Annotated in this window: 110 protein-coding genes, 7 tRNA genes and 1 pseudogene (1 of these 118 running past the window's edge); 91 read left to right on the top strand and 27 right to left on the bottom strand. The window is 72.1% G+C overall.

What is annotated here, in order from left to right; translation table 11 throughout:
- Window positions 1–22 precede the first annotated feature (22 nt).
- From ACIQWR_RS18180 to ACIQWR_RS18200, 5 genes are all read right to left on the bottom strand, one after another.
- Window positions 23–94 (bottom strand) — tRNA-Val (locus ACIQWR_RS18180).
- Between the two features lie 42 nt (window positions 95–136).
- Window positions 137–208 (bottom strand) — tRNA-Val (locus ACIQWR_RS18185).
- Window positions 209–229: 21 nt separating this feature from the next.
- Window positions 230–301: transfer RNA gene (locus ACIQWR_RS18190), tRNA-Val, on the bottom strand.
- Between the two features lies 1 nt (window position 302).
- A tRNA-Cys gene (locus tag ACIQWR_RS18195) sits at window positions 303–376 on the bottom strand.
- Window positions 377–418: 42 nt separating this feature from the next.
- Window positions 419–491: transfer RNA gene (locus ACIQWR_RS18200), tRNA-Gly, on the bottom strand.
- A gap of 169 nt (window positions 492–660) precedes the next feature.
- Between ACIQWR_RS18200 and ACIQWR_RS18205 the strand changes: the two genes are divergently transcribed.
- The 3 genes from ACIQWR_RS18205 (at window position 661) to ACIQWR_RS18215 (ending at window position 3578) form a co-directional block, all read left to right on the top strand.
- The gene (locus ACIQWR_RS18205; RefSeq protein ID WP_404010246.1) at window positions 661–1734 is read left to right on the top strand and encodes a chorismate-binding protein; all 1074 of its coding nucleotides are present in this window, start codon (window positions 661–663) and stop codon (window positions 1732–1734) included.
- Window positions 1735–1802: 68 nt separating this feature from the next.
- Window positions 1803–2654 (top strand): aminotransferase class IV, encoded by an 852-nt coding sequence (locus ACIQWR_RS18210; protein WP_404010248.1) that lies wholly within the window; start codon window positions 1803–1805, stop codon window positions 2652–2654.
- A 96-nt stretch (window positions 2655–2750) separates the two neighbouring features.
- Entirely contained in the window at window positions 2751–3578 is an 828-nt protein-coding gene (locus ACIQWR_RS18215) for a GNAT family N-acetyltransferase (RefSeq protein ID WP_404010250.1), read from the top strand.
- 19 nt (window positions 3579–3597) lie between these two features.
- Here ACIQWR_RS18215 and ACIQWR_RS18220 read toward each other — a convergent pair whose 3' ends face one another.
- Window positions 3598–4122 (bottom strand): DsbA family protein, encoded by a 525-nt coding sequence (locus ACIQWR_RS18220; protein WP_399262170.1) that lies wholly within the window; start codon window positions 4120–4122, stop codon window positions 3598–3600.
- 130 nt (window positions 4123–4252) lie between these two features.
- Here ACIQWR_RS18220 and ACIQWR_RS18225 point away from each other — a divergent pair, with 130 nt between their 5' ends.
- On the top strand, window positions 4253–4756 hold the full coding sequence (locus ACIQWR_RS18225; RefSeq protein WP_404010253.1) for a hypothetical protein: 504 nt from the start codon (window positions 4253–4255) through the stop codon (window positions 4754–4756).
- Between the two features lie 91 nt (window positions 4757–4847).
- On the top strand, window positions 4848–5108 hold the full coding sequence (locus ACIQWR_RS18230; protein ID WP_404010873.1) for a hypothetical protein: 261 nt from the start codon (window positions 4848–4850) through the stop codon (window positions 5106–5108).
- A 42-nt stretch (window positions 5109–5150) separates the two neighbouring features.
- Here the strand turns inward: ACIQWR_RS18230 and ACIQWR_RS18235 are convergent.
- Window positions 5151–5705 (bottom strand): annotated as a pseudogene (locus ACIQWR_RS18235) (CGNR zinc finger domain-containing protein); the annotation flags it as partial.
- Window positions 5706–5907: 202 nt separating this feature from the next.
- Complete coding sequence (locus ACIQWR_RS18240; RefSeq protein WP_030011909.1) at window positions 5908–6321, bottom strand: SsgA family sporulation/cell division regulator; 414 nt, start codon at window positions 6319–6321, stop codon at window positions 5908–5910.
- A 177-nt stretch (window positions 6322–6498) separates the two neighbouring features.
- On the opposite strand from ACIQWR_RS18240, the gene ACIQWR_RS18245 reads away from it, so the two are divergent.
- Window positions 6499–6990, top strand: coding sequence for a TIGR02611 family protein (locus tag ACIQWR_RS18245; RefSeq protein ID WP_404010255.1), 492 nt, complete (start codon window positions 6499–6501; stop codon window positions 6988–6990).
- 59 nt (window positions 6991–7049) lie between these two features.
- Window positions 7050–7121, top strand: a tRNA-Val gene (locus tag ACIQWR_RS18250).
- A gap of 82 nt (window positions 7122–7203) precedes the next feature.
- Here ACIQWR_RS18250 and ACIQWR_RS18255 read toward each other — a convergent pair.
- Window positions 7204–9645 carry an SCO7613 C-terminal domain-containing membrane protein gene (locus tag ACIQWR_RS18255; protein WP_404010258.1) on the bottom strand — a complete coding sequence of 814 codons (2442 nt, stop codon included), beginning with the start codon at window positions 9643–9645 and terminating at the stop codon, window positions 7204–7206.
- Window positions 9646–9757: 112 nt separating this feature from the next.
- Here ACIQWR_RS18255 and ACIQWR_RS18260 point away from each other — a divergent pair, with 112 nt between their 5' ends.
- Both ACIQWR_RS18260 and ACIQWR_RS18265 read left to right on the top strand, forming a co-directional pair.
- Complete coding sequence (locus tag ACIQWR_RS18260; RefSeq protein WP_404010261.1) at window positions 9758–10216, top strand: SRPBCC family protein; 459 nt, start codon at window positions 9758–9760, stop codon at window positions 10214–10216.
- A 39-nt stretch (window positions 10217–10255) separates the two neighbouring features.
- Window positions 10256–10327, top strand: a tRNA-Val gene (locus ACIQWR_RS18265).
- Window positions 10328–10396: 69 nt separating this feature from the next.
- On the opposite strand, the gene ACIQWR_RS18270 is transcribed toward ACIQWR_RS18265, so the two are convergent.
- Window positions 10397–11122, bottom strand: coding sequence for a 3'-5' exonuclease (locus tag ACIQWR_RS18270; protein ID WP_404010264.1), 726 nt, complete (start codon window positions 11120–11122; stop codon window positions 10397–10399).
- Window positions 11123–11366: 244 nt separating this feature from the next.
- Here ACIQWR_RS18270 and ACIQWR_RS18275 point away from each other — a divergent pair, with 244 nt between their 5' ends.
- Together ACIQWR_RS18275 and ACIQWR_RS18280 are read left to right on the top strand one after the other, a co-directional pair.
- Window positions 11367–11951 (top strand): DUF4365 domain-containing protein, encoded by a 585-nt coding sequence (locus tag ACIQWR_RS18275; RefSeq protein WP_404010266.1) that lies wholly within the window; start codon window positions 11367–11369, stop codon window positions 11949–11951.
- Window positions 11951–13177: a hypothetical protein gene (locus ACIQWR_RS18280; RefSeq protein ID WP_404010269.1), complete on the top strand. Its 1227-nt coding sequence runs from the start codon at window positions 11951–11953 to the stop codon at window positions 13175–13177. The genes ACIQWR_RS18275 and ACIQWR_RS18280 overlap by 1 nt, the downstream gene beginning before the upstream one ends.
- Before the next feature lie 9 nt (window positions 13178–13186).
- Here ACIQWR_RS18280 and ACIQWR_RS18285 read toward each other — a convergent pair whose 3' ends face one another.
- Window positions 13187–13681: a GNAT family N-acetyltransferase gene (locus ACIQWR_RS18285; protein WP_404010272.1), complete on the bottom strand. Its 495-nt coding sequence runs from the start codon at window positions 13679–13681 to the stop codon at window positions 13187–13189.
- A gap of 128 nt (window positions 13682–13809) precedes the next feature.
- Between ACIQWR_RS18285 and thrS the strand changes: the two genes are divergently transcribed.
- From thrS to ACIQWR_RS18300, 3 genes are all read left to right on the top strand, one after another.
- On the top strand, window positions 13810–15789 hold the full coding sequence (gene thrS / locus ACIQWR_RS18290) for a threonine--tRNA ligase (RefSeq protein ID WP_404010275.1): 1980 nt from the start codon (window positions 13810–13812) through the stop codon (window positions 15787–15789).
- A gap of 82 nt (window positions 15790–15871) precedes the next feature.
- Entirely contained in the window at window positions 15872–16432 is a 561-nt protein-coding gene (locus tag ACIQWR_RS18295; RefSeq protein WP_404010277.1) for an HIT family protein, read from the top strand.
- Window positions 16433–16843 (top strand): cytidine deaminase, encoded by a 411-nt coding sequence (locus tag ACIQWR_RS18300; protein WP_404010280.1) that lies wholly within the window; start codon window positions 16433–16435, stop codon window positions 16841–16843. It begins immediately after the preceding gene.
- Here the strand turns inward: ACIQWR_RS18300 and helR are convergent.
- The 3 genes from helR to ACIQWR_RS18315 form a co-directional block, all read right to left on the bottom strand.
- A complete protein-coding gene (helR, locus tag ACIQWR_RS18305) occupies window positions 16840–18993 on the bottom strand; it encodes an RNA polymerase recycling motor ATPase HelR (RefSeq protein ID WP_404010846.1) in 2154 nt (717 codons plus the stop codon). The two genes, ACIQWR_RS18300 and helR, sit on opposite strands and share 4 nt — an antisense overlap.
- A 261-nt stretch (window positions 18994–19254) precedes the next feature.
- Window positions 19255–20910 carry a hypothetical protein gene (locus ACIQWR_RS18310; protein WP_399262192.1) on the bottom strand — a complete coding sequence of 552 codons (1656 nt, stop codon included), beginning with the start codon at window positions 20908–20910 and terminating at the stop codon, window positions 19255–19257.
- Between the two features lie 205 nt (window positions 20911–21115).
- Window positions 21116–23338, bottom strand: a complete 2223-nt coding sequence (locus ACIQWR_RS18315; RefSeq protein ID WP_404010283.1) for an elongation factor G-like protein EF-G2 — start codon at window positions 23336–23338, stop codon at window positions 21116–21118.
- Between the two features lie 236 nt (window positions 23339–23574).
- Between ACIQWR_RS18315 and pgsA the strand changes: the two genes are divergently transcribed.
- From pgsA to ACIQWR_RS18390, 15 genes are all read left to right on the top strand, one after another.
- Window positions 23575–24240 (top strand): phosphatidylinositol phosphate synthase, encoded by a 666-nt coding sequence (gene pgsA / locus ACIQWR_RS18320; protein WP_385784305.1) that lies wholly within the window; start codon window positions 23575–23577, stop codon window positions 24238–24240.
- Window positions 24240–25178, top strand: a complete 939-nt coding sequence (locus ACIQWR_RS18325) for a phosphatidylinositol mannoside acyltransferase (protein ID WP_404010286.1) — start codon at window positions 24240–24242, stop codon at window positions 25176–25178. Before pgsA ends, ACIQWR_RS18325 begins: the two co-directional genes overlap by 1 nt.
- Window positions 25175–26365 carry a glycosyltransferase family 4 protein gene (locus ACIQWR_RS18330; protein WP_404010289.1) on the top strand — a complete coding sequence of 397 codons (1191 nt, stop codon included), beginning with the start codon at window positions 25175–25177 and terminating at the stop codon, window positions 26363–26365. Before ACIQWR_RS18325 ends, ACIQWR_RS18330 begins: the two co-directional genes overlap by 4 nt.
- 134 nt (window positions 26366–26499) lie before the next feature.
- Window positions 26500–27039: a hypothetical protein gene (locus ACIQWR_RS18335; protein ID WP_385784314.1), complete on the top strand. Its 540-nt coding sequence runs from the start codon at window positions 26500–26502 to the stop codon at window positions 27037–27039.
- Window positions 27040–27155: 116 nt separating this feature from the next.
- On the top strand, window positions 27156–28067 hold the full coding sequence (gene pdxS / locus ACIQWR_RS18340; protein ID WP_354382566.1) for a pyridoxal 5'-phosphate synthase lyase subunit PdxS: 912 nt from the start codon (window positions 27156–27158) through the stop codon (window positions 28065–28067).
- Between the two features lie 12 nt (window positions 28068–28079).
- A complete protein-coding gene (gene pdxT / locus ACIQWR_RS18345; protein WP_404010294.1) occupies window positions 28080–28673 on the top strand; it encodes a pyridoxal 5'-phosphate synthase glutaminase subunit PdxT in 594 nt (197 codons plus the stop codon).
- Window positions 28674–28742: 69 nt separating this feature from the next.
- Entirely contained in the window at window positions 28743–29495 is a 753-nt protein-coding gene (locus ACIQWR_RS18350) for a YebC/PmpR family DNA-binding transcriptional regulator (protein WP_404010296.1), read from the top strand.
- Between the two features lie 136 nt (window positions 29496–29631).
- Window positions 29632–30264, top strand: a complete 633-nt coding sequence (gene ruvC, locus ACIQWR_RS18355; protein ID WP_404010299.1) for a crossover junction endodeoxyribonuclease RuvC — start codon at window positions 29632–29634, stop codon at window positions 30262–30264.
- Window positions 30261–30896 (top strand): Holliday junction branch migration protein RuvA, encoded by a 636-nt coding sequence (gene ruvA, locus ACIQWR_RS18360; RefSeq protein ID WP_404010302.1) that lies wholly within the window; start codon window positions 30261–30263, stop codon window positions 30894–30896. The genes ruvC and ruvA overlap by 4 nt, the downstream gene beginning before the upstream one ends.
- Before the next feature lie 52 nt (window positions 30897–30948).
- On the top strand, window positions 30949–32073 hold the full coding sequence (gene ruvB, locus ACIQWR_RS18365) for a Holliday junction branch migration DNA helicase RuvB (protein ID WP_404010305.1): 1125 nt from the start codon (window positions 30949–30951) through the stop codon (window positions 32071–32073).
- Window positions 32074–32238: 165 nt separating this feature from the next.
- Entirely contained in the window at window positions 32239–32724 is a 486-nt protein-coding gene (gene yajC / locus ACIQWR_RS18370) for a preprotein translocase subunit YajC (protein ID WP_404010308.1), read from the top strand.
- 153 nt (window positions 32725–32877) lie between these two features.
- Complete coding sequence (gene secD, locus ACIQWR_RS18375; protein ID WP_404010310.1) at window positions 32878–34686, top strand: protein translocase subunit SecD; 1809 nt, start codon at window positions 32878–32880, stop codon at window positions 34684–34686.
- A gap of 3 nt (window positions 34687–34689) precedes the next feature.
- Window positions 34690–35760: a protein translocase subunit SecF gene (secF, locus tag ACIQWR_RS18380; protein ID WP_404010313.1), complete on the top strand. Its 1071-nt coding sequence runs from the start codon at window positions 34690–34692 to the stop codon at window positions 35758–35760.
- Between the two features lie 23 nt (window positions 35761–35783).
- Window positions 35784–36326 carry an adenine phosphoribosyltransferase gene (locus tag ACIQWR_RS18385; protein ID WP_404010849.1) on the top strand — a complete coding sequence of 181 codons (543 nt, stop codon included), beginning with the start codon at window positions 35784–35786 and terminating at the stop codon, window positions 36324–36326.
- 598 nt (window positions 36327–36924) lie between these two features.
- Complete coding sequence (locus tag ACIQWR_RS18390) at window positions 36925–39378, top strand: RelA/SpoT family protein (protein WP_404010315.1); 2454 nt, start codon at window positions 36925–36927, stop codon at window positions 39376–39378.
- 114 nt (window positions 39379–39492) lie between these two features.
- Here the strand turns inward: ACIQWR_RS18390 and ACIQWR_RS18395 are convergent, their stop codons facing one another.
- Together ACIQWR_RS18395 and ACIQWR_RS18400 are read right to left on the bottom strand one after the other, a co-directional pair.
- Window positions 39493–40722, bottom strand: a complete 1230-nt coding sequence (locus ACIQWR_RS18395) for a DUF349 domain-containing protein (RefSeq protein ID WP_404010318.1) — start codon at window positions 40720–40722, stop codon at window positions 39493–39495.
- 179 nt (window positions 40723–40901) lie between these two features.
- Entirely contained in the window at window positions 40902–41690 is a 789-nt protein-coding gene (locus ACIQWR_RS18400; RefSeq protein WP_404010321.1) for a peptidylprolyl isomerase, read from the bottom strand.
- 138 nt (window positions 41691–41828) lie between these two features.
- Between ACIQWR_RS18400 and ACIQWR_RS18405 the strand changes: the two genes are divergently transcribed.
- From ACIQWR_RS18405 to ACIQWR_RS18425, 5 genes are all read left to right on the top strand, one after another.
- Window positions 41829–42536: an MBL fold metallo-hydrolase gene (locus ACIQWR_RS18405; protein ID WP_399262229.1), complete on the top strand. Its 708-nt coding sequence runs from the start codon at window positions 41829–41831 to the stop codon at window positions 42534–42536.
- 8 nt (window positions 42537–42544) lie between these two features.
- Window positions 42545–43807, top strand: a complete 1263-nt coding sequence (gene hisS / locus ACIQWR_RS18410; protein WP_404010324.1) for a histidine--tRNA ligase — start codon at window positions 42545–42547, stop codon at window positions 43805–43807.
- A gap of 170 nt (window positions 43808–43977) precedes the next feature.
- Window positions 43978–44586: a vitamin K epoxide reductase family protein gene (locus ACIQWR_RS18415; protein ID WP_399262233.1), complete on the top strand. Its 609-nt coding sequence runs from the start codon at window positions 43978–43980 to the stop codon at window positions 44584–44586.
- Window positions 44587–44630: 44 nt separating this feature from the next.
- Complete coding sequence (locus ACIQWR_RS18420; RefSeq protein ID WP_404010328.1) at window positions 44631–45980, top strand: replication-associated recombination protein A; 1350 nt, start codon at window positions 44631–44633, stop codon at window positions 45978–45980.
- Window positions 45981–46035: 55 nt separating this feature from the next.
- On the top strand, window positions 46036–46761 hold the full coding sequence (locus ACIQWR_RS18425) for an HNH endonuclease family protein (RefSeq protein WP_404010331.1): 726 nt from the start codon (window positions 46036–46038) through the stop codon (window positions 46759–46761).
- Window positions 46762–46767: 6 nt separating this feature from the next.
- Here ACIQWR_RS18425 and ACIQWR_RS18430 read toward each other — a convergent pair whose 3' ends face one another.
- Window positions 46768–47688 carry a DUF2470 domain-containing protein gene (locus tag ACIQWR_RS18430; RefSeq protein ID WP_404010334.1) on the bottom strand — a complete coding sequence of 307 codons (921 nt, stop codon included), beginning with the start codon at window positions 47686–47688 and terminating at the stop codon, window positions 46768–46770.
- A 55-nt stretch (window positions 47689–47743) separates the two neighbouring features.
- On the opposite strand from ACIQWR_RS18430, the gene rpsD reads away from it, so the two are divergent.
- A complete protein-coding gene (rpsD, locus tag ACIQWR_RS18435) occupies window positions 47744–48355 on the top strand; it encodes a 30S ribosomal protein S4 (protein ID WP_283451479.1) in 612 nt (203 codons plus the stop codon).
- Window positions 48356–48377: 22 nt separating this feature from the next.
- On the opposite strand, the gene ACIQWR_RS18440 is transcribed toward rpsD, so the two are convergent.
- A complete protein-coding gene (locus ACIQWR_RS18440; protein ID WP_404010337.1) occupies window positions 48378–50600 on the bottom strand; it encodes an ATP-binding protein in 2223 nt (740 codons plus the stop codon).
- A gap of 136 nt (window positions 50601–50736) precedes the next feature.
- Between ACIQWR_RS18440 and ACIQWR_RS18445 the strand changes: the two genes are divergently transcribed.
- The 14 genes from ACIQWR_RS18445 (at window position 50737) to nusB (ending at window position 64144) form a co-directional block, all read left to right on the top strand.
- Window positions 50737–51186, top strand: a complete 450-nt coding sequence (locus tag ACIQWR_RS18445) for a DUF948 domain-containing protein (RefSeq protein ID WP_354381474.1) — start codon at window positions 50737–50739, stop codon at window positions 51184–51186.
- Between the two features lie 7 nt (window positions 51187–51193).
- On the top strand, window positions 51194–51556 hold the full coding sequence (locus ACIQWR_RS18450; RefSeq protein ID WP_404010340.1) for a DUF6167 family protein: 363 nt from the start codon (window positions 51194–51196) through the stop codon (window positions 51554–51556).
- Window positions 51556–54225 carry an alanine--tRNA ligase gene (gene alaS, locus ACIQWR_RS18455; protein ID WP_404010343.1) on the top strand — a complete coding sequence of 890 codons (2670 nt, stop codon included), beginning with the start codon at window positions 51556–51558 and terminating at the stop codon, window positions 54223–54225. Before ACIQWR_RS18450 ends, alaS begins: the two co-directional genes overlap by 1 nt.
- A 2-nt stretch (window positions 54226–54227) precedes the next feature.
- Window positions 54228–54698: a Holliday junction resolvase RuvX gene (gene ruvX / locus ACIQWR_RS18460; protein WP_354381477.1), complete on the top strand. Its 471-nt coding sequence runs from the start codon at window positions 54228–54230 to the stop codon at window positions 54696–54698.
- Window positions 54699–54929: 231 nt separating this feature from the next.
- Window positions 54930–56636 (top strand): endolytic transglycosylase MltG, encoded by a 1707-nt coding sequence (gene mltG / locus ACIQWR_RS18465; RefSeq protein ID WP_404010346.1) that lies wholly within the window; start codon window positions 54930–54932, stop codon window positions 56634–56636.
- Window positions 56637–56643: 7 nt separating this feature from the next.
- A complete protein-coding gene (locus tag ACIQWR_RS18470; protein ID WP_404010348.1) occupies window positions 56644–57468 on the top strand; it encodes a shikimate dehydrogenase in 825 nt (274 codons plus the stop codon).
- Window positions 57469–57672: 204 nt separating this feature from the next.
- On the top strand, window positions 57673–58857 hold the full coding sequence (aroC, locus tag ACIQWR_RS18475) for a chorismate synthase (RefSeq protein WP_404010351.1): 1185 nt from the start codon (window positions 57673–57675) through the stop codon (window positions 58855–58857).
- Complete coding sequence (locus ACIQWR_RS18480; protein WP_404010354.1) at window positions 58854–59372, top strand: shikimate kinase; 519 nt, start codon at window positions 58854–58856, stop codon at window positions 59370–59372. Before aroC ends, ACIQWR_RS18480 begins: the two co-directional genes overlap by 4 nt.
- Entirely contained in the window at window positions 59369–60460 is a 1092-nt protein-coding gene (gene aroB / locus ACIQWR_RS18485; RefSeq protein WP_404010357.1) for a 3-dehydroquinate synthase, read from the top strand. The genes ACIQWR_RS18480 and aroB overlap by 4 nt, the downstream gene beginning before the upstream one ends.
- Window positions 60457–60900 carry a type II 3-dehydroquinate dehydratase gene (aroQ, locus tag ACIQWR_RS18490; protein ID WP_399262260.1) on the top strand — a complete coding sequence of 148 codons (444 nt, stop codon included), beginning with the start codon at window positions 60457–60459 and terminating at the stop codon, window positions 60898–60900. Before aroB ends, aroQ begins: the two co-directional genes overlap by 4 nt.
- Window positions 60901–60950: 50 nt before the next feature.
- Window positions 60951–61895, top strand: a complete 945-nt coding sequence (locus ACIQWR_RS18495) for an AAA family ATPase (protein ID WP_404010360.1) — start codon at window positions 60951–60953, stop codon at window positions 61893–61895.
- Between the two features lie 72 nt (window positions 61896–61967).
- The gene (locus tag ACIQWR_RS18500; protein WP_404010363.1) at window positions 61968–63080 is read left to right on the top strand and encodes an aminopeptidase P family protein; all 1113 of its coding nucleotides are present in this window, start codon (window positions 61968–61970) and stop codon (window positions 63078–63080) included.
- A gap of 51 nt (window positions 63081–63131) precedes the next feature.
- Window positions 63132–63698 carry an elongation factor P gene (efp, locus tag ACIQWR_RS18505; RefSeq protein ID WP_404010366.1) on the top strand — a complete coding sequence of 189 codons (567 nt, stop codon included), beginning with the start codon at window positions 63132–63134 and terminating at the stop codon, window positions 63696–63698.
- 2 nt (window positions 63699–63700) lie between these two features.
- Window positions 63701–64144, top strand: coding sequence for a transcription antitermination factor NusB (gene nusB, locus ACIQWR_RS18510; RefSeq protein ID WP_404010369.1), 444 nt, complete (start codon window positions 63701–63703; stop codon window positions 64142–64144).
- Window positions 64145–64318: 174 nt separating this feature from the next.
- Here nusB and bldD read toward each other — a convergent pair whose 3' ends face one another.
- Window positions 64319–64819 (bottom strand): transcriptional regulator BldD, encoded by a 501-nt coding sequence (gene bldD, locus ACIQWR_RS18515; protein WP_283451446.1) that lies wholly within the window; start codon window positions 64817–64819, stop codon window positions 64319–64321.
- 270 nt (window positions 64820–65089) lie between these two features.
- Between bldD and pyrR the strand changes: the two genes are divergently transcribed.
- From pyrR to ACIQWR_RS18595, 16 genes are all read left to right on the top strand, one after another.
- On the top strand, window positions 65090–65674 hold the full coding sequence (gene pyrR, locus ACIQWR_RS18520) for a bifunctional pyr operon transcriptional regulator/uracil phosphoribosyltransferase PyrR (RefSeq protein WP_385777475.1): 585 nt from the start codon (window positions 65090–65092) through the stop codon (window positions 65672–65674).
- A 143-nt stretch (window positions 65675–65817) separates the two neighbouring features.
- Entirely contained in the window at window positions 65818–66801 is a 984-nt protein-coding gene (locus ACIQWR_RS18525; RefSeq protein WP_404010373.1) for an aspartate carbamoyltransferase catalytic subunit, read from the top strand.
- 2 nt (window positions 66802–66803) lie between these two features.
- The gene (locus ACIQWR_RS18530) at window positions 66804–68090 is read left to right on the top strand and encodes a dihydroorotase (protein ID WP_404010376.1); all 1287 of its coding nucleotides are present in this window, start codon (window positions 66804–66806) and stop codon (window positions 68088–68090) included.
- Window positions 68087–68677: a hypothetical protein gene (locus tag ACIQWR_RS18535; protein WP_404010379.1), complete on the top strand. Its 591-nt coding sequence runs from the start codon at window positions 68087–68089 to the stop codon at window positions 68675–68677. The genes ACIQWR_RS18530 and ACIQWR_RS18535 overlap by 4 nt, the downstream gene beginning before the upstream one ends.
- Window positions 68674–69822 (top strand): glutamine-hydrolyzing carbamoyl-phosphate synthase small subunit, encoded by a 1149-nt coding sequence (carA, locus tag ACIQWR_RS18540; RefSeq protein WP_404010382.1) that lies wholly within the window; start codon window positions 68674–68676, stop codon window positions 69820–69822. Before ACIQWR_RS18535 ends, carA begins: the two co-directional genes overlap by 4 nt.
- A complete protein-coding gene (gene carB / locus ACIQWR_RS18545; protein ID WP_404010384.1) occupies window positions 69815–73123 on the top strand; it encodes a carbamoyl-phosphate synthase large subunit in 3309 nt (1102 codons plus the stop codon). The genes carA and carB overlap by 8 nt, the downstream gene beginning before the upstream one ends.
- Before the next feature lie 97 nt (window positions 73124–73220).
- Entirely contained in the window at window positions 73221–74342 is a 1122-nt protein-coding gene (locus ACIQWR_RS18550) for a quinone-dependent dihydroorotate dehydrogenase (RefSeq protein ID WP_404010387.1), read from the top strand.
- 8 nt (window positions 74343–74350) lie between these two features.
- Window positions 74351–75187, top strand: coding sequence for an orotidine-5'-phosphate decarboxylase (pyrF, locus tag ACIQWR_RS18555; RefSeq protein WP_404010851.1), 837 nt, complete (start codon window positions 74351–74353; stop codon window positions 75185–75187).
- A gap of 400 nt (window positions 75188–75587) precedes the next feature.
- Window positions 75588–76463, top strand: coding sequence for a dihydroorotate dehydrogenase electron transfer subunit (locus ACIQWR_RS18560; protein ID WP_404010390.1), 876 nt, complete (start codon window positions 75588–75590; stop codon window positions 76461–76463).
- A 17-nt stretch (window positions 76464–76480) separates the two neighbouring features.
- Complete coding sequence (locus ACIQWR_RS18565) at window positions 76481–77416, top strand: dihydroorotate dehydrogenase (protein WP_404010393.1); 936 nt, start codon at window positions 76481–76483, stop codon at window positions 77414–77416.
- A 244-nt stretch (window positions 77417–77660) separates the two neighbouring features.
- Window positions 77661–77984 (top strand): integration host factor, encoded by a 324-nt coding sequence (locus ACIQWR_RS18570; RefSeq protein WP_404010395.1) that lies wholly within the window; start codon window positions 77661–77663, stop codon window positions 77982–77984.
- Window positions 77985–78045: 61 nt separating this feature from the next.
- On the top strand, window positions 78046–78609 hold the full coding sequence (gmk, locus tag ACIQWR_RS18575; RefSeq protein ID WP_399262286.1) for a guanylate kinase: 564 nt from the start codon (window positions 78046–78048) through the stop codon (window positions 78607–78609).
- Window positions 78610–78647: 38 nt separating this feature from the next.
- On the top strand, window positions 78648–78920 hold the full coding sequence (gene rpoZ, locus ACIQWR_RS18580) for a DNA-directed RNA polymerase subunit omega (protein ID WP_283451425.1): 273 nt from the start codon (window positions 78648–78650) through the stop codon (window positions 78918–78920).
- Between the two features lie 106 nt (window positions 78921–79026).
- Complete coding sequence (coaBC, locus tag ACIQWR_RS18585; protein WP_404010399.1) at window positions 79027–80259, top strand: bifunctional phosphopantothenoylcysteine decarboxylase/phosphopantothenate--cysteine ligase CoaBC; 1233 nt, start codon at window positions 79027–79029, stop codon at window positions 80257–80259.
- Between the two features lie 196 nt (window positions 80260–80455).
- On the top strand, window positions 80456–81664 hold the full coding sequence (gene metK / locus ACIQWR_RS18590) for a methionine adenosyltransferase (protein ID WP_354381498.1): 1209 nt from the start codon (window positions 80456–80458) through the stop codon (window positions 81662–81664).
- Window positions 81665–81807: 143 nt separating this feature from the next.
- The gene (locus ACIQWR_RS18595) at window positions 81808–83937 is read left to right on the top strand and encodes a primosomal protein N' (protein ID WP_404010402.1); all 2130 of its coding nucleotides are present in this window, start codon (window positions 81808–81810) and stop codon (window positions 83935–83937) included.
- A gap of 400 nt (window positions 83938–84337) precedes the next feature.
- On the opposite strand, the gene ACIQWR_RS18600 is transcribed toward ACIQWR_RS18595, so the two are convergent.
- A complete protein-coding gene (locus tag ACIQWR_RS18600) occupies window positions 84338–84874 on the bottom strand; it encodes a hypothetical protein (RefSeq protein ID WP_404010405.1) in 537 nt (178 codons plus the stop codon).
- A gap of 271 nt (window positions 84875–85145) precedes the next feature.
- On the opposite strand from ACIQWR_RS18600, the gene fmt reads away from it, so the two are divergent.
- Complete coding sequence (gene fmt, locus ACIQWR_RS18605; protein WP_404010408.1) at window positions 85146–86090, top strand: methionyl-tRNA formyltransferase; 945 nt, start codon at window positions 85146–85148, stop codon at window positions 86088–86090.
- 99 nt (window positions 86091–86189) lie between these two features.
- Window positions 86190–87647 carry an RsmB/NOP family class I SAM-dependent RNA methyltransferase gene (locus ACIQWR_RS18610; protein WP_404010411.1) on the top strand — a complete coding sequence of 486 codons (1458 nt, stop codon included), beginning with the start codon at window positions 86190–86192 and terminating at the stop codon, window positions 87645–87647.
- Between the two features lie 38 nt (window positions 87648–87685).
- Here the strand turns inward: ACIQWR_RS18610 and ACIQWR_RS18615 are convergent, their stop codons facing one another.
- Together ACIQWR_RS18615 and ACIQWR_RS18620 are read right to left on the bottom strand one after the other, a co-directional pair.
- Window positions 87686–88027: a hypothetical protein gene (locus tag ACIQWR_RS18615; RefSeq protein ID WP_404010414.1), complete on the bottom strand. Its 342-nt coding sequence runs from the start codon at window positions 88025–88027 to the stop codon at window positions 87686–87688.
- Entirely contained in the window at window positions 88024–88620 is a 597-nt protein-coding gene (locus tag ACIQWR_RS18620) for a DUF6232 family protein (RefSeq protein ID WP_404010417.1), read from the bottom strand. Before ACIQWR_RS18620 ends, ACIQWR_RS18615 begins: the two co-directional genes overlap by 4 nt.
- Before the next feature lie 309 nt (window positions 88621–88929).
- Between ACIQWR_RS18620 and rpe the strand changes: the two genes are divergently transcribed.
- The 4 genes from rpe (at window position 88930) to ACIQWR_RS18640 (ending at window position 91735) form a co-directional block, all read left to right on the top strand.
- Window positions 88930–89616 (top strand): ribulose-phosphate 3-epimerase, encoded by a 687-nt coding sequence (rpe, locus tag ACIQWR_RS18625; protein WP_385777519.1) that lies wholly within the window; start codon window positions 88930–88932, stop codon window positions 89614–89616.
- Window positions 89617–89707: 91 nt separating this feature from the next.
- Window positions 89708–90757: a sugar-binding domain-containing protein gene (locus tag ACIQWR_RS18630; RefSeq protein WP_354381509.1), complete on the top strand. Its 1050-nt coding sequence runs from the start codon at window positions 89708–89710 to the stop codon at window positions 90755–90757.
- Window positions 90758–90848: 91 nt separating this feature from the next.
- On the top strand, window positions 90849–91331 hold the full coding sequence (locus ACIQWR_RS18635; RefSeq protein WP_404010421.1) for a ribonuclease domain-containing protein: 483 nt from the start codon (window positions 90849–90851) through the stop codon (window positions 91329–91331).
- Window positions 91328–91735 carry a barstar family protein gene (locus ACIQWR_RS18640; protein ID WP_404010424.1) on the top strand — a complete coding sequence of 136 codons (408 nt, stop codon included), beginning with the start codon at window positions 91328–91330 and terminating at the stop codon, window positions 91733–91735. Before ACIQWR_RS18635 ends, ACIQWR_RS18640 begins: the two co-directional genes overlap by 4 nt.
- A gap of 68 nt (window positions 91736–91803) precedes the next feature.
- Here ACIQWR_RS18640 and ACIQWR_RS18645 read toward each other — a convergent pair whose 3' ends face one another.
- The 5 genes from ACIQWR_RS18645 to ACIQWR_RS18665 form a co-directional block, all read right to left on the bottom strand.
- The gene (locus ACIQWR_RS18645; protein WP_404010428.1) at window positions 91804–92280 is read right to left on the bottom strand and encodes a group II truncated hemoglobin; all 477 of its coding nucleotides are present in this window, start codon (window positions 92278–92280) and stop codon (window positions 91804–91806) included.
- A 5-nt stretch (window positions 92281–92285) separates the two neighbouring features.
- Window positions 92286–92606: a putative quinol monooxygenase gene (locus tag ACIQWR_RS18650; RefSeq protein WP_385777529.1), complete on the bottom strand. Its 321-nt coding sequence runs from the start codon at window positions 92604–92606 to the stop codon at window positions 92286–92288.
- A 77-nt stretch (window positions 92607–92683) separates the two neighbouring features.
- On the bottom strand, window positions 92684–93208 hold the full coding sequence (locus ACIQWR_RS18655) for a hypothetical protein (protein ID WP_404010431.1): 525 nt from the start codon (window positions 93206–93208) through the stop codon (window positions 92684–92686).
- Between the two features lie 70 nt (window positions 93209–93278).
- Complete coding sequence (locus ACIQWR_RS18660; RefSeq protein WP_404010854.1) at window positions 93279–94913, bottom strand: FAD-dependent oxidoreductase; 1635 nt, start codon at window positions 94911–94913, stop codon at window positions 93279–93281.
- 170 nt (window positions 94914–95083) lie between these two features.
- Window positions 95084–95350: a UBP-type zinc finger domain-containing protein gene (locus ACIQWR_RS18665; RefSeq protein ID WP_404010434.1), complete on the bottom strand. Its 267-nt coding sequence runs from the start codon at window positions 95348–95350 to the stop codon at window positions 95084–95086.
- Window positions 95351–95603: 253 nt separating this feature from the next.
- On the opposite strand from ACIQWR_RS18665, the gene ACIQWR_RS18670 reads away from it, so the two are divergent.
- The 20 genes from ACIQWR_RS18670 to ACIQWR_RS18765 all read left to right on the top strand — a co-directional run.
- A complete protein-coding gene (locus tag ACIQWR_RS18670; protein ID WP_404010436.1) occupies window positions 95604–96428 on the top strand; it encodes a type 1 glutamine amidotransferase domain-containing protein in 825 nt (274 codons plus the stop codon).
- Between the two features lie 45 nt (window positions 96429–96473).
- Window positions 96474–98114 (top strand): thiamine pyrophosphate-binding protein, encoded by a 1641-nt coding sequence (locus ACIQWR_RS18675; protein WP_404010439.1) that lies wholly within the window; start codon window positions 96474–96476, stop codon window positions 98112–98114.
- Between the two features lie 76 nt (window positions 98115–98190).
- Window positions 98191–98622: a nuclear transport factor 2 family protein gene (locus ACIQWR_RS18680; RefSeq protein ID WP_404010441.1), complete on the top strand. Its 432-nt coding sequence runs from the start codon at window positions 98191–98193 to the stop codon at window positions 98620–98622.
- A 34-nt stretch (window positions 98623–98656) separates the two neighbouring features.
- Window positions 98657–99112: a nuclear transport factor 2 family protein gene (locus tag ACIQWR_RS18685; RefSeq protein ID WP_404010443.1), complete on the top strand. Its 456-nt coding sequence runs from the start codon at window positions 98657–98659 to the stop codon at window positions 99110–99112.
- A gap of 13 nt (window positions 99113–99125) precedes the next feature.
- On the top strand, window positions 99126–99503 hold the full coding sequence (locus ACIQWR_RS18690; RefSeq protein ID WP_404010446.1) for a nuclear transport factor 2 family protein: 378 nt from the start codon (window positions 99126–99128) through the stop codon (window positions 99501–99503).
- Between the two features lie 11 nt (window positions 99504–99514).
- Complete coding sequence (locus ACIQWR_RS18695; RefSeq protein ID WP_404010448.1) at window positions 99515–101158, top strand: GMC family oxidoreductase; 1644 nt, start codon at window positions 99515–99517, stop codon at window positions 101156–101158.
- Window positions 101151–101789 (top strand): DJ-1/PfpI family protein, encoded by a 639-nt coding sequence (locus tag ACIQWR_RS18700; protein ID WP_404010450.1) that lies wholly within the window; start codon window positions 101151–101153, stop codon window positions 101787–101789. The genes ACIQWR_RS18695 and ACIQWR_RS18700 overlap by 8 nt, the downstream gene beginning before the upstream one ends.
- Window positions 101789–102271: a VOC family protein gene (locus ACIQWR_RS18705; protein ID WP_404010453.1), complete on the top strand. Its 483-nt coding sequence runs from the start codon at window positions 101789–101791 to the stop codon at window positions 102269–102271. The genes ACIQWR_RS18700 and ACIQWR_RS18705 overlap by 1 nt, the downstream gene beginning before the upstream one ends.
- Before the next feature lies 1 nt (window position 102272).
- On the top strand, window positions 102273–104093 hold the full coding sequence (locus ACIQWR_RS18710; RefSeq protein WP_404010456.1) for an AGE family epimerase/isomerase: 1821 nt from the start codon (window positions 102273–102275) through the stop codon (window positions 104091–104093).
- Between the two features lie 40 nt (window positions 104094–104133).
- A complete protein-coding gene (locus ACIQWR_RS18715; RefSeq protein WP_404010459.1) occupies window positions 104134–104475 on the top strand; it encodes an STAS domain-containing protein in 342 nt (113 codons plus the stop codon).
- A complete protein-coding gene (gene glgX, locus ACIQWR_RS18720; protein ID WP_404010462.1) occupies window positions 104472–106610 on the top strand; it encodes a glycogen debranching protein GlgX in 2139 nt (712 codons plus the stop codon). The genes ACIQWR_RS18715 and glgX overlap by 4 nt, the downstream gene beginning before the upstream one ends.
- Before the next feature lie 24 nt (window positions 106611–106634).
- A complete protein-coding gene (locus ACIQWR_RS18725) occupies window positions 106635–106946 on the top strand; it encodes an STAS domain-containing protein (RefSeq protein ID WP_399262335.1) in 312 nt (103 codons plus the stop codon).
- A gap of 11 nt (window positions 106947–106957) precedes the next feature.
- Window positions 106958–107425 (top strand): ATP-binding protein, encoded by a 468-nt coding sequence (locus ACIQWR_RS18730; RefSeq protein WP_404010465.1) that lies wholly within the window; start codon window positions 106958–106960, stop codon window positions 107423–107425.
- A 28-nt stretch (window positions 107426–107453) separates the two neighbouring features.
- Entirely contained in the window at window positions 107454–108728 is a 1275-nt protein-coding gene (locus tag ACIQWR_RS18735) for a PP2C family protein-serine/threonine phosphatase (protein ID WP_404010468.1), read from the top strand.
- Complete coding sequence (locus ACIQWR_RS18740; RefSeq protein ID WP_404010471.1) at window positions 108728–109471, top strand: MinD/ParA family protein; 744 nt, start codon at window positions 108728–108730, stop codon at window positions 109469–109471. The genes ACIQWR_RS18735 and ACIQWR_RS18740 overlap by 1 nt, the downstream gene beginning before the upstream one ends.
- Before the next feature lie 71 nt (window positions 109472–109542).
- The gene (locus tag ACIQWR_RS18745) at window positions 109543–110283 is read left to right on the top strand and encodes a type 1 glutamine amidotransferase domain-containing protein (RefSeq protein WP_404010474.1); all 741 of its coding nucleotides are present in this window, start codon (window positions 109543–109545) and stop codon (window positions 110281–110283) included.
- A 34-nt stretch (window positions 110284–110317) separates the two neighbouring features.
- Window positions 110318–111802 (top strand): aldehyde dehydrogenase family protein, encoded by a 1485-nt coding sequence (locus ACIQWR_RS18750; RefSeq protein WP_404010477.1) that lies wholly within the window; start codon window positions 110318–110320, stop codon window positions 111800–111802.
- 81 nt (window positions 111803–111883) lie between these two features.
- The gene (locus ACIQWR_RS18755; protein ID WP_404010479.1) at window positions 111884–112510 is read left to right on the top strand and encodes an NADPH-dependent F420 reductase; all 627 of its coding nucleotides are present in this window, start codon (window positions 111884–111886) and stop codon (window positions 112508–112510) included.
- Between the two features lie 2 nt (window positions 112511–112512).
- Complete coding sequence (locus ACIQWR_RS18760) at window positions 112513–112977, top strand: (2Fe-2S)-binding protein (RefSeq protein WP_404010482.1); 465 nt, start codon at window positions 112513–112515, stop codon at window positions 112975–112977.
- A 5-nt stretch (window positions 112978–112982) separates the two neighbouring features.
- A protein-coding gene (locus ACIQWR_RS18765; RefSeq protein ID WP_404010485.1) for a xanthine dehydrogenase family protein molybdopterin-binding subunit crosses the window boundary here: on the top strand, window positions 112983–113952 show its 5' end (the start). Its footprint extends 1442 nt past the window's final position; the window shows 970 of its 2412 coding nt (coding positions 1–970); the start codon lies at window positions 112983–112985; the stop codon falls past the right edge of the window.

Here is a 113952-nt window from a genome sequence, read left to right on the forward strand (position 1 = left end):
CGCAGGTCGTAACTGTACAGCGTGCGCGATACTGGGATTGAACCAGTGACCTCTTCCGTGTCAGGGAAGCGCTCTCCCGCTGAGCTAATCGCGCGGGCACCACGGCAGTGAAGCCGCAGGTCGTAACTGTACAGCGTGCGCGATACTGGGATTGAACCAGTGACCTCTTCCGTGTCAGGGAAGCGCTCTCCCGCTGAGCTAATCGCGCGGGTGATCCTCGCGGATCGAGTGGACGATACTGGGATTGAACCAGTGACCTCTTCCGTGTCAGGGAAGCGCTCTCCCGCTGAGCTAATCGTCCTTGGAGGTGGAGACGGGATTTGAACCCGTGTAGACGGCTTTGCAGGCCGTTGCCTCGCCTCTCGGCCACTCCACCATGGAGCATGAGCAAGGGTTCTCGGGAAGATCCCCCACTTCGAGCGGACGACGAGACTCGAACTCGCGACATCCACCTTGGCAAGGTGGTGCTCTACCAACTGAGCTACGTCCGCAGGCCACCGTGTTCGCTTCCGGGTTTTTCCCCGGCGCTCCCTGGCGACGTGTTGAACTCTAGCGGATTCCCGAGCCAGCTCAAAAACGCGTTTCCGCAGCGTGCTGCCGCCCGATCACCACAGGTCACCCCACCGGCGCCGACCCGTCACCGGTCATAGACTCGCAGCCGTGCACGACCTGGCTCCCATGGCCCGCTTCGGCGGCCTCCTCGCATCAGACCTCCGCGACGTCACGAGCGATCCCGCGGCCCTGGACTCCACCGGCTTCTGGGCGGTGTCCGCGGACTTCGAGGGGCGCCTGACCTGCGCGCGCTTCGGGGACGTGCGCCCCGACCCCGTTCCCGCGCCCGTCCCCGGTGCCTGGAGCGGTCCCGCCGCCGGCGACTGGACGTCCTCCTTGGACCGGGCCGCCTACGTCGCGGGCGTACGGCGCATCCGCGAGCACATCGCCGCGGGCGAGGTCTACCAGGCCAACCTGTGCCGCGTGATGTCCGCGCCGCTGTCCGGCTCCGCTTCCGGTTCCGGTCCGGCCGATGTGGACGCGCTCACCGCGCTGCTGGCCCGCGGCAATCCGGCCCCCTTTGCCGGAACGATTCGCCTCCCCGCGCACGGCGTCGAGATCGCCACCGCCTCCCCCGAGCTGTACCTGCGCCGCACCGGCCGCCGGATCGAGTCCGGGCCCATCAAGGGCACCGGCCGGACCGCGGCGGACCTACTGGAGAAGGACCACGCCGAGAACGTGATGATCGTGGACCTGGTCCGCAACGACCTCGGCCGGGTCTGCGCCACCGGGTCCGTCACCGTGCCCGAACTGTGCGCCGTGGAGGAGCACCCGGGCCTGGTCCACCTCGTCTCCACCGTCAGCGGTGAGCTCGCCGACGGCGCCGGCTGGCCGGAACTGCTCGCCGCGACCTTCCCGCCCGGCTCCGTCACCGGCGCCCCCAAGTCCTCCGCGCTGCGGATCATCGAGGCCCTGGAGACCGCCCCGCGCGGCCCCTACTGCGGGGGGATCGGCTGGGTCGACGCCGACCGGGGCACCGCCGAGCTGGCCGTCGGCATCCGCACCTTCTGGATCGACCGTGCGGCCGTGGGCGGCCCCCGGCTGTGCTTCGGCACCGGCGCCGGGATCACCTGGGGCTCCGACCCGCACCGCGAGTGGGCGGAGACCGAACTCAAGGCGGCCCGATTGCTGGCGGTAGCGTCGGGCACCTACCGCCAGCACAGTGGAGGGACCGCTCAGTGACGACGCCGAACCCGACGCCGAACGCGACGCCGAACGCGACGCCGGACAGGACGCCGCATCCGACGCCGATGACGCGGCCGCCCGCGTCCGGGACCCCGGTCTGGCTCGACGGGGCGCTGTACGAAGCCGGCAGCGCGGCCGTCTCCGTCTTCGACCACGGGCTGACCGTGGGCGACGGCGTCTTCGAGGCGCTCAAGGTCGAGGGCGGCCGCCCCTTCGCCCTCACCCGGCACCTCGACCGGTTGACCCGCTCCGCCCGCGGCCTCGGGCTGTGCGACCCCGACCTCGACGAGGTCCGGCGCGCCTGCGCCGCCGTACTGGAGGCGGGCTCCGGAGCCACCCCGTCCGGACGGTTGCGGATCACCTACACCGCGGGCCCCTCGCCGCTCGGCTCGGACCGCGGCGAATCGGCGCCCACCCTGGTCGTCGCCCTGGCCCCGGCCACCCGCCGCCCCGACACCACCGCGGTGATCACGGTCCCCTGGGTGCGCAACGAGCGCAGCGCCGTCGCCGGCATGAAGTCCACCTCCTACGCGGAGAACGTCGTCGCGCTGGCCGCCGCCCACCGCGCCGGCGCCTCCGAGGCCCTCTTCGCCAACACCGTCGGCCGGCTCTGCGAGGGCACCGGGTCCAACGTCTTCGTCGTCCTCGACGGAGAGCTGCACACCCCGCCGCTGGCCTCCGGCTGCCTCGCGGGCATCACCCGCGACCTCGTCGTCGAGTGGACGGGCGCCCACGAGACCGATCTGCCGTACGAGGTCCTGGAGCGGGCCGAGGAGGTCTTCCTGACCTCTTCGCTGCGCGACGTCCAGGCCGTCCACCGGATCGACGGGCGCCTCCTGACGGCCGCGCCCGGCCCCGTCACGGCGAAGGCCGCACGGATCTTCGACGAGCGGTCCGGGGCCGACCTCGACCCGTGAGCCCGCCGCCGCACCCGCCGCCGCCCCGGCGTCCGGCGGGCGGTCCGGGCGAAAAGGAGTCTGTCGTCGGCCCGTACGGCGGGTAGAAAGACCCTGATGACCACCACCCTGCGGCCGTCCGCGCCGCTCCAGCAGACCCCGACCGGGGCGCGCTCGCGCCCGTACGAGATCCGGGTGAACAGCAGAAGGGTCGGCGCCCTGGTGCTGACCGCGGCCGAACCGCTCGGGTCCGTCGTGATCGGGCGGATAGACGGCCTGGCCGTGGACGAGGGCGACCGGCGTCGCGGTCGGGCCACCGTGGCGGGGCTCGCCGCCGAGGAGATCCTGCGCTCCTGGGGGTGCCGCCGCGTCACGGTGTCCGTCCCGACGGACTCCGGCGGCGGACTGCGCCTGGCCGAGGCCCTCGGGTACCTGCGCACCGGCCGCACCATGGTCAAGGACCTCGGGTCCGACCCGCCCCCGCTGCCCGCGGGGACCACCGGGCGGCCGATCACGGCCGAGGAGTACGGGCCCTGGCTGGCCGACGCCACCGTGCGGTACGCCGGCGACTGGGAGGCCCGGGGTCTGTCGCGGGAAGCCGCGCACGCCAAATCGGTCGCCGACCACGCGACCCAGCTGCCGCACGGCCCCGACTCCCCGGGCGTGGACATCCTCGTCCTCGAAGCGGCGGGGGAGCGTGCCGGGCACATCTGGATCGGCCGGCTCGGCGGGGCGGCGTACGTCTTCGACGTCGAGGTCGTCGCGGAGCAGCGCGGCCGGGGCCACGGCCGCTCCCTCATGCTGCTCGCCGAGGGCGCGGCCCGGGCGGCCGGGCTGACCTCCCTGGGCCTGCACGTCTTCGCGGGCAACACCCCGGCGGAGCGCCTGTACGAGTCGCTCGGCTACCGCTACACCGCGGTCAACTTCGCCAAGGAGCTGCTCTGAACCCCTCCGGGCAACACGCCTAGGCGGGGTGCGCGAGGAGGCGGTCGGCGATCTCCTCGATCCGCTCGCGCAGCCCGTCCTGGCTCTTGCCGCCGTCCAGGCGCTCCCCGCCGATGACGTACGTCGGCGTGCCGGTCACGCCGATCGCCTTGCCCTCGGCCTGGTCGGCGTCGACGATCAGGATGTGTCGGCCGTCGATCAGTGCGACCTCGAACTCCTCGACGTCCAGACCCAGTTCACGGGCGACATCGAGCAGCAGCGGCTCGCCCCGGGTGGTCAGCTCCGCGGTGCGGGCCAGTACGGCCTCCGCGTACGGCCAGCCCTGCCCCTGGACCACGGCCTCCTCGGCGGCCTGGGCGGCGGCGAAGGAGTGCTTGTGCTTCTCCAGCGGGAAGTGGCGCAGCACGATGTCCAGCCGGTCGCCGTACCGGGCCCGCAGGGCGCGCACGTCGTCGAGGGCGCCGTGGCAGTCGGGACACTGGAGTTCGCACCAGACCTCGAGGGTCACGGGGGAGGGGGAGCCTGCGGGCTGGGAATCGGTCATGCGGACAGTCTCCCAGCCCCCGCTCCCGGCCCCGACCGCGACCTGGGGAGGAGGGGCGACCCGGAGATCTCCCGGAGATCGCCCGCCTTCGGCTCCGGCGCATGGCCCCCGCGGCCGTCCCCGGTGCACGATGGAGGGGACGGATCGCCCAGAGCTGGAGGAACCCATGCTTGCCGAGACCATATGCTCCGCGGCGTCCGCGGCGGGCCTGGGCATCGCCGCGCTCACCGCCTACCGCAAGCGCTTCCTGGCGGCGGCGCGGATCACCGCGTACGCGCTGGTCCCGGTCGCCCTGGTGCTGACCGGCCTGGTGAAGTGGGTGTCCGGGATCGCCTTCAACCCGACGGTCTGGGTGGGCTTCGGCCTGCTGGGCCTCGCCTGGCTGCTCTTCACGACCACCCGCGCGATCGAGCGCCGGCGGCTCGGCCCCGAGGGGGAGAAGCCGGCGAAGGTGGCGAAGGCGGGCCGGCCGGACCGCTCGACCCGGTCCGAGCGGCAGGCCGCGGTCGCACCGAACGCCTCGGCGCCCTCGCTCGGCGCCGGCGCGCCCCCGCAGGCCGCACCGCAGCGCGCGGCCGCGCCCGGGGAGGACTTCTCCGACATCGAAGCGATCCTGAAGAAGCACGGGATCTGAGGACCAGAAGCACAAGATCTGACGAACTACCGCATCGTCATTGGCGTGTTGACGGACGAACAGGGGTGCGCTGCGTCATCATCGCCCCGACATGCCCGACACCTCGACGGGCGAGCCGCCGGTTCCCGTTCCGCTTCCGGCCCTCGTCCCCGCTGCCGCGCCCGCGTCCCCTCCGGTCCCCGCACCTCGGTCCGCCGCGCCCGTACCGCCCGCTCCGCCCGTGCCGTCCGTACCGCCCGAAGAGGCGCGCGGCTGCCTCTTCGCGCTCTCCCAACCGCCGCTGATGATCTTCCTAACGGTGATCGGCACCCTGCTGCTGCTCGCCGCCGTGCACGACCTCTTCCTGCTCTGATCCCTGCGCTGATCCCTGTCCTGCCGCCGGCTCCACGTGCTCCGTGCCCGCCTCCTTGCGGCGGGCCCGGTACGCCGCCACGTGCAGGCGGTTCCCGCAGGTGCGGCTGTCGCAGTAGCGCCGGGACCGGTTGCGCGAAAGGTCGACGAAGGCGCGCCGGCAGTCCGGGGCCTCGCAGCGGCGCAGCCGTTCCTGTTCGCCGGAGACCACGATGAAGGCGAGCGCCATCCCGCCGTCCGCGGCCAGGTGGTCGCCGACCGAGGCGCCCGGGGCGAAGTAGTGCACGTGCCAGTCGTAGCCGTCGTGGTCGGTCAGCTGGGGCGTGGTGCCCGCCGTCGCGACCAGCTCGTTGATCAGCACGGAGGCCGCACGGGAGTTCGGCGCCGCGAAGACCTGCGCGAACTTCGCGCGGACGGCGCGCACGCCGGAGAGGTCCCGGGCGCCCAGCTCGCCGACGTCGCTGATGGCGAACTCGTGTACGAAGGCGCGCAGTGCGCCGATGTCCGCCAGCCCGTCGGGCTGGCCCGCCTCGGCCGCGGTGTTCACCACGGCGACGACGACGTCGAGTGCGCGTCGGGTGTCGTGGGGGATCTGCACGGGTGCTCCCTGGGGGCCTGGCTTGCGGCGGCGCGGAACGAGGCCGCCGCTGGTCGCCGACTTTAGCCGAGTGGTCCCCACGCGCACCGGCGCCGTCCCCGCGGGTGGATCCCGCGGGAACAGCGCCGGCACGTGCGTATGTGGTTGTCCGCCCCGCACCGTCGCCCCGAGTCGGACGGTGTCGAGCGGCGGTAGGCCTGGCTCAGCTTTCGGCCAGGATGTGGGAGAGCTCCTTGTCGAGGTCGAAGTGCCGGTGTTCGGTCCCGGGTGGGACCGCGGCGTCCGTCCGCTTGAGGAACGACTCGAGTGCTCGGGCTGGTGCTTCGAGCAGTGCTTCTCCCTCCGGTGAGCTCAGGGCGATGCATACGACGCCCTGACCGTGGCTGCGGGACGGCCAGACGCGGACGTCGCCGGTACCGGTGGGCCGGTGCAGGCCCTCTGCGAGGAGGTCACGGGCGAATACCCATTCGACCGTCTCCTCGGCGCCGGTGTGGAAGGTGGCGTGCACGGCGTAGGGGTCGGCCGTGTCATACCGCAGGCCCGCGGGTACAGGCAGTGAGGACTCGCTCGACACAACGAGGCGCAGGTGCAGCTCGCAGCTGACCGTGGTGTTCATAAGCGCCAGGGCCTTTCGCTCAGTGTGCGCTCGGGGATTCGCACGTCGGCGAAATCGACATGCCACCTGCGGTGCCGTTGTAAACCCCTCTGACCGTTTTGCGGACCTCTGGGTCCCTCGGACGGCGGATCCAAACGACGATTCACCTGTGCATCCGGCTCCGGTAGATTCGACCCCATGAATACGGGGAGTAACCGCGAGAGCAACGAGTCCGCGACGAGCGCATCGCCGGAATCGGCAGGATCCACTCCATCAGGCGCAGCCGCGGACGCGGGCGCGGACGCAGCGGCGACGCAGGAGCCGCACGTGTCGAAGGCGCCCGCCTTCATCCAGGCCCGCCGGAGCCTGCACCTGAGCTGGCAGGTCGGCGTCTTCGTCGTCGGACTGGCGGTCATCGTCGCGGGCATCGCGATGCTGGTGCTGCCCGGGCCGGGCTGGGTCGCGATCTTCGCGGGCCTGTTCATCTGGGCGACCGAGTTCGCCTGGGCCCAGGTCGTGCTGCGCTGGACCAAGCGCAAGGTGTCCGAGGCGGCCCAGAAGGCCCTCGACCCGAAGGTCCGCCGCCGCAACATCATCCTGACCAGCGTCGGCCTCGTCATCGCGGGCGTGCTGATCGGCTTCTACCTGTGGAAGTACGGGCTCACCCTGCCCTGGCACGTCAAGAAGTAGCGGCCGTCCGACGCTGGTCGGGAGCGCCGCTGACATGCGGTAATGTTTGCGGTGCGTCCGGGCGATTAGCTCAGTGGGAGAGCACTTCGTTCACACCGAAGGGGTCACTGGTTCGAACCCAGTATCGCCCACCCGGACCGAGGGCCCCGGAGACTTCACCGTCTCCGGGGCCTTCGTCGTTCCCGCCCCGCGGGCCGGCCCCCCGCCCGGGGCTCAGCCGAGCTTGCCGAGGGCCGACCGCAGCCGCCGCGCGTCCCGCAGCCGCTTCTCGTACGTCGCCCCCACCGCCAGCAGCAGCGCCCCCGCCAGCGCCGGCGGCAGCCAGCGCGGCAGCGCGCCGACCACCTGGAGGACGTACGGCGCCAGCTCGTGCAGCGCCACCAGGCCCAGCGTGACCCCGCCCAGCACCAGCGGCGCCTGGAGCCGCCACCGCGCCCCGGCCAGCGTCACCGCGAGGGCGCCCAGCCCCAGCAGCAGCGGGCGCGTCCAGTGCGGGTCGGCCCAGACCGCGATCAGGCTGGGCACCAGGGTCGCCGCGAGGCCCGGGCCGTACGTCGCCCAGGACGGGGCGGCCGGGTCCCGGCGCCGCCGCAGCCACGCCACCACCAGCGCGGGCACCGTCACCGGCAGCGTGTACGCCTCCACCGCGTCCACCCCGGACGCCGCCAGCCGGACCCAGGTCGCCGCCAGGAACAGCGCCCCGGCCGCCCAGCCCACCGCCCGCCGGTCCGCCCGCACGGCCGCGGCGGCGCACACCACGCCCGCCAGGCCCAGGACCAGCGCGAGCGAGGGGGCGTGCCCCGCCGCCAGGGCCAGCAGCAGGGCCAGGCCCCCGGCGGCCGCCCCGGCCACCTCCACCGGGATCCGCACCGCGCCGGCCCGGGGTCCCGCGGCCGCCGCCGCGGCCGGGACCAGCAGGACCAGCAGCGGCCACTGGCGCGCCGGCAGCTCCAGCAGCGCGGCCAGGGCCAGCAGCAGCCCCGTCGCATACCCGGTCGCCACCACCACGGCGGCCGCCGCCCGGGAGGCCAGCGGGCCGCGCCCGTACACCGCCCCGGCGCCGCACAGCGCGCCCAGCGCCGCCCATACCGCGAAGGTCGTCGTGCGCCCGTCCAGAGCCGCCACGGACAGGCTCGCTGCCCCGACCGCCCCGCACGCCCCCGCGGCGATCCGGACCCCGGCGGCGGGTGCCCGTACCAGGCCCAGGGCGACGACCAGCGCGGCCGCCACCACCGCGAGCTGGGCCGCGAACACCGCCGCCACCGGCAGCGCGAAGGCCACCGGCGCCGCGAAGAGGGCCGTCCACGCCAGCGGCACGGCGACCACCCGCGCTTCCCGGCGCCCCGAGGCCCGCTCCAGCCGGAGCGCCACGGCGGCGGCGATCAGCGCCACGGCCACCGCCTGCCGCCCGCCGCCGCCGAGCTCCGCCCGCGGGCTCGCCGCGGTCCACACCTCGCCCAGCAGCGGAGCGGGCGCCGCCAGCACGGGCAGCGCCGACAGGAACGCGATCAGCCCGCCGAGCCCGGCCACCGCCACCCCGGCCCCCGTGAGCCCGTGGCGCACCGGCCGCGCCAGCGCGCTCACCCGCAGCGCCGCCAGCAGGGGCAGCGACACCAGGACGTAGAGCGTCGGCGCCCACGCCGAGCCCCGGGGGACCAGCAGCACCTGCGCGGCCAGCGTCCACACGAGGCCACCGGCCCCGGCGAGCACCGGAGCCAGCTGCTCCTGGCGGATCCGGCCCGCCACCACCACGAAGGCGCCGCCCACGGCCGCCAGCAGCACACCGGCGGACAGCCGGCCGGTCAGCGAGTCCGCGTCGGCGGCCAGGGCCAGCGCGACCCCGACGGCGGCCAGGGCGGCCAGGGCGGCGAGCACCCCGGCCAGGATCCGCACCGCGGGCCAGACCCGGGGCCGCACGGCCGCCGCGGGACCGTCCCACAGGCCGAGCGCCGCGTTCAGCGCCGCCAGCGCCAGCAGGGTCCAGCCGCCCGCCGTCCGGCCGACGTGCAGGGCCACCGCGAGGCAGGGCAGCGTCCACTGGGCCGCGGCCAGCGCCGACGGGAGCGGCAGCAGCAGCCCGCGCAGGGCCGTTCCGTACCCCGCCCACAGCGCGGCCAGCGCGGCCGAAGCGCCCGCCGCGTACCAGGTGACCGGGACCCCGCCGAGGGCCACCTCGTGCAGCGCGTACACGTCCAGCACGGTCAGCAGCAGCCCCACCGCCGCCACCGACTCCGCGGTCGAGCGCAGTCCGCGCCGCAGCAGGACGGTCGGCACCGCCAGCGCCGTCCCGGTCAGCACGGCCAGCACCGCCGCGCGCCCGCCGATCCCCAGGGAACCCCAGCTGACCAGGGTGAAGGCGAGCGCGGCCACCGCCAGCAGCACGGCGCCCAGGACCAGCAGCACGTTCTGCGCGCCCGGCGCCGAGGTCTCGCGTGCGGGAACCCCCGCCGGTCCCGTCGGACCGGGCGTCCAGTGCGGGCCGGGGCCCCAGCCCTGAGCGGGGGGCCCGACGGACAGCGGCGGGGCGACCTGCGCGTTCAGCAGCCGCAGCAGCCAGTCCCGGCGGCCGAGCAACTGCAGCCGCCTCGCGTCGAGGTGGGCCAGCTCCCGGTCGATGAGTGCCAGCTCCGAGGCGGGCGTCAGCGGATTCTCCATGCTCCGCAGTGTGGCGCCGATCACGCCCCCGGAACATGGGCGCGGGTACTCAGCCGGGTGCTCATTCCCGGACTGAGTACCCGGGCCCGCCCCGGGAGTTCACACTGGCCCCATGGACTGGAGCCACTACCGCTTCCGGAGCGTGTGGGACCTCGACGCCCCGCCCGACCGGGTCTACGCCGTGCTCGAACGCGCCGAGGAGTACCCGCTCTGGTGGCCGCAGGTCCGCGCGGTGGAGCAGGTCGACCCGCGCACCGGCATCGGGCACTTCCGCTCGTTCCTGCCCTACGAGATCGAGGTCACCGCCACCGAGCTGCTGCGCGACCCGGCCACCGGGGTGCTGGAGGCGGCCCTGCGCGGTGACCTCGAAGGCTGGGCGCGGTGGACCGTACGGCCGCGCGGTCGCGGCACGCGGGCGGTGTACGAGCAGGAGGTCGAGGTCCGCCGGATGCTGATGCGGCGCCTCGCGGTGCCCGGGCGGCCCGCCTTCCGGCTCAACCACGCGTTGATGATGCGGGCCGGGCGGCGCGGCCTGGCGGCCCATCTGGCGGCCCGGCGGGACGCGGTTTGAACGCACGGCCCCGGGGCCTGTATTGTTCGATCCGTTCCCGGGCGATTAGCTCAGCGGGAGAGCACTTCGTTCACACCGAAGGGGTCACTGGTTCGATCCCAGTATCGCCCACCGGGACAGGCCGGTCCGTCGCGAGACGGACCGGCCTTCCGCATGTCGGGGCCCGTGTGCGGGCCCGGCTCACGCGGCGGCGGGCAGCTCCGGGCGTAGCGGCCAGTTCGGATCCACCGGCTCCGGCGTGCCGTTGCGCGCGAACCAGGCCTGGAGCCCGCGCGCCTGTGCCGCGTGCCACACCGCCTGGAGGGTGTGCAGCTCGGACGGGGAGAGTCGCTCCAGCCGTCCGGAGAAGCGGCGGCCCACCGCCCGCACGACCTCCAGCGAGGCCATCGCGTCGGCCGCCGCGTCGTGCGCCGCCTCCAGCTCTATCCCGTAGTGCGCGCACAGGTCCGTCAGGGTGCGGCGGCCCTTGCGGTAGCGGTCCAGGTGCTTGTCCAGGACCCGCGGGTCCAGCACGCTCAGCGGCCGGTCGTCCAGGTAGCGGCTCAGTGGCGACGCGCGGTGGCGGCGCAACTCCCGGTCCAGCAGGGTCAGGTCGAACGGCGCGTTCATCACCACCACCGGCCGGCCCGCGGCCTGCTGTTCCGCGAGGGCCTGCGCTATCTCGTCCACGACCGGCGCCGGCCAACGCCCGTTGCGCTGGAGGTGGTCGTCGGTCAGTCCGTGCACTTCCGTGGCGCCGGGGGGAACCGGAATCCCCGGATTGACCAGCCACCGGGTGGAGCGGGCCCGGCCGCCCGCACACTCCTGCACGACGAGCGCGGCGGACACGATCCGGTCCCGCTCGACGTCCACCCCGGTGGTCTCGGTGTCAAATGCGGCCAGCGGGCCCTCGTACCAGCGCGTCATGGCGAACTCCTCGTCCCCGATCGGCAGATGGACGCCGACGCCCGTGGCGTGCGACCCCTGCCCGAAGCGGTGATACCCGTGCGGTTTGCCGTGTACGCCGTTTGCGGGGTGCCAGGTGCGGAGACAACTTCCTTGGGGGACCGCACGGGTGAGCGATCGTCACCGCCATGGCACCGCCGTCGCGCCGCGGGCCCCCGGCCACTTCCGCACGACACCCCGCAGAGCCCGAAAGGCATGGGGAGCCATGGCGCTCGCGCATCCCGAACCGGGCGGGGCGCTGCGCGGGCGGACCGGGCCGGAAACGGAGACCGGACCGCTGCGCGGCACACTCGCCACCACCGCCTGCATGGAGACCCTCCAGGTGGGCTACCTGCACGCCGTCGCGGCCGCGGCCGGCTGCTCCCTGTCCCAGCCCTTCCCGGACAACGGCATCGACTGGCACGTCAGCCACGGCTCGCCCGAGCACGTCATCGACGACGAGGTCACCGTCAAGGTCCAGTTGAAGGCCACCTACCAGACCCCGCCGAACCCGCCCGGACCGACCTTCGCCTTCACCCTCGACAACGAGCACCTGGTCAAGCTCGCCCGCACACCGGCCGCGGTGCCCAAGATCCTCGTCGTGATGCTCGTACCGCGGGAGCGCGAGCAGTGGCTCAGCGCCGGGCACGACCGGCTCGACCTGCGGCACTGCTGCTACTGGACCAACCTGGCCGGTCACCCCGTGACCGGGCGGCGCCGGACCACCGTACGGATACCGACCGCGCGGATCTTCGACGACCGGGCGCTGTGCGAGATCATGACCCGGGTCGGGTCGGGAGGGACGCCTTGATGAACTGGCCGAACCTGGAACCGGCGCCGTCGCCGGAGTTCGCGGACCCCGACGCGGTGCGGCCGCCCGACCCGGCGCAGGTGGACCCCGCCGTACTGGGCGCGCTGCTGCGGCGGCACGGCTGGCTGCGCCGCGGCGGCGCGACCGGACGCTACGGGCGCTGGACCCGGCCCGGGCCCGGCTCGACCAGCCTGCTCGTGCCCGAGGACCGGACCTTCCCCGACTGCGCCGACCTGGTCGAGGAGGCCCTCACCGCCCTCTCGCGCAGCGGGCTGCCGTCGGCGCGCGAGGTGCTGTACGGGCTGAGCGTGCCCAGCGACGAGGTCCGCTGGATCCGCGACATCCCGGAGGGCGAGGGGCTGTACGGGCCCGGGGGCGAGGCCTCCTGGTCGGCGCAGGAACAGCTGCGCACGGCCGCCCGCCAGCTGCTGCTGGCCGGGGCGCTGGCCGACCGGGCCCGGGCCGGATACCACGGGGCCCGGCACCGTCGGCAGGCCGAACGGGCCCTGGACGGGGTGCTGGTGGGGCCCGCTCCGGGCGGGCGCAGGCTGACCGCGTACGTACCGGTCGACGGGGGCCGGGGGCCGGTGACCCGGCTGCACCACGCACTGCACGCGGCCCGCGAGGCCGTGGACTACCAGCGGGCCACCGGCGGCATGGAGGCCTTCGACGCGGCCGTCGGGGCCGGGGCCAGCCGGGAGCTCGCGGACGCGCTGATCGCCCTGGTCCGGGGCTCGGGCGGGGTCCGCATCGAGCTGGCCTGGGCCCCGGCCGCGGGGGTCCCGGCGGGCTGCGCGGCCCGCCCCGAGCCGGTGGAGTTCTCCCCGGGCGACCTGCCCGTGCTGCGCGAGGCCGCGGCCCGCTACACCCGGGAGGAGCCCGCCGTGGCGGTGCGGATCGCGGGGGCCGTGGTCCGGATGCAGCGGTCGGGGCAGGGCGGCGGGGGCACGGTCCGGCTGCGCGTCCTGTCGGGCGCCGAGGTCCCGTACGTCCGGGTCGCGCTCGACGAGGCGGCGTACCGGGTGGCGGGCCACGCCCACCTCGCCGGCCTCCCGGTCCGGCTCAGCGGCCGGCTCCAGCGGCGGGGCGGCTTCCGCCGGCTCACGGACGCGGCCGAGGTGACCCCGGTCCGGCTGGACGAGGTCGAGCGCGATCGGCTGATGAAGTCCCTGTACGGGGACTTCCCGGCGGCGGGGGAGCTGCCCTTCGTCGACCCGGACGCCTGAGCGGGGGGCTCACGGCCGGGTGAAGGAGGCCATCACCAGACCGGGGACCGGCGAGAAGTCGGCGCCCCGGAGGAAGCCGAGGCGTTCGTACAGGGTCACGGCGGGCGCGTTCACGGCGCCGGTGGTGACCCCGACCGCGCGGCCGGGGACCACCTCCTCCAGCAGGTGGCGCAGCAGCAGCGAGCCGACGCCGCGGCGGAAGAAGGCCGGGTCGACGCACAGCCGGTCGATGGAGATCGCCGCCGCCGCGGCCTCCGGCGCCGCTTCCCAGGCGAGGAACCCCGCCACCTCCCCGGCCGGTGAGAGCGCGCCGAGCCAGTTCAGCGGGCGGGAGCGCAGCTCCGCCAGGCTCTCGCGCAGCGCGGGTATGCCGTCGAAGCCGATCAGCTCGGCCTCCACCGCATAGGCGGCCCGGCCGATCCGGTACACGGCGGCGGCCGTCGCGTCGTCGGCGAGGTCCAGCGGGCGGACGAGGGGGGCGGGGGGCGGGGTGGCGTGGGTCACCCGGCCCACGGTACGTCCGCCCGGTGGGCGGGCGCCTCGAAGTAACCGTTTAGCGGCCGGGCCGTCCGGCTCGGTACGATTCAGGCGCGCAGTGTTCGCTCGCGCACCCCCTGAGTCAGGAGAGACCGGTGTCAGACGTCCGTGTGGTCATCCAACGCGATTCCGAGCGGGACGAGCGCGTGGTGGCCACGGGCACTACGGCGGCCGACCTCTTCCCCGGTGAACGCACCGTCGTCGCGGCGCGCGTCGCCGGCGAGCTGAAGGACCTCTCGTACGAGGTCAAGGACGGCGAGACCGTCGAGCCGGTGGAGATCTCCTCCGAGGACGGCCTGAACATCCTGCGCCACTCGACCGCGCACGTCATGGCGCAGGCCGTGCAGGAGCTCTTCCCCGAGGCCAAGCTGGGCATCGGCCCGCCGGTCCGGGACGGCTTCTACTACGACTTCGACGTCGCGAAGCCCTTCACCCCCGACGACCTCAAGGCCGTCGAGAAGAAGATGCAGGAGATCCAGAAGCGCGGGCAGCGCTTCGCCCGCCGCGTCGTCACCGACGAGGCGGCCCGCGAGGAGCTGGCGCACGAGCCGTACAAGCTGGAGCTGATCGGGCTCAAGGGTTCGGCGGCGACCTCGGACGACGGCGCGGACGTCGAGGTGGGCGGCGGCGAGCTGAGCATCTACGACAACATCGACGCCAAGACCGGCGACCTGTGCTGGTCGGACCTGTGCCGCGGCCCGCACCTGCCGACCACCCGCAACATCCCGGCGTTCAAGCTGATGCGCAACGCGGCCGCCTACTGGCGCGGCAGCGAGAAGAACCCGATGCTCCAGCGCATCTACGGCACCGCGTGGCCGTCGAAGGACGAGCTGAAGGCCCACCTCGACTTCCTCGCGGAGGCCGAGAAGCGCGACCACCGCAAGCTCGGCGTCGAGCTGGACCTCTTCTCCGTCCAGGACGAGATCGGCTCCGGCCTCGCCGTCTTCCACCCGCGCGGCGGCACCATCCGCCGGGTGATGGAGGACTACTCGCGCAAGCGGCACGAGGAAGAGGGCTACGAGTTCGTCTACACCCCGCACGCCACCAAGGGCGCCCTCTTCGAGAAGAGCGGCCACCTGGACTGGTACGCGGACGGCATGTACCCCCCCATGCAGCTCGACGGTGGTACCGACTACTACCTCAAGCCCATGAACTGCCCGATGCACAACCTGATCTTCGATGCGCGCGGCCGGTCCTACCGCGAACTGCCGCTGCGCCTCTTCGAGTTCGGCACCGTGTACCGGTACGAGAAGTCGGGCGTCGTGCACGGCCTGACCCGCTCGCGCGGCTTCACCCAGGACGACGCGCACATCTACTGCACCAAGGAGCAGATGGCGGAGGAGCTGGACCGGACCCTCACCTTCGTCCTGAACCTGCTGCGCGACTACGGTCTGACGGACTTCTACCTGGAGTTGTCGACCAAGGACCCGGAGAAGTTCGTCGGCTCGGACGAGATCTGGGAAGAGGCCACCGAGACCCTGCGCCAGGTCGCCGAGAAGCAGGGCCTCCCGCTGGTCCCGGACCCGGGCGGCGCCGCGTTCTACGGCCCGAAGATCTCGGTCCAGTGCCGTGACGCCATCGGCCGCACCTGGCAGATGTCGACCGTGCAGCTCGACTTCAACCTGCCGGAGCGCTTCAACCTGGAGTACACCGGCCCCGACGGCACCAAGCAGCAGCCGGTCATGATCCACCGCGCGCTGTTCGGCTCCATCGAGCGGTTCTTCGCCGTGCTGCTGGAGCACTACGCGGGCGTCATGCCGCCGTGGCTGGCCCCGGTGCAGGCGGTCGGCATCCCGATCGGCGACGCGCACGTCGAGTACCTCCAGGAGTTCGCCGCCGAGGCGAAGAAGAAGGGCCTGCGGGTCGAGGTGGACGCCTCGTCCGACCGGATGCAGAAGAAGATCCGCAACCAGCAGAAGCTCAAGGTCCCGTTCATGATCATCGTCGGTGACGAGGACATGGCCGCGGGCACCGTCTCCTTCCGCTACCGCGACGGCTCCCAGGAGAACGGCGTGCCCAAGGCCGATGCCCTGGCGAAGCTGGTCCAGGTCGTCGAGGACCGCGTCCAGGTCTGATCCACGGCCGATCCGTACGAGGAAGGCCCCCGGGAAGTGATCACTTCCCGGGGGCCTTCCTCGTCCGTCGGGACAAGGTCATATGCTGCATCCCATGACGAGTGAGCCGGAGCAGCAGATCGGTGTCGGCACGCAGGACGCGTTCCAGCGGCTGTGGACGCCCCACCGGATGGCGTACATCCAAGGGGAGAACAAGCCGACCGGCCCGGAGGCCGGGGACGGCTGTCCCTTCTGCGGGATTCCGGAGCTGTCCGACGCGGACGGGCTGGTCGTGGCCCGGGGCGAGCACGTCTACGCCGTGCTGAACCTCTACCCGTACAACGGCGGACACCTCATGGTCGTCCCGTACCGGCACGTCGCCGACTACACCGAGCTGGACGGCCCCGAGACGGCCGAACTCGCCGACCTGACCAAGCGGGCCATGATCGCGCTGCGCAAGGCCTCCGGGGCGCACGGCTTCAACATCGGGATGAACCAGGGCGCCGCCGCCGGAGCCGGCATCGCCGCGCACCTGCACCAGCACATCGTGCCGCGCTGGGGCGGGGACACGAACTTCATGCCGGTGGTCGGCCACACCAAGGTGCTGCCCCAACTCCTCGCCGACACGCGGCAGATGCTCGCCGACTCCTGGCCGGTCGACTAGATGGGCGTGCCGACCCGCGAGGTCGACCACGAGCTGGTCCGGGCCGCGGCCGAGGTCGCGGCCACGCGCTGCCGGGGCGACAACCACACCATGGCCGCCGCGGCCCGCGACCGGGACGGCCGGATCGTCACGGCGGTGAACGCCTACCACTTCACCGGCGGCCCCTGCGCGGAGCTCGTCGTCATCGGCGCCGCCGCGGCCCAGGGCGCCCACGACCTGGAAACCATCGTGGCCGTCGGCGACCGGGACCGCGGGATCGTGCCGCCCTGCGGCCGCTGCCGCCAGGTCCTGCTCGACTACTTCCCGACCATCGAGGTCATCGTCACGGTGCGGGGCGAACCGCGCGCCGTCCCCATCGTCGACCTGCTGCCCGCCGGGTACGTCTGGGCGGACCACCAGCTCGAAGCCTAGGGCCGGGTCAGGACGACGAGCTGCCGGGTCGCGCGGGTCGTCGCGACGTAGCGGTCGACGGCGCCCTCGATGCCCTCGCCGAAGGCGTCCGGATCGACGAGGACGACCAGGTCGAATTCGAGTCCCTTCGACAGCTCCGGCGTCAGTGACCGCACGCGATCCGTCGCCCGGAACGCGGGGGCGCCGATGACGCAGGCGGTCCCCTCGGCGTTCGCCGCGAGCCAGCCGTCGAGGACCGCGGCCAGTTCCGTGACGGACCCGTGGACGACGGGGATGCCGCTGCTGCGGACGGAGGTCGGCACGTTGGCGTCCGGGAGCACGGCCCGGATGGCCGGTTCCGCCTCCGCCATCACCTCTCGCGGTGTCCGGTAGTTGACGCTCAGGGACGCCACGGTGATCCGGTCGAGGCCGGCCCGCTCCAGTCGTTCCCGCCACGACCCGGTGAACCCGTGCCGGGCCTGGGCGCGGTCCCCGACGATCGTGAAGCTGCGGGACGGGCAGCGCGCCAGCAGCATCTGCCACTCGGCCCCGGTCAGCTCCTGGGCCTCGTCCACCACCACGTGCGCGAACGGTCCCAGCAGCGGATCGACCTCGCCGCCGGCCGACGCGCTCCCGTCGACCAGGGCCTCCCGCAGGTCCCGCCCGTGCAGCATGCCGAGCGCGCCCTCGTCCTCCTCGATCACGGTGTTCTGCAGCAGGCTGTCGATGGCCTCGGCCCGGCGGGCGCGTTCGGCCGCGGCGGCGGCTTCGCCCCGGCGCCTGCGCCCGGCGGCCTCCGGGTCGCCGAGGCGTGCCCGCGCCGCGTCCAGGAACGGCAGGTCGGAGAGGGTCCAGGCACGGGCGTCCGCGCGCTGGAGCGTGCGCACGTCCTCGGGGGCGAGCCACGGCGCGCACCTGCGCAGGTACGCGGGCACCGACCACAGGTCGCCGACCAGCTCGCCCGCGTCGAGCATCGGCCAGGCGCGCCGCAGCGTCCCGATCAGCTCCTCGTCCTGGAGCAGCGAGCGCCGCAGCAGGTGGGGCGCCGCCCCGCTGTCGTCCTTGTCCACGAGGATCGCGAGCAGCTCCTCCAGGATCTGCTCCCGCGCCTCGTTGTGCGGGGTGCCGGGCTCGACCGCGTCGAAGGCGGCCGCCCAGTCGGCGGGGCTCAGCCAGAGGTCGGACCAGTGGGTCGAGACCGTCGTGCCCTCGGTGGGCGGCTCCTCGTACAGGCGGACGGCCGGCTCGATCGCCCCGACCAGGTCCGCGGACGCCTTCAGGCGGGCCACCGCCGGGTCCCGCTCGGCCGCGGCGGCGGCGCCCTCGGGCACGAGGTCGCGCAGGGTGCAGGTCCGTACGCCCTCCTCGCCGAGGCTGGGCAGGACGTCGGCGACGTAGGCCAGGTAGGGCTGGTGCGGGCCGACGAAGAGGACGCCGCCGCGGCGGTGTCCGAGGCGGGGGTCGGAGTAGAGGAGGTAGGCGGCGCGGTGCAGGGCGACGACGGTCTTGCCCGTACCCGGGCCGCCGTCGACGACCAGGGCGCCGCGGGAGCCGGCCCGCACGATCGCGTCCTGGTCGGCCTGGATGGTGGCGAGCACGTCGCGCATCCGGTCCGAGCGGCTGCTGCCGAGGCTCGCGATGAAGGCGGACTGGTCGTCGAGCGCGGCGCGACCTTCGAGCCCGTCGGCGCTGAACACCTCGTCCCAGTAGTCGGTGATCCGGCCGCGGGTCCAGCGGTACCGGCGGCGGCTCGTCAGCCCCATCGGGTTGCCGTGGGTGGCCGCGAAGAACGGTTCGGCCGCGGGGGAGCGCCAGTCGAGGAGCAGGCGGCGGCCGTGGCTGTCGGTGAGGCCGAGTCGTCCGACGTGGACGGGCTCCGAGCCGTCCGCGGGGACGAAGTGCCCCAGGCACAGGTCGAGGCCGAAACGGCGCAGGGTGTGCAGGCGCGCGGTCAGGCGGTGGATCTCCGCGTCCCGGTCCATCGCCCCGCGGCCGATCCCGCCGGGTGCCCGGCGCGTGGCCGCGAGTTGGTCGGACAGCTCGGCGATCGTCCGGTCGAGGCTCGCGGAGATGGCGGCGAAGTGGCGTTCGTCGTCGCCGATGAGCGCCGGGTCGGCCTTGGGGCCGAGGTGGTCGGGCAGGTCGAACGCACGGGTGGTCGGGGACGGCAGCGGTCGCACGTGGCGGATCTCCAAAGCGGGGCGGCAGGGGGGTGGATGCGCGATTCTGCCCCGCCACCGGGGCCTTGCCGCAAGCCCCCCGGTGCGCTATAAGTTAGGAGTGGCAAGGAGTGGTTTCACTTCCTTGCCCTTTTTGTTTTCCGCCACGTCTCCCCTCGTTCTCCCCTCGCTCTTCCCCCGGAACGCCGACCGCCCCGCACCGGCGGAGGCCGGTGCGGGGCGGTGCGGGACGGGCGTGGGCCGGGGGCGAGGTCAGGCGTCGTAGGCGTCGGCCTTGCGCGGCGAGGCGTCCTGGACCATGCCGCTCACGATCATCGAGCGGTTCGCGAAGCGGTCGGTGTCGACGCCGTTCTCGTCCAGTACGCGCATGGCGGCCGCGTGCACCGCCCGCAGTACCGGCGTGGCCGTGCGCATCGCGTCGTCGGCCATGAACCGGTGCCGCCACATCGAACCGGCCCACACGTGCCGGACGCCGAACGGCTCGGGCAGGACCAGCTTGCCGCCCAGGAAGTCGAGCAGCGGCGGGTACCAGGTGAAGGGCGCTCGGACCGCGAGGCGCACCACCTCGGAGGCGTCGACGAGGGCGTGGGTGCGCTCCACGGTCTCCCAGAACCGGACGGTCTTGGCGACCTCGGTGGTCTTCGGCGCCGACTTGGTGGTGAACAGGCCGTGCACCGGGCCGAGGGAGTGGGCGGTGACGTCGACGCGCAGGGTCTTGTAGAGCACGGTCACGGTCACCATCATCGTGATCACCAACTGGCCGTCCCACAAGGGCCACTGGACCCCGAGGTAGTGCCGGTTGCCCGCACCGAACTGCTGCTCGTTGCAGATCCGGGTGATCTCGTGCTGCTTGATGAGGAAGGCGTCGACGTCCGCGCCGGTGGGGCGGGCGACCTCCTTGGCGCCCTCGCCGACCGGGGTGACGATCCAGTGCGTGATGGACGGCGGCGGGAAGCCGCCCGTGTGCAGCGGACCGCGCTCCAGCATGCGCAGCTGGTCGTGGATCGCGCGGACCACGTCCCAACTGCGGAAGGGGTGGATCTCGGCGCCCTCCGTCTTGGGCGCGAGGTCCTCCGCCAACTGCCAGCTGCCCCACCGGGTGCCCATGCCCAGGATGCCCTTGGGGCCGGCGTAGAAGACGGAGTTGCTGCGGCCCTCGGCGGTGAGCTTCGCGAGCTGGTGGCGCAGGTCCTCGCGGGCGGTCTCGTCGGGGTTGCCGGGGACCGCCTCGGGGATCTTGGCCCCGACGGAGGCCCCGCCGAGCAGGCCGTCCCACCGGGCGCGCATGTCCTTGGCGGCCGCCTCGGCGATCCGGGAGGCCAACAGCCACCCCACGGCCGGGGCGATGACCATCGCCCGCAGGTACAGGCCCCAGAAACCGGTGAACGGCAGCCGGAACATCAGCACCGCCACCACGAGCGCGACGCCGACGAGCAGCGCGGTACCCATCCAGGAGGCGCGCTTGCCCGCGTTCCCGGCGAGGGACTTGCGCAGCTGGAACAGGCCCAGCCACAAGAGCAGTCCGGGCAGGAAGAGCACGCCGCAGACCAGCATGATCAGGCGGAGCTTGCGGTCGCGCTCCTTGCGCAGGCGCGAGGCGGCGAGGCAGTGCTCGACGACGGTCTGCGGGTCCGCGCCGAAGGACTGGATCAGCGGTTTGCGGCCGGCGCCGAGCATGCGGGCTTCGACGGCCCGGCAGAAGGCCTCGCCGAAGTTGGGCTCGAAGAGGGAGAGCTTCCCCTTCTTCACGGTGGATTCGTAGTGCTCGTTGTTGGCTTTGAGTATTTCGTCCGGCTTGCCGTCGCGGTACGCGGCGGAGGCCAGCGCGTTGGTCGCCGCGGTCTGGCCGCCACCGCCCTGGAGGGGGATCTGCGCCCCCGGCCTGAAGTCGAAACCGTCGTCCGCCACCGCTGCCCCCATCGCTGTGCTTTTCGTGCGTGCCCGGTGTCCCGCTGTTCGGTGTCCCGTCACCCGATGTTCTGCCCCGCCCCGCCGAGCCTGAAAGAGCCTAGCGAGGGTCGCCCCCCGATGGTCATGGGACAGGGAAATACCGCCCTCCGCAAGCGGGTTGGGGGGGGCGGTACCCCGGGTGCTATGTCAACTAGCTCCCCTTCTAAGCCTGTTCGCGCATCTTGTCCGCCAGCTGGGGCGGCATGGGCTCGTGGCGGGCGTAGCCGCGGCTGAAGCCGCCGGTGCCGTGGGAGACCGAGCGCAGTTCCACGGCGTAGCGGCCGATCTCGATCTCGGGGATCTCGGCGCGCACCACGGAGCGTCCGGGGCCCGCCGGTTCGGTGCCCACGACCCGGCCGCGGCGCCCGGCGAGGTCGCTCATGACGGGGCCCAGGTAGGCGTCGGGGACCAGGACGGTGAGCTCGGCGACGGGTTCGAGGAGGTGGATCTCGGCTTCGGCGGCCGCCTCGCGCAGGGCGAGCGCGCCCGCGGTCTGGAAGGCCGCGTCCGAGGAGTCCACGGAGTGCGCCTTGCCGTCGCGGAGGGTGATCCGTACGTCGACGAGCGGGTACCCGGCGGCCACGCCGCGGGCGGCCTGGGCCCGTACTCCCTTCTCGACGGACGGGATGAACTGGCGCGGGACGGCGCCGCCGACCACCTTGTCCACGAACTCGATGCCGCTGCCCGCCGGCAGCGGCTCGACGTCGATCTCGCATATGGCGAACTGGCCGTGGCCGCCCGACTGTTTGACGTGCCGGCCGCGCCCGGTGGCCTTGGCGCCGAAGGTCTCGCGCAGGCTCACCCGGTGGGGGACGGCGTCGACCCGGACGCCGTAGCGGCTGCGCAACCGCTCCAGGGCGACCTCCTGGTGGGCCTCGCCCAGGCACCACAGGACGAGCTGGTGGGTGTGCGGGTTCTGCTCCAGGCGCATCGTGGGGTCCTCGGCGACGAGCCGGGCGAGCCCCTGGGAGAGCTTGTCCTCGTCGGCCTTGCTGTGGGCCTCGATGGCGAGCGGGAGCAGCGGGTCGGGCATCGCCCAGGGCTCCATGAGGAGCGGGCTGGCCTTCGCGGAGAGGGTGTCGCCGGTTTCGGCGTGCGTGAGTTTCGCCACGCAGGCGAGGTCGCCCGCGATGCCGTGGGTGAGGGTGCGCTGCTGCTTGCCGAAGGGGGAGGTGAGGGTGCCGACGCGCTCGTCGGCCTCGTGCAGGTCGCGGGGGGCGGCCGCGCCGTCGGCGCCGGGGAAGTGGCCGCAGACGTGCAGGGTCTCCTCGGGGCGCAGGGTGCCGGAGAAGACGCGGACCAGGGAGACCCGGCCGACGTAGGGGTCGGAGGAGGTCTTGACCACCTCGGCGAGCAGCGGGCCGTCGGGGTCGCAGGTGACGGCGGGACGGGGAGCGCCACCGGGGTCGGTGACGGCGAGGGCCGGGCGTTCGAGGGGGGTGGGGAAGCCGCCCGTGATCAGCTCCAGGAGCTCGACGGTGCCGAGGCCCTGGCGGGCGCCCTCGGCGGCGGGCGCGGCCATCAGCACGGGGTGGAAGGTGCCGCGGGCGACGGCGCGCTCCAGGTCGTCGACGAGGGTCGTGAGGTCGATCTCCTCGCCGTCGAGGTAGCGGTCCATGAGGGTCTCGTCCTCGCTCTCGGCGATGATCCCCTCGATCAGGCGGGCCCGGGCGTCGGTGATCAGGGCCAGCTCGGCGGGGTCGGGGTCGCGCTCGACCCGTTCGCCGGAGGTGTAGTCGTACACGCGCCGCGAGAGCAGGCCGAGCAGCCCGGCGACGGGTGCGTGGCCGTCGGGCCCGACGGGGCCGTGGAGCGGCAGGTAGAGGGGGATGACGGCGTCGGGGTCGTCGGGGCCGAAGGTCTCGCCGCAGACGGCGGCCATCCGGTCGTAGTCGGCGCGGGCGGCCTCCAGGTGGGTGACGACGATGGCGCGGGGCATCCCGACGGCCGCGCACTCGTCCCACACCATCCGGGTCGCGCCGGACAGGCCGGCGCCGTCGCCGCCGTCCGCGGCGCCCTCGGCGGCCGAGACGACGAAGAGGGCCGCGTCCGCGGCGCGCAGACCGGCCCTGAGTTCTCCGACGAAGTCGGCGTATCCGGGGGTGTCCAGGATGTTGATCTTGATGCCGCCCCAGGCGACGGGGACGAGCGAGAGCTGGACCGAGCGTTGGCGCCGGTGCTCGATCTCGTCGTAGTCGGAGACGGTCGCGCCGTCCTCGACCCGGCCCGCCCGGCCGACGGCTCCGGCGGTCAGGGCGAGGGCTTCGACCAGGGTGGTCTTTCCGGCTCCACTGTGGCCGACCAGCACCACATTGCGTATCGCGGAGGGGCGGTCGGCCGTCAGTGCCCTGCCGGCGGCCCCGGAGTGCTGCGTCTTGTCACCCATGATTCTCGTGCCTCCCGGTGCAACGGTGAGGTGGGATCCTTCGAGCTTTGCACTGGCGTCACACTGCGTCCATACGTCGTACCCGGCCACCCCCGGTCGGGCGCCTCCGTGGCGCGATCCGGGTATTGCCGGAGCCCCACGGTGGGTGCGCGGCGGTGCGGGCCCCGGGCGCTGGCTACGATGGGCCAGCCGGTGGCCGTGGTGGCCGTGCGGCCCAGCGACCCCCTGGGAAGGCCATGCTGAACAAGTACGCGCGTGCATTCTTTACGCGTGTCCTCACACCGTTCGCCGCGTTTCTGCTCCGTCGGGGGGTGAGCCCGGACGCGGTCACCCTGATCGGCACGGCCGGAGTGATGGCCGGAGCGCTGGTCTTCTTCCCACGGGGAGAGTTCTTCTGGGGCACGATCACGATCACCCTCTTCGTGTTCTCCGACCTGGTCGACGGGAACATGGCGCGCCAGGCCGGGGTCTCCAGCCGGTGGGGCGCGTTCCTGGACTCGACGCTGGACCGGGTGGCGGACTCCGCGATCTTCGGTGGCCTGGCGCTCTGGTACGCCGGATCGGGCCACGACAACATGCTGTGCGCCGTGGCCATCTTCTGCCTGGCGAGCGGCCAGGTGGTCTCGTACACGAAGGCCCGGGGCGAGGCGATCGGCCTGCCGGTGGCCGTCAACGGGCTGGTCGAGCGCGCCGAGCGGCTGGTGATCACGCTGGTCGCGGCCGGCCTCTCGGGCCTGGAGACCTTCGGCGTGCCCTCCTGGATCGGCGTGCTGCTGCCCGTCGCGCTGTGGGTGGTCGCGGTCGGCTCGCTGGTGACGCTGATCCAGCGGGTGGTGACCGTGCGCCGCGAGGCGGCGGAGGCCGACGCGGCCGCTGCCGCCGCCGAGGGCGGCGCCGCCTGATGGGCGCGCTCACGGACCGGCTGACGGACGGGGCCTTCGGGCTCGGTTGGGCCGCGGTCAAGAAGCTGCCGGAACCGACGGCGGCGGCGCTCGGCCGCACGATCGCGGACCGCACCTGGAAGCGCCACGGCAAGAGCGTGCGGCGGCTGGAGGCGAACCTGGCCCGGGTGGTGCCCGGGGCCGGGCCGGAGCGGCTGCGCGAGCTGTCCCGGGCGGGCATGCGCTCGTACATGCGCTACTGGATGGAATCCTTCCGGCTGCCCGCCATGAACAAGGAACGGTTCGGCAAGGAGGTCGTCATGACCGACGAGCAGGTCCTGCTCGACGGCATGGCAGCCGGCCGCGGCGTGATCATCGCGCTGCCGCACCTGGCCAACTGGGACCTCGCCGGGGCCTGGGTCACCAGTCACCACGGCATCCCGTTCACCACGGTCGCGGAACGCCTCAAGCCGGAGAGCCTCTACGACCGGTTCGTGGCCTACCGCGAGAGCCTCGGCATGGAGGTGCTGCCGCACAGCGGCGGCGCCGCCTTCGGGACCCTCGCCCGCCGGCTGCGCTCCGGCGGACTGATCTGCCTGGTCGCCGACCGGGACCTGTCCTCCTCCGGCGTCGAGGTGGACTTCTTCGGGTCCACGGCGCGGATGCCCGCCGGTCCCGCGCTGCTCGCCCAGCAGACCGGCGCCCTGCTGGTGCCCGTGACCCTCTGGTACGAGGACGCTCCGGTGATGCGGGGCCGCTTCCACCCGCCGGTGTCCGAACCGCGGACCGGCACCCGGGACGAGAAGACGGCGGCGATGACCCAGGCGGTGGCCGACGCCTTCGCCGCCGGGATCGCCGAGCACCCCGAGGACTGGCACATGCTGCAGCGGCTGTGGCTGGAGGACCTGGAACCCCGGGAGCCGCTGCCCTCCACGGACCGCCGGGAGGGCACCGGATGAAGATCGGCATCGTGTGCCCGTACTCCTGGGACGTCCCCGGCGGCGTCCAGTTCCACATCCGTGACCTGGCGGAACACCTGATCGAGCGCGGTCACCAGGTGTCGGTGCTCGCCCCTGCGGAGGAGGACACCCCGCTGCCGCCCTACGTGGTCTCGGCGGGCCGCGCGGTGCCGGTGCCCTACAACGGCTCCGTGGCCCGGCTGAACTTCGGCTTCATCTCGGCCGCGCGGGTGCGCCGCTGGCTGCACGAGGGCACCTTCGACGTCATCCACATCCACGAGCCGACCTCCCCCTCGCTCGGCCTGCTCGCCTGCTGGGCGGCCCAGGGCCCGATCGTGGCCACCTTCCACACCTCGAACCCGCGCTCGCGCGCCATGATCGCCGCGTACCCCATCCTCCAGCCCGCGCTGGAGAAGATCAGCGCGCGGATCGCGGTGAGCGAGTACGCCCGGCGCACGCTGGTGGAACACCTCGGCGGGGACGCCGTCGTCATCCCCAACGGCGTCGACGTCGACTTCTTCGCCGCCGCCGAAGCGAAGCCCGAATGGCAGGGCGGCACGCTCGGCTTCATCGGCCGCATCGACGAACCGCGCAAGGGGATGCCGGTGCTGATGGCCGCCTTCCCGAAGATCGTGGCGGCCTGCCCGGACGTGCGGCTGCTGGTCGCGGGCCGCGGTGACGAGGAGGAGGCGGTGGCCTCGCTGCCGCCCGCCCTGCGCGAGCGCGTGGAGTTCCTCGGCATGGTCTCCGACGAGGACAAGGCGCGGCTGCTGCGCAGCGTCGACGTGTACGTCGCCCCCAACACCGGTGGCGAGAGCTTCGGGATCATCCTGGTCGAGGCGCTCTCGGCCGGCGCCCCGGTGCTGGCCTCGGACCTGGACGCCTTCGCCCAGGTCCTGGACAAGGGGGCGGCGGGGGAGCTGTTCGCCAACGAGGACGCCGACGCGCTGGCCGCGGGCGCCATCGCGCTGCTGCGCGATCCCGAGCGGCGGGCCGGGCTGAGTGCCCGGGGCTCCGCGCACGTGCGGCGCTTCGACTGGTCGACGGTCGGGGCGGACGTCCTGGCGGTGTACGAGACGGTCGCGGACGGCGCGGCCTCGGTGGCCGCGGACGAACGGGTCGGACTGCGCGCCCGGCTCGGCCTGACCCGCGGCGCCACCCCGTCCTCCTTCTCCGAACCCTCCTGAACGCCGGCGTCCCGGGCCTGCCCGGAGCGCCCCGGCGTCCTCCCGTACGCCGTCGGGTCCGCTGAAACCGTCGCGGTCGCGGCGGCGGCGGGGGCGCGCGGGGAGCGGCCCGCGGGCAGGTAAAGTCGCCGCCCGTGATCGAAACCCTCGTATGGATCGCCCTGGCGCTCGGCGCCATCGGGGTCTACCTCAGCTGGACGGCAGGGCGGCTCGACCGCCTGCACTCGCGGATGGACGCCGCCCGGGCCGCGCTCGACGCACAGCTCGTGCGCCGGGCCTCGGTGGTCCTGGAGGTGGCCACCTCCGGCGTACTGGACCCGGCGTCCTCCCTCGTGCTCTACGAGGCCGCGCACGCCGCCCGCCAGGTGGAGGAGGAGCACCGCGAGGTGGCCGAAAGTGAACTGTCCCAGGCCCTGCGCGCAGTCTTCGCGGACGCCGACCAGGTCGAGGAACTCAAGCGGGCCCCCGGCGGCGAGGTCGCCGCGGAGGAGCTGGCGGCCGCCGTGCGCAGGGTTCCGATGGCCCGGCGCTTCCACAACGACGCCGTTCGCGCCGCCCGCGCGCTGCGCCGGCACCGCAAGGTCCGCTGGTTCCGCTTGGCCGGACACGCACCCTTCCCGCTCGCCTTCGAAATGGACGACGAGCCCCCGGCCCACCTCGCCGACCGCCCCTGAGCGGCCCTGGGCCGACCGGGCGGTGCAGGCCACCACCTGTGCATTGGCCCTTGCAGTGGACTGGTCCGGAGGGTTTGCTCAGTGCAGTACCCGTCTTCCTTGAGTGAGGTCCTCCCGTGAGCACGCTTTCCACCCCTTCGCAGAACCCCGAGATCGGCACCTCTCGCGTCAAGCGCGGCATGGCCGAGCAGCTCAAGGGCGGCGTGATCATGGACGTGGTCAACGCCGAGCAGGCGAAGATCGCCGAGGACGCGGGCGCCGTGGCCGTCATGGCCCTGGAGCGGGTCCCGGCCGACATCCGCAAGGACGGCGGGGTCGCCCGGATGTCCGACCCGAACATGATCGAAGAGATCATCGAGGCCGTCTCCATCCCGGTCATGGCGAAGTCCCGCATCGGCCACTTCGTCGAGGCCCAGGTGCTCCAGTCCCTCGGCGTCGACTACATCGACGAGTCCGAGGTCCTGACCCCGGCCGACGAGGTCAACCACAGCGACAAGTTCGCCTTCACCACCCCCTTCGTCTGTGGCGCCACCAACCTGGGCGAGGCCCTGCGCCGCATCGCCGAGGGCGCGGCCATGATCCGCTCGAAGGGCGAGGCCGGCACCGGCAACGTCGTCGAGGCCGTCCGTCACCTGCGCCAGATCAAGAACGAGATCGCCAAGCTGCGCGGCTTCGACAACAACGAGCTGTACGCCGCCGCCAAGGACCTGCGCGCCCCGTACGAGCTGGTCAAGGAGGTCGCCGAGCTCGGCAAGCTCCCCGTGGTGCTGTTCTCGGCCGGTGGCGTCGCCACCCCCGCCGACGCCGCGCTGATGCGCCAGCTCGGCGCCGAGGGCGTCTTCGTCGGCTCCGGCATCTTCAAGTCGGGCGACCCGGCCAAGCGCGCCGCCGCCATCGTGAAGGCCACCACCTTCTACGACGACCCGAAGATCATCGCGGACGCCTCCCGCAACCTGGGCGAGGCCATGGTCGGCATCAACTGCGACACCCTGCCCGAGGCCGAGCGCTACGCCAACCGCGGCTGGTAAGGCACTCCACCCATGAACAATCCCCCGATCATCGGCGTCCTGGCCCTCCAGGGCGACGTCCGGGAGCACCTGATCGCCCTGGCCTCGGCGGACGCCGTGGCCAGGCCGGTCCGGCGCCCCGAGGAGCTCGCCGAGGTCGACGCCCTGGTGATCCCCGGCGGCGAGTCGACGACCATGTCGAAGCTCGCCGTGCTCTTCGGCATGCTGGAGCCGCTGCGCGAGCGCGTGCGGGCCGGGATGCCGGTCTACGGCACCTGCGCGGGCATGATCATGCTCGCCGACAAGCTGCTCGGAGGCCGTGAGGACCAGGAGACGCTGGGCGGGATCGACATGATCGTCCGGCGCAACGCCTTCGGCCGCCAGAACGAGTCCTTCGAGGCCTCCATCGACTTCGCCGGCATAGCGGGCGGCCCGGTCGAGGGCGTCTTCATCCGGGCGCCCTGGGTCGAATCGGTCGGCGCGGCCGTCGAGGTGCTCGCGACGTACGACGGCCACACCGTCGCCGTGCGGCAGGGCAACGTACTGGCCACGTCCTTCCACCCGGAGCTCACCGGAGACCACCGGGTGCACGCCTACTTCGTGGACATGGTGCGCGCGGGGTCCTGATCCGCTCCCGGGAGGAGTCCCGGTAGGATCTGTGGCGAACACCGTTGGTTACGCGAAGGAGACAGGCAGATGTCCGGCCACTCTAAATGGGCTACGACGAAGCACAAGAAGGCCGTGATCGATGCCAAGCGCGGCAAGCTCTTCGCGAAGCTGATCAAGAACATCGAGGTCGCGGCGCGCACCGGTGGCGCTGACCTCGACGGCAACCCGACGCTCTTCGACGCCGTGCAGAAGGCGAAGAAGAGCTCCGTCCCGAACAAGAACATCGACTCCGCGCTCAAGCGCGGTGCCGGTCTCGAAGCGGGCGGCGCCGACTACGAAACGATCATGTACGAAGGCTACGGCCCGAACGGTGTCGCGGTGCTCATCGAGTGCCTCACCGACAACCGCAACCGTGCCGCTTCGGACGTGCGCGTCGCCATGACCCGCAACGGCGGCTCCATGGCCGACCCGGGTTCGGTCTCCTACCTGTTCAACCGCAAGGGCGTCGTCCTGCTGCCCAAGGGCGAGCTGAGCGAGGACGACGTCCTCGACGCGGTCCTCGACGCGGGCGCCGAAGAGGTCAACGACCTCGGCGAGCAGTTCGAGATCGTCAGCGAGGCCACCGACCTGGTCGCGGTCCGCACCGCGCTCCAGGGCGCCGGCATCGACTACGACTCGGCCGACTCCAACTTCCTGCCGACCATGCAGGTCGAGCTGGACGAGGACGGCGCGCGCAAGATCTTCAAGCTGATCGACGCGCTGGAGGACAGCGACGACGTGCAGAACGTCTTCGCCAACTTCGACGTCAGCGACGAGGTCATGGAGCAGATCGACGCCTGATCGGCGCCGATCACCAGTACGCACGACGGGCCGTCGGGGACTCCCCGACGGCCCGTCGGCGTTCGCGCGCCCGGCGCGCCCCCGATGTCGGTGGCGCCCGATAGCCTGCACGAACGGACGGACGAAGGAGGGGCCAGTGCGCGTGCTCGGGGTGGACCCCGGCCTGACCCGGTGCGGCGTGGGCGTGGTCGAGGGGGTCGCGGGCCGACCGCTGACCATGCGCGGCGTGGGCGTCGTACGGACCCCGCCGGACGCGGACATCGGCCACCGGCTGGTCGCGATCGAGGTCGGACTCGAAGCCTGGCTCGACGAGCACCGGCCCGACGTGGTCGCCGTCGAGCGCGTCTTCAGCCAGCACAACGTCAGCACCGTCATGGGGACCGCGCAGGCCAGCGCGGTGGCCATGCTGTGCGCCGCCCGCCGCGGACTGCCCGTGGTCCTGCACACGCCCAGCGAGGTCAAGGCTGCCGTCACCGGCAGCGGCCGCGCCGACAAGGCGCAGGTCGGGGCCATGGTGACCCGGCTGCTACGGCTGGACGCGCCCCCTAAGCCTGCGGACGCGGCCGATGCCCTCGCCCTCGCCATCTGCCACATCTGGCGCGCCCCCGCCCAGAACCGGCTCCAGCAGGCCGTGGCCCTGCACGCCGCGACGCGCGCCTCGAACGCCACCGCCGCGACCCGTGGCGCCGGCAACGCTCCAGCTCCGTCAGCTCCGTCAGCTCTTTCCGCCCCTTCCGCTCAGAAAGCCCTGAAAGGCCGTAACCGATGATCGCCTTCGTCAGCGGAGCCGTCGCCGCGCTCGCCCCCACCACGGCCGTCATCGAGGTCGGCGGCGTGGGCATGGCGGTGCACTGCACGCCGCAGACCATCGCCGGACTGCGGCTGGGCCAGGAGGCGAAGCTCGCGACCTCCCTGGTCGTCCGGGAGGACTCGCTCACCCTGTACGGCTTCGCGGACGACGACGAACGCCAGGTCTTCGAGCTGCTCCAGACCGCGAGCGGGGTCGGCCCGCGCCTCGCCCAGGCCATGCTCGGCGTGCACAGCCCGGACGCGCTGCGCCTCGCGGTCTCCACCGGGGACGAGAAGTCCCTGACGATGGTGCCCGGCATCGGCAAGAAGGGCGCCCAGAAGCTGCTCCTGGAGCTGAAGGACAAGCTCGGCCAGCCGCTCGGCACGGGCGCCCTGGTCGGGGCGCAAAGGGCCGCCGCGGCCGCCGGCCCGGCTCCCTGGACGGAGCAGCTCCAGGCCGCCCTGATCGGTCTCGGCTACGCCTCCCGCGAGGCGGACGAGGCGGTCTCCGCGGTGACCCCGCAGGCCGAGGCCGCCCTGGCCGCCGGTGGCCCGGCCCCCGTGCCGCAGCTGCTGCGCGCCGCCCTGCAGACCCTGAACCGCGCCCGCTGAGCGCCCGTACGCGCCGTGCGAACCGCACAGACCGAGAAGGCAGACTGACACCGTGAACCCGTACGACGAGAGCGATCCCTACCAGGACGGCGCGTACGCGGCGGACGCCGGAGCGGCGGGCGCCGCCCACGACGAGGCGGACCGGCTCGTCGCGTCCGCCGCCGACGGCGAGGACAGCGCGGTCGAGGCGGCCCTGCGCCCCAAGGACCTGGAGGAGTTCGTCGGCCAGGAGAAGGTGCGCCAGCAGCTCGACCTGGTCCTCAAGGCGGCCCGCCAGCGCGGCGCCACCGCCGACCACGTCCTGCTCTCCGGCGCCCCCGGCCTCGGCAAGACCACGCTCTCGATGATCATCGCGGCCGAGATGGGCGCCCCGATCAGGATCACCTCCGGCCCCGCCATCCAGCACGCGGGCGACCTCGCCGCGATCCTCTCCTCCCTCCAGGAGGGCGAGGTCCTCTTCCTCGACGAGATCCACCGGATGTCGCGGCCCGCCGAGGAGATGCTCTACATGGCCATGGAGGACTTCCGCGTCGACGTGATCGTCGGCAAGGGGCCGGGCGCGACCGCGATCCCGCTGGAGCTGCCCCCCTTCACCCTCGTCGGAGCGACCACCCGGGCCGGCCTGCTGCCGCCGCCGCTGCGCGACCGCTTCGGCTTCACCGGGCACATGGAGTTCTACGCCCCCGAGGAGCTGGAGCGGGTCATCCACCGCTCCGCCCGGCTGCTGGACGTGGAGATCGACACCGCGGGCGCCGCCGAGATCGCGGGCCGCTCCCGGGGCACCCCGCGCATCGCGAACCGGCTGCTGCGCCGGGTCCGCGACTACGCCCAGGTCCGGGCGGACGGGGTGATCAACCGCGAGGTGTCCGCCACCGCGCTGAAGGTGTACGAGGTGGACGAGCGCGGTTTGGACCGCCTCGACCGGGGCGTGCTGGAGGCCCTGCTCAAGCTGTTCGGCGGCGGTCCGGTGGGCCTGTCGACCCTCGCCGTCGCGGTGGGGGAGGAGCGGGAGACCGTCGAGGAGGTCGCCGAGCCGTTCCTGGTGCGGGAGGGACTGCTGGCGCGGACGCCCAGGGGACGGGTCGCGACGCCCGCCGCATGGGCTCACCTGGGGCTCGTCCCGCCGGTCCGGCCCGGGACCGGATCGCCCGGGCAAGGTGGCTTGTTCGGGTCCTGACGGCGCGGAGGTTCGCCGGGTCAGGAACTGCGGTGCCATGCTGGGCGTTGTTCCATCGGTGTGGACTCGCCTAGACTCCGCCGATGCTGGCCGTAACGGCCAGCATGCCCACCCCCCGTAGAAAAAGGCCGCTTCCCGTGCGGTCGTGCGAAGGATCTTCGTCCCGTGAACAGTAGCCTCTTGACCTTCCTCCCGTTCGTCGTGCTCATCGGGGCGATGTTCCTGATGACGCGTTCCGCCAAGAAGAAGCAGCAGGCGGCGGTCTCCATGCGCGACCAGATGGGTCCCGGCACCGGCGTGCGCACCATCGGCGGCATGTACGCCACGGTGAAGGAGATCGGCGACGACACCGTCACCCTCGAGGTGGCCCCCGGCGTCCACGCGATCTACGCGAAGAACTCCATCGGCGCCGTTCTGGAGGACGAGGAGTACAACCGCATCGTCCACGGCACCGGCGATGATCTGACCATCGACACGCCGGTCGTCCCGGACGACGCCTCTTCGCTGCTCAAGGACGAGCCCGCCGACGCCGACCAGGCGGAAGCCCCCAAGCTCGACCTGGGCAAGAAGGACGCGTCCGACGGCAAGACGGACGACACGACGGATGGCAAGACCGACGGCAAGACCGACGGCGAGGCCGGCGCCAAGTAGCGCTCGGCGGGGGACCGCACGGCGCCTGATCGGAGGCCGCGGCGGTCCCCTTCAGTGACCCGATTCTGCGGGGGGCAGGGGTCCCCACACACATTTCGTGGCCGTTTGCGCGCTGACCCGGCGCGGGGCGGTTGGACAGGGAGATACGACAAGGTGGCAGCACCGAAGAAGGGCCGGCGGCCCACGGGGGCTCAGGGGAGGCCGGGGCGCGCCCTGGCCCTCATCCTGATCGCGATGGTGGCGCTCACCGCGGGGATGTTCCTGACCCATCAGACGACTCCCCGGCTTGGCATCGACCTCGCGGGCGGCACGAGCATCACGCTCAAGGCCAAGAGCGAGCCCGGCAAGCCGGACGCGATCAACGAGACCAACATGAACACGGCGGTCGGCATCATCGAGCGCCGCGTCAACGGTCTCGGCGTCTCGGAGGCCGAGGTCCAGACCCAGGGCCGCGACCACATCATCGTGAACATCCCCAAGGGTGCGAACGAGAAGCAGGCGCGCGACCAGGTCGGTACGACGGCGCAGCTGTACTTCCGCCCCGTCCTCGCCTTCGCGGACGGCAAGCCGATCGCCCCCCAGCCCACTCCGTCCACGGGCGCCTCCGGCAGCCCGTCCCCCTCGGCGAGCACCTCCGGTGCCCCGAAGGCCGATGGCGACAAGAACCAGTCGCCCAGCCCGTCGTCCAGCGCCACTTCCCAGGGCCGCGCCGTACCCGAGGCCCTGATGGCCACCGGCAGCCCCTCTCCCTCGCCCTCCGCGAGCGAGTCGAAGAAGGCAGACGACGCCAAGGCCCCCACCCCGACGCCCTCGGGCGCCGACGCGGCCGTCGCCGACCTGCAGGCGAAGTTCATCGCCCTCGACTGCACCGACGAGAAGCAGCGCGCGGCCATCGGCCAGGGCGTCAAGCCCGGTGACGCGACGCTCGCCTGCGGCCAGCGCGGCGGCACCTGGGGCAAGTGGCTGCTCGGCCCGGCCGGTGTCGACGGCAAGGACGTCAAGGACGCGAAGGGTGTCATCGACACCCAGCGCGGTCAGTGGATCGTCACCATGCAGTTCACCGACAAGGGTTCCGACAAGTTCGCCAAGATCACCGGCGAGCTGGCGACCAAGCAGTCGCCGCAGAACCAGTTCGCGATCGTCCTCGACAACAACGTCGTCTCGGACCCGTACGTCAGCCAGGCCCTGACCGGCGGCAGCGCCGAGATCTCCGGTGGCTTCACCCAGCAGACCGCGCAGGACCTGGGCAACATGCTCTCGTACGGCGCCCTGCCGCTGTCCTTCCAAGAGGACAACGTCACCACCGTCACCGCCGCGCTCGGTGGCGAGCAGCTGAAGGCCGGTCTCATCGCCGGCGCCATCGGCCTCGCCCTCGTCGTGATCTACCTGTTGGCCTACTACCGCGGCCTCGCGTTCATCGCGATCATCAGCCTCGTGGTGTCCGGCATCCTCACCTACGAGATCATGTCGCTGCTCGGGAAGGCCATCGGGTTCGCACTGAACCTGCCCGCCGTCTGCGGCGCGATCGTCGCCATCGGCATCACCGCGGACTCGTTCATCGTCTACTTCGAACGCATCCGCGACGAGATCCGCGAGGGCCGCACGCTGCGTCCGGCCGTCGAGCGGGCCTGGCCGCGCGCCCGTCGCACCATCCTGGTCTCCGACTTCGTGTCCTTCCTGGCCGCCGCGGTGCTCTTCATCGTCACCGTCGGCAAGGTGCAGGGCTTCGCCTTCACCCTGGGTCTGACCACCCTGCTCGACGTGGTCGTGGTGTTCCTCTTCACCAAGCCGGTCATGACCCTGCTGGCCCGCACGAAGTTCTTCTCCAGCGGTCACCCGTGGTCCGGGCTGGACCCGAAGCGACTCGGTGCCAAGCCCCCGCTGCGCCGCTCCCGGCGCACCGGTGCCGGTACGGACGCCGCTGCCGCTGTCTCCGCCCCCGTCGACGCAAAGGAGGCGTGAGAGATGTCGAAGCTGGGAGATCTCGGCGCCAAGCTGTACCGCGGTGAGGTCGGATACGACTTCGTCGGCAAGCGCTTTCTCTGGTACGGCGTTTCCATCCTGATCACCATCACGGCGATCGTGGCCCTGGCCGTACAGGGCCTCAACATGGGCATCGAGTTCAAGGGCGGTGCCGTCTTCACCACCCCGAAGACGACCGCCTCGATCGCCAAGGCCACCGAATCCGCCGCGAAGGTCTCCGGTCACGAGGCGATCGTGCAGAAGCTGGGCACCGGCGGCCTGCGCATCCAGATCTCGGACCTGGACCCGTCCGCCGCCGCCGAGGTGAAGAAGCAGCTCGCCACCGACCTCAAGGTCAACGCCGCCGACATCAACTCGGACCAGGTCGGCGCGAGTTGGGGCGAGCAGATCGCCAACAAGGCCTGGACCGGCCTCGGCGTCTTCATGATCCTCGTGGTGATCTACCTCGCGATCGCCTTCGAGTGGCGGATGGCCGTCGCCGCGCTCATCGCCCTGATCCACGACCTCACCATCACCGTCGGCGTGTACGCGCTCGTCGGCTTCGAGGTCACCCCGGGCACCGTGATCGGTCTGCTGACCATCCTCGGTTACTCCCTCTACGACACCGTCGTCGTCTTCGACGGTCTCAAGGAGGGGTCGAAGGACATCACCAAGCAGACCCGCTGGACCTTCAGCGAGGTCGCCAACCGCAGCATCAACGGCACCCTGGTCCGTTCGATCAACACCACCGTCGTGGCGCTGCTCCCGGTCGGGGCGCTGCTGTTCATCGGCGGCGGCTTCCTCGGCGCGGGCATGCTCAACGACATCTCGCTGTCGCTGTTCGTCGGCCTCGCCGCCGGTGCGTACTCCTCGATCTTCATCGCGACCCCGCTGGTCGTCGACCTCAAGGAGCGCGAGCCGGCGATGAAGGCGCTCAAGAAGCGGGTGCTCGCCAAGCGGGCCGCCGCCGAGGCCAAGGGGGAGTCGCCGGACGACGCCTCCGAGGAGACGGGCGACGACAGCGGTGTCGTGGCCCAGGGCCGTGGCGGTCGGGCTTCGGGACGGCGCCGGTGAGCGCGGTCGGCGTGCCCGTGGAGCTGCCCGAAGGGGTGCGCGAGCTGCTGCTCAGCCGCATCAAGGACGTACCGGACTACCCGAAGCCGGGTGTGCTGTTCAAGGACATCACCCCGCTGCTGGCGGACCCGGCGGCGTTCTCCGCGCTGACGGACGTGCTGGCGGGGCTGTGCGAAGCCCGTGGCGCGACGAAGATCGTCGGGCTGGAGGCGCGCGGGTTCATCCTGGCGGCCCCGGCCGCGGTCCGGTCGGGGATCGGCTTCGTGCCGGTCCGCAAGGCGGGCAAGCTGCCGGGGGCGACCCTGGCCCAGTCGTACGAGCTGGAGTACGGCACCGCGGAGATCGAGGTCCACGCGGAGGACCTGGCTCCGGGTGACCGGGTCATGGTCATCGACGACGTGCTGGCCACCGGTGGTACGGCCGAGGCCTCGCTGGAGCTGATCCGGCGGGCCGGGGCCGAGGTGGCCGGGGTCGCGGTGCTGATGGAACTGTCGTTCCTGCCGGGCCGGGCCCGGTTGGAGCCGGTCCTCGGCGGGGCGCCGCTGGATGCGCTGATCGTCGTCTGACGTCGCGCTGCGCGTGCCGGAGCGGCGGGTCCCCTTGCGGGGGCCCGCCGCTCCGGCGTTGTCGGTCGCGCCCCCCTGCGGGGGCTTGGCGGGCGCCGTCGCTCGGCGGTGCGGTGCGTGTGCCCGCGCGTTGCTCGGCGGTGGGGTGCGGTGCGGTGCGTGGGCCCGCGCGTTGCTCGGCGGTGGGGTGCGGTGCGGTGCGTGTGCCCGCGGGTGCCTCCGGCGGCGCCTCAATCGCCGGCGGGGCTTGATGTGGCGGGCCTTGGGGTGGGTAGTTCAGCCTCGCCGGCGTTTGAGGCGCCGCCGGAGGCGATCCGGGGCCGCACCCGGCGCCTAGGGCGGTCCCCACCCGGGCCGCCGGGCCGCACCTCGGCCGCCGGAGGCGATCCGGGGCCGCACCCGGCACCCAGGGCGGTCCCACCCGGGCCGCCGGGCCGCCGGGCCTCACCTCGGCCGCCGGTGCGGCCCGGGCCGCACCCCGCCCACGGGCGGGGACTGCGGGGTCCGGAGGGTGGGCGGGGCGGACGAGGGGGCGCAAGCCTCGCTACCATGGGTTATCCGGACCTGACCGGGCCCCGGATCCGCATGAGGAGCGCTCTTGCCAGACGAGGTCCAGCCACTCTCCGCCGCGCAGCCCGACCCGCAGGGCGAGCCCGCGCAGCCCGCGGCAGCCGTCACGCCCCCGCCGGCACCGGCCCCCGCACCGGCCCCCGCACCCGCCCCGGCGCGCCCCGCGCCCGCGAAGTCCGCCGGGTCCTCCAACCGGGTGCGCGCCCGTCTCGCCCGGCTGGGCGTGCAGCGTTCCAACCCGTACAACCCGGTCCTGGAACCCCTGCTGCGCATAGTCCGCAGCAACGACCCGAAGATCGAGACGGCGACGCTGCGCCAGATCGAGCAGGCGTACCAGGTCGCCGAGCGCTGGCACCGCGGTCAGAAGCGCAAGAGCGGCGACCCGTACATCACCCACCCGCTCGCGGTGACGACGATCCTCGCCGAGCTGGGCATGGACCCCGCCACCCTGATGGCGGGTCTCCTCCACGACACCGTGGAGGACACCGAGTACGGCCTGGAACAGCTCAGACGCGACTTCGGCGACGCCGTCGCGCTCCTCGTGGACGGCGTCACCAAGCTCGACCGGGTCAAGTTCGGCGAAGCGGCCCAGGCCGAGACCGTCCGCAAGATGGTCGTGGCCATGGCCAAGGACCCCCGCGTCCTGGTCATCAAGCTCGCCGACCGCCTGCACAACATGCGCACCATGCGGTACCTCAAGCGGGAGAAGCAGGAGAAGAAGGCCCGCGAGACGCTGGAGATCTACGCTCCGCTGGCCCACCGCCTGGGCATGAACACCATCAAGTGGGAGCTGGAGGACCTCGCCTTCGCGATCCTCTACCCCAAGATGTACGACGAGATCGTCCGCCTCGTCGCCGAGCGCGCGCCCAAGCGGGACGAGTACCTCACCATCGTCACCGACGAGGTGCAGAGCGACCTGCGCGCCGCCCGCATCAAGGCCACCGTCACCGGCCGGCCCAAGCACTACTACAGCGTCTACCAGAAGATGATCGTCCGCGGGCGCGACTTCGCGGAGATCTACGACCTGGTCGGCATCCGGGTGCTGGTCGACACCGTCCGGGACTGCTACGCCGCCCTCGGCACCGTGCACGCGCGATGGAACCCGGTCCCCGGCCGGTTCAAGGACTACATCGCGATGCCCAAGTTCAACATGTACCAGTCGCTGCACACGACGGTCATCGGCCCCAGCGGCAAGCCCGTCGAGCTGCAGATCCGCACCTTCGACATGCACCGCCGCGCCGAGTACGGCATCGCCGCGCACTGGAAGTACAAGCAGCAGACGGTCGCCGGCGCCTCCAAGGTCCGCACCGACGTCCCGCAGGCCGCCAAGGGCACCGCGGGCCAGGACACCGTCAACGACATGGCCTGGCTGCGGCAGTTGCTCGACTGGCAGAAGGAGACCGAGGACCCGGGCGAGTTCCTCGACTCGCTGCGCTTCGACCTCTCGCGCAACGAGGTCTTCGTCTTCACGCCCAAGGGCGACGTCATCGCCCTGCCCGCGGGCGCCACCTCGGTGGACTTCGCCTACGCCGTCCACACCGAGGTCGGCCACCGGACCATAGGGGCACGGGTCAACGGGCGGCTGGTCCCGCTCGAATCCACCCTCGACAACGGCGACCTGATCGAGGTCTTCACCTCCAAGGCCGAGGGCGCGGGCCCGTCCCGCGACTGGCTGGGCTTCGTCAAGTCCCCGCGCGCCCGCAACAAGATCCGCGCCTGGTTCTCCAAGGAGCGCCGCGACGAGGCCATCGAGCAGGGCAAGGACGCCATCGCGCGGGCCATGCGCAAGCAGAACCTGCCGATCCAGCGGATCCTCACCGGCGACTCGCTCGTCACCCTCGCCCACGAGATGCGCTACCCCGACATCTCCTCGCTCTACGCGGCGATCGGCGAGGGCCACGTGGCCGCGCAGGGCGTCGTGCAGAAGCTGGTCCAGGCCCTCGGCGGCGAGGACGCGGCCAACGAGGACATCGAGGAGAGCGTCCCGCCCTCGCGCACCCGCGGCAAGCGCCGCAACAACGCCGACCCCGGCGTGGTGGTCAAGGGCGTCGACGACGTCTGGGTGAAGCTCGCCCGCTGCTGCACGCCGGTGCCCGGCGACCCGATCATCGGGTTCGTCACGCGCGGCAGCGGCGTATCGGTTCACCGGGCCGACTGCGTCAACGTCGACTCGCTCTCGCAGCAGCCCGAGCGGATCCTCGCGGTCGAATGGGCCCCGACCCAGTCGTCCGTCTTCCTGGTCGCCATCCAGGTCGAGGCGCTGGACCGGTCCCGACTGCTGTCGGACGTCACCCGGGTCCTCTCGGACCAGCACGTCAACATCCTGTCGGCGGCCGTCCAGACCTCCCGCGACCGCGTCGCCACCTCGCGCTTCACCTTCGAGATGGGGGACCCGAAGCACCTGGGCCACGTCCTGAAGGCCGTGCGCGGTGTGGAGGGGGTCTACGACGTCTACCGCGTGACCTCGGCGCGCAGGCCGTAGGACGGACGGCGGGCCGCACGCGGGCCCGTACGCCCTCGGATACGACACCGGGGCCCGGTGGTGGGAAGTGCTCCCACCGCCGGGCCCCGGTGTCGTATCCGAGGGCCGGGGATTTCAGCCGCCGAACTCCTCCAGGCCCTTGAGCGCCTGGTCCAGCAGTGCCTGACGGCCTTCCAGCTCACGCGCCAGCTTGTCGGCCTTCGCGTTGTTGCCCGCGGCGCGCGCCGCGTCGACCTGGCCGCGCAGCTTGTCCACGGCCGACTGGAGCTGACCGGTCAGACCCGCGGCGCGCGCACGCGCCTCCGGGTTCGTCCGGCGCCACTCGTTCTCCTCGGTCTCCTGCAGGGCGCGCTCGACCGTGTGCATCCGGCCCTCGACCTTGGGCCGCGCGTCACGCGGTACGTGGCCGATGGCCTCCCAGCGCTCGTTCAGGGTACGGAAGGAGGCCCGCGCCGCCTTCAGGTCCGTGATCGGCAGGAGCTTCTCGGCCTCGTCGGCCAGCTCCTCCTTGAGCTTCAGGTTCTCGTCCTGCTCGGCGTCGCGCTCGGCGAAGACCTCGCCGCGCGCCGCGAAGAAGACGTCCTGCGCCCCGCGGAAACGGTTCCACAGGTCGTCCTCGGACTCGCGCTGCGCCCGCCCGACGGCCTTCCAGTCCGCCATCAGCTCGCGGTAGCGGGCGGCCGTCGTACCCCAGTCCGTCGACTTCGACAGCGCCTCGGCCTCGGCGACCAGCTTCTCCTTGGCCTTGCGCGCGTCCTCGCGCTGCGCGTCCAGGGACGCGAAGTGCGCCTTGCGACGCTTGGAGAAGGCGGAGCGGGCGTGCGAGAAGCGGTGCCACAGCTCGTCGTCCGACTTGCGGTCGAGGCGCGGCAGCGCCTTCCAGGTGTCCACGAGCGCCCGCAGCCGCTCCCCGGCACTGCGCCACTGGTCGCTCTGCGCCAGTTCCTCGGCCTCGGCGACGAGCTTGTCCTTGGCGAGGCGGGCCTCGTCGGTCTGCTTCGCCTTCTGGACCTTGCGCTCCTCGCGACGCGAGTCCACGGTCGCGACCAGCTTGTCGAGGCGCACCCGCAGTGCGGCGAGGTCGCCGACCGCGTGGTGCTCGTCGATCTGGGTGCGCAGGTGGTCGATCGCCGTCGTCGCGTCCTTGGAGGACAGATCGGTGGTCCGCACCCGCCGCTCGAGCAGGCCGATCTCGACCACCAGGCCCTCGTACTTGCGCTCGAAGTAGGCCAGGGCCTCCTCAGGGGTGCCCGCCTGCCAGGAGCCGACGACCTGTTCGCCATCGGCAGTACGCACGTACACGGTGCCCGTCTCGTCGACGCGGCCCCACGGGTCGCTGCTCACAGCGCCTCCTCCACATGATGCCTGCGGGGGTGTTGGCCCCCTGGCATCGTCCACAGTTTCCTAGGGCGGGCAGCGCCCGCCCCGCACAACGCCAACATAGGCGACCGTCGCCCCGGCTGTCCGCATCCAGCACGACGCAATCTCGCCGGTCGCGACGGTCCGTTCAGGCTAGTCCCGCACTAGTTCTTGGTGACGGCGGCCTTCTCGATGGTCACCGGCTTCTTCGGCGCGGGAGCCTTGTCGCCGTCGGCGACGCCCTCCTTGGCCACGTCCTGGACGATCTTCAGACCGGCGGCGTCCATCGTCCCGAAGGGGGTGTAGCTGGGGGGCAGCGGGCTGTCCTTGTAGACCAGGAAGAACTGGCTGCCGCCGGAGCCGGGCTGGCCGGTGTTGGCCATCGCGACCGTGCCGGTCGGGTAGACGACCTTGCCGTCCGCGCCCGGCTTGCCGAGCGCGTCGAGGTTCTCGTCCGCGATCTTGTAGCCGGGGCCGCCCATGCCGGTGCCCTCGGGGTCGCCGCACTGGAGGACGAAGATCCCCTCGGTGGTCAGCCGGTGGCACTTGGTGTTGTCGAAGAAGCCCTTGTCCGCGAGCGACTTGAACGAGTTCACGGTCTGCGGGGTCTTCGCCGCGTCCATGTCGATCTTGATCTCGCCCTCGTTGGTCTTGAGGGAGAAGGCGTACTTCGCCTTGGCGTCGATCGCCATGGCCGGCGACGGGGACGTCTTCGGGCTGGGCGTCGCGGAGGGCGAGGCCGCCGGGTCCGCCGCGGAGTCCTTCGTGTCCTTCTTCCCGTCGAACACGCCTCCCACGGTCAGACCGACCAGCACCGCGATCACCACGGCCGCGGCCGCGCCGATCACCGCGGTGCGTCTGCGGGTCTTCTGCCGGGCCGCGGCCCTGCGCTCCTGCTGACGCTCGAACTTCTCCCTGGCGAGCTGGCGCCGCCGCTGATCGCTCGTGACCACCGGGTCTGTCTCCTCGTTGCAGTGGGCCTGTGGGCTGTAGGAACCGTTGAGGCCGTACCGTATATGGGTTCGCTGTGTGATGAGCGTCGCCGGTAGGCTCTGATCTGCACCTACCCCACCTGACGAATGAGGACGACCGTGCTGATTGCCGGGTTCCCGGCCGGGGCCTGGGGGACCAACTGCTATGTGGTCGCCCCCGCCGCGGGTGAGGAGTGCGTCATCATCGACCCGGGCCACCAGGCCGCCCAGGGTGTCGAGGAGACGCTGAAGAAGCATCGGCTCAAGCCCGTCGCGGTCGTCCTCACCCACGGTCACATCGACCACGTGGCCTCGGTGGTCCCGGTGTGCGGAGCGCACGACGTCCCCGCCTGGATCCACCCGAGCGACCGCTACATGATGAGCGACCCGGAGAAGGCCCTCGGCCGCTCCATCGGGATGCCGCTCATGGGCGAGCTGACCGTCGGCGAGCCGGACGAGGTCCGCGAGTTGACCGACGGAGCCCGGCTGGCCCTGGCCGGTCTGGAGTTCACCGTCGCGCACGCGCCGGGGCATACGAAGGGGTCGGTGACCTTCCAGGTCCCCGAAGCGGCCGACATCCCGTCGGTGTTCTTCTCGGGCGACCTGCTCTTCGCCGGCTCCATCGGGCGCACGGACCTGCCCGGCGGCTCCCACGCCGAGATGCTCGCATCGCTGGCCCGCGTGTGCCTCCCGCTCGACGACTCGACCGTGGTGCTGTCCGGCCACGGTCCCCAGACCAGCATCGGCCGTGAGCGCGCGACCAACCCCTACCTGAGGGAAGTCGCCGCCGGCCACGGAGCGGGCCCCGCTCCACGACGAGGAATGTGACGAGTTTCGTGAGTACTTTTCAGGCCCCCAAGGGCACGTACGACCTGCTGCCCCCCCGCTCCGCCAGCTTCCTGGCGGTGCGCGAGGCGATCGCCGCGCCGCTGAAGAACTCGGGCTACGGGTACGTCGAGACCCCCGGCTTCGAGAACGTCGAGCTCTTCTCGCGCGGCGTCGGCGAGTCCACCGACATCGTCAGCAAGGAGATGTACACCCTCACGACGAAGGGCGGCGACGAGCTCGCCCTGCGCCCCGAGGGCACCGCCTCCGTGCTGCGCGCGGCGCTCCAGGGCAACCTGCACAAGCTCGGCGGCCTGCCCGTCAAGCTCTGGTACTCCGGCTCGTACTACCGCTACGAGCGCGCGCAGAAGGGCCGCTACCGCCACTTCTCGCAGGTCGGCGCCGAGGCGATCGGTGCCGAGGACCCGGCGCTGGACGCCGAGCTGATCATCCTCGCCGACCAGGCGTACCGCTCGCTGGGGCTGCGCGACTTCCGGATCCTGCTGAACTCGCTGGGCGACAAGGAGTGCCGTCCCGTCTACCGGGAGGCGCTCCAGTCCTTCCTGCGCGGGCTGGACCTGGACGCCGAGACCGTCCGCCGGGCCGAGATCAACCCGCTGCGCGTCCTCGACGACAAGCGGGCCGACGTACAGGCCCAGCTCGTCGGGGCGCCGGTGCTGCGCGACTACCTGTGCGACGCGTGCAAGGCGTACCACGAGGAGGTGCGGGCGCTGGTGACGGCGGCCGGAGTGGTCTTCGAGGACGACGAGAAGCTGGTGCGCGGGCTCGACTACTACACGCGGACCACCTTCGAGTTCGTCCACGACGGTCTGGGCTCCCAGTCCGCGGTGGGCGGCGGCGGCCGCTACGACGGCCTCTCCGAGATGATCGGCGGCCCCGCGCTGCCGTCCGTGGGCTGGGCCCTCGGCGTGGACCGTACGGTGCTGGCGCTGGAGGCGGAGGGCATCGAGCTGGACATCCCCGCGACCACGTCGGTCTTCGCGGTCGCGCTCGGCGAGGAGGCGCGGCGCGCCCTCTTCGCCACCGTCACCCAGCTGCGCCGGGCCGGGATCGCCGCGGACTTCTCCTTCGGGGGCAAGGGCCTCAAGGGCGCGATGAAGGACGCCAACCGCTCCGGGGCCCGGTTCACCGTGGTCGCGGGCGACCGGGACCTCGCCGAGGGCGTCGTCCAGCTCAAGGACATGGAGTCCGGGGAGCAGACCCCGGTCGCCCTGGCCGAGGTCGTCGAAGCGGTGCGCGCGAAGCTGGCCTGAACCCGGCCCGTCGGTGGCGGTCGGTGGCGGCCGGTGGTGGCTCCTCCCGGCCGCCACCGGCCCTGCCGGCAGGCGTACTTATGCGCACCGAACGGTGGACCGCGTGCCCGGTACGGCACAATGGCCCCTGCTTGTCGACCTTGCTTGCACGGATGTGGGAGAGCGGCCGTATGACGACCACCACCGGTAGTGACGTTCCGCGGACCGTCGGCGGCAGTCGGGCGCTCGCCTGGCTGCTGGTGATCACGGGAGCCGCGGGCCTGCTCGCCGCCTGGGTGATCACCATCGACAAGTTCAAGCTGCTGGAGGACCCGAACTTCACCCCGGGCTGCAGCCTGAACCCGGTCGTCTCCTGCGGCAACATCATGAAGAGCGACCAGGCGTCCGCCTTCGGCTTCCCGAACCCGATGCTCGGCCTGGTCGCCTACGGGATCGTCGTCTGCGTCGGCATGAGCCTGCTGGCCGGGGCCCGCTTCCGCCCCTGGTACTGGCTGACCCTCAATGCCGGTGCCCTCTTCGGCGTCGGCTTCTGCGCCTGGCTGATGTACCAGTCGCTGTACAACATCAACTCGCTGTGCCTGTGGTGCTCCCTGGCCTGGGTCGCGACGATCTTCCTCTTCTGGTACGTCACCGCGCACAACGTCCGGGAGGGCCTGCTGCCGGCGCCGGGCTGGCTGCGGGGCTTCTTCGGCGAGTTCGCGTGGGTGCCGCCCGTACTGCACGTCGGGATCATCGGCATGCTGGTCCTGACGCGCTGGTGGGACTTCTGGACCTCGTGAGCGCGGGGGGCCGCACTGTCGGTGGGCTCGCATAGGCTTTCGGGGTGGAACCAGACCTCTTCACCGCAGCAGCCGAGGACCGCCAGGAGAAGGACCCGTCGAGTTCTCCGCTCGCCGTCCGGATGCGCCCGCGCACCCTGGACGAGGTGGTCGGCCAGCAGCACCTGCTCAAGCCCGGCTCACCGCTGCGCCGCCTGGTGGGCGACGGGGCCGGCGGTCCGGCCGGCGCCTCCTCGGTGATCCTGTGGGGTCCGCCCGGCATCGGGAAGACCACCTTGGCGTACGTCGTCAGCCAGGCCACCCAGAAGCGGTTCGTGGAGCTCTCCGCGATCACCGCCGGGGTCAAGGAGGTCCGCGCGGTCATCGAGGGCGCCCGGCGGGCCGCCGGGGGGTACGGCAAGGAGACCGTCCTCTTCCTCGACGAGATCCACCGCTTCAGCAAGGCCCAGCAGGACTCCCTCCTCCCGGCCGTCGAGAACCGCTGGGTCACCCTGATCGCCGCGACCACCGAGAACCCGTACTTCTCGATCATCTCGCCGCTGCTCTCGCGCTCCCTGCTGCTCACCCTCGAACCGCTCACCGACGAGGACCTCAGCGCGCTGATGGCACGGGCGCTCACCGAGGAGCGCGGACTCGGCGGGGCGGTCACCCTGCCGGCCGACGCCGAGGCGCACCTGCTGCGGATCGCGGGCGGTGACGCGCGGCGCGCGCTGACCGCGCTGGAGGCGGGGGCCGGATCGGCCATCGCCAAGGGCGAGGCCGAGATCACCCTCCAGACCGTGGAGGAGGCCGTCGACCGGGCGGCCGTCAAGTACGACCGGGACGGCGACCAGCACTACGACGTGGCCAGCGCCCTGATCAAGTCGATCCGCGGCTCCGACGTGGACGCCGCCCTGCACTACCTGGCCCGGATGATCGAGGCGGGGGAGGACCCCCGCTTCATCGCCCGCCGCCTGATGATCTCGGCGAGCGAGGACATCGGCCTCGCGGACCCGACCGCCCTGCCGACCGCCGTCGCGGCGGCCCAGGCGGTGGCGATGATCGGCTTCCCGGAGGCCGCGCTGACCCTGAGCCACGCGACGATCGCGCTGGCGCTGGCGCCCAAGTCGAACACCGCCACCACCGCGATCGGGGCCGCCCTGGCCGACGTGCGGGCGGGGCTGACGGGGCCGGTCCCCGCGCACCTGCGGGACGGCCACTACAAGGGGGCGGCGAAGCTGGGGCACGCGGTGGGGTACGTGTACCCGCACGACGTGCCGGGCGCGATCGCGGCGCAGCAGTACGCGCCGGACGAGATCCACGGCAAGAGGTACTACGAGCCGACGCGCTACGGGGCCGAGGCGCGGTACGCGGACGTGGTGGAGAAGGTGCGGGAGCGGCTGCGGGGGAACTGACCCGCCGGGCGGGTTCCGCGCTGCGCGCGGCCGGGCCCGGTCCTAGGGTCGTCCCATGGGTCAGCGTTCTGCGGGAGCCGTCCTCGCCGTGGTGGCGGCGCTGCTGGTCGGCGGGTGCCACCACGAGGGGCGGGAAGCGGCGGCCCGGGCCAGTGCGGCGGCGCTGCTCGCGCGGGCGCCGCTGGCCAGCGCCGGGTTCCCGCCCGCCGCGGCCGCGGCCAGGTCCCAGCTGGCCGGCCTGACCGTCGAGTGGGGCAAGAACTGGGAGACGTACAAGCGGGAGAACTTCGGCAAGTACTGGTCCGACGAGACCGACGCCGTCGGCGGCCGCAACGGCTGCGACACCCGTGACGACGTCCTGCGCCGCGATCTGAGCGAGCTGCGCGAGGGCGACCGCAACCCGTGCGTGGTGCTGTCCGGGGTGCTGCACGACCCCTACACGGGCGCGTCCCTCCCCTATTACTACCGGCGCGCCTCGCAGATCCAGACCGACCACGTCGTGGCCCTCGGCGCCGCCTGGCGCGCGGGCGCGTACGCCTGGACCCCGCAGCGCCGGCTGGAGTACGCCAACGACCTCGACGTGCTGCTCGCCGTGGACAAGCAGACGAACTACGACAAGAGCAGCAAGACCGCGGACAAGTGGCGCCCGCCGCGGCGGGAGTACTGGTGCGAGTACGCGCGCCGCTACACCGGCATCAAGCACAAGTACCGGCTGTCCGTCACCGCCCCCGAGAAGCTCGCGCTCCAGGAGCTGTTGGACACGTGCCCGGCGGGCCGGTGACGGGCGTCAGTGACCGGCGGCGGCGAAGAGCGTGTGCATCGCCCGGCGCAGCCCGCCGATGTCGTGGACCGGTGTCGGGAAGTCGAAGCGCGCGTCGAAGGGGCCGCCCGCGGCGCCGGTGAAGCGGACCCGCAGGCCGAGCCGGTCCAGGGCGAGCGGGACCGCGTCCAGGCCGGCGCCGGCGCGCGGGCCCAGCAGGCCGCACAGCTCGCGGACCCGGTCGCCGTGGTCGGCGTACAAGTGCTGGAGCAGCTCGGTCTCGTGGGCCACCATCGGGTCCGGCTCGGCGGCGGCCAGCGCGTCCGGGTCCACGTGGCCCGAGCCCCACAGGTCCTCGACGGTGATCTCGCCGACCTCCAGCCGCAGCAGCATCCAGGCGGGGCGCCCGTAGCGGCCGGGGGCGGGATCGGGGTCGAGGGCCTCGCCCATGCCCAGCAGTTCGCCCACCGGATGGCGCTCGGCGAGCAGTGCGGCGCAGGTGGCGCGGTCGTCCCCGCGCACCGGAGTGAGCCAGCCCGCCAGCCACGCGCGGCCTCGGATACGATGGGGCACGGACACCGGCGCCACATCCGTGATCTCGATCACGGCCGTGAGGTCGTCGTCCTGGGCGTGAGCGGCTGCCCTGGCAGCCGCGGATTCCCCTGACACAAGGAGAATCACGTCCCCGTCCGGGGTGACGGTCCGAGCGACCGGCATTCCCGTCCCGAACCCGTCGGGCTCGTGCGTGTCGTGAGCACCCGGCAGAGTGAGGGATACTGAGGCGTTGGACTCTACGAGGGTTCGTACGCGCTCGGCTCCGGTGAGCTGTCGAGCGCCTTCCCTGGGACGCGGTTGACTCTGCCAATCGTCGTCGAAAGCAGATCCTGTTTCGTCTGGATCTGAACTTCGACGCGCACTGGGCAGAGGGATCCCATGTGGTCGAGACATTACGTCCTCCTCGCTAAGGTAAGCCTCACCTAACTTACATGGAGGTAGGTTCCACGTGAACCAGAAGCGACCCAAGGTCAAGAAGTCGCGTGCCCTCGGCATTGCGCTGACCCCGAAGGCCGTCAAGTACTTTGAGGCCCGCCCCTACCCGCCGGGCGAGCACGGCCGTGGCCGCAAGCAGAACTCGGACTACAAGGTGCGTCTGCTCGAGAAGCAGCGTCTGCGCGCCCAGTACGACATCTCCGAGCGCCAGATGGCCCGCGCGTACGACCGCGCGAAGAAGGCCGAAGGCAAGACGGGCGAGGCGCTTGTCGTCGAGCTCGAGCGTCGCCTCGACGCCCTGGTTCTGCGTTCGGGCATCGCCCGCACCATCTACCAGGCGCGCCAGATGGTCGTTCACGGCCACATCGAGGTCAACGGTGGCAAGGTCGACAAGCCGTCGTTCCGTGTCCGCCCGGACGACGTCATCACGGTCCGCGAGCGCAGCCGCGACAAGCACCCCTTCCAGGTTGCTCGTGAGGGTGGCTACGCCGGCGAGGGTGAGGCCCCCCGCTACCTGCAGATCAACCTGAAGGCCCTGGCCTTCCGCCTCGACCGTGACCCGAACCGCAAGGAAATCCCGGTCATCTGCGACGAGCAGCTCGTCGTCGAGTACTACGCCCGCTGATTTTTCTCAGCGAGCGCGGTCCTCACAGGCTGTTCGTCTCGACGGAAGCCCGTCCGCTCCCCTTCGGGGGAGGGGGCGGGCTTTCCGCCGTTCCGCGCGGTCGCGGTACGCCGCCCTCGTGTCCCGCGGGGCCCTGCCCCGCCAGCGGCTCCGGCCCCCGCAGGGCCCGCTCCACCACCGCGTCCAGGCTCAGGGCGCGCCCGTGCCGGGCCCCGGCCGCGTACCGCTCGGCGCCCAGCAGCTCGCCCGCCCGCTCCTGGCACATCAGGCGCGGCGCGTTGAAGTAGCCCGAGCCGAAGAGCCGCAGCCCCACCGAGCCCCACAGCGGCTCCGCCGCGCCCTGGAGCACCGCGGCCTCCGCCGGCTCGCCCTCGGTCACCGCCACCAGGGCCAGCAGTTCCAGCGCCAGCACCAGGCCCAGCAGGTCGTGGAAGGCGTGGTTGATCGTGACGCACTCGTTCAGCAGCCGCCGCGCCTCGGCCGCGCCGCCCGCGTCCAGGGCCGCGTAGGCGAGGACGTACAGCGCGTACGCCTTCGCCCAGCGCTCCCCGCGCTCCTCGCAGATCTCCCGGGCCTCCTCGCACAGGGCCAGCGCGCCCGGCAGGTCCCCCTGGAAGGCCGTGGCCATCGCCAGCTCCACCTGGCACATCAGGACGTTGCTGTTCAGCTCCCCGGCCTCCCGGTAGTGCCCGAGCGCCGCCCCCAGCAGCTCCCCGGCCCGCACCATGTCGTCCGAGAGCAGCGCCAGGCAGCCCAGTCGGTGCACCGCGTAGGCCGTGGCCACCGGGTTCCCGCCGGTCCGGGCCGCGTCGAGGCACTCGTGCAGGGCGCTCATCGAGGCCACGGCGTCCCCCTGGAGGGCCGCCACGTAACCGAGCACCCACAGGGCCTTCAGCCGGGCCGGTTCCTGCTCGGAGCCCGGGCGCTCGGTCCCCGGGCGTTCGGCCTGCTCCAGCGAGCGGTCCAGCCAGAGCCGCCCTTCGGTGAGCCGGCCGCAGCCCGCCCAGTAGAACCACAGGGTCCCCGCCAGGTACTGGCCCAGGTGCAGTTCGTCCGGCTCCTCCAGGCAGCACTCCAGCGCCAGCCGCAGGTTGGGCAGCTCGGTCTCCACCAGGGCCGCCACCTCGTGCTGGCGCGGACTGAACCAGTCCAGCTCGCACCAGGTCGCCAGGCCCATGTACCAGTCGCGGTGGCGCCGGCGCAGCCGCCCGGCGTCGCCGAGCGACTCCAGCCAGCCCGCCCCGTACATCCGTACGGTCTCCAGCATCCGGTAGCGGACGCCCGCCGGGGTCCGCTCGCGCACCAGCAGGGACTGCGCGAGCAACTCCCCGACCAGGTCCAGCACGCCCTCGACCGGCAGGTCCGGGCCCGCGCACACGTACTCGGCGGCGTCCAGGTCGAACTGGCCCGCGAAGACCGACAGCCGCGCCCACAGCAGCCGCTCCTCGGCCGTGCACAGCTCGTGGCTCCACCCGATCGCGGTCCGCAGCGCCCGGTGCCGCGGGAGCGCCCCGCGCCCCCCGCCCGTCAGCAGGGCGAACCGATCCTCCAGCCGGACCACCACCTGGGCCGGGGAGAGCGTGCGCAGCCGCCCCGCCGCCAGCTCCAGGGCGAGCGGGAGCCCGTCGAGCCGGGCGCAGAGCTCGCCGAGCGCGGCCCGGTTCTCGCCGGTGACCGCGAAGCCGGGATCGGCGGCGACCGCCCGGTCGGCCAGCAGCGCCAGTGCGTCGTCGGCGTCCAGCGGGGCCAGCGGGAAGCTCCGCTCGCCGTCCAGCGCGAGCGGCCGCCGCCCGGCCGCCAGCACGCGCAGGCCGGGGGAGCGGCGCAGCAGCTCGTGGACCAGCTCCGCGCACTCGTCGACCAGCTGCTCGAAGCCGTCCAGGACGAGCAGCAGCCGGCGCGGCGCCAGGTGCTCCGCCAGCACGGTGCGGGGCGGGCGGGTCGTGTGGTCGGTCAGCGCGAGGGCCTCGGCGAACGTCAGTTCCAGCAGCGCGGGATCGCGCAGGGCCGACAGCTCGACCAGCCAGACGCCGTCGCAGTAGCGTTCCTGCGCCCGGCGGGCGGCGGCGAGCACCAGCCGGGACTTGCCCACGCCCCCCGCGCCGGTGACCGTCACCAGGCGCGCGGACTCCAGCAGCCGCGCCAATTCGCCCAGTTCCGGGCCCCGGCCGACGAAGCCGTTCAGCTCCGAGGGAAGATTGCCGTGGGGCGCTGTGGCGCCGGGGGAGTCGTCGGGTGCTCGCATGGGACACGGAGGGTACTGGTCCGGATGCGCTCCGTACAAGGCGATCGGGTCCGACCTCCGAATTCCGGTAGGGCCGCGGATCTCCGGCGCGATAGGGTCGGGGGACGAGTCTTCAACACGCAGAGAGCGGTGCAAAGTGTCCGGTGGTGAGGTGGCCGGGATCCTCGTGGCCGTCTTCTGGGCGATCCTGGTCTCGTTCCTCGCGCTCGCGCTGGCGCGACTGGCCCAGACGCTCAGGGCGACCACCAAGCTGGTGGCCGAGGTGACCGAGCAGGCCGTCCCGCTGCTGGCGGACGCCTCCATGACCGTACGCTCCGCGCGCACCCAGCTCGACCGGGTCGACGCCATCGCCAGCGACGTCCAGGAAGTCACCTCCAACGCCTCCGCGCTCTCCAGCACCGTGGCCTCCGCCTTCGGCGGCCCGCTGGTCAAGGTCGCGGCCTTCGGCTACGGAGTGCGCAAGGCGCTCGGGCGCAAGGAGGCGGCGGCAGCGGCCCCGAACGGCGCGCCCGCGCGGACACCCAGGCGTACCGTGATCGTCGGGCGGACCGTACCGGCGGCCCGGCGCCGGAAGCAGAAGGACTGAGACCGCGATGTTCCGCCGTACCTTCTGGTTCACCGCAGGCGCAGCCGCCGGCGTGTGGGCCACCACCAAGGTCAACCGCAAGCTCAAGCAGCTGACGCCGGAGAGCCTCGCCGCGCAGGCCGCCGACAAGGCGCTCGAAGCGGGCCACCGGCTCAAGGGCTTCGCCCTCGACGTCAAAGCGGGAATGACGCAGCGCGAGGACGAGCTGAACGACGCACTGGGTCTGCACCAGGACCCGGACCGGCCCGACAACGTCACCGCCCTTCCCGGGCCGCGGCGACTGCGGGCCATCGGGGCCGAAAAGGGCCCCGGCAAGCACCCCCGGAACAACCCACCGAAGTTTTCGTACAACCGGAATGAGGACCACTGATGGAGTCGGCTGAAATCCGCCGCCGCTGGCTGAGCTTCTTCGAGGAGCGCGGTCACGCCGTTGTCCCTTCGGCGTCGCTCATCGCGGACGACCCGACTCTGCTGCTGGTCAACGCGGGAATGGTCCCGTTCAAGCCGTACTTCCTGGGTGAGGTCAAGCCGCCCGCGCAGACGCTGACCAGCGTCCAGAAGTGCGTGCGCACGCCGGACATCGAAGAGGTCGGCAAGACCACCCGCCACGGCACGTTCTTCCAGATGTGCGGCAACTTCTCCTTCGGCGACTACTTCAAGGAAGGCGCCATCCAGTACGCCTGGGAGCTGCTCACCAGCTCCGTGGCGGACGGTGGCTACGGCCTGGAGCCCGAGAAGCTCTGGATCACGGTCTACCTCGACGACGACGAGGCCGAGCAGATCTGGCGCGAGAAGATCGGCGTCCCCGCCGAGCGCATCCAGCGCCTGGGCAAGAAGGACAACTTCTGGTCCATGGGCGTCCCCGGTCCCTGCGGCCCGTGTTCCGAGATCAACTACGACCGCGGCCCCGAGTTCGGCGTCGAGGGCGGCCCGGCCGTCAACGACGAGCGGTACGTGGAGATCTGGAACCTGGTCTTCATGCAGTTCGAGCGCGGCGCCGGCGAGAACAAGGAAGACTTCCCGATCCTCGGGGACCTGCCGTCGAAGAACATCGACACCGGCCTCGGTCTCGAACGCCTCGCCATGATCCTGCAGGGCGTACAGAACATGTACGAGACCGACACCCTGCGCGTGGTCATGGACAAGGCCACCGAGCTGACCGGCGTCCGCTACGGCCAGGCCAAGGACAGCGACGTCTCGATGCGCGTGGTCGCCGACCACATCCGCACCTCCGCCATGCTCATCGGCGACGGGGTCACCCCCGGCAACGAGGGCCGCGGCTACGTGCTGCGCCGCATCATGCGCCGCGCCATCCGCAACATGCGCCTGATGGGCGCCACCGGCCCGGTCGTCCTGGACCTCATCGGCGTCGTCATCGACACCATGGGCCTCCAGTACCCGGAGCTGGCCACCGAGCGCAAGCGGATCGAGGCCGTCGCCCTCGCCGAAGAGGCCGCCTTCCTGAAGGCCCTCAAGGGCGGCACGAACATCCTCGACACCGCCATCACCGAGACCAAGGCCGCCGGCGGCTCGGTCCTGGCCGGCGACAAGGCGTTCCTGCTCCACGACACCTGGGGCTTCCCGATCGACCTCACCCTGGAGATGGCCTCCGAGCAGGGCCTCGCCGTGGACGAGCCGGGCTTCCGCCGCCTGATGCAGGAGCAGCGGGACAAGGCCAAGGCCGACGCCCGCGCCAAGAAGACCGGTCACGCCGACCTGTCCGCCTACCGCGAGGTCGCCGACAACTCCGGCGAGACCGAGTTCACCGGCTACGGCTCCACCGAGGGCGAGTCCACCATCGTCGGCCTGCTCGTCGACGGCGTCTCCTCGCCGGCCGCCTCCGAGGGCGACGAGGTCGAGATCGTCCTGGACCGCAGCCCGTTCTACGCCGAGGGCGGTGGCCAGCTCGCCGACCAGGGCCGGATCAAGCTGCACTCCGGCGCCGTCGTCGAGATCCGCGACGTGCAGAAGCCCGTACCGGGCGTGCACGTGCACAAGGGTGTCGTCCAGGTCGGCGAGGTGACGGTCGGCGCCTCCGCCTACGCCGTCATCGACATCAAGCGCCGTCGGGCCATCGCCCGCGCCCACTCGGCCACCCACCTGACCCACCAGGCGCTGCGCGACGCCCTCGGCCCGACGGCCGCCCAGGCCGGCTCCGAGAACTCGCCCGGTCGTTTCCGCTTCGACTTCGGTTCGCCCAACGCCGTCCCCGGCAGCGTGCTCACCGACGTCGAGCAGAAGATCAACGACGTGCTGTCGCGCGAGCTCGACGTCACGGCCGAGGTCATGAGCATCGACGAGGCCAAGAAGCAGGGCGCCATCGCCGAGTTCGGCGAGAAGTACGGCGAGCGCGTGCGCGTCGTCACCATCGGCGACTTCTCCAAGGAGCTGTGCGGCGGCACCCACGTCGCCAACACCGCTCAGCTCGGCCTGGTCAAGCTGCTCGGCGAGTCCTCCATCGGCTCCGGCGTGCGCCGCGTCGAGGCCCTGGTCGGCGCCGACGCCTACAACTTCCTGGCCAAGGAGCACACGGTCGTCGCCCAGCTCCAGGAGCTGGTCAAGGGCCGCCCCGAGGAGCTGCCGGAGAAGATCGCCTCCATGCTCGGCAAGCTGAAGGACGCCGAGAAGGAGATCGAGAAGTTCCGCGCCGAGAAGGTGCTCCAGGCCGCCGCCGGTCTGGCCGCCGGCGCCCAGGACGTCCGCGGCGTCGCCGTGGTCACCGGCCAGGTGCCGGACGGCACCGGCGCCGACGACCTGCGCAAGCTGGTCCTCGACGTGCGCGGCCGGATCCAAGGCGACCGCCCGGTCGTCGTGGCCCTCTTCACCGTCGCGGGCGGCCGCCCGCTCACCGTCATCGCCACCAACGAGGCCGCCCGCGAGCGCGGTCTCAAGGCCGGTGACCTGGTGCGCACGGCCGCCAAGACCCTCGGTGGCGGTGGCGGCGGCAAGCCGGACGTCGCCCAGGGCGGCGGCCAGAACCCGGACGCCATCGGCGAGGCCATCGGCGCCATCGAGCGCCTCGTCGGAGAGACGGCCTGACGATGACGCTGCGCCGCGGCCGACGCCTCGCGATCGATGTCGGTGACGCCCGGATCGGGGTCGCCTCCTGCGACCCCGACGGGGTGCTGGCCACACCGGTCGAAACCGTGCCGGGACGTGACATCCCGGCCGCCCACAAGCGGCTGCGGCAGCTGGTCGCGGAGTACGAACCCCTTGAAGTCGTGGTCGGCCTCCCCCGCTCGCTGAGCGGGCGGGAGGGGCCGGCCGCGGCCAAGTGCCGTGCCTTCGCCACCGAGCTGGCCAAGGGCATCAAGCCCGTGACCGTGCGGCTGGTGGACGAGCGGATGACCACGGTCACCGCGGCGCAGGGCCTGCGGGCCTCGGGGCGCAACGCCAAGAAGGGGCGCTCGGTGATCGACCAGGCAGCCGCTGTGGTCATCCTCCAGAACGCCCTGGAGACCGAACGGGTATCAGGTAATCCGCCCGGTGAGTGCGTCGAAGTGGTTGTCTGATCGCGATACGGTAACGTTCCGCGCGATGTGACGGCATTCGAACAGCCGTCGCCCACCACTTCTGAGGCGGAACCGGGTGCCGCGGCCCACAAGCAGCCGCTGCCTCCGTCTCGCGGCTCTAGGGGACCGATGACCGAGTATGGACGGGGCTCTGGCCCCGAACCGTGGCACCCAGAGGACCCCCTCTACGGGGACCCGGCGTGGGCCGGACACCAGGCCCAACAGGGTCAGGTGCCCTACGCCGTCGGCCAGCAGCAGTATCCGCAGGAGCCGCAGTACCAGGGGCAGCCGCAGCAGTACCAGCAGCAGCCCCAGCCGCAGTACGCCCAGCACCCGCAGCAGTACCCCGCGGAGTACCAGGGGCAGCCGCAGCAGTACCAGCCCGAACACCCGCAGCACCTCCAGCAGCCGCAGCAGCCCCAGCAGCTGCACCCGCAACACCAGCAGCAGCAGTACCCCATGCAGCAGCAGCCCCAGCAGTCGCAGCAGCAACTGCACCCGCAGCAGCAGCCCGGGTACGACGGCCAGCCGGACCAGGTCTGGGACACCGGCCAGGGCCAGCAGGCCGTCCCCTACGGCGTGGACCCCTACGCCCAACAGGCCGTGGCCTACCCGGGGGAGACCCCGGACGGCTACGCCACGGACACGGCCTACCCGCCGCCGCAGCCCCCCGGCCGCCGCCACCTCGTCCCGGAGCCCTCCACCGAGTGGCAGGACGAGGTCGCCGAACCGGAAGAGGAGTCCCTCCTTCCGGCCGGTGGCGGCGGCGACGCGGACGAACCCCCGTCCGGCGGACGCCGCGGCGGCCGCGGCAAGGGCAAGGGCGGCAAGAGCAAGGGCACCAAGCGCACCGGCTCGGCCTGCCTGATCGCCGCCCTGGTCATCGTGGGCGCGGTCGGCGGCGTCGGCTACTACGGGTTCTCGTACGTCAAGGCGAAACTCGGCATGGCCGACGACTACACCGGCGAGGGCACCACCTCGGTCGACGTCGAGATCCCCAAGGGCGCGACCCTGGGCCAGATGGGCGCCATCCTGGAGAAGGCGGGCGTCGTCGCCAGCGCCGAAGCCTTCGTGAACGCGGCCCAGGAGCACCCCAAGGGCAGCGGGATCCAGCCGGGTCTCTACCCGCTGCGCAAGCAGATGTCGGCGAAGTCCGTCGTCGAGGTCATGTCCGACCCCTCGAAGCTGAACGTGATCATCGTCGCCGAGGGCCTGCGCAACGTGCAGGTCTACGGTGCGATCGACAAGAAGCTCAAGCTCCAGGAGGGCACCACCGCGGAGCTCGCCAAGCGCGAGGTCAAGACGCTCGGCCTGCCCGCCTGGGCCGAGGACGGCCAGAACATCAAGGATCCGCTGGAAGGGTTCCTCTACCCGGCGCGCTACGACCTCACGACGGGCATCACCCCGCAGGACCTGCTCAAGAAGATGGTCAAGAACGCCACGGAGAAGTACGGGGCGCTCGGCATCGAGGGCAAGGCGAAGGACCTGGGCCTCAAGTCCCCGCTGGAAGTGGTCACGGTCGCGAGCCTGGTGCAGGCCGAGGGCAACAAGCACGAGGACTACCGCAAGATGGCGGCCGTCATCTACAACCGCCTCAAGCCGACGAACAACGTCACCATGCAGCGCCTCGAGTTCGACTCGACGATCAACTACATCAAGGGCACGAGCAACATCAACGTCTCCCGCGAGGAGACGCGCTCCATCGAGGACCCGTACAACACCTACAAGGTCAAGGGCCTGCCGCCCGGAGCCATCAGCAACCCGGGCATCGACGCGCTCAACGCGGTCCTGAGCCCGGACAAGGACGGGTGGATGTTCTTCGTCTCGGTCGACGGGAACAAGACCACCTTCAGCAAGACCCTCGCCGAGCACAACAAGCTCGTCGAGGAGTTCAACGCACGACAGGCACAGAAGAAGCAACAGCAGAGCGGTGGGTAGCGGGAACATGTCACGGATAAGGGCCGCGGTGCTGGGTTCGCCCATCGAGCACTCCCTCTCACCGGTGCTGCACCGCGCCGCTTACCAGGAGCTGGGCCTCGTCGACTGGTCGTACGACCGCTTCGAGACCGACGAGGCCGCGCTCCCCGGATTCCTGGCGGGGCTCGGCCCCGAGTGGGCCGGGCTGTCGCTGACCATGCCGCTCAAGCGGGCGGTCATGCCGCTGCTCGACGAGGTCAGCGAGACCGCCGCCGCCGTGGAGGCGGTGAACACGGTCGTCTTCACCGAGGACGGCCGCAAGGTCGGCGACAACACCGACATCCCCGGGATCCTCGCCGCGCTGCGCGAGCGGGGCGTGGAGCGGGTCCCGACCGCCGCCGTCCTCGGGGCGGGGGCCACGGCCTCCTCCGCGCTGGCCGCCCTCTCCCGGATCTGCTCCGGCGAGGTCACGGCGTACGTCCGCTCCGCCGAGCGGGCCGCGGAGATGCGCCGGTGGGGCGAGCGGCTCGGCGTGCCCGTGCGCACCGCCGACTGGTCGGCCGCGGCCGACGCCCTGGGCGCGCCGCTGGTGATCGCGACCACCCCGGCCGGGGCGACCGACGCCCTGGCCGCGGCGGTCCCCGAGCGACCGGGCACCCTCTTCGACGTGCTCTACGACCCCTGGCCGACCGCGCTCGCGGCGGCCTGGTCGCGGCGCGGCGGGCAGCTGGTCGGCGGTCTCGACCTCCTGGTCCACCAGGCCGTCCTCCAGGTCGAGCGGATGACCGGCCGCTCTCCCGGGCCGCTCGCCGCGATGCGGGCCGCCGGGGAACGGGCCCTGGCCGCCCGGTAGATCCGTCCGGTAGATCCACCCGGAGCGGTGGGCCCGTAACCGCCTGTACCCGTCCGTACCCGCCCCGACCTGCCACAGTGGCGTCCGATAGCTGGACCGGGGGCCGGTACATCGGCCCGGACGTGGGAGGATCGGGGGTGGCGGGCCCGGACGGCGCACCCGGTCGCGCCCTAGCTGTGCCAGGCGCGAGCATGAGGAGCATCGTTGAGCAGGTTGCGTTGGCTGACCGCCGGGGAGTCGCACGGACCGGCGCTGGTAGCGACGCTGGAGGGGCTTCCCGCCGGCGTTCCGGTCACCACCGAACTGGTGGCCGACCACCTGGCGCGCCGCCGGCTCGGATACGGCCGCGGTGCCCGGATGAAGTTCGAGCAGGACGTGGTGACCTTCCTCGGCGGCGTCCGCCACGGTCTCTCCCTCGGTTCCCCGGTCGCCGTCATGGTCGGCAACTCCGAGTGGCCCAAGTGGGAGAAGGTCATGTCGGCCGACCCGGTCGACCCGGCCGAGCTGGAGGGCTCCGGGCGCAACGCCCCGCTGACCCGTCCCCGCCCGGGCCACGCCGACCTCGCCGGCATGCAGAAGTACGGCTTCGACGAGGCCCGCCCGATCCTGGAGCGCGCCAGCGCCCGCGAGACGGCCGCCCGCGTCGCCCTCGGCGCCATCGCCCGGTCCTTCATCAAGGAGACCGCGGGCATCGAGATCGTCTCCCACGTGGTCGAACTGGCCGCCGCCAAGGCCCCGTACGGCGTCTACCCGACCCCCGCGGACGTCGAGAAGCTCGACGCCGACCCGGTGCGCTGCCTCGACGCCGACGCGTCGAAGGCGATGGTCGCGGAGATCGACCAGGCCCACAAGGACGGCGACACCCTCGGCGGCGTCGTCGAGGTGCTCGCCTACGGCGTCCCGGTCGGCCTCGGTTCGCACGTGCACTGGGACCGCCGCCTCGACGCGCGGCTCGCCGCCGCGCTCATGGGCATCCAGGCGATCAAGGGCGTCGAGGTCGGCGACGGCTTCGACCTGGCCCGAGTCCCGGGCTCCCAGGCCCACGACGAGATCGTCTCCACCTCCGAGGGCCTGCGGCGCACCTCCGGCCGCTCCGGCGGCACCGAGGGCGGACTGACCACCGGCGAGCTGCTGCGCGTACGGGCCGCCATGAAGCCGATCGCGACCGTGCCCCGCGCGCTCGCGACCGTCGACGTGGCCACCGGCGAGGCGACGGTCGCCCACCACCAGCGCTCCGACGTGTGTGCCGTCCCCGCGGCGGGCATCGTCGCCGAGGCGATGGTCGCCCTCGTGCTGGCCGACGCCGTCGTGGAGAAGTTCGGCGGCGACTCGGTGGCCGAGACCCGCCGCAACGTCCGCTCGTACCTCGACAACCTGCAGATCCGGTGACCGGCGGCCCCCTGGTCGTCCTGGTCGGACCGATGGGGTCCGGCAAGTCCACGGTGGGGGCGCTGCTCGCCGAACGGCTCGGCGCGCCCTACCGGGACACCGACGCCGACATCGTCGCGGCGCAGGGCCGGGAGATCGCGGAGCTGTTCGTCGACGAGGGCGAGCCGTACTTCCGCGGCCTGGAGCGCGCGGCCGTGGCCGACGCCCTCGCGGGACACACCGGGATCCTCGCCCTCGGCGGCGGCGCGATCCTCGACGACGGCACCCGGGCCCTGCTCGCCGGGCTGCCCGTCGTCTACCTGTCGATGGACATCGACGAGGCGGTCCGCCGGGTCGGCCTCGGCGCGGCCCGCCCGCTGCTCGCGGTCAACCCGCGCCGCCAGTGGCGCGAGCTGATGGACGCGCGCCGCCACCTGTACACCGAAGTCGCGCGCGTCGTGGTGGCCACCGACGACCGCACCCCCGCAGAGGTCGCCCAGGCGGTCCTCGACGCTCTGGAGTTGAAGGACGTATGACAGACCAGGTGACGCGCATCCAGGTCGGCGCGAGCTCCGGGCACGACGCCTACGACGTGCTGGTCGGCCGGCAGCTGCTCGGCGAGCTCGGCACCCTGATCGGCACGAAGGCGCAGCGCGTCGCGGTGATCCACCCCGAGGCGCTGGCCTCCACGGGTGAGGCGCTGCGCGACGACCTCGCGGCCCAGGGCTACGAGGCGGTCGCCATCCAGGTGCCGAACGCCGAGGAGGCCAAGACCGTCGAGGTCGCGGCGTACTGCTGGAAGGCCCTGGGGCAGTCCGGCTTCACCCGCACCGACGTGATCGTCGGCGTCGGCGGCGGCGCCACCACCGACCTCGCGGGCTTCGTCGCGGCCTCCTGGCTGCGCGGCGTGCGCTGGATCGCGGTGCCGACGACCGTCCTCGCGATGGTCGACGCGGCCGTGGGCGGCAAGACGGGCATCAACACCGCCGAGGGCAAGAACCTCGTCGGCGCCTTCCACCCGCCCGCCGGCGTGCTCTGCGACCTGGCGGCCCTCGACTCGCTGCCGGTCAACGACTACGTCAGCGGCCTCGCCGAGATCATCAAGGCCGGATTCATCTCCGACCCGGTGATCCTCGACCTGATCGAGGGGGACCCGCAGGCCGCCCGGACCCCCGAGGGCCCGCACACCGCCGAGCTGATCGTGCGCTCCATCCAGGTCAAGGCCGACGTGGTCTCCAGCGACCTCAAGGAGTCGGGCCTGCGGGAGATCCTCAACTACGGCCACACCCTCGCCCACGCGATCGAGAAGAACGAGCGCTACAAGTGGCGCCACGGCGCCGCCGTGTCGATCGGCATGGTCTTCGCCGCCGAACTGGGCCGGCTCGCCGGCCGGCTCGACGACGCGACCGCCGAGCGGCACAAGAGCGTGCTCGCCTCGGTGGGCCTGCCGCTGACCTACCGCGGCGACCAGTGGCCCAAGCTGCTGGAGACCATGAAGGTCGACAAGAAGTCCCGCGGCGACCTGCTGCGCTTCATCGTCCTGGACGGGCTGGCCAAGCCGACCGTCCTGGAGGGCCCCGACCCGGCCGTGCTGATCGCGGCCTACGGCGAGGTGTCCGCGTGAGCCGCAAGGTGCTCGTGCTGAACGGCCCGAACCTGGGCCGGCTCGGCTCCCGCGAGCCCGACGTGTACGGGGCCACCTCGTACGCGGGGCTGGTCGAGAGCTGCCAGAGCCTCGGCCGGGAGCTCGGCTTCGACGTCGAGGTCCGCGAGACCAACGACGAGGGCCAGCTGGTGCGCTGGCTGCACGAGGCCGCCGACGGGAAGATCCCGGTGGTCATCAACCCCGGCGCCTTCACGCACTATTCCTACGCGATGCGGGACGCGGCGGCGCAGCGCACGGCGCCGCTGATCGAGGTGCACATCTCGAACCCGTACGCCCGCGAGGAATTCCGGCACACTTCGGTCATCGCCTCGGTGGCGACCGGGACCGTGGCGGGCTTCGGACTGGGCTCCTACCGGCTCGCGCTGCACGCGCTGGCGGAGGAACTGCCCGCGGCCTGAGATAACGTTCTCGCATCAGTCCTCGCCTGAACGAGACGGAGTGGCAGCGGATGCAGCACGGAGTGGGGGGATGGGGCGAGCCGGGACAGCATCCGGCCGCCCCCGCGCAGCCGCCGATAGCCCCCGTGACCGGCTGGGCCCCGCCGCCCGCCGGCCCGCCGCACCCGTCGCACCCCGGGGGGCCGCCGCGCCACCACGCGGGCCCGCCGCACCCGGCCGGCCCGCCGCATCCGCCGGCTCCGCCCGCTCCACCGCACCACACGGGTCCGGCGCACCCCGCGGGCCCGCCCGCTCCGCCGCATCCCGCTCCCGTGCCCGCGCCGCACGGGGCGCCGCGCCAGCCCGGCTACGTACCGGGCACGATGGTGGCGCCCGTGCCCGAGGCCACCGGGCACATCCCGCTGCCTGCGGCCGCGCCGCCCGCGCCCGGCACGGGCGTGGCCACCCTCGCCGTCCTGCTCATCGGCCCCGCCGGCGCCGGCAAGACCACCGTGGCCCGGCACTGGGCGGGCTCCCGGCAGGTGCCGACCGCGCACATCAGCCTGGACGACGTCCGAGAGTGGGTCTGCTCGGGCTTCGCCGACCCGCAGGCCGGTTGGAACGACCACTCCGAGGCCCAGTACCGGCTCGCCCGCCGCACCTGCGGCTTCGCCGCCCGCAACTTCCTGGCCAACGGGATCTCTTGCATCCTCGACGACGCGGTCTTCCCCGACCGGCCCGTGGTGGGCCTGGGAGGCTGGAAGCGGCACGTGGGGCCCGGGCTGCTCCCGGTGGTCCTGCTGCCCGGCCTGGAGATCGTCCTGGAGCGCAACGCGGCCCGCTCCGGCAACCGCCGCCTCTCCGACGAGGAAGTCGCCCGGATCCACGGCCGGATGGCCGGCTGGTACGGCTCCGGCCTGCCCATCATCGACAACTCCCACCTGGACGTGGAGGGCACCGCCCGCGCCCTCGACGAGGTCCTGGCCCGCGCCATCTCGACCCCCGGCGGCTGGTGACCGGTCGGCCGCGCACCCCGTCCGGCCGCGCTCGTCGAGCCGGATGCGCGGGGCGCTCGTACGCTCGAAGACATGTCAGACGTGTACGCGGCCCGTCGGGCCCTGCTTCGCGACCGCTGTGCCGCAGCGGGCAACTCCGCCGCACTGATCACGCGTCCGGCGAACGTCCGCTATCTCGCCGGGGCCTTCCCCGAAGGGGCGGTCCTGCTGATCGGGCCCGCCGAGGACGCCCTCTTCTGCGGGGCCTCGCCCACCGGCGAGGCGGACGAGGGGCGGCTCGACGAACACCTGCGGCTGTCCGTCCTGTCCGGTCCCGGCGGTGATCCCGCCGTCGCCGCGGCCGACCTCGCCTGCGGCAAGGACGTCCGGGCGGACTCCCTCGCCGTCGAGGAGCACCACCTCACCGTCGCCCGGCACCGGGCGCTGCGCTCGGTCGCGCCCCGGCTGCGGCTCGCCGACCTCGGGCCCGCCGTCGAACAGCAGCGGCTGATCAAGGACGAGGAGGAGATCGCCTGTCTGCGGATCGCCGCCGAGATCGCCGACCAGGCCCTCGGCGAACTTCTGGAGTCCATCCTCGTCGGCCGTACCGAACGCCACCTCGCCCTGGAGCTGGAGCGGCGGCTGGTGGACCACGGCGCGGACGGCCCGGCCTTCCCCACCTCCGTCGGCACCGGTCCGCACTCCGGGCGCTCCCGGCACCGGCCCTCGGACCGGCGGGTGGAGGAAGGGGACTTCCTCTCCGTCTGCCTGGGCGCGAACTACCGCGGCTACCGGTGTGAGATCGGCCGTACCTTCGTGATCGGCACCACCCCCGCGGACTGGCAGATCGAGCTCTACGACCTCGTCTTCGCCGCTCAGCGGGCCGGCCGGGAGGCGTTGGCGCCGGGGGCCGCGTACCGCGACGTGGACCACGCGGCGCGCTCCGTACTGGACTCCGCGGGGCACGGGGAAGCCCTCGCTCCGTCGACCGGACACGGTGTCGGCCTCGAAATCGACGAGGACCCGCAGCTTGCACCTACAGCAATGGGTAAACTGGACGCTTGCGTGCCGGTCACCGTCGAACCGGGGGTTCACCTCCCGGGCCGGGGCGGCGTCCGGATCGATGACACGCTCGTCGTGCGCCCTGAGGCGGACGGCGGACCCGAGCTACTCACCATCACGACCAAGGAGCTGCTCGCGCTCTAGCTCTGCTGTGCGCGCCACCCGTGGTCCACCAGTCCAGGAGATTTCGCAACCGTGGCTTCCACGAACGACCTCAAGAACGGCATGGTGCTGAAGCTCGACGGGGGCCAGCTCTGGTCCGTCGTCGAGTTCCAGCACGTCAAGCCCGGCAAGGGCCCGGCCTTCGTGCGCACCAAGCTCAAGAGCGTGATGTCCGGCAAGGTCGTCGACAAGACGTTCAACGCCGGCACCAAGGTCGAGACGGCCACCATCGACCGCCGTGACATGCAGTTCTCGTACATGGACGGCGACTACTTCGTCTTCATGGACATGAGCACCTTCGACCAGCTCATGGTCGACCGCAAGGCCGTCGGCTCCGCCGCCAACTTCCTGATCGAGGGCTTCACCGCCTCCGTCGCGCAGCACGAGGGCGAGGTGCTCTACGTCGAGCTGCCGGCCGCCGTCGAGCTCGTGATCGAGCACACGGACCCGGGCGTCCAGGGCGACCGTTCCACCGGTGGCACCAAGCCCGCGACCCTGCAGACCGGTCACGAGATCCAGGTCCCGCTCTTCGTCAGCACCGGCGAGAAGGTCAAGGTCGACACCCGTACCAGCGACTACCTCGGCCGGGTGAACAGCTAACCGTGGGAGCCCGGAGCAACGCCCGCAAGCGTGCTTTCCAGATCCTGTTCGAGGCCGACCAGCGCGACGTGCCCGTGCGCGAGGTCCTCGCGGACTGGGTCCGTCACTCACGGAACGACACCGACGGCCGTCAGCCGGCGGTCAGCGAGTTCACGATGAGCCTCGTCGAGGGGTACGCCGACAAGGTGGACCGCATCGACGACCTGATCGTCACCTACGCCGTGGACTGGGACCTCGACCGCATGCCGGTCGCGGACCGGAACATCGTGCGCCTGGGTGCCTACGAGCTGATCTGGGTCGACGAGACCCCGGACGCCGTGGCGATCGACGAGGCGGTCCAGCTCGCCAAGGAGTTCTCGACCGACGAGTCGCCGTCCTTCGTGAACGGGCTGCTGGCCCGGTTCAAGGACCTCAAGCCGAAGCTGCGACGGGACGAGAGCGCCTAGCGTCCCAGCGGTTCGGTACGCGTAGGGCCCGCAGCGCATCGCGCGCCGCGGGCCCTACGCGTGTCCGCCCCTCGGGGCGGGAAGCGAAAAAACCGGCGGGGGCCGGGAAGCACATGGCTTCCCGGCCCCCGCCGGTAACGTTTCTGCTGGGCCTGGGCCCGGAGGTCAGAACGCTCAGATCTCCTCGTGGGTCACCGCGCGGCGGGCGTCCGCGTCCAGCACGCCCCAGCTGATGAGCTGCTCGGTCAGGACCGAGGGGGACTGGTCGTAGATGACCGCGAGGGTGCGCAGGTCGTCCTGGCGGATCGACAGCACCTTGCCGTTGTAGTCGCCGCGCTGGCTCTGGATCGTGGCCGCGTAGCGCTGGAGCGGGCCGGCCTTCTCGGCGGGCACGTGGGCGAGGCGCTCCAGGTCCAGACGGAGCTTCGGCGGCGGCTCGGCCGCTCCGCCCGGAGTGGTGCCCGGCAGGAGCTCCTGCACCGGCACCCCGTAGAAGTCCGCCAGCTCGGCGAGGCGCTGGACGGTCACGGCGCGGTCCCCGCGCTCGTACGACCCGACCACCACGGCCTTCCATCGGCCCTGGGACTTCTCCTCGACACCGTGGAGGGAAAGGCCCTGCTGGGTGCGGATGGCACGGAGCTTGGCCCCGAGCTGCTTGGCGTATTCGCTGGACATAACGCTCCCGGACGCTGTGACGCTGTGATGATATGGACAACGTGCGGCTGCGCCGCGCGGCTGGTAACTCACTGTGAGGTTACGCAGCGTTACTTGGATGCGTCAAGCCGAATGGTCTCCCCCGCCCCCTTTAAGGGGACCCGCCCGACCCGGGTCGGGCGGGTCCGGACGGCCCTGGTACCGTGGATGCCGTACGACCCGGTTGCCTGCGGCAGCCGGCCAGACGTCCTTTAAGGTCCGTCCCGTGAGGCGGAGAAGGAGGTCCTTTCCATGGACGCTCAGCATGACCGGCACACCGCCGACGGTGCCCGCCCCGTTCTCGAGGCGCAGGACATCGCGCGGGTGCTGACCCGTATCGCCCACGAGATCGTCGAACGCGCCAAGGGCGCCGACGACGTGGTGCTCCTCGGCATTCCGACCCGCGGCGTCTTCCTGGCCCGCAGGCTCGCCGCCAAGCTCGAAGAGATCACCGGCACCAAGGTCCCGGTCGGCTCCCTCGACATCACCATGTACCGCGACGACCTGCGGATGAAGCCCGCCCGGGCGATCGGCCGCACCGAGATCCCCGGTGACGGCATCGACGGCAGGCTCGTGGTCCTCGTCGACGACGTGCTCTTCTCCGGACGCACCATCCGAGCGGCCCTCGACGCCCTCGGCGACATCGGCCGCCCGCGCGCGGTCCAGCTCGCCGTCCTCGTCGACCGGGGCCACCGCGAGCTGCCGATCCGTGCCGACTACGTCGGCAAGAACCTCCCCACTTCGCTGCGGGAGACCGTCATGGTCCAGCTCCAGGAGGAGGACGGCCGCGACGCCGTGCTGCTCGGCCAGCGGACCGCCCCGGCAGGCGGGCAGTAGCCCGAACACGTGAGGGCCCCCGTTCACGGGTGCCCGCGCCGACGCCTGCCCGCGCGGACGCCCGCCCGACCGGCGCCCGCCCGCACGACAGCCTGCCTTCCCGCCCTCCCCAGCCCAGACCCACGGACTCACGGAGCACCCAGATGAAGCGTCACCTCATCTCGGCCGCCGATCTCTCGCGCGACGACGCCGTCCTCATCCTCGACACCGCCGAGGAGATGGCCCGGGTCGCCGACCGGCCGATAAAGAAGCTGCCCACCCTGCGCGGCCTGACCATCTGCAACCTCTTCTTCGAGGACTCGACCCGCACCCGCATCTCCTTCGAGGCCGCCGAGAAGCGCCTCTCCGCCGATGTGATCAACTTCGTGGCCAAGGGGTCCAGCGTCTCCAAGGGCGAGTCCCTCAAGGACACCGCCCAGACCCTGGCCGCCATGGGCATCGACGCCGTGGTCATCCGGCACAGCGCCTCCGGGGCCCCGTACCGGCTCGCCACCTCGGGCTGGATCGACGTCCCCGTCATCAACGCCGGCGACGGCACCCACCAGCACCCGACCCAGGCCCTGCTGGACGCCTTCACCATGCGCCGCCGCCTGGTCGGCCCCGACGCGCTCGGCCAGGACCTCTCCGGCAAGCGGATCACCCTCGTCGGCGACGTCCTGCACAGCCGGGTCGCCCGCTCCAACGTCGACCTGCTGCACACGCTCGGCGCCCACGTCACCCTGGTGGCCCCGCCCACCCTGGTCCCGATCGGCGTCGAGACCTGGCCCTGCGAGGTCTCGTACGACCTCGACGAGGTGCTGCCGAAGTCCGACGCGGTCATGATGCTGCGTGTGCAGCGAGAGCGGATGAACGCCGCCTTCTTCCCCACCGAGCGCGAGTACTCCCGGCGCTACGGCCTCGACGGCGAGCGCATGGCGAAGATGCCCGCGCACGGCATCGTCATGCACCCCGGCCCGATGGTCCGCGGCATGGAGATCACCGCCGAGGTCGCCGACTCCGACCGCTGCACCGTCGTCGAGCAGGTCGCCAACGGCGTGTCCATCCGCATGGCCGTCCTGTACCTGCTGCTGGGCGGCAACGAGTCCGCCGTCAGCCACGCCCGCCCCGTCGAATCGGAGAGCAAGTAAAGATGAGCAAGATCCTTATTCGTGGCGCGAAGGTGCTCGGCGGCGACGTGCAGGACGTCCTGATCGACGGCGAGACCATCGCCGCCGTCGGCCAGCACCTGGGCGCCGAGGGCGCGACCGTCATCGAGGCCGCCGGCCAGGTCCTGCTCCCCGGCCTGGTCGACCTGCACACCCACCTGCGCGAGCCGGGCCGCGAGGACTCCGAGACCGTCCTCACCGGCACCCGCGCCGCCGCCAGCGGCGGCTACACCGCCGTCTTCGCCATGGCGAACACCTTCCCGGTCGCCGACACCGCCGGCGTCGTCGAGCAGGTCTGGCGCCTGGGCAAGGAATCCGGCTACTGCGACGTGCAGCCCATCGGCGCCGTCACCGTGGGCCTGGAGGGCAAGCAGCTCTCCGAGCTGGGCGCCATGCACGAGTCCGCCGCCCGCGTCACCGTCTTCTCCGACGACGGCAAGTGCGTCGACGACGCGGTGATCATGCGGCGCGCGCTGGAGTACGTGAAGGCCTTCGGCGGCGTCGTCGCCCAGCACGCCCAGGAGCCCCGCCTCACCGAGGGCGCCCAGATGAACGAGGGCATCGTCTCCGCCGAGCTGGGCCTCGGCGGCTGGCCCGCCGTCGCCGAGGAGTCGATCATCGCCCGTGACGTGCTCCTCGCCGAGCACGTCGGTTCCCGGGTGCACATCTGCCACCTCTCGACCGCCGGCTCCGTCGAGATCGTCCGCTGGGCCAAGTCCCGCGGCATCGACGTGACCGCCGAGGTCACCCCGCACCACCTGCTCCTCACCGACGAGCTGGTCCGCTCGTACAACCCCGTCTACAAGGTCAACCCGCCGCTGCGCACCGAGCGCGACGTGCTGGCCCTGCGCGAGGCGCTCGCCGACGGCACGATCGACATCGTCGCCACCGACCACGCCCCGCACCCGCACGAGGACAAGGACTGCGAGTGGGCCGCCGCCGCCATGGGCATGGTGGGCCTGGAGACCGCGCTCTCCGTCGTCCAGCAGACGATGGTCGAGACCGGACTGCTCGACTGGGCGGGCGTCGCCGAGCGGATGTCCTTCGCCCCGGCGCGGATCGGCAGCCTCCAGAACCACGGCCGTCCCGTCTCGGCAGGTGAACCCGCGAACCTGACCTTGGTCGATACCTCGTACCGTGGTGTCGTGGACCCCGCACACTTCGCTTCCCGCAGCCGCAACACGCCTTACCAGGGCCGTGAGCTTCCGGGACGCGTCACTCACACCTTCCTGCGGGGCCGGGCAACGGTCGTGGACGGGAAACTGGCGTGACACCTGCAGTAATCCAACTGGCCGCCGAGGCCGCCGAACGACAGTCGGCGGAGGTGACGGACTGGGACGCGCGCCTCGCGTGGGTCCTCGGTCTGCTCGTCTTCATCGCGTTCGTGTACTGGCTGATGCGGCAGGGCTGGAAGTGGCGCGGCGCACTGCAGAACGATCTGCCGGCGCTGCCCACGACACCGAGCGGCCTCCCCGCGCACCGGCTGGCCCTGACCGGCCGGTACCACGGCTCCACGACCGCCGGGCAGTGGCTCGACCGGATCGTCGCCCACGGGCTGGGCGTCCGCAGCCGGGTCGAGCTGACGCTCACCGACACGGGCCTCGACGTGGTCCGTCCGGGTGCCACCGACTTCTTCGTACCGGCCGCGCGACTGCGCGGCGCCCGCCTCGACAAGGGAATCGCGGGCAAGGTACTGACCGAGGGCGGTCTGCTCGTCGTCACCTGGGCGCACGGCGACAAGCTGATCGACTCCGGATTCCGCTCCGACCGGGCGGCCGAGCACGTCGCCTGGGTCGAAGCGATCACCACACTTGTGAACCAGAACTCATCCATCCCGACGGAAGGCGCCGAACGATGACGACCTCCACCAGGGGAGCAGCCAAAGCTCCCGCCGTACTCGTCCTGGAGGACGGCCGCATCTTCCGCGGGCGCGCCTACGGGGCCGTGGGGGAGACCTTCGGCGAAGCCGTGTTCTCCACCGGCATGACCGGCTACCAGGAGACGCTGACCGACCCGTCGTACCACCGCCAGGTCGTCGTGATGACCGCCCCGCACGTGGGCAACACCGGAGTCAACGACGAGGACCCCGAGTCCTCCCGCATCTGGGTCGCCGGATACGTCGTGCGCGACCCCGCCCGCGTCCCCTCCAACTGGCGCTCGCAGCGCTCGCTGGACGAGGAGCTGGTCAAGCAGGGCGTCGTCGGGATCTCCGGCATCGACACCCGCGCGCTCACCCGCCACCTGCGCGAGCGCGGCGCCATGCGCGTCGGCATCTTCTCCGGCGAGGACTGGGCGGGCGTCCGCGACGAGGCCCTGCTGGCGCGCGTCCAGGACGCCCCGCAGATGAAGGGCGCGAACCTCTCCGCCGAGGTCGCCACCAAGGAGACGTACGTCGTCCCCGCGATCGGCGAGAAGAAGTTCACCGTCGCCGCCGTCGACCTCGGCATCAAGGGCATGACCCCGCGCCGGATGGCCGAGCGCGGCATCGAGGTGCACGTGCTGCCCGCCACCGCCACGGTCGAGGACGTCTACGCCGTCAACCCCGACGGCGTCTTCTTCTCCAACGGCCCGGGCGACCCGGCCACCGCCGACGGTCCCGTCGCCGTCATGCAGGGCGTCCTGGAGCGCAGGACCCCGCTCTTCGGCATCTGCTTCGGCAACCAGATCCTGGGCCGCGCGCTCGGCTTCGGCACCTACAAGCTGAAGTACGGCCACCGCGGCATCAACCAGCCGGTGCAGGACCGCACCACCGGCAAGGTCGAGGTCACCGCGCACAACCACGGCTTCGCCGTCGACGCGCCCCTCGACAAGGTCTCGGACACGCCCTACGGCCGCGCCGAGGTCTCCCACGTCTGCCTGAACGACCAGGTCGTCGAGGGCCTCCAGCTGCTCGACCAGCCGGCCTTCAGCGTCCAGTACCACCCCGAGGCGGCAGCCGGCCCGCACGACGCCGCCTACCTCTTCGACCGCTTCGTATCCCTGATGGAGGCCGATCGTGCCTAAGCGCACCGATATCCAGTCCGTCCTGGTCATCGGCTCCGGCCCGATCGTCATCGGCCAGGCAGCCGAGTTCGACTACTCCGGTACCCAGGCCTGCCGCATCCTCAAGGCCGAAGGCCTGCGCGTCATCCTGGTGAACTCCAACCCGGCGACGATCATGACCGACCCGGAGATCGCCGACGCCACCTACGTCGAGCCGATCACCCCCGAGTTCGTCGAGAAGATCATCGCCAAGGAGCGCCCCGACGCGCTCCTGCCGACCCTCGGCGGCCAGACCGCGCTCAACACCGCCATCTCCATGCACGAGCAGGGCGTGCTGGAGAAGTACGGCGTCGAGCTGATCGGCGCCAACGTCGAGGCCATCAACAAGGGCGAGGACCGCGACCTCTTCAAGGGCGTCGTCGAAGCCGTCAAGGCGAAGATCGGCTACGGCGAGTCCGCCCGCTCGGTCATCTGCCACACGATGGACGACGTCATCGGCGGCGTCGACATCCTCGGCGGCTACCCCGTCGTCGTCCGCCCCTCCTTCACCATGGGCGGCGCCGGCTCCGGCTTCGCCCACAACGAGGACGAGCTGCGCCGCATCGCCGGCCAGGGCCTGATGCTCTCCCCGACCACCGAGGTGCTCCTGGAGGAGTCCATCCTCGGCTGGAAGGAGTACGAGCTGGAGCTGATGCGCGACACCAAGGACAACGTCGTCGTCGTCTGCTCCATCGAGAACTTCGACCCGATGGGCGTCCACACCGGCGACTCGATCACCGTCGCCCCGGCGATGACGCTGACCGACCGCGAGTACCAGCGGCTGCGCGACATCGGCATCGCGATCATCCGCGAGGTCGGCGTCGACACCGGCGGCTGCAACATCCAGTTCGCGATCGACCCCACCGACGGCCGGGTCATCGTCATCGAGATGAACCCGCGCGTCTCGCGCTCCTCGGCGCTCGCGTCGAAGGCCACCGGCTTCCCGATCGCCAAGATCGCGGCCAAGCTGGCCATCGGCTACACGCTCGACGAGGTCCCCAACGACATCACCGAGAAGACCCCGGCCTCCTTCGAGCCGTCCCTCGACTACGTCGTCGTCAAGGCCCCGCGCTTCGCCTTCGAGAAGTTCCCGCTCGCCGACTCCACCCTCACCACCACCATGAAGTCGGTGGGCGAGGCCATGGCGATCGGCCGCAACTTCACCGAGGCCCTCCAGAAGGCCCTGCGTTCCCTGGAGAAGAAGGGCTCGCAGTTCACCTTCGTGGGCGAGCCGGGCGACAAGGACGAGCTGCTGCGCACCGCGGTCCGCCCGACCGACGGCCGCATCAACACCGTCATGCAGGCCATCCGCGCCGGCGCCACCCAGGAGGAGGTCTTCGAGTTCACGAAGATCGACCCCTGGTTCGTCGACCAGATGTTCCTCATCAAGGAGATCGCCGACGACCTGGCCGCCGCCGAGAAGCTCCACCCCGAGCTGCTCGCCGAGGCCAAGCGGCACGGCTTCTCCGACGCCCAGATCGCCGAGATCCGCGGCCTGCGCGAGGACGTCGTCCGCGAGGTCCGGCACGCGCTCGGCGTCCGCCCGGTCTACAAGACGGTCGACACCTGCGCCGCCGAGTTCGCCGCGAAGACCCCGTACTTCTACTCGTCCTACGACGAGGAGTCCGAGGTCGCCCCCCGCGAGAAGCCCGCGGTGATCATCCTGGGCTCCGGCCCGAACCGCATCGGCCAGGGCATCGAGTTCGACTACTCCTGCGTCCACGCCTCCTTCGCGCTCAGCGACGCCGGCTACGAGACCGTGATGGTCAACTGCAACCCCGAGACCGTCTCGACGGACTACGACACCTCCGACCGCCTGTACTTCGAGCCGCTGACGCTCGAAGACGTGCTGGAGATCGTGCACGCCGAGTCCCTCGCGGGCCCGATCGCCGGCGTCATCGTCCAGCTCGGCGGCCAGACCCCCCTCGGTCTCGCCCAGGCGCTCAAGGACAACGGCGTCCCCGTCGTCGGCACCTCGCCCGAGGCGATCCACGCCGCCGAGGACCGCGGCGCCTTCGGACAGGTCCTGGCCGAGGCCGGGCTGCCCGCCCCCAAGCACGGCACCGCGACCACCTTCAAGGGCGCCAAGGCCATCGCCGACGAGATCGGCTACCCCGTCCTCGTACGCCCCTCGTACGTGCTCGGCGGCCGCGGCATGGAGATCGTCTACGACGAGACCCGCCTGGAGTCGTACATCGCCGAGTCCACCGAGATCAGCCCCACCCGGCCGGTCCTGGTCGACCGCTTCCTCGACGACGCCATCGAGATCGACGTCGACGCCCTCTACGACGGCACCGAGCTCTACCTCGGCGGCGTCATGGAGCACATCGAGGAAGCCGGGATCCACTCCGGCGACTCCGCCTGCGCCCTGCCCCCGATCACCCTCGGCGGCCACGACATCAAGCGGCTGCGCACCTCCACCGAGGCCATCGCCAAGGGCGTCGGCGTGCGCGGCCTGATCAACATCCAGTTCGCGATGGCGGGTGACATCCTCTACGTCCTGGAGGCCAACCCGCGCGCCTCGCGCACCGTCCCCTTCACCTCGAAGGCGACCGCGGTGCCGCTGGCCAAGGCCGCCGCGCGCATCTCGCTCGGCACCACCATCGCCGAGCTGCGCGCCGAGGGCCTGCTGCCGAAGACCGGCGACGGCGGCACCCTGCCGCTCGACGCGCCGATCTCGGTGAAGGAAGCCGTCATGCCGTGGTCGCGCTTCCGCGACATCCACGGCCGCGGCGTCGACACGGTCCTCGGCCCGGAGATGCGCTCGACCGGTGAGGTCATGGGCATCGACTCCGTCTTCGGCACGGCGTACGCCAAGTCGCAGGCCGGTGCCTACGGCCCGCTGCCCACCAAGGGCCGCGCCTTCATCTCCGTCGCCAACCGCGACAAGCGCTCGATGATCTTCCCGGCCCGCGAGCTGGTCGCCCACGGCTTCGAGCTGCTGGCCACCTCCGGCACCGCCGAGGTGCTGCGCCGCAACGGCATCAACGCCACCGTGGTGCGCAAGCTCAGCGAGGGCGAAGGCCCGAACGGCGAGAAGACGATCGTCCAGCTCATCCACGACGGCGACGTCGACCTGATCGTCAACACCCCGTACGGCACCGGCGGCCGCCTCGACGGCTACGAGATCCGTACGGCCGCCGTGGCGCGCAGCGTCCCGTGCCTGACCACGGTCCAGGCGCTCGCCGCCGCCGTCCAGGGCATCGAGGCGCTGGGCCACGGCGAGGTGGGCGTCCGCTCGCTCCAGGAGCACGCGGAGCAGCTGACCGCGGCCCGCGACTAGCAGCACCTACACGCCCGGACAGGGGAGGGGGACACCGGACGCGCCGCACGCGCGCCGGGTGTCCCCCTCTTCATGAGCGCAGAAGGATCCTCACCCCGTGTACAAACTCTTCTTCAACCTGGTCTTCAAGCGGATGGACCCCGAGCAGGCCCACTACATGGCCTTCCGGTGGATCCGCCTCGCCGCCCGCACCCCGGTGCTGCGCACCTTCGCCGCGGCCGCCCTCGCCCCCCGCTTCACGGAGCTGCGCACCGAGGCCCTCGGCCTGCGGATGCACGGCCCCTTCGGCCTCGCCGCCGGTTTCGACAAGAACGCCGTTGCCATCGACGGCATGTCGATGCTCGGCTTCGACCACATCGAGATCGGCACGGTCACCGCCGAACCGCAGCCCGGCAACCCCAAGAAGCGACTGTTCCGGCTGGTCGCCGACCGCGCGCTGATCAACCGCATGGGCTTCAACAACGAGGGCTCCGCCGCCGTCGCCGAGCGCCTGGCGACCCGACGCCCGGTCTTCAACACCGTGGTCGGCGTCAACATCGGCAAGACGAAGGTCGTGCCCGAGGAGGAGGCCGTGGCGGACTACGTCGCCTCCACCGAGCGGCTCGCCCGCCACGCCGACTACCTCGTCGTCAACGTCTCCTCGCCGAACACCCCGGGCCTGCGCAACCTCCAGGCGACGGAGTCGCTGCGGCCGCTGCTGAGCGCCGTGCGCGAGGCCGCCGACCGCACGGTGACCGACCGCCGGGTCCCGCTGCTCGTCAAGATCGCCCCCGACCTCGCCGACGAGGACGTCGACGCGGTCGCCGACCTGGCCCTGGAGCTGGGGCTGGACGGCATCATCGCGACGAACACCACGATCGCCCGCGAGGGCCTCGGCCTGAAGTCGGCGCCCGAGCTGGTCAAGGAGACCGGCGGGCTGTCCGGCGCCCCGGTGAAGGCGCGCTCCCTGGAGGTCCTGCGCCGCCTGTACGCCCGCGTGGGCGACCGGATCGTCCTGGTGGGCGTCGGGGGCATCGAGAACGCCGAGGACGCCTGGCAGCGGATCCTGGCGGGCGCCACGCTCGTCCAGGGCTACAGCGCCTTCATCTACGAGGGCCCGTTCTACGCCCGCGCCGTCCACAAGGGCCTGGCCGCGCGCCTGGCCAACAGCCCGTACGCGACCCTCGCCGAGGCCGTCGGCGCCGAAACCCGAGCCGAAACCCGAAAGGCCGCCAAGTGACCGTGACCGTGACCCCCTTCGGCACCCGCCTGCGCGAGGCGATGGACTCCCGCGGCCCGCTGTGCGTCGGCATCGACCCGCACGCGGAGCTGCTGGCCTCCTGGGGCCTGAACGACGACATCGCGGGCCTGGAGCGGTTCTCGCGGACCGTCGTCGAGGCGCTGGCCGACCACGTGGCCGTCTTCAAGCCGCAGGCCGCCTTCTTCGAGCGGTTCGGCTCCAAGGGCATCGCGGTGCTGGAGCGGACCGTCGCGGACGCGCGGGCCGCCGGCACGCTGGTGGTCATGGACGCCAAGCGCGGGGACATCGGCTCGACGATGGCCGCGTACGCGCAGACCTTCCTCGACCCGGCCTCGCCGCTCTTCTCCGACGCGCTGACCGTCTCCCCGTACCTCGGCTACGGCTCGCTGCGGCCGGCCGTGGAGCTGGCGCGGGCGTCGGGTGCGGGGCTCTTCGTACTGGCCCTGACCTCCAACCCGGAGGGGGCGGAGGTCCAGCGGGCCGTGCGCGAGGACGGACGGACCATCGGGGCGACGATGCTGGCGCACCTGGCCGCGGAGAACGCGGGCGCGGAGCCGATGGGCTCCTTCGGAGCGGTGGTGGGCGCCACGCTCGGGGACCTGTCCTCCTTCGACCTGGACATCAACGGGCCGCTGCTGGCGCCGGGGATCGGTGCGCAGGGGGCCACCGCGGCGGACCTGCCGGGGGTCTTCGGGGCGGCGGTGCGCAACGTCGTGCCGAACGTTTCGCGCGGGGTGCTGCGGCACGGTCCGGACGCGGCGGCCCTGCGGGCCTCCGCCCTCGCCTTCGCCGAAGAGATCCGCAAGGCCGTCACGGCCTCCTGACCGGCCGTGGCCGGTGCGCCTCCGGCGGGGCTTGATTCGGCTGGGCTGGGTCGGCCTATTCCAGCCTCGCCGGCGTTTGAGGCGCCCCCGGAGGGCCGGAGAGTTGTGGCCGGTGGCGGGGCTGTGTGGGTCCGGCGTGGCCGGTGTGCCTCCGGCGGCGCCTCAATCGCCGGCGGGGCTTGATTCGGCTGGGCTGGGTCGGCCTATTCCAGCCCCGCCGGCGTTTGAGGCGGGCCGGCCGGGTCGGCCGGTTGCGGCTCCGCCGGCGGTTGAGGCGTCCGCCGGGGAGGGTCCAATGGCCGGTGGGGTCGGGGCCTTGGGCCGGTTCGGGCGGGGGGTGGGGCGGCGATCATGGGGGAGGGGGGAGACCGCCGTCCCCACACGATCGGAGCGCCGCCGCGTGCCCCCAGTCCAGACCGTCGCCACCATCCGGCGGATCGAGCCCGTCGGCGCCTACCACCGGCTGATCCTCCACGCCCCCGCCGCCGCCGCGGCCGACGTACGGCCCGGCCACTTCGGGGCCCTCGCCATCGGCGGCCGCGACGGCGCCATGCTGCTGCGACGGGCCTTCTCCGTCCACCGCGCCGACCCGGCCACCGGCACCGTCGAGTTCGTCTTCGCCGAGCGCGGCAAGGGCACCCGCGCCCTCGCCCGGCACCGGCCCGGGGACACGGTGGACCTCATCGCACCCCTCGGCACGCCCTTCCCGCTCCCCGAGGGCCCGGTCAGCGCCGTGCTGGTCGCCGGAGGCTACGGCAGCGCCCCGCTGTTCTCCCTGGCCGAGACGATCCTCGGCCGCGGCGGCCGGGTCTCCTTCGTGCTCGGCGCGGCCACCGCGGACCGACTGTTCGGCGTGGAGCGGGCCCGTACCCTCGGCGAGCACGTCCTCGTCGTCACCGACGACGGCTCGGCCGGCCGCCGCGGCCGGGTCACGGACCCGCTGGCCGAGGCGATCGCCGGGATCGGCGCCACCGAGGTGCACTCCTGCGGCCCCATGGGCATGCTGCGCGCCGTCACCGAGGTCGCCGTCGCCGCGGGGGCCCGCAGCCACACCGCCGTCGAGGAGGCCATGGCCTGCGGGATCGGCATATGCATGTCCTGCGTCCTGCCGGTCACCGGCGCCGACGGGGTCACCCGCTTCCTGCGCTCCTGCACCGACGGCCCGGTCTTCGACGGGACCACGGTCCGCTGGGACCGGGCGGGCACGCTCCCGCCCGACCTCGAAGGCGCCGCCGCCATGGCTCCGCGGCAGCCGGGCGGGGTGATCGCCCGATGAGGCCCGAAGAAGTCGACATGTCGGCACCGCTGGGTACCCACCGCACCCTGCCCAACCCGGTCTCCACCGCCTCCGGATGCGCCGGGTACGGCCGTGAACTGCACCGCTTCGTCCCCCTCGGCGAGCTGGGCACGATCACCACCAAGACCGTGATGCCGCACGTCCGCTCCGGCCGCCCCACGCCCCGCATGGCGGAGACCCCCAGCGGGATGCTGAATTCCATCGGCCTCCAGGGCTGCGGCATCGACCGCTTCGTCGCGCACGAACTGCCCTGGCTCGCCGAACGCGGCGCGCGGGTGGTCGTATCGATCGCGGGGGAGCACGCGCAGGAGTTCGCCGAGGTCGCCGCGCGGCTGACCGGGCGGCCCGGGGTGGTCGGGATCGAGGTGAACATCTCCTGCCCCAACGTCGCGAGCCGCGGCCTGGTCTTCGGCTGCGACCCGCGGGCCTCCCACGAGGTGGTCGCGGCGGTCCGGGCCGCGGCCGACCCGGCGCTGCCGGTGTACGCCAAGCTCACCCCCGACGTGACGCGGATCACGGACGTCGCCGCCGCGTGCGTCGACGCCGGCGCGGACGGCCTCTCGATGATCAACACCGTGCTCGGCCTGGCCGTCGACGTCGACGCGATGCGCCCCGCCCTCGCCGCGGCCACCGGCGGCCTGTCCGGCCCGGCGATCCGCCCCGTGGCGGTCCGCTGCGTCTTCCAGGTGTACGCGGCCATGCTGGCCGGACAGGTGCGCGAGGTGCCGATCCTCGGCATGGGCGGGATCACCGACGGCCGCGACGCCCTGGAGTTCGTCCTGGCGGGTGCTTCGGGGGTCGCGGTCGGCACCGCCCTGTTCAACGACCCGTCCGCACCGCTGCGGATCATCGAGGAGCTGCGCGCGGCCCTCGCGGCCCGCGGGATCGGGTCGTTCACGTCCGCCGTGGGGCTGGCTCATCGGACCACATGACTAATTCGTACGGCCTCCACCGGACAAAACCGGGGTGCTTTGTCCGTGATGTACGGTTCAGTGGAGGCTGACCAGGACTTTTCGTCCGTTCTCGCTGACTAGAGCGGCCTTGGCCGCTAGTCTCCGACCAGAGTGAACGAACGGCGGACCTGCTGGACCGTTGTTCGTGGGGCTCGCCTGGTGAGGTGCCTTGTGTTCCCCACCGGTCCGTATCCGACAGTTCGACATCCGAGGTGACGTAGGCGTGGCTCTTCCGCCCCTTACCCCTGAACAGCGCGCAGCCGCGCTCGAAAAGGCCGCCGTGGCTCGCCGGGAGCGGGCCGAGGTGAAGAATCGACTCAAGCACTCCGGTGCATCCCTGCACGAAGTAATCAAGCAGGGACAGGAGAACGATGTCATCGGCAAGATGAAGGTGTCCGCTCTCCTGGAGTCTCTGCCGGGCGTGGGCAAGGTCCGCGCCAAGCAGCTCATGGAGCGCCTCGGCATTTCCGAGTCCCGGCGTGTCCGAGGTCTCGGTTCCAACCAGATCGCTTCCCTGGAGCGCGAGTTCGGCGGTAGCGGCGCCTGACGCGTCGCCCGAAGTTCTCCCGGTGTTCTCAGGCAGTCCTGGGAGCCTGGATAATCGCTCTATGGCAGCAGAGGTACGTCCGCGGCTGACCGTGCTCTCCGGCCCCTCCGGGGTCGGCAAGAGCACGGTCGTCGCGCATATGCGCAAGGTCCACCCCGAGGTATGGCTCTCGGTCTCGGCCACCACCCGCAAGCCGCGGCCCGGTGAGCGTCACGGAGTCCATTACTTCTTCGTCACCGACGACGAGTTCGACAAGCTGATCGCCAACGGCGAGCTGCTGGAGTGGGCCGAGTTCGCGGGCAACCGCTACGGCACACCGCGCGGCGCGGTGCTGGAACGCCTGGACAACGGCGAGCCGGTCCTGCTGGAGATCGACCTGCAGGGCGCCCGACTCGTCCGCGAGTCGATGGCCGAGGCCCAGCTGGTCTTCCTCGCTCCCCCCAGCTGGGAGGAGCTGGTCCGCCGCCTCACCGGCCGCGGCACCGAATCGGCCGAGGTCATCGAGCGTCGACTGGCCGCGGCGAAGATCGAACTCGCGGCAGAGTCCGAGTTCGACAGCACGCTTGTCAATACCTCCGTCGAAGACGTGGCGCGCGAGCTGCTAGCCTTGGTGGCAGTTGTTTGATCGTAGTTCGATCATTACCCATCTTCGGAAGGTAGAGCGTGTCCTCTTCCATGTCTGCGCCCGAGGGCATCATCAACCCGCCGATCGACGAGCTGCTCGAGGCCACCGACTCGAAGTACAGCCTCGTGATCTACGCGGCCAAGCGTGCCCGTCAGATCAACGCGTACTACTCGCAGCTCGGTGAGGGCCTGCTGGAGTACGTCGGCCCCCTGGTGGACACCCACGTCCACGAGAAGCCCCTTTCGATCGCGCTGCGCGAGATCAACGCGGGTCTGCTGACCTCCGAGGCCATCGAGGCCCCGGCCACGTAAGCGGCACGCGACATCATTTTTGCCACCACAGGCCCGGTAGACCGACTGCCGGGCCTGTGGTGTGTCATGTGTGGGATGTGACGTGCGTCAGGTAAGGGAGAGCGCAGTGGACAAGCCGAAGGTGGTTCTCGGGGTCAGCGGCGGGATCGCCGCCTACAAGGCGTGCGAGTTGCTACGCCGGCTGACCGAGTCGGGTCACGACGTCCGCGTGGTGCCGACCGAGGCCTCGCTGAACTTCGTGGGCGAAGCCACCTGGGCCGCCCTCTCCGGTAACCCCGCCTCCACCCGGGTCTGGGAGAGCGTGCACGAGGTGCCCCACGTGCGGATCGGCCAGGGCGCCGACCTCGTCGTGGTCGCCCCCGCCACCGCGGACATGTTGGCGAAGGCCGCCCACGGCCTCGCCGACGACCTGCTCACCAACACCTTGCTCACCGCCCGCTGTCCGGTGGTCTTCGCGCCCGCCATGCACACCGAGATGTGGGAGCACCCCGCCACCCAGGAGAACGTGGCCACGCTGCGCCGCCGGGGCGCCGTGGTGATCGAGCCCGCCGTCGGTCGGCTCACCGGCAAGGACACCGGCAAGGGGCGGCTGCCCGACCCCGAGGAGATCTTCGAGGTGTGCCGGCACGTGCTGCGCGGCCGGGGTCGCGCCGGCGGCGCCGATCTGGCCGGCCGGCACGTGGTGATCAGCGCGGGCGGCACGCGCGAGCCGCTGGACCCGGTCCGTTTCCTCGGCAACCGCTCCTCCGGGAAGCAGGGCTACGCCCTCGCCCGGACGGCCGTCGCGCGCGGGGCCCGGGTGACCCTCGTCGCCGCCAACGCCGCGCTGGCCGATCCGGCCGGGGTGGACGTCGTACGGGTGGGGACCGCGCTGCAGCTGCGGGAGGCCGTCCTCAAGGCGGCCGCCGACGCCGACGCGGTGGTGATGGCCGCCGCGGTGGCCGATTTCCGGCCCGCCTCCTACGCCGAGGGGAAGATCAAGAAGCAGGACGGTCAGGAGCCCGCGCCGGTCGCCCTCGTGCGCAATCCTGACGTACTCGCAGAACTGTCTTCCGCGCGTTCCGTGCCCGGTCAGGTCGTCGTCGGATTCGCCGCCGAGACCGACGACGTCCTCGCCAACGGTCGCGCGAAGCTGCTCCGCAAGGGCTGCGACCTCCTCGTCGTCAACGAGGTCGGCGAGGCCAAGACCTTCGGTTCCGAGGAGAACGAGGCCGTGATCCTGGCCTCTGATGGCTCTGAGGTTCCCGTGGCCCATGGTCCGAAGGAATTCCTGGCCGACGTCATCTGGGACCAGGTGGTGCCCCGGCTCGCGCCCCCGGTCGTGCTCCGACGCGCCTGAAAAACGGACCTTTTCTCCGGCTGTCCGATGGGAGAGGATGGAGTGCCGCAGGTCACGCCCCTCCCACAGGGCGAGACGGGTGGTCCGGTAAACGGTGGCGACCGATAAACTGCACCAGGAACACGGCCAGGCGCAGCTCCCGGTAGTGTTCCGCCAATTGATTCAGCCAGCAGCCGCTGCAACCCCAGGGAGCGATGTGTCCCGCCGCCTCTTCACCTCGGAGTCCGTTACCGAGGGCCACCCCGACAAGATCGCTGACCAGATCAGCGACACCATCCTCGACGCCCTGCTCAGGGAAGACCCCACCTCGCGCGTCGCGGTGGAGACCCTGATCACCACCGGTCTCGTGCACATTGCGGGCGAGGTGACGACGAAGGCCTACGCGCCGATCGCCCAGCTCGTCCGCGAGAAGATCCTCGAGATCGGCTACGACTCCTCGAAGAAGGGCTTCGACGGCGCCTCCTGCGGCGTCTCGGTGTCCATCGGCGCGCAGTCCCCGGACATCGCGCAGGGCGTCGACACCGCGTACGAGAGCCGGGTCGAGGGCGACGAGGACGAGCTGGACAAGCAGGGCGCGGGCGACCAGGGCCTGATGTTCGGCTACGCCTGCGACGAGACCCCCGAGCTGATGCCGCTGCCGATCCACATCGCGCACAAGCTCTCGCGCCGCCTGTCCGAGGTCCGCAAGAACGGGACCATCCCGTACCTGCGTCCCGACGGCAAGACCCAGGTCACCATCGAGTACGACGGTGACAAGGCCGTCCGCCTCGACACCGTCGTCGTGTCCTCGCAGCACGCCTCGGACATCGACCTCGACTCGCTGCTCGCTCCCGACATCCGCGAGTTCGTCGTCGAGTACGTGCTCAAGCAGCTCGTCGAGGACGGCATCAAGCTGGACACCGAGGGCTACCGGCTGCTGGTCAACCCGACCGGGCGCTTCGAGATCGGCGGCCCGATGGGCGACGCCGGCCTCACCGGCCGCAAGATCATCATCGACACCTACGGCGGCATGGCGCGTCACGGTGGCGGCGCCTTCTCCGGCAAGGACCCGTCCAAGGTCGACCGCAGCGCCGCCTACGCGATGCGCTGGGTCGCGAAGAACGTCGTCGCCGCCGGTCTGGCCTCGCGCTGCGAGGTCCAGGTCGCCTACGCGATCGGCAAGGCCGAGCCCGTCGGCCTCTTCGTCGAGACCTTCGGCACCGCCAAGGTCGAGGTGCAGAAGATCGAGGACGCGATCGCCCAGGTCTTCGACCTGCGCCCGGCCGCGATCATCCGCGACCTGGACCTGCTGCGCCCGATCTACGCGCAGACCGCCGCCTACGGCCACTTCGGCCGTGAGCTGCCGGACTTCACCTGGGAGCGCACCGACCGCGTCGACGCCCTGCGCGCCGCCGCCGGTCTGTAAGTCCCCACCTGCTCCACCTGCTCCATCTGCCCCACCTGCTCCATCGCGTACGGCCCCGGACCCCACGGTCCGGGGCCGTACGTCGCTGCGGCCGGCGCGCGTTCCCGGTCCGCCCCGCCGTCGTGGCCGTGACTGTCGGTGGCATGGGTGAGAATTCCGGTGTGAGCAGCCAGAACGAACCGGACACCGGTGGAGCGCCGGAGCAGCTCGCGCTGATGCGGGAGATGGTCGCCGAGGCGAAGGCCAAGGCGCCCAAGGCCAAGCCGCGCACCTGGCGCGGTGCCTCGATGGCCCATGACCTGCCCGTCGCGCGGATCCTCGTGAACAAGGGCGTGCTCCACCTCGACCAGCTCTGGGACTACGCCGTCCCCGAGGAGCTGTCGGAGGCCGCGCAGCCCGGGGTCCGGGTCCGGGTCCGCTTCGGCGCCGGCTCCCACCAGGTGCACGGCGGCCGCCGCGAGGGCGGCGGCCTGATCGACGGGTTCGTCGTCGAGCGGCGCGCCGACACCGACTACAACGGCCCGCTCGCGGCCCTCGCCCAGGTCGTCTCGTCCGAGACGGTCCTCGGCCCGCGCATGCTCGCCCTCGCGCGGGCCGTCGCCGACCGGTACGCGGGCAGCCTGGCCGACGTCCTCCAGCTCGCCCTGCCGCCGCGCAACGCGCGCGCCGAGGCCAAGCCCTCGCCCGAGCCGCTGCCCGCGCCCGCCGCGCCCGAGCCCGGCGGCTGGGAGCGCTACCCGGCGGGCCCCGGCTTCCTACGGGCCCTGGCGGGCGGCGCCGACCCGCGCGCGGTGTGGACCGCGCTGCCCGGACCCGGCTGGGCCGACGAACTGGCCCGGGCCATGGCCGCCACCCTCGCCTCCGGCCGCGGCGCGCTGGCGGTCCTGCCCGACGGGCGCACCGCGGCGCGGTTGGACGCGGCCCTGACCGCGCTGCTGGGGGAGGGGCGCCACGCCCTGCTGACCGCCGAGTCCGGCCCCGAGAAGCGCTACCGGCAGTGGCTAGCCGTCCACCGCGGCTCGGTGAAGGCCGTGATCGGCACCCGGGCCGCGATGTTCGCGCCCGTCCGGGACCTCGGCCTGGTGGCGGTCTGGGACGACGGCGACTCCAGCCACAGCGACGACCACGCCCCCTTCCCGCACGTGCGGGAGGTGCTCGAACTCCGCGCGGTCACCGACGGCTGCGGCTTCCTCGTCGGCAGCACCAGCTGCACCGTGGAGGCCGCCCAGCTGGTCGAGTCCGGCTGGGCCCGGCCGCTGGCCGCCGACCGGGCGCGGGTACGGGAGTGCGCGCCCCGGATCCGGACCGTGGGCGACGAACTGCTGGCCCGGGACGGGGCCGCGCGGGCCGCCCGACTGCCGAGCCTGGCCTGGGAGACCGTACGGGAGGGCCTGAAGAGCGGACCCGTGCTCGTCCAGGTCCCGCGCCGCGGGTACGTGCCCCGGCTCGCGTGCGAGCGGTGCCGGACCCCGGCCCGCTGCCGGGCGTGCGCGGGGCCGCTGGAGGCGCCCGACGAGCGGGAGCTGCACTGCGGGTGGTGCGGGCGCGGGGAGTCCTCCTGGCACTGCGAGGAGTGCGGGGCCGTCCGGCTGCGGGCCCAGGTGGTCGGTGCCCGGCGGACCGCGGAGGAGCTGGGGCGGGCGTTCCCCGCGGTCCCGGTGCGGACCTCCGGGCGGGACCACGTGCTGGACTCGGTGCCCGACCGGCCCGCGCTGATCGTGTGCACGCCGGGTGCGGAGCCGGTGGCCGAGGGGGCCGGCTACGCGGCGGGGCTGCTGCTGGACGGCTGGGCCATGGTGGCGCGGCCCGACCTGCGGGCCGGGGAGGAGGCGCTGCGGCGCTGGATCGCGGCCGCCTCGCTGGTCCGGGGGGACGGGCAGGTGGTCGTGGTCGCCGAGCCGACGCTGCGGCCGGTGCAGGCGCTGGTGCGGTGGGACCCGGTGGGGCACGCGGTGCGGGAGCTGGCCGAGCGGGCGCAGCTGGGCTTTCCGCCGGTCTCCCGGATGGCCGCGGTGGCGGGGCGGCGGGAGGTGCTGGACGCGTTCTTGGCGGACGCCGGGTTGCCGGCCGATGCGGAGGTGCTGGGGCCGGTGCCGGTGTACGGGCGGCGGGGGGAGCCGTCGCCCGGTGAGCGGGCGCTGGTGCGGGTGCCGCCGGGCAGTGGGGCCGCCTTGGCCGCGGCGCTCAAGGGGGCGCAGGCGGCCCGCATGGCGCGGGGGGTCTCGGTGGCGGATGCGATTCGGGTGCGGATCGATCCGCCGGACATCGGGTGACGGGGGCCTGGCGGCCGGCCGGGGGGTGAGGGGGTGCCGGGGCGTGCCCTTGGCCTGGCCCGGCCTGGTGGGTCGCCGCCGGGGGCGTGTGCCCGTGCCGGTGGCCGCCGCCCGGTCGGGAGCGCCTGCGGCTCGGTGGGCCCTCCGGGGGCGCCTCAAACGCCGGCGGGGCTGGATTGCGGGGGCCGAAGCGCCGGCGGGGCTGGGTTGGCCGGGGTGGGTCGTCCGGCTCGGGTGGGCCCTCCGGGGGCGCCTCAAACGCCGGCGGGGCTGGATTTGGCCGGGGTGGGTCGTCTGGCTCGGGTGGGCCCTCCGGGGGTGCCTCAAGCGCCGGCGGGGCTGGGTTTGGCTGGGGGCCGTGTGTGGCCGAAGCGCCGGCGGTTGAGGGCTTGGGGGTGGGTCAGCCGTTGCGGGGGCCGGGGAAGGCCGGGGGGCGCAGGGACGCGGTCGCTGCCGCGGATTCCTCGCGCTGGGGCTGGGGCGGTACCGACCGGGCGGCCGGGATCGTGGGCAGCGGGGACATCGGGGGGATGCCCAGGGTCCGCGTGGTCGATCCCTCGGCCAGCGGCTCCGCCGCCTCGGAGGCCTGCGCGCGCCGGGCCCCGTACCGCCGGTGCACGGCCTGCTTGGTGACCCCGAGGGCGGAGCCGACCGCGTCCCACGAGAAGCCGAGTGAGCGGTCGAAGTCCACCGCGGCGGTGACCAGCGTCTCGACGCTGTCCCGCAGTTCCTGCGCCAGGCGGACGGTGGGGGCGGGCGCGCGCCCGTAGACGACGAAGCCCGTGGAGGGGCCGGAGCGGCGCGGGCGGTACACGTTGCCCAGCTGGGCGGTGAGCGTACGCAGCGCGTCCACCTGCCGGCGGACCCGCTCGATGTCCCGCACCAGGAGGTGCAGGCTGGCCCGCGCTTGGGCGTCGTGGCTGGCGTGGTCGGCCATGAAGAAGCCTCTCGTACCGGTGCTGAGGAGCGGATCGGGCCGCACACACCGTTCACACGCGGCCCGCTTCGGGTCAATCTCTCTTGACCAACGCGTCATGTGGCGCGTTGGTCACGCTGTGGGGGCGTGTCGGCATATGCGAGAGGCGCGCGCGTGTGCGTACGCCCCCCGTGTGGGTGGCGCGGCGGACGGGTGGCCACCGGTGGGGGGTTGGTCGGGCGACCCATAGACTGGTGCGCTGCTGACAGCCGAGATAGCGAGGTAGACACCGGTGAAGCTCGTCTTCGCAGGCACCCCCGAGGTCGCCGTTCCCGCCCTGGACGCCCTGCTCGCCTCCGGGCGCCATGAGGTCGCCGCCGTCGTCACCCGACCCGACGCGCCCGCGGGCCGCGGCCGGCGCATGGTCGCGAGCCCGGTGGCCGAGCGCGCCGCGGAGGCCGGGATCGAGGTGCTCAAGCCGGCCAGGCCGCGCGACGAGGCGTTCCAGGCCCGGCTCCGGGAGATCGACCCGGACTGTTGTCCGGTCGTCGCCTACGGCGCCCTGATCCCCAAGAGCGCCATCGAGATCCCCCGGCACGGGTGGGTCAACCTGCATTTCTCGCTGCTGCCCGCCTGGCGCGGCGCGGCGCCCGTCCAGCACTCGATCATGGCCGGGGACGAGGTCACCGGTGCGTCCACCTTCCAGATCGAGGAAGGACTGGACTCCGGCCCGGTCTACGGCATCCTCACCGAGGAGATCCGCCCCACCGACACCAGCGGCGACCTGCTGACCCGGTTGGCCTTCGCCGGGGCCGGTCTGCTGGCCGCCACCATGGACGGCATCGAGGACGGCACCCTGCGCGCCGTCGACCAGCACCTCGACGGCATCTCGCTCGCGCCCAAGATCTCGGTCGAGGACGCCCGGGTGGACTGGACGGCCCCGGCACTGCGCGCCGACCGGGTCGTGCGCGGCTGCACGCCCGCGCCGGGCGCGTGGACCGTCTTCCGCGGGGAGCGGCTCAAGCTGATCTCGATGGCCTTGGTGACCGACCGCACGGACCTGACGCCCGGCGAGCTCTCGCCTGCCAAGAACAACCTCTACGTCGGCACCGGTTCGCACGCCGTGGAACTGCTCTGGGTACAGCCGCAGGGCAAGAAGCCGATGAAGGCGGCCGACTGGGCCCGCGGGGTCCGGATCGCTCCCGGCGAGCGGTTGGGCGGGGTCGACGTAGGCTGATCGGGAGGCCGTCCGGCCCCGGTCCCTCCCGTCCCTCTTCACTTCACTTCACCTCTCCTCACCTCCCGTTTCTTTTCGTACTTCCGGAGCACCTTTCACGTGAGCGATCAGCCCCGCCGCCCCGCCGCCGCCGGCGGCAAGCAGGCCAACCCGTACCGCAGGCCCAAGAAGGACCCCGTCCGGTTCCTCGCCTTCGAGGCGCTGCGGGCGGTGGACGAGCGGGCCGCGTACGCGAACCTCGTCCTGCCCCCGCTGCTGCGCAAGGCCCGCAAGGACGAGAGCTTCGACGCGCGGGACGCCGCCCTCGCGACCGAGCTGGTCTACGGGACGCTGCGCCGCCAGGGCACGTACGACGCGATCATCGGCGCCTGCATCGACCGGCCGCTGCGCGAGGTCGACCCGCCGGTGCTGGACGTGCTCGCGCTCGGCGCGCACCAGCTGCTCGGCACCCGGATCCCCTCGCACGCCGCCGTCTCGGCGAGCGTGGAGCTGGCCCGCGTGGTGCTGGGCGACGGCCGGGCCAAGTTCGTGAACGCCGTCCTGCGCAAGATCGCCGCGAAGGACCTGGACGCCTGGCTGGAGCAGGTCGCCCCGCCCTACGACGTGGACGCCGAGGACCACCTCGCGGTCGTCCACTCGCACCCGCGCTGGGTCGTCTCCGCACTGTGGGACTCCCTGGGCGGCGGGCGGGCCGGCATCGAGGACCTCCTCGAAGCCGACAACGAGCGCCCCGAGGTCACCCTCGTCGCCCGGCCCGGCCGGTCCACTCCGCAGGAGCTGCTGGAGGCGGTGGGCGAGGACTCCGCGCTGCCGGGCCGCTGGTCGCCGTACGCCGTCCGGATGGCCGAGGGCGGCGAGCCGGGTGCGCTGGAAGCGGTCCGCGAGGGGCGCGCGGGCGTCCAGGACGAGGGCAGCCAGCTGGTGGCGATGGCGCTGGCGAACGTGCCCGTCGAGGGTCGTGACACCCGCTGGCTGGACGGCTGCGCCGGACCGGGCGGCAAGGCGGCGCTGCTGGCCGCGCTCGCCGCGCCGCGCGGCGCCCTCCTGCTGGCCTCCGAGAAGCAGCCGCACCGGGCCCGGCTGGTGGAGAAGTCGCTGGTGGGCAACCCCGGCCCGTACCAGGTGATCACGGCCGACGGCACCCGCCCGCCGTGGCTGCCCGGCACCTTCGACCGGGTCCTGATGGACGTGCCGTGCACGGGCCTCGGCGCCCTGCGCCGCCGCCCGGAGGCCCGCTGGCGCCGCCGCCCGGAGGACCTGGAGGGCTTCGCCCCGCTCCAGCGCGCGCTGCTGCGCGAGGCGCTGTCCGCGGTGCGGGTGGGCGGCGTGGTCGGTTACGCGACCTGCTCGCCGCACCTGGCGGAGACGCGGGTCGTGGTGGAGGACGTGCTCAAGGGCCGCGGCGCGGGCCACGAGCCGGTCTCGGCCGAACTGATCGACGCGCGGCCCTACATGGAGGGCGTCCCGGCCCTCGGCGAGGGACCGGACGTCCAGCTGTGGCCGCACCTGCACGGCACGGACGCGATGTACCTGGCACTGCTGCGGCGCACCGGCTGAGGGTCGGGGCCCGCGCCGTGCGGCGCGGGCCCCGCTCTTCATCCCAGGAGTGCCAGCAGCCGTCCCACCGCGTCCGCCACGGGCTGGCCCACCGCGCCGACGGCGGCCGCGATCTGGGCGACGTGCGCCAGGAGGAGGCCGCGCTCGCGCAGGGCGCCGCGGTCCGGGGTGAGCTCGGGCAGCGCCTGTTCGACGGTGCGGTCCTGCTCCGGGGTGAGGTGGCGGCGCAGTTCGCCGAGGAGGCGGGTGAGCTCCTCGACGGCGGCGCGCAGCTCGGCGTCCTGGGCGCCGGCGCCGACGGTGCCGTAGTTGATGCCGATGTTGTCGTGGCCGTCGTTCATGTTGACCACGGGCCCGTAGTAGTTCGACGACTCGCTCATGCGCGGATCCCCGTGTTCCCGCTGCCGCCGTGCATGTTGACGACGGGAGCCAAGTAGTTGACGACGGTGGTGAACTCGGCTCCGGGGTGGTCGATCGCGTACACGATCTGTGCGGCGATGTGGCGCAGTTCGTCCACGGTGGGCAGGGTCACCAGGATCTTGGTGCCGCCGGCGGTCTCGACGGCCAGTACCGGCTTGGACATCTTGAGCAGGGCCGCCACGGCGAGGACGGCCAGCACGACCACGGACAACGGGAGCAGGGCGCCGCTGTTGTCGTCGTCGACCACCTCGCCCCCGCTCGCGTAGGCGAGCACGACGATGACGACGGCGATGCCGACGAACCACTTGAGCGAGTCGATGAAGGAAGCCCACCGTGAGGGCCGGTACGTGAAGGCGTCGACGAGGGCGATGTTGTGCAACGGGACGGCGGTCGAGCCCACCCACAACATGCGGCCGCTGACTCGCAGGACCAGCCTGCCGCGGTGGGTGGTGGGCGGCGTGTCCCGGACCGGTGACGAGGCGGTCGGGGCGGGCGGCGTCGGTGGTGGGGTGGGTGGGGGCGGCGGCGCCCCGACGTTTCCTGTGGAGTCCATCGTTTCCCCCGTGGTGGTCGCTCCGGCTCTCACGGCGCGGAGTGGAGCACCATTAAGCGCCCGTGGCCAGCCGGAGGGCAGGCGGGAAACGGCCAAACCGCCGCGGTGGCCGAAAGCGGGGGGCACCGGCGGCGGCCGGCTCGCTGCCCGCCCGCGCGGCGAGCGGCTCCGGACGCGCGCGCTCTTCGCCCTTCACCGGTTCGAACGCGTGCTCAATTCACCTGCCCCCGGAACCGGGGCCCGCGGAGCCGCCCGCCCCGGTTCCGGGGGCAGGTCGGGAAGCGGCGGCGGGCATGGCAGGCTTGGGGCATGGCCGTTCAGATCAATCCCAGCATCCTGTCCGCGGACTTCTCCCGCCTCGCCGAAGAGGCGAAGGCCGTCGAGGGCGCCGACTGGCTGCACGTCGACGTCATGGACAACCATTTCGTCCCGAACCTCACCCTCGGCGTGCCGATCGTGGAGTCCCTCAGCCGCGCCACGGACATCCCGCTGGACCTCCACCTCATGATCGAGGACCCGGACCGCTGGGCCCCGCAGTACGTCGAGGCGGGTGCCGGATCGGTCACCTTCCACGCCGAGGCGGCCGCGGCGCCCGTCCGGCTGGCCAGGGAGATCCGGGCCAAGGGCGCGCGCGCCTCCATGGCGCTCAAGCCCGCGACGCCGATCGAGCCGTACGAGGACCTGCTCCCCGAGCTCGACATGCTGCTGATCATGACGGTCGAACCGGGCTTCGGCGGACAGCCGTTCCTCGACATCATGCTGCCCAAGATCCGCCGCACCCGGGAGCTGATCGCCAAGCACGGCCTGGAGCTGTGGCTCCAGGTGGACGGGGGTGTCTCGGCCTCGACCATCGAGCGCTGCGCCGAGGCCGGCGCCGACGTCTTCGTGGCGGGCAGCGCGGTCTACGGCGCCGTAGACCCGGCCGCCGCGGTCCGCACCCTGCGCGAGCAGGCGGACCTGGCGATCTCCGCGGCGCCCTGGGCTTGCGGCCACTGAGCCAAGGCTTGATGAACAGCTCGGTGAACGCTGGCTGTCCAGGCTGATCAACGGCCGCCGGATCTGACAGGATGAACGGCGAGTCGAGAATGTGAACAGCAGTGAGGAGAACGCGGTGTCTGCAATGTCGGCGGGACGGTCAGCCCTGCGGATGGGACCCGCGGAGCTGGTTCAGGCGGCGGCGATGGCCCGTCGCTTCTATCTGGAGGGCAAGTCCAAGATCCAGATCGCCGAGGAGTTCGGCGTGAGCCGCTTCAAGGTGGCCCGGGTACTGGAGACCGCCCTCGAACGCGACCTCGTGCGCATCGAGATCCGGGTGCCGGCGGAACTGGACGCGGAGCGCTCCGACGCGCTGCGCGCCCGGTACGGCCTGCGGCACGCGGTCGTCGTGGAATCCCCGGCCGATGCGACCGAGGACGCCCCCGACCCGGAGAACCTGGGCGCGGTGGCGGCGGACCTGCTCGGCGAGCTGGTCAACGAGGGCGACGTGCTGGGCCTGGCGTGGGGCCGGTCCACCATCCACATGGCCGCCTCCCTGCACCGACTGCCGCCGTGCACCGTGGTGCAGCTCACCGGTGTGTACGACGCCGGGACGGCCGAGCGCGGGTCCGTGGAGGCCGTCCGCCGCGCCGCCCAGGTCTCGGGCGGGGACGCGCACCCCATCTACGCGCCGATGCTGCTGCCCGATCCGGCGACGGCCGCCGCGCTACGGGGGCAGACCGGGATCGCGCGGGCCTTCGAGTACTTCGACAAGGTGACCGTCGCGGCGGTGTCCATCGGTTCCTGGGAGCCGGGGATCTCGACGGTGCACGACATGCTGACCGACGAGGAGCGGGCGCACTACGCCTCGCTCGGCGTCGCCGCCGAGATGTCCGCGCACCTCTTCGACTCCGAGGGCCGCCGGGTCGGCCGCGACCTCGGCGAGCGCTGCATCACGGTCGAGGCGGACCGGCTGCGCCGGATCCCGGAGGTCGTGGCGATCGCGGGCGGCCTGCGCAAGGCCTCGGCGATCGGGGCGGTGCTGCGCTCGGGCCTGGTCACCAGCCTGGTGACGGACACGGCGGTGGCGGACTTCCTGCTGACCGAGTCCCAGCCGGGGCTGCGCCCCGCGCTGGAGCGCGCCGACCCGGACGACCTGTAGGGCTCGCTCCGGGCGCCCGCGCGGTACGCCCTCGTCGGCCACCTGCCGCTCGCGATTCGCGGGCGAAACGGATATTTGACACCATCAACGCATGATCTTCCGGACCGTGCCCCGCCAGCTGCTGCGTCTGCTCGGGGCTGTGTTCCTCTGCGTGGCCCTGGTGGGTACGGCGGGCTGCGCGGGGAAGAAGGACCCCGCGCCCCCGGGCGCCGCCGCCTCCGGCAGCTCACCGGGCGGCTCCGCCTCCAGCGGCTCCCCGAGCCCACGGGCGAGCGCCGCCCCGGGGTGGGCGAAGGGGATGAAGACCGTCCGGGCGGCCGAGCTGCCCCCGCAGGCGCGGGACACGCTCGCCCTCATCGACAAGGGCGGACCGTACCCGTACCGGCAGGACGACACCGTCTTCGGGAACTTCGAGAAGCGGCTGCCGCAGCAGAAGCGCGGCTACTACCACGAGTTCACGGTGAAGACGCCGGGCTCGCGGGACCGCGGTGCGCGCCGGATCATCACCGGTCAGGGCAGCGAGTTCTTCTACACGGACGACCACTACGACACCTTCAAGGCGGTTCTCCGATGACCCTGGACCCGCAGGCGCTCGCCCCGGCCCTGGCAGCAGCCGAGCAGGCCGGTTGGATGGTCGTTCGGCTCGACCTGGACGGCGTGCGCAGCAAGGCCGATCTGATGGGGCGGTGCGAGCGGGCGCTGCGGCTGCCGGAGCACTTCGGCGGGAACTGGGACGCGCTGGCCGACTGTCTGAACGACCTGTCCTGGCTGCCGGCCGCGTCGGGGCGGCTGCTGGCCGTCACCTCCTGGCGCGGCTACGCGGCGGCCCGGCCGGGGGACTGGGAGACCTTCCAGGACGTCCTGGAGCAGGCCGTGGACTTCTGGCGGGGCTCCACCGAGGGCGTGCTGACCGTGCTGCTGGCGGAGCCGGGCGAGAAGCCCCGGCCGAAGCCGGGGCCGCCGCCGCGCCGCGGCTGACGCCCGGCGGCCGATGCGCACGGCCGCCGTCCGGGCGGGGCGAGTCCCGCCCGGCCGCCGGCCGTGGCTCAGTCGTCCTGCGCCGCCTTCGGCACCCAGGGCGGGGTCTGGCCCCAGGACCAGATCGGGATCTTGGCCGCGTCCACCGGGGGCGGGTGGGGGCCCGAGTAGATCAGCGCCATCCGGGTGCCCCACTCGATGTAGTAGACGAACACCGCCCGGAACTCGGGGTCCGTCGGCAGGCCGACCTCGTCGGCCGTGTCGAGGAGCAGGTCCACCCAGCGGCGGCGCTGCTTCTCGGTGATCGCGCGGCCGAGGTGCTTGGTGGCCATGTGCTGGTGGCCGCCGTGGTGGGCCGAGTACGCGGCCGGCCCGCCGAAGACCTCGGACAGCCAGGCCGCGACGTGCTGGGGGTGCTCGGCGTCCATGCCGGCGAAGACCGGCGCGAGGATCTCGTCCCGCAGGGCGTACGAGTAGAAGACGTCGGTGAGGCGGTTCATCGCCGCGGCCCCGCCCATCCACTCGTAGATCGTCGGCGTGCTCATGACCTTCAGGAAGCCTTTCCGGTGCCCACGACATCGGTGACGAGGTAGTGCTGCATCTCCTCGATGGCGGTCACGTACGGGCGGATCGCGGTGAAGAACGCCGGGAAGTGCTCGCCCTTGCGGAAGCCGTTCAGGTGGGCGTCGATCGAGGTCCAGCGGATCCGCAGGACGTAGCGCTCGGGCTCCTCCTCGCAGTGCGCCAGTTCGTAGTCGATGCACTCGGGCGAGGCGGCCAGGGCCTCGGCCGCCCGCCGGTACGCGTCCTCGAAGGCAGGCTGGTCGGCCGATGCGATCCGGTAGCGGATGTATTCGACGGTCGTGGTCATGGTGTGCGTGCCTCTCCCTGGGTTCGGGTGTTCGCGGCTACCCTTCCGCGATCATTGGTGCCCGGCCGCGCATTCGGTCATTCGTCCCCGGACTTCCTGGAGTCGGCGGATTCGGGCTTCGCCGCCTCCGCCTGGTCGGGGCCCTGCGCGCGGACCTGCTGGACCTTCTCCAGCGAGCCCCGGAGATCGGCGAGCCAGGCGTCGGTGTTCTTCCCGACGAGCCGGACGCACCAGGCGAGCGCGTCGGCCCGGCTGCGGGCCACCCCGCCCGCGACCAGGGTGTCGAGCACGGCGCGCTCGGACTGGCGCAGTCGGGTCATCACGGGCACGGCGAGGTGGGTGAAGAGGGTCCGCTCGCCCTCCGCCTCGACCCCCCAGGCCACCTTGCGCTGGTAGAGCTCCTCGGCCTCGCGGGCCACCTCGATGCGCTGCTCGCGGGTGCGCTCGCGGAACTCCCGCACCGATTCGGTGGCCGGGATGCGGCCGACGACGGTGATCTCCTCGCGGTCGACCACCACCTCGACCAGCTCTTCGTAGACGTCGATGGGCAGGCGCTCGGCGAACCAACCCCGGAGCTGCTCGCGCTGTTCGGCTGTAATCATGTAATCAACGTTGCATCCGGTGGGCGCATGATCGCAAGGGCCCGGACCCCGCGCCCGCCGGATTTCGCTCTCAGCCCATCGAGCGGTAGCGGTGGATCAGGGACACCGCCATCGCGCCCTCGCCCACCCCCGAGGCGACCCGCTTGACCGAACGGGCCCGGACGTCGCCCGCCGCGAAGACCCCGGGGACGCTGGTCTCCAGCGGGTACGGCGCCCGTTGCAGGCTCCACTCGGCGGGCAGCTCGCCCCCGTTGGAGATCAGGTCCGAGCCGGTCAGGACGAAGCCGTACTCGTCCCGCTCGACCACCCCGGCCAGCCAGTCGGTGTGCGGGCGGGCGCCGATGAAGGTGAACATGAAGCGGGCCGGGACCTCGGTGTCCGCCCCGGTGTCCGCGTCGTGCAGGACGATCCGCTCCAGGTGCTCGTCCCCGCCGAGCGAGACCACCGTGGTGCGGACCCGGACCTCGATGTTGGGGGTCCGCTCGATCTCCTCGATCAGGTACCGGGACATGCTGTCGTCGAGCGAGGCGGCCCGGACCAGGACCGTGACCCGGGCCGCGTACTTGGCGAAGTGGACCGCCGCCTGACCGGCCGAGTTCGCCCCGCCCACGATGAACACGTGCTGCGAGATGCAGGCCGAGCTCTCCGTCGTGGCCGCGCCGTAGTAGAGGCCCGCGCCCTCGAAGCGGTCCGCGCCCGGCGCCTGGAGCCGGTTGTAGGCCACCCCGGTCGCCAGCAGGACCGTCTCCGCGCTGATCTCCGTACCGTCCGCCAGGGTCAGGATCTTCGCCGGATCGTCGCGGGTCAGCGAGACCACCTCGACCGGGTGCAGGATCTCGGCGCCGAACCGGGCGGCCTGGATGGTGGCCCGGCGGGTCAGGTCCCCGCCGGAGAGGCCCGAGGGGAAGCCGAGGTAGTTCTCGATCAGGCTGGAGGTGCCGGCCTGGCCGCCCGGCGCCCTGGAGTCCAGCATCAGCGTGGTCAGGCCCTCGGAGGCGGAGTACACCCCGGCGGCCAGGCCCGCCGGGCCCGCGCCCACGATCACGCACTCGTAGTGCGGACGGGAGGCGGTGGTCGCCAGGCCCAGGCGGACGGCCAGCTCGGTGTCCGTCGGCGCGGACAGCACCGCGCCGTCCGGGAAGCGGACGAGCGGCAGGGCGGCCCCCGGCTGGGCGGCGAGCAGGGTCAGCGCCTCGGGGTCGCGCTCGACGTTGAGGAAGCGGAACGGCTGGCCGTTGCGGGTGAAGAAGTCCCGCACCGCGTGGGTGCCCGGGGCCACCAGGTGACCGGCGACGATGATCCCGTCGTAGGCGGGGCGGTAGGTGGCCAACCAGTCGGACAGCAGGTCGTCCAGGACCGGGAAGAGCCGCTCGTGCGGCGGGTCCCACGGCTTGAGGAGGTAGTAGTCCAGGCGGACCCGGTTGATCGCGGTGATCGCCGCGTCCGTCTCGGCGTAGGCGGTCAGCAGCACCCGGCGCGCGTCGGGGAAGCGGGAGACCGCTTCGAGGAGGAACTCGACGCCCGTGACGTCCGGCATCCGCTGGTCCACCAGGAAGAGCGCCGGGTCGTGGCCGCGTTCGTCCAGGGAGTCGAGGATCTTCAGGGCGTCGGCGGCGGAGGAGGCGCCCAGCACCCGGTAGCGGTCCCCGTAGGCGCTGCGCAGGTCCCGGCGGACCGCCCGCAGCACCTGCGGGTCGTCGTCCACGGCGAGTATGACGGGCTTGCGGCTCTCCGCCCGGGCGGCGTTCGCCGCGGCCGCGACGGCGGTGGAGGTGGGGCCGTTGGACGCGGGGCCTTTGGACGCGGGGCCGGAGGCGGGCGCGGGGGCGGAGGACGCGGGGCCGGAGGCGGGCGCGGGGGTCCCGGGGGCCGCGCTCACGCCGGGTCCAGCATGAGCCGGTCGGCGTAGCACCAGGCCCAGTGCTCGCCGGGCTCGTGCGAGGCGGCGATGGGGTGGCCGGAGGCCCGGAAATGGCGGGTGGCGTGCCGGTGCTTGGAGGAGTCGCAGCACCCCACGTGGCCGCAGCCGAGACACATCCGCAGGTGCACCCAGCCCTCGCCCAGGGCGAGGCACTCCTCGCAGCCCTCCGCGGAGGGCTTCACCGGACGTATCTGATCGATGTGTGCGCAACTACCGTCCATCGGCCCCGTCCTCCTTCTCGACCTTGATCCGGCCTCGAACGACGATAGGGCGGGCCTCGGGGAGTGGTTCATGGATTCGGCCGAAGTCATGAAGTCCGGCGGGTACTTCATGAACTCACCGGACGACTTCGTGAGGTGCCCGCATGACCTGGGCCGCTACCTCACGTAGTCGCACACGGGCGCTTTGACGCGGGCTCGCGGCGGAAGCAGTGTGGGGAACGCCAACGACAACAGGCGGCGCCTGGAGGAATCCGTGAGCAGAAAGATTCTGGTCATTGTCTCCGAACACGGTTACTGGGCCGAAGAACTGATAGGGCCCGTTTCGAAGTTCGACGAGCGGGGCTACGACGTCGTATTCGCCACCCCGACCGGAAAGCGCGCGCACGCACTTCCGCCGAGTCTCGACGCGCACTACATCGACCCCCCGCTGGGGCGCTCGGTCACCACCGAGGAGAACGCCCGACTGGGGCGCGAGTTCGAGCAGTCGAGCCGGCTGGACTCCCCGATCGACATCGAGGCGTGGGCCCCGGAACGCCCGTACACGAGCGACGAGGGCTACCTGCGCAAGCTGGAGCAGTACCACCGCGACCTGGACAAACTCCAGGCCGACATCGACGGCTACGACGCCGTGCTCATCGTGGGCGGCAGCGGACCCATCGCCGACCTCGCCAACAACGAGCGCGTCCACGCCCTGATCCTGGCCTTCCACAAGGCCGGCAAGGTCGTGGCCGCCGAGTGCTACGGCGTGGCCTGCCTGGCCTTCGCCCGGGACTGGGGCGACCGCCGCAGCATCATCCGGGGCAAGCACGTCACCGGCCACTGCAAGGAATACGACTACAAGGACGGCACCGGCTTCCTCGGTACCGATTTCAACATGGGCCCGCCGCCTTACCCGCTGGAATACATCCTGCGCGATGCCACGGGCCCGCGCGGGGCGTACCACGGGAACTTCGGCAAACCGGTCTCGGTGATCGTCGACTACCCCTTCGTGACCGGCCGTTCCACCCCCGATTCCTATCTCACGGGGCAGAAGATCGTGGAAGTCCTGGAGGACGGTCTCACCCGGTACGGATGGTAGTCGGGCGGATCGCTCGGCAACCCGTGTGAAATCGAGGGGGAATTCATGGAAGCCACTCCCGGACGGGAAAGGCTGATCGAGCAGTTCAAGGCCGACGGCCTGACGGTGATGTTCGGAAATCCCGGGACGGTGGAACAGGGATTCCTCGACGCGGCCGACGCCGCGGCGGACTTCCGCTACGTCCTCGCCCTCCAGGAAACGGTGGCCGCGGGCATCGCCGACGGCTACGCCCGCGCCACCGGCGGTCCGGCGCTGCTCCAGCTGCACTCCGGCGTGGGTCTGGGCAACGGGATCGGCATGCTCTACCAGTCCCTGCGCGGTCACACCCCGCTCGTCGTGGTCGCCGGTGACGCCGGGGTCCGCTACGACGCGATGGACGCGCAGATGGCCGCCGACCTGGTCGCCATGGCCCGGCCGGTCACCAAGTACGCCACCCGCGTGACCGATCCGCGCTCGGTGCTGCGCACGGTCCGGCGGGCCGTGAAGATCGCCCTGACCCCGCCGCGCGGCCCGGTCTTCGTGGCGCTGCCGATGGACGTGCTGGACGAGCTGAACGCCGAGCCCGTCCTGCCCGCTACGGTTCCGCTCACCGATGTGGCGCCCTCGCCCGCGTCGGTGGGCCGGGCGGCCGAGCTCCTCGCGGCGGCCGAACGGCCCGTCGTACTGATCGGTGACGGGGTCGCCCTCTCCGGGGCCCAGGCCGAACTCGTGACCGTCGCCGAGCTGTTGGGCGCCGACGTGTACGAGGTCGACTCCTCGGAGGTCAACATCGCGGCCTCGCACCCGCTGCGGCGCGGGCAGAGCGGCCACATGTTCGGCCCGCACAGCAGGGAGCTGATCGCCGGCGCGGACGGGGTGCTGATCGTCGGCACCTACGTCTTCCCGGAGGTCTTCCCGGAGCTGGAGAGCCCCTTCCGGGCGGGCGCCAAGGTCGTCCACATCGACCTCGACGCCTACGAGATCGCCAAGAACCACCCCGTGGACCTCGGCCTCGCCGCCGACCCGAAACGGGCGCTGCGCGCGCTGGCCGGCGCACTGGACCACCTGCTCACCCCGCAGCGGCGGGCGGCCGCGGCCGCCCGGCTGGACACCCGCACCCGGGAGCGGGCCCTGGCGGCCCGCGACGCCGGGCCCGGGGACGGTACGCCGATGGCCGTCTTCCTGCGGACCCTGGCCGAACGGACCGGGGGCGACCTGATCGTCTTCGACGAGGCGCTGACCACCTCCCCGCTGGTCACCCACTACCTGCCCGCCGAGCGGCCGGGGGACTACCACCTCACCCGGGGCGGCTCCCTCGGGGTCGGCTTCCCGGGCGCGGTCGGCGCCAAGCTCGCCCGTCCCGACCGGACCGTGGTCGGCTTCGCGGGCGACGGCGGGTCGATGTACACCTACCAGGCCCTGTGGACCGCGGCCCGGCACGGCATCGAGGCGAAGTTCGTCGTGTGCAACAACCGCAAGTACCGGCTGCTGGACGACAACATCGCCCAGTACTGGCGCGAGCGGGCCATTCCCGAGCACGGTTTCCCCGACTCCTTCGACCTCTCCCACCCCGAGATCGACTTCGCCGCCCTGGCCCGGGCGCTGGGCGCGGGCGGGACGCGGGTGGAGAAGCCGGACGAGGCGGCCGCGGCCGTCGACCGGATGCTGGCGCACCCGGGCCCGTTCCTCGTCGACGTCCAGATCTGAGCACGTCGTCCGTGCACGTCATCCGAGCACGTTCGTTCCCGCCCCGCCCCGCCCCACCGACAAGGAGGAGACAGGCATGTCCGTCGAGCGGCTGACCGAGGACGCGATCCGCGCGTTCACCGACCGGTGGTACGTGGCCCTGGACCAGCACCTTCCGCTGGACCGGGTGCTCGCCCTCATCACCGCGGACCTGGAGTTCAAGGTCCCGGAGGACACCTTCCTCGGCCACGAGGGCTTCGGCCGCTGGTACGCGGCCGTCACCAACCGCTTCTTCGACGAGGTGCACACCGTCACCAAGGTGGAGCCCGTCATCGAGGGCGACCGCGCGGTGGTGCGCGTCCTCGTCAACTGGCAGGCCAAGATCTGGGACCCGCCGGGCGCCCGCAGCCAGTGGCTCGGCTTCGACGCCGACCAGACCTGGACGCTCGTCGCCGCTCCCGGCGGCCCGCGCATCAAGACCTACACCGTCGACGAGCTGGCCCCGATGCCCGGTTCGGGCGCGCTCTGAGGCCCGGTACCGGGCCCGAGGAAGGACACGAGCGATGACCGAAGTGACACGGGATCGGGTCGAGTCGGCCTACCGGGCGCTCGGCTCGGGAGACCGCGCCCGGATCCTGGAGTACTACGCCGAGGACCTGCGCTGGCTGGTCCCGGGCAACCACCCGCTGGCCGGCTGGTACGAGAGCCTGGACGACTTCCTGGAGCTGATGGGCCGGACCCACAAGCTCACCGGCGGCACCTTCCGCATGGACATCGAGGCCGTGCTCGTCGGCGAGGACTGCAGCGCCGACCTGTGCCGCAACGTCGCCCGGCGGGAGGGCGCGGACCCCGAGGGCGCGTCCCCGTACGAGCGGATGGACTACCCGGTCTTCCACTTCATGCGCTGGCGGGACGGCCGGATCGTCGAGGGCCGCGACGGTCTCTTCGGCGACTCGGCGACCGCATTCAGCCAGTTCTGGGCGCCCTTCGCGCCGGACGGAACCCGTAGGGACCGATAGGGGGATGAGCGCGATGGACGCACGTCAGATCCTGACGAAGTACTACGAGTACGCCAACGCCGGTGACTGGGACCGCTGGTGCGACCTCTTCGCCGACGACCAGATCATGGACGAACAGCTCGCCGGACACATCGAGGGCCTGGACACCCTGCGCTCGATGATGAAGGGCATGGGCGCGATGTACCGCACCTTCCGCAACGAGCCCGTGCACTTCGTCCTCGACGGGGGTGGGGAGAAGGCCGCGGTCGTCTCCCACCTGAGCGCCGTCAGCGCGGCGGGCGAGGCCGTCGAGGCCGAGGTCATGAACTTCTTCCGGATCGTGGACGGAAAGATCGCCTACATGGCGAACTACCACGACACCGTCCCCTTCCAGGTGCTCGGTCAGGACTGAGGGGGCCACCGGTGGACAGCAGAGCGCGCGCCGGGTCCCGCGGCGGGACCGGCAACGAGGAAGCGTACGACTACGTCGTCGTGGGAGCGGGCACCGCGGGCAGCGTCCTGGCCAACCGGCTCTCCGAGGACCCGGACGTCACCGTCCTCGTCCTGGAGGCGGGCGGACCGCGGATCCCGCCCGAGGTGGACGACCCGTCGTCCTGGTACAAGCTGCTGGGCGGGCCCGTCGACTGGGGCTACACCAGCGTCCCGCAGCCGGGGCTGGACGGCCGCCGCACCTACGAACCGCGGGGCAAGGCACCCGGCGGCAGCAGCAACCTCTACATCATGATGCACGTCCGGGGCCACGCCTCGGACTTCGACAACTGGGCCTACCAGGGCGCCGCGGGCTGGGCCCACGAGGACGTCCTGCCCTACTTCGCGCTGCTGGAGGCGCAGGAGGACCGCACCGCCACCACCACCGGCACCCGCGGCCCCCAGCGCGTCACCCACGCCGGGCGGCACGACCCCAACCCCGTCTCCCGCGCCTTCATCGACGCGGCCGTGGAGCTCGGCCACCCGGAGATCGAGGACTTCAACACCGACGGGCCCCGGCGCGGCCTCTTCGGCACCGGCTGGCACCACATCGACGTCGCCGACGGCCGTCGCCAGGGAGCGCTCGCCGCCTACCTGGAGCCCGCCCTCGACCGCTCCAACCTCACCCTGCGCACCGGCGCCCAGACCACCCGGCTGCTCTTCGACGGGGACACCTGCACCGGCGCCGAGTACGTCCAGAGCGCCCCGGCGGCGGACTTCCCGGGCCGCGACGTGCGCGACGTACACCTGAGCGCCGGCGCGCCCGGCACCCACACCGTCCGGGCCCGGCGCGAGGTGATCGTGGCGGCCGGGGCGATCGAGTCCCCGAAGCTGCTGCTGCTCTCCGGGATCGGGCATCCGGACCGGCTGCGCCCGCACGGCATCGCGGTCACCGCGGCGCTGCCGGGGGTCGGCGAGAACTTCCACAACCACGTCCTGACGGGCCTGATGGCCGAGGTCACCCAGGAACTGCCCGCGCCCGCGCAGAACCTGTCCGAGAGCGCGCTCTTCCTGTCCTCCCGGCCGGGCCTGCCCGCGCCGGACCTCCAGATCGCCTTCGTCCACGTCCCGTTCGACGTCATCGTCGGCCAGGACCATCCGCACACCGTCTCGATCCTGCCCGGGGTGGTCCGGCCCGTCTCGCGCGGCTGGATCCGGCTCGCGAGCGCCGATCCGCTGGCCCACCCGCTGATCAACCCGAACTACCTGGGCGACCGTTGGGACCTGGAGCGGATGGTGCAGGGCGTCCGGGTGGCCCGCGAGATCTTCGCGACCTCCGCCTTCTCGCCCTGGTACAAGCAGGAACTCCAGCCGGGTCCGGGCGCCGTCACCGACGAGGACCTGCGCCGCTTCGTGCGGCAGAAGGCGGAGAGCTACCACCACCAGGCCGGCTCCTGCCGGATGGGCGTCGACGACCTCTCCGTGGTCGACCCCGAGCTGCGGGTGCACGGCGTACGGGGCCTGCGCGTCGTCGACGCGAGCGTCATGCCCGCCGTGCCCTCGGGCAACTGCCACACCGCCATCGCGATGATCGCCGAACGCGCGGCGGACTTCCTGAAGGGGGCCTCCCGTGTCTGACGCCGTACTGCGCGAAGGAGCGCTGTCCGGGACCCGGATCGCGGTCCTGATCGAGAGCGACTTCTACGAGCCGGAGATCTTCTACTACGGCCGCCGCTTCGCCGAGGAGGGCGCCGAGGTCGACTTCCTGACCCGGCTGTGGGGCAACGACTCCCTCACCTTCACCGGCCACGAGTACCGCGCGCCCTTCACCGCCGACCAGAGCCTCGAAGGGCTCGACGACGAGCGACTGCGCGGCTACGCGGCCCTGATCGTGCCCTCGGGCATGGTCGCCGACCGGCTGCGCTACACCGAGGACGTGGACCGGCTGCCCCCCGCCACCGAGCTGCTGCGCCGGGCCTTCGAGGAGCCCACGGTCCTCAAGGGGATCATCTGCCACGGCATGTGGCTGGCCTCCTCGATCCCCGAGAAGGTCCGCGGCCGCAAGGTGGTGTGCCACAACAACCTGATCGGCGACATCCGCAACATGGGCGCGCAGTACGTCGACGAGGACGTGGTCGTCGACGGCGACCTGGTCACCGGCCGCACCGGTGCCCACCACCACCTCTTCGCCCGCCGGATCATCGAGCAGATCGCCGCGGCGCGGGGTCGGGGGACCGTCTCCCCGCCACCGCCGGGAGGTGCCCCCTGATGGACGCGAGCCTGCGCTTCTCGCACGTGGGTCTGAACTGCGCCGACCAGAAGACCACCGAGGATTTCTACACCCGGTACTTCGGCTTCGCCCGGGCCCGCGTGGTGGACCTGGGGGACGCCCGGATCGTGTTCCTGCGCAAGGGGGACGCGTACCTGGAGCTCTTCGGCTCCGCCGACGGGCCGGCCCGCCCGGCGCACGAGGACGGCCCCCGGGCCCCGGGGCGGATGCGCCACCTTGCCTTCCAGACCGACAGCGTCGACGCCTTCCTGGCGGAGCTGGGGGACGCGGCCGAAGTGACCCTGGGCCCGCTCGACTTCGACGACTTCATCTGCGGCTGGCGGACGGTGTGGTTGCGCGACCCCGACGGCGTGATCGTCGAGGTCAGCCAGGGATACGAGGACGAAGACCGTTCAGTGACCGACCGTTCAGTGACCGACCGCGCAGTGACCGACCACGCTCCCGACAAGGACGGTGCATGACATGGCGGACGCCGTGAGCTTCTCCTTCTCCGACACCATCGCGGGCTACGTCGGCCGCTTCGACTCCACCACCCGCACCCTGCGCCTGAACACGGCCGACGGCCGCACCTTCGAGGTCTCGCTCGCCGGGGACCCCAGCGCCGAGCTGGTCCGCAATCTGGACGAGCCGTACGTGGACGCCTCCGGGCACATCGACGAGATGCTCTCGCCGGGCCGCTTCCTCTACGTCTACGGCGTGCACTACCCCGAGTCCGGGGGCAGGTTCGAGGCGAAGCGGCTGGTGTTCCTCGGCCGCGGCGCCGAGGACTTCCGCTTCGAGGAGCCGAGCTGGTGGGTCAAGCAGATCGAATCGCTGGCCTCCTTCTACCGGCGCGCCCAGTTCGGCGACGGCCCGGTCGACTTCGCGCAGTACCGCACGGAGATCCGGCTCGGCGGCGACAAGACGGCCAGCCACGTCCAGGAGACGGACACCATCTCCCGGCTGGTCTACGGCATGGCCTCGGCCTACCTCCTGACCGGCAAGGACGAGTACCTGGAGGTCGCCGAGCGCGGCACCGAGTACCTGCGCAAGCACATGCGGGTCGTGGACAGCGAGGAGGACGTGGTCTTCTGGTACCACGGCATCAGCGTCGACGGGGACAGCGAGCGCAAGCTCTTCACCTCGGAGTTCTCCGACGACTACGACGCGATCCCGATGTACGAGCAGATCTACGCGCTCGCCGGGCCGATCCAGACCTACCGGATCACCGGCGACGTCCGGATCAAGAACGACGCGGACGCCACCATCCGGCTGTTCGACAAGTTCTTCCACGACGGCGAGCTCGGCGGCTACTACTCGCACATCGACCCGATCCTCTTCAGCGCCGACCACGAGTCGCTGGGCGAGAACCGCGAGCGCAAGAACTGGAACTCCGTCGGGGACCACGCGCCCGCCTACCTGATCAACCTGTACCTGGCGACCGGCGAGCAGAAGTACGCCGACTTCCTGGAGTACACCTTCGACACGATCGCGGACCGCTTCCCGGACTACAAGAACAGCCCCTTCGTCCAGGAGCGCTTCCACCGCGACTGGTCCCACGACACCACGCACAGCTGGCAGCAGAACCGCGCGGTCGTCGGCCACAACCTCAAGATCGCCTGGAACCTGATGCGGATGAACTCCCTGAAGGCGAAGCCCGCCTACGAGGAGCTGGCCCGCCGCATCGGCGAGATCATGCCGGAGGTCGGGAGCGACCTCCAGCGCGGGGGCTGGTACGACGTCGTGGAGCGCCAGAAGACCGGCGACGCCCAGACGTATCGTTTCGCCTGGCACGACCGGAAGGCGTGGTGGCAGCAGGAACAGGCCGTCCTGGCCTACCTCATCCTGCACGGCACCCTCGGCGACGAGGACTTCCTGCGCGAAGGCCGCCAGGCCGAGGCCTTCTACAACACCTTCTTCCTCGACCACGACGAGGGAGCGGTCTACTTCAACGTGCTGGCCAGCGGCACGCCGTACCTGCTCGGCACCGAGCGGCTCAAGGGCAGCCACTCGATGTCCATGTACCACTCGGCGGAGCTCTGCTACCTCTCCGCCGTCTACAACAACCTGCTGATCAACGGCCGGGAGATGGACTTCCACTTCCAGCCCGACCCGGCGGGCCTGCCCGACCGCGTGCTGCGCGTCTCGCCCGACCTGCTCCCCGCCGGCTCGGTCCAGGTCGCGTCCGTCGAGATCGACGAGAAGCCGTGGACGGACTTCGACGCGGACGGCCTCACCGTGCGGCTGCCCGACGTCCAGGGGCGGGTGAAGGTCAAGGTCCGGCTGCGGCCGGTGAACCGATAGCGCTCAACGGGGGGCGCCCCAACACGAGGGGAAGAAGACCATGACACTCAGCGTCAAGGAACGCCGGAACAAGACGGGCACCGTGCTCGTCGCCACCGGCGAGATCAACAGCGAGACCTCCGGGTCCCTGCTCCAGTCGCTGCTGCCGCTGGTCCGCGAGGGCCGTCCGCTGCGCATCGACCTCACCACCGTCACCTACGTCTCCAGCGCGGGCCTGCGGACCCTGCTCGTCGTCTACCGCGAGGCCCAGCACGCCGGGGTCGCCGTCACCCTGTACGGGGTGAGCGAGGAAGTCCGGTTCGTCATGTCGGCCACCGGCTTCCTCGACTTCTTCGAGACCGGCGAAGCCGCCGCGACCGCCGCGAAACCGGCCGTGCGATGAGCGGGAGCAGCTCCGAACAGGTCCTGCGCGTCGACGCCTACCCGACCCACGAGGTGGGCGGGTACGGCGTCCGCGCGGGCAAGCCCTTCCCCTTCGGGGCCAACGTGGTCCCCGGCGGGGTCAACTTCTCCGTCTTCTCCGACCAGGCCACCTCGATGGCCCTGGTCCTCTTCAAGCGCGGAGAGCCCGAGCCGATGGCCGAGCTGGACTTCCCCCAGGAGTTCCGCACCGGCAGCGTCTTCTCCATGACCGTCTTCGGCCTCGACCACGAGAACATCGAGTACGGCTACCGGGCCGACGGCCCCTTCGACCCCGTCACCGGGCACCGCTTCGACGCCCGGCAGATCCTCTCCGACCCCTACGCCCGGCTGATCAGCGGCCGCGACGTGTGGGGCGTGGAACCGGACCGGGACCGGGCCTACCAGTACCGCTCGCGCGTCTGCCTCCAGGACTTCGACTGGGGCGACGACACCCCGCTCCAGATCCCCGCCACCGACCTCGTCGTCTACGAGACCCACGTGCGCGGATTCACCCGGCACCCCTCCTCGGGCGTGACGGCCCCCGGCACCTTCGCGGGCCTGCGCGAGAAGATCCCGTACCTCAAGGAACTCGGGGTGAACTGCATAGAGCTGCTCCCCGTGTTCGAGTTCGACGAGAGCGACAACCCGCGTTCCAACCCGGAGACCGGCGAGCACCTCTTCGACTACTGGGGCTACAACACCGTCTCCTTCTTCGCCCCGAAGGCCGGGTACGCGGCGACCGGACGCTACGGCATGCAGGGCGACGAGTTCCGCACCCTGATCAAGGACCTGCACGCGGCGGGCATCGAGGTCATCCTCGACGTCGTCTTCAACCACACCGCCGAGGGCAACGAGTTCGGCCCGACCATCTCCTTCAAGGGCCTCGACAACGCCACCTACTACATGCTCACGCCCGAGGGGTACTACTTCAACTTCAGCGGCACGGGCAACACGGTCAACTGCAACCACCCGGTCGTGCGCAACTACGTGCTCGACTGCCTGCGCCACTGGGTCGCCGACTACCACATCGACGGCTTCCGCTTCGACCTCGCCGCCATCCTCGGCCGGGACCTGGACGGCACCCCGCTGCCCAACCCGCCCCTGCTGGAGATGCTCGCGTACGACCCCGTGCTGCGGCACACCAAGCTGATCGCCGAGGCCTGGGACGCGGGTGGCCTCTACGAGGTCGGCAACTTCCCGGCCTACGGCCGCTGGGCGGAGTGGAACGGCAAGTACCGCGACACCGTCCGCAGCTTCCTCAAGGGCGATCCCGGCCTCACCGGGGAACTCGCCACCCGGATCGCCGGTTCGCCCGACCTGTACACCGGCCGCGGCACCGCCGCCTCCGTCAACTTCCTCACCGCGCACGACGGCTTCACACTGGCCGACCTGGTCTCGTACAACGAGAAGCACAACGACGCCAACGGCGAGTACAACAACGACGGCGCCAACGACAACCAGAGCTGGAACTGCGGTGCCGAGGGACCCACCGACGACGTCGAGGTCAACCGGCTGCGGCTGCGCCAGATGAAGAACGCCCTCGCCATCCTCTTCACCAGCCAGGGCATCCCCATGCTGCTGGCGGGCGACGAGGTCGGCCGCACCCAGCAGGGCAACAACAACACCTACTGCCAGGACAACGAACTCTCCTGGTTCGACTGGGACCAGGTCGAGGACAACGCCGAACTGCTGCGCTTCGCACGCCAGATGATCGCCCTGCGCATGCACCACCGCGAGCTGCGCGCCACCGAACACCCCACCGGCCTCGTCCGCGACCACGTCGGCCTCCCGGACATCAGCTGGCACGGGGAGCGGGCCTGGCAGCCCGACTGGTCGCCCGACAGCCGCCTGCTGGCGGTCGCCCGGTGCGGGCCCGCGGACGACGACGTCGTGTACGTCGCCATGAACGCGCACTGGGAAGCGCACGACCTGGAGCTGCCCGCCCTGCCCGGGCACCGCAGCTGGCACCTCTTCGCCGACACCGGCGCCACCGCCCCGCACGACATCCGCTCCCCGGGCGGCGAGGCCGTCCTGGAGAACGCCGGCAAGTACCTGATCGGTCCGCGCTCGGTCGTCGTCCTCGTCGGCCGCGCACCGGATCCCGAGACGTCCTGACCGCACGGCCGAAGGAGACCTGACATGCCGCTTTCCGTGTCCTTGAGCATCGAGGGCGACACCACCGTGATCGAGCTGGCGGGCGAACTGGACGCCAACACCGCACCCGACTTCCACCAGACCATCGAGAAGGCCGCCGGGCACGGCACGAGCACCGTCGAGATCCGGATGGCCGGCGTCGGCTACATGGCCAGCGCCGGGCTGCGCTCCCTGGTCTTCGCCCAGCAGAAGGTCGCCGGCCACGTCACCATCCGGGTCGTCGGCGCGATCGAGCCGGTCTCCCGGACCATCCGGACGGCCGGCCTGGACCGCAGCATCATCCTCTCCGATGAGTGAGGGCGGTACCCATGGGCGCTAGCCCGCACCGCGGGACCCGCCTGACCGAACCGGCCACCGCCGAGCTGCACGTCCCGGCCGCCCTCGGTTCGCTGACCGCCATCGCCCAGTTCGTCCGGGCGGTGGCGGTGGCGGCCGGACTCGACCGGGGGGCCGCCTACCGGCTGCGGCTCGCGGTGGACGAACTGGCGACGAACATCGTCACGCACGGGTACCGGGGCGGCGAGGGGCGGATCACCGTCCTGGGCCGCGCCGGGGCCGGGCGGGCGAGCATCGTGCTGGAGGACGGCGCGCCGGCCTTCGACCCGGTGGCCGGCCGGCTGCCGCCCGCCACCGAGCTGCCGCCCGAGCGCAGGCGGATCGGGGGCCTGGGCATCCACCTCGCCCTCACCAGCGTGGACGACTTCGGCTACGTACGCAGGGAGGGCCGCAACATCAGCACGCTGACCGTCCTCGCGGGCCCGCGGCCGCAGCGATGACCCCCACGCAGGCAGAGGGGACCGGCCCATGCCCTCCACGACCGTGATCGTCCTAGAGGCGCACCCGCCGCCGCCCCCGGAACTGCTCGCCGCCCTGGCGGCGATGGACGCCGCCGTGGTCGCCCGCACCCTGTCGGAGCTGCTCACCGGCCCGCTGGGGACGCTGCCCGTCGCCGACGTGCTGCTCGCCCCCGCCGAGGTGGCGGGCGAGTCCGTGCGCACGGTCGTGCGCAGGCTGCGCCGCTGGGCCGGGGCCCCGATCGTGGTCGTCTGGACCGTGGGCGGGTTCGCCTCCCTGGAGGAACACGTGCGCATCGGCCACGACTACCTCGTCCCGCCCTTCCTGCCCGCCCTGGTGGCGGCCCGGCTGCACACCTGCTCCGAGCGCGCCGAGCTCGGCCGTACCCTGCGCGAGGCCGATGCCCGCGCCGAACTCATGAGCTACGAGAAGGAGTTGGAGATCGGGCGGGAGATCCAGGCCGGCTTCCTGCCCGAGTCCCTTCCCGTGCCCGACGGTTGGGAGATCGACGTCCGCTTCCGGCCGGCCCGACAGGTCGCCGGGGACTTCTACGACGTCTTCGAGATCTCCCACCGCCGACGCCTCGCCGTGGTCGTCGCCGACGTCTGCGACAAGGGCGTCGGCTCGGCCCTCTTCATGGCCCTCATCCGCTCGCTGCTGCGGCACACCGCCGAGAACAGCGGCCTGCAGAACCTGGTCGCCGCCGGGCGCGCCGGCAGCAGCAGGCGCATTCCGGTCGTCGGCGCCACCCCGCTGCTCAACGCGGTCACCGCGACGAACGGCTACCTCACCCGCAACCACCTCCGGCAGGGGTACTTCGCCACCCTCTTCTTCGGCGTCCTAGACCCGCACACCGGCAGCCTCGTCTACATCAACGGCGGCCACAACCCGCCCCTGTTGCTCAGCGCGAACGGCTCCACGCCCAGGCCCCTGGAGGTCACCGGACCCGCCGTCGGGGTGCTGCCCGACTGCGTCTACACCCTCGGGTACGCCCAACTCGACCCCGGGGACACCCTCTTCATCTTCACCGACGGGGTGCCCGAGGCCCGGTGCCCGGACGGCACCTTCCTCGGCGACGCGCGCATGCTCGACCTGCTCTCCCACACGCCGCTGCGCGGCCGGGACCTGCTCGACCGGATGGACACCGCGGTACGGGAACACACCGGGAGCGCGGAGCAGCACGACGACGTCACCATGCTGGCCCTGCACCGGCCACCTGCGGCGCGGGGGCCGCACGGGACCGGTGGCGGGGGCGCCGGACCGGCCGAGCGGGCGGTGGCCTGATGACCCTGACCGTCGTGGTCCACTCGCACCGCGGCGGCACCGGCAAGTCCACCGTGCTGGCCAACCTGGCACTGCTGCTCGCGGGCGCCGGCCGCCGGGTCGGGGTGGTCGACACCGACATCCAGTCGCCCGCCCTCGACCTGCTCTTCCGGCTCGGACCCGGCCCGTCGCTGACCGACTACCTGCTCGGCCGGTGCGAGATCGAGGCCGCCGCTCAGCGGGCCGGCGTCCCCGGGCTGTACGTCGTACCCGCCAGGACCGGCAGTGCGGCCCTGCGGGAGATCATGACCACGGGCTACGACGTCGGGCTGCTCCCGGAGGGCTTCGACCGACTGGCCTCCTCCTTGGCCCTGGACGTGCTGCTGCTCGACACCCACGCCGGACTCAGCAACGAGTCGGTCACCGCCATGGCGAGCGCCGACGTGCTGCTGATCCTCGCGCGCGCCGACCGGATCGACCTCTCGGGGGTCGAGGAGACCATCGCCCTGGCCGGGCGGCTCTCCTGCCGGCGGGCCCTGGTGATGAGCATGGCCCCACAGGGCGTGGACCCGGTCCGCTTCCGGCGCTGCGCGGAGGAGGTCTACGGCGCGCCGCTGGCCGCGGTCCTGCCGTACGCACCGGAATTGGCCGCGCTGTACGGCGAACGCATATTCGCCGAAGCCCATCCCGACCACCCCATGGTCGATGAATTCCACACCATCATCGCGGTGCTCGACGCACGTGACGAAGTATCACGTGCCTGAGGGCACCCCCCTTACGCCCCTTGCGGGGGGCGTGTTGAATCGGCAGCGAATCGGAAACAAGGAGAACAGTCATGAAGATTCTCGTCGTCATGACGGCCAAGGCCACGCTCCACCTGCTGGACGGTGAACAGCACCCCTCGGGATTCTGGGCCGAGGAATTCGTGGTGCCCTATCAGCTCTTCAAGGCCGCGGGCCACAGCGTGGACGTGGCGACGATCGGCGGCCTGGCCCCCACGGTCGACCAGACCAGCGTCGACGCCGCCTTCCTGCGGTGGGTCCGGCCGCAGGGCTCCGAGGACAACGACGCGGCCGACGCCGCCGCGTACCTGCGGGCCATCGAGCAGACCCCGCAGCTGAGGCAGCCGATCGCCCTGGAGAGCCTGGGCGAGAAGGACGTCGCCGACTACGACGGGATCTACATCAGCGGCGGTCACGGCGCCATCGGGGACCTCCCCAAGTCCGACGAGCTCGCGCAGGTCCTGCGGTGGGCGATCGCCCAGGACAAGCCGCTCGCGACGGTCTGCCACGGCCACACCGCGCTGCTCGCGCTGCGCGACGGCGAGGGCCGGTGGCCCTTCGAGGGCTACCGGATGACGGCCTTCTCGCACGGCGAGGAGATGGTCACCAACATGGCGGGCCGGCTGCCGCTGATCCTCGAAGTCGAACTGACCCGGCTCGGCGCCCGCTACGAGAAGGCCGAGGCGATCTGGGACTCGCACGTGGTCGTGGACCGCAGGCTCACGACGGGACAGAACCCCTACTCCTCCAAGGCCCTCGCCGAGACGTTCCTGCTCCAGCTCGACCAGGGGTAGCACACCCGCCCGCACCCGATACCGGAAGGCAGTCATGACGAAGCGTCAGCTCAAGGGCCAACCCCTCGCCAACCCCGGGAAGCTGTTCATCGGCGGCACCTGGGTCGAGGCCCGGGACGGCCGGACCGAACCGGACATCAGCCCCGTGGACGGTCAGGAGATCGTGCCGGTGGCCCAAGCCGCCGCCGCCGACGCGGACGCGGCCGTCGCCGCCGCCCGCACGGCGTACGAGGAAGGCCCCTGGAGCAGACTCTCCTCACAGGAGCGCGCGCTCAGGCTGAACCGGGTCGGCGAGCTGATCGAGCGGGACCTGGAGGAGATCGCGCTGCTGGAGACCGTGGACATGGGCAAGCCGTTCGCCTTCTCCAGCACCGTGGACGCACCCATGGCCGCCCAGCTCATGCACTACTACGCCGGGGCCGTGACCCGGGTGGAGGGCTCCTCGCGGGCCCCGGCGGGCGGCCAGCTCGCCTACACGCTGCGGGAACCGGTCGGGGTGGTCTGCGCCATCACCCCCTTCAACTTCCCGTTGCTGCTGTCGATGACGAAGATCGCACCGGCCCTCGCGGCGGGCAACGTGGTCGTGCACAAGCCCTCTCCCGCCACCCCGCTCACCGCCCTGAAGATCGCCGAGCTCTTCCAGGAGGCGGAGATCCCGGACGGGGTGCTCAACGTGATCACCGGGCCCGGGGTGGAGCTGGGCGAGACGCTGACCGGGCACCCGGGCATCGACAAGATCGCCTTCACCGGCTCCACCGTCGTCGGCCAGTCCATCATCCGCCGGGCCGCCGACACCCTGAAGAAGGTCACGATGGAACTCGGCGGCAAGTCCGCCAACATCGTCTTCGCCGACGCCGACCTCGACGCCGCCGAGGAGCTCGCCTTCTTCGGCATCTACTACAACAAGGGCGAGATCTGCACCGCCGGTTCGCGGCTGCTGCTCCAGCGCCCCGTCCACGACGAGATGGTCGAGCGCCTGGTGCGCCGGGCCGCGGCGCTGAAGCCCGGGGACCCGCGCGACCCGGCCACCCTGTTCGGGCCGCTGGCCCACCAGGGGCAGTTCGACAAGGTCGGCTCCTACGTCGAGATCGGCCAGAAGGAGGGCGCCGTCCTGCGGGTCGGCGGCACCGGCTGGACCCCGGAAGGGGCCTCGGCCGAGGGCCTGTACTTCCTGCCGACCATCTTCACCGGGGTGGACAACGGCATGCGGATCGCCCAGGAGGAGATCTTCGGGCCGGTCCTGTCGATCATCCCCTTCGACACGGAGGAGGACGCCGTGCGCATCGCCAACGACAGCGCGTACGGCCTCGCCGCCGGGGTGCACACGAAGGACCTGCGCCGGGCCCACCGGGTCGCCTCGCAGATCAAGGCCGGGACGGTCTGGGTCAATTGCTACAACCAGTACGACCCCTCGGTGCCGTACGGCGGCTACAAGGCCTCCGGCTTCGGTCGCGAGTGCGGTCCCGAATCCCTGGAGAGCTACACCCAGACCAAATCGGTCTGGATCGGCATGGACTGACCTGCTGACCTGCTGACCTGCTGACCAGCTGACTGGCTGAACGCTGACCGGCCGACCGACCGACGAGCGACAGGGGCACCCATGAACACCGGCATCATCGGCACCGGACGGATCGGTTCCACCCTCGCGCGGATCCTGGTCGCGGCCGGCCACCAGGTCGTCCTCGCCAACGCGCGCGGCCCGCGCTCGCTGGACCCGCTCGTGGCCGAACTGGGCCCGGACGCGCAGGCCGCGACCGCCGTCCAGGCGGCGGAGCGGGCCGAACTCCTGGTGCTGATGGTGCCCTTCGACCGGGCCGCCGCCCTGCTGCCCGCGGGCGCCGTCGACGGGACGGTGCTCGTGGACGCGATGAACGCCTTCGACGACCGCGGCATGCCACGGGGCTTCGGGCCGAAGTCCTCCAGCGAGCGGGTCGCCGAATGGTATCCGCGGGCGCGCATCGTCAAATCCCTGAACACCATGCACTTCGCGACCCTCGCCGTCGCCGGAAGCGTGCCGCGCGCGACGGCCGCGGAACGTCTGGCGCATTACACGGCGGGCGACGACGCGAAGGCCAAGGAAATCGTCGCGGGAATCATCGCCGATCTCGGATTCGCCCCCGTCGACACCGGTCCGCTGCATTCCGGAGGAATTCTCCAGCAGCCCGACGGACCCCTCTTCAACCATCCGTTCACGGAAGCGCAGGCCCTCGCATGGATATCACACTGAAAGTGAACGGGGTCGAAGAGCGGTTCGCCGCCGAGCCGAACGAACTGCTCGTCGAACGGCTCCGCGACGGACTGGGCCTCACCGGCACCAAGGTCGGCTGCGACACCGGCCAATGCGGCTCCTGCGTGGTCCGGCTCGACGGGAAGTCCGCCAAGAGCTGCCTCGTCCTCACCGTCGCCGCGGCCGGCTCCGAGGTCTCCACCATCGAGGGAGTCGCCGGGCCCGAGGGCGAGTTGAGCGGACTCCAGGAGGCCCTGCGCCAGGAGCACGGCACCCAGTGCGGCTTCTGCACGCCCGGCATGGTCATGGCACTCGGCGAACTCGTCGACACCACCGCCGGCGGCCCCGCCCCCACCGAGCCCGAGATCCGCGAATGGCTCACCGGCAACCTCTGCCGCTGCACCGGCTACCACAGCGTCGTCCGGGGCGTGCAGCGCGCCTGCGCGACGTCGAGACAGGAGGGGTGAACGCCATGACCACCGTGACGGGGGAGAGCGAACTCCACGCACCGGGTCTGCTCGGGCAGCCGATCGACAGCCGCGAGGACCCGCGACTGCTGCGCGGCGAGGCCGTGTACGTCGCCGACATCGACCTGCCCGGCACCGCCCACATGGCGATCCTCGGCAGCGAGGTGGCGCACGCGAAGATCCTCGGGATCGACACCAAGGCCGCGCGGCAGATGCCCGGCGTCCTGAAGGTGGCCACGGCGGCCGACTTCACGGACTTGATGCCGCTGCCCTGCATCTGGATACCCGGCGGGGTCGAGAGCCACTTCCCGCCCCACCCCTACGGACTTCCGGGCTCCCGCCCGGTGCTCACCGGCGACGCCGTGCGCCACGTCGGCGACCCGATCGCCGTGGTCGTCGCCGAGACCGAGCGCCAGGCCGTGGCCGCGCTCGCCGCCATCAGCGTGGAGTACGAGCCGCTGCCCGTGGTCACCCGGGCCGACGACGCCCTCGCCGAGGACGCCCCGCAGCTCCACGAAGCCGTCCCCGGCAACCTCAACGCGTACTGGACCTGCGGGGACCAGGAGCGTACGGACGCGGCCATCGCCGACGCCGAGGTCACCGTGGAGCTGGACCTGGTCAACCAGCGCACCATCAACAGCCCCATCGAGCCGCGCGGCGCGATCGGCGCCTACGACCGGGCCACCGGCGAGTACACCCTCTACTCCTCCACCCAGGGCCCGCACAACCACCGCTTCCTGCTCTCCGCACTGGTCCTCGGCATCCCCTTCAACAAGCTCCGGGTGATCGCCCCGACCGTCGGCGGCAGCTTCGGCACCAAGGGGTACCTCTACCCCGACATGGCCCTGGTGCTGGTCCTCGCCAAGGCGCTCGGCCGCCCCGTGAAGTGGGTCGACACCCGCACCGGCCTGATGAACTCCACCGTCCAGGGCCGCGACCACCGCCAGCACGTCACGCTGGCCGGCACCCGCGACG

The organism is Streptomyces sp. NPDC098789 (assembly GCF_044759975.1).
In the GTDB taxonomy this organism is placed as follows: Bacteria; Actinomycetota; Actinomycetes; order Streptomycetales; family Streptomycetaceae; genus Streptomyces.

Excerpts from the sequence above, each read along its gene's own strand:
- ACIQWR_RS18210 (WP_404010248.1), top strand. The coding sequence starts at position 1,803 with ATGACGCGGCCGCCCGCGTCCGGGACCCCGGTCTGGCTCGACGGGGCG.
- ACIQWR_RS18215 (WP_404010250.1), top strand. The coding sequence starts at position 2,751 with ATGACCACCACCCTGCGGCCGTCCGCGCCGCTCCAGCAGACCCCGACC.
- ACIQWR_RS18220 (WP_399262170.1), bottom strand. The coding sequence starts at position 4,122 with ATGACCGATTCCCAGCCCGCAGGCTCCCCCTCCCCCGTGACCCTCGAG.
- ACIQWR_RS18225 (WP_404010253.1), top strand. The coding sequence starts at position 4,253 with ATGGAGGGGACGGATCGCCCAGAGCTGGAGGAACCCATGCTTGCCGAG.
- ACIQWR_RS18230 (WP_404010873.1), top strand. The coding sequence starts at position 4,848 with ATGCCCGACACCTCGACGGGCGAGCCGCCGGTTCCCGTTCCGCTTCCG.
- ACIQWR_RS18240 (WP_030011909.1), bottom strand. The coding sequence starts at position 6,321 with ATGAACACCACGGTCAGCTGCGAGCTGCACCTGCGCCTCGTTGTGTCG.
- ACIQWR_RS18245 (WP_404010255.1), top strand. The coding sequence starts at position 6,499 with ATGAATACGGGGAGTAACCGCGAGAGCAACGAGTCCGCGACGAGCGCA.
- ACIQWR_RS18255 (WP_404010258.1), bottom strand. The coding sequence starts at position 9,645 with ATGGAGAATCCGCTGACGCCCGCCTCGGAGCTGGCACTCATCGACCGG.
- ACIQWR_RS18260 (WP_404010261.1), top strand. The coding sequence starts at position 9,758 with ATGGACTGGAGCCACTACCGCTTCCGGAGCGTGTGGGACCTCGACGCC.
- ACIQWR_RS18270 (WP_404010264.1), bottom strand. The coding sequence starts at position 11,122 with ATGACGCGCTGGTACGAGGGCCCGCTGGCCGCATTTGACACCGAGACC.
- ACIQWR_RS18275 (WP_404010266.1), top strand. The coding sequence starts at position 11,367 with ATGGCGCTCGCGCATCCCGAACCGGGCGGGGCGCTGCGCGGGCGGACC.
- ACIQWR_RS18280 (WP_404010269.1), top strand. The coding sequence starts at position 11,951 with ATGAACTGGCCGAACCTGGAACCGGCGCCGTCGCCGGAGTTCGCGGAC.
- ACIQWR_RS18295 (WP_404010277.1), top strand. The coding sequence starts at position 15,872 with ATGCTGCATCCCATGACGAGTGAGCCGGAGCAGCAGATCGGTGTCGGC.
- ACIQWR_RS18300 (WP_404010280.1), top strand. The coding sequence starts at position 16,433 with ATGGGCGTGCCGACCCGCGAGGTCGACCACGAGCTGGTCCGGGCCGCG.
- ACIQWR_RS18315 (WP_404010283.1), bottom strand. The coding sequence starts at position 23,338 with ATGGGTGACAAGACGCAGCACTCCGGGGCCGCCGGCAGGGCACTGACG.
- pgsA (WP_385784305.1), top strand. The coding sequence starts at position 23,575 with ATGCTGAACAAGTACGCGCGTGCATTCTTTACGCGTGTCCTCACACCG.
- ACIQWR_RS18325 (WP_404010286.1), top strand. The coding sequence starts at position 24,240 with ATGGGCGCGCTCACGGACCGGCTGACGGACGGGGCCTTCGGGCTCGGT.
- ACIQWR_RS18330 (WP_404010289.1), top strand. The coding sequence starts at position 25,175 with ATGAAGATCGGCATCGTGTGCCCGTACTCCTGGGACGTCCCCGGCGGC.
- pdxT (WP_404010294.1), top strand. The coding sequence starts at position 28,080 with ATGAACAATCCCCCGATCATCGGCGTCCTGGCCCTCCAGGGCGACGTC.
- ACIQWR_RS18350 (WP_404010296.1), top strand. The coding sequence starts at position 28,743 with ATGTCCGGCCACTCTAAATGGGCTACGACGAAGCACAAGAAGGCCGTG.
- ruvA (WP_404010302.1), top strand. The coding sequence starts at position 30,261 with ATGATCGCCTTCGTCAGCGGAGCCGTCGCCGCGCTCGCCCCCACCACG.
- secF (WP_404010313.1), top strand. The coding sequence starts at position 34,690 with ATGTCGAAGCTGGGAGATCTCGGCGCCAAGCTGTACCGCGGTGAGGTC.
- ACIQWR_RS18415 (WP_399262233.1), top strand. The coding sequence starts at position 43,978 with ATGACGACCACCACCGGTAGTGACGTTCCGCGGACCGTCGGCGGCAGT.
- ACIQWR_RS18425 (WP_404010331.1), top strand. The coding sequence starts at position 46,036 with ATGGGTCAGCGTTCTGCGGGAGCCGTCCTCGCCGTGGTGGCGGCGCTG.
- ACIQWR_RS18430 (WP_404010334.1), bottom strand. The coding sequence starts at position 47,688 with ATGTCTCGACCACATGGGATCCCTCTGCCCAGTGCGCGTCGAAGTTCA.
- ACIQWR_RS18440 (WP_404010337.1), bottom strand. The coding sequence starts at position 50,600 with ATGCGAGCACCCGACGACTCCCCCGGCGCCACAGCGCCCCACGGCAAT.
- ACIQWR_RS18450 (WP_404010340.1), top strand. The coding sequence starts at position 51,194 with ATGTTCCGCCGTACCTTCTGGTTCACCGCAGGCGCAGCCGCCGGCGTG.
- alaS (WP_404010343.1), top strand. The coding sequence starts at position 51,556 with ATGGAGTCGGCTGAAATCCGCCGCCGCTGGCTGAGCTTCTTCGAGGAG.
- ruvX (WP_354381477.1), top strand. The coding sequence starts at position 54,228 with ATGACGCTGCGCCGCGGCCGACGCCTCGCGATCGATGTCGGTGACGCC.
- ACIQWR_RS18470 (WP_404010348.1), top strand. The coding sequence starts at position 56,644 with ATGTCACGGATAAGGGCCGCGGTGCTGGGTTCGCCCATCGAGCACTCC.
- aroB (WP_404010357.1), top strand. The coding sequence starts at position 59,369 with ATGACAGACCAGGTGACGCGCATCCAGGTCGGCGCGAGCTCCGGGCAC.
- ACIQWR_RS18495 (WP_404010360.1), top strand. The coding sequence starts at position 60,951 with ATGCAGCACGGAGTGGGGGGATGGGGCGAGCCGGGACAGCATCCGGCC.
- ACIQWR_RS18500 (WP_404010363.1), top strand. The coding sequence starts at position 61,968 with ATGTCAGACGTGTACGCGGCCCGTCGGGCCCTGCTTCGCGACCGCTGT.
- bldD (WP_283451446.1), bottom strand. The coding sequence starts at position 64,819 with ATGTCCAGCGAATACGCCAAGCAGCTCGGGGCCAAGCTCCGTGCCATC.
- pyrR (WP_385777475.1), top strand. The coding sequence starts at position 65,090 with ATGGACGCTCAGCATGACCGGCACACCGCCGACGGTGCCCGCCCCGTT.
- ACIQWR_RS18525 (WP_404010373.1), top strand. The coding sequence starts at position 65,818 with ATGAAGCGTCACCTCATCTCGGCCGCCGATCTCTCGCGCGACGACGCC.
- ACIQWR_RS18530 (WP_404010376.1), top strand. The coding sequence starts at position 66,804 with ATGAGCAAGATCCTTATTCGTGGCGCGAAGGTGCTCGGCGGCGACGTG.
- carA (WP_404010382.1), top strand. The coding sequence starts at position 68,674 with ATGACGACCTCCACCAGGGGAGCAGCCAAAGCTCCCGCCGTACTCGTC.
- ACIQWR_RS18565 (WP_404010393.1), top strand. The coding sequence starts at position 76,481 with ATGTCGGCACCGCTGGGTACCCACCGCACCCTGCCCAACCCGGTCTCC.
- gmk (WP_399262286.1), top strand. The coding sequence starts at position 78,046 with ATGGCAGCAGAGGTACGTCCGCGGCTGACCGTGCTCTCCGGCCCCTCC.
- ACIQWR_RS18595 (WP_404010402.1), top strand. The coding sequence starts at position 81,808 with ATGGGTGAGAATTCCGGTGTGAGCAGCCAGAACGAACCGGACACCGGT.
- ACIQWR_RS18600 (WP_404010405.1), bottom strand. The coding sequence starts at position 84,874 with ATGGCCGACCACGCCAGCCACGACGCCCAAGCGCGGGCCAGCCTGCAC.
- ACIQWR_RS18615 (WP_404010414.1), bottom strand. The coding sequence starts at position 88,027 with ATGAGCGAGTCGTCGAACTACTACGGGCCCGTGGTCAACATGAACGAC.
- ACIQWR_RS18620 (WP_404010417.1), bottom strand. The coding sequence starts at position 88,620 with ATGGACTCCACAGGAAACGTCGGGGCGCCGCCGCCCCCACCCACCCCA.
- rpe (WP_385777519.1), top strand. The coding sequence starts at position 88,930 with ATGGCCGTTCAGATCAATCCCAGCATCCTGTCCGCGGACTTCTCCCGC.
- ACIQWR_RS18635 (WP_404010421.1), top strand. The coding sequence starts at position 90,849 with ATGATCTTCCGGACCGTGCCCCGCCAGCTGCTGCGTCTGCTCGGGGCT.
- ACIQWR_RS18640 (WP_404010424.1), top strand. The coding sequence starts at position 91,328 with ATGACCCTGGACCCGCAGGCGCTCGCCCCGGCCCTGGCAGCAGCCGAG.
- ACIQWR_RS18645 (WP_404010428.1), bottom strand. The coding sequence starts at position 92,280 with ATGAGCACGCCGACGATCTACGAGTGGATGGGCGGGGCCGCGGCGATG.
- ACIQWR_RS18650 (WP_385777529.1), bottom strand. The coding sequence starts at position 92,606 with ATGACCACGACCGTCGAATACATCCGCTACCGGATCGCATCGGCCGAC.
- ACIQWR_RS18655 (WP_404010431.1), bottom strand. The coding sequence starts at position 93,208 with ATGATTACAGCCGAACAGCGCGAGCAGCTCCGGGGTTGGTTCGCCGAG.
- ACIQWR_RS18665 (WP_404010434.1), bottom strand. The coding sequence starts at position 95,350 with ATGGACGGTAGTTGCGCACACATCGATCAGATACGTCCGGTGAAGCCC.
- ACIQWR_RS18675 (WP_404010439.1), top strand. The coding sequence starts at position 96,474 with ATGGAAGCCACTCCCGGACGGGAAAGGCTGATCGAGCAGTTCAAGGCC.
- ACIQWR_RS18680 (WP_404010441.1), top strand. The coding sequence starts at position 98,191 with ATGTCCGTCGAGCGGCTGACCGAGGACGCGATCCGCGCGTTCACCGAC.
- ACIQWR_RS18685 (WP_404010443.1), top strand. The coding sequence starts at position 98,657 with ATGACCGAAGTGACACGGGATCGGGTCGAGTCGGCCTACCGGGCGCTC.
- ACIQWR_RS18690 (WP_404010446.1), top strand. The coding sequence starts at position 99,126 with ATGGACGCACGTCAGATCCTGACGAAGTACTACGAGTACGCCAACGCC.
- ACIQWR_RS18705 (WP_404010453.1), top strand. The coding sequence starts at position 101,789 with ATGGACGCGAGCCTGCGCTTCTCGCACGTGGGTCTGAACTGCGCCGAC.
- ACIQWR_RS18710 (WP_404010456.1), top strand. The coding sequence starts at position 102,273 with ATGGCGGACGCCGTGAGCTTCTCCTTCTCCGACACCATCGCGGGCTAC.
- ACIQWR_RS18715 (WP_404010459.1), top strand. The coding sequence starts at position 104,134 with ATGACACTCAGCGTCAAGGAACGCCGGAACAAGACGGGCACCGTGCTC.
- glgX (WP_404010462.1), top strand. The coding sequence starts at position 104,472 with ATGAGCGGGAGCAGCTCCGAACAGGTCCTGCGCGTCGACGCCTACCCG.
- ACIQWR_RS18725 (WP_399262335.1), top strand. The coding sequence starts at position 106,635 with ATGCCGCTTTCCGTGTCCTTGAGCATCGAGGGCGACACCACCGTGATC.
- ACIQWR_RS18730 (WP_404010465.1), top strand. The coding sequence starts at position 106,958 with ATGGGCGCTAGCCCGCACCGCGGGACCCGCCTGACCGAACCGGCCACC.
- ACIQWR_RS18735 (WP_404010468.1), top strand. The coding sequence starts at position 107,454 with ATGCCCTCCACGACCGTGATCGTCCTAGAGGCGCACCCGCCGCCGCCC.
- ACIQWR_RS18740 (WP_404010471.1), top strand. The coding sequence starts at position 108,728 with ATGACCCTGACCGTCGTGGTCCACTCGCACCGCGGCGGCACCGGCAAG.
- ACIQWR_RS18745 (WP_404010474.1), top strand. The coding sequence starts at position 109,543 with ATGAAGATTCTCGTCGTCATGACGGCCAAGGCCACGCTCCACCTGCTG.
- ACIQWR_RS18750 (WP_404010477.1), top strand. The coding sequence starts at position 110,318 with ATGACGAAGCGTCAGCTCAAGGGCCAACCCCTCGCCAACCCCGGGAAG.
- ACIQWR_RS18755 (WP_404010479.1), top strand. The coding sequence starts at position 111,884 with ATGAACACCGGCATCATCGGCACCGGACGGATCGGTTCCACCCTCGCG.